This is a genomic window from Pseudomonas sp. NPDC088444 (genome assembly GCF_044900175.1).
GTDB lineage: Bacteria > Pseudomonadota > Gammaproteobacteria > Pseudomonadales > Pseudomonadaceae > Aquipseudomonas.
Window position 1 is genome coordinate 1 of record NZ_JBJDNK010000013.1, and the last position, 111323, is coordinate 111323.

The following is a 111323-nucleotide window of genomic DNA, read 5'->3' on the forward strand; positions in this document are numbered from 1 at the left end:
CGCAAGATCGCGCTGTTCACCAACGTCGAAGAGCGTGCGGTGATTTCGCTGGAAGACGTCGACACCATCTACAAGATCCCGGCTGTGCTGCATGCACAGGGTCTGGACGATTTCGTCGTCGAGCGTTTCGGCCTGCAATGCGGCGGCGCTGACCTTTCCGAGTGGGAAAAGGTCGTCGATGCCAAGCTCAACCCCGAGCACGAAGTCACCATCGCCATGGTCGGCAAGTACATGGAACTGCTGGACGCGTACAAGTCGTTGATCGAAGCGATGAGCCACGCAGGCATCACCAACCGCACCAAGGTCAACCTGCGTTACATCGATTCCGAAGACATCGAGAATCAGGGCACTGGCCTGCTGGAAGGCGTTGACGCGATTCTGGTGCCGGGCGGTTTCGGTCTGCGTGGCGTCGAAGGCAAGATCACAGCCGTTCAATACGCTCGTGAGAACAAGGTTCCATACCTGGGCATCTGCCTGGGCATGCAGGTGGCGGTCATCGAGTTCGCGCGTAACGTCGTGGGCTGGAAAGATGCCAACTCCACCGAGTTCGAGCGCAACAGTGCGCACCCGGTCGTGGGCCTGATCACCGAGTGGGCGGATGCCACCGGCGCGGTCGAAACCCGTACCGAAACCTCCGATCTGGGCGGCACCATGCGCCTTGGCGCGCAGGAATGCCAATTGGAGCGGGGTTCTCTGGTGCACGATTGCTACGGCAACGACACCATCGTCGAGCGTCACCGCCATCGCTACGAAGTGAACAACAACCTGCTGCCGCAACTGATCGAAGCCGGTCTGAAGGTTTCCGGTCGTTCCGGTGACGGCGCGCTGGTCGAAGTGGTCGAGTCGCTGGACCACCCATGGTTCGTGGCCTGCCAGTTCCACCCTGAGTTCACCTCCACGCCTCGCGACGGTCACCCGCTGTTCAGTGGCTTCGTCAAGGCAGCGCTCGCTCAACACCAAAAGAACGCCTGATCGGGAATTCATTACATGGCACAGAAAACCATCCGCGTAGGCTCCATTGATATTGCCAACGACAAGCCCATGGTCCTGTTCGGCGGCATGAATGTCCTGGAATCGCGCGACATGGCCATGCAGGTTTGCGAGGAATACGTACGGGTGACCCAGAAACTGGGCATCCCTTACGTGTTCAAGGCCAGTTTCGACAAAGCCAACCGCTCTTCCGTGACCTCGTACCGCGGTCCGGGTCTGGAAGCGGGCATGCGCATTTTCGAAGAGATCAAGCGCACCTTCGGTGTGCCGGTGATCACTGACGTGCATGAGCCTCACCAGGCCGCAGCCGTGGCGGAAGTCTGCGACATCATCCAGTTGCCAGCCTTCCTGTCGCGTCAGACCGATCTGGTCGTGGCGATGGCCAAGACCGGTGCCGTGATCAACATCAAGAAAGCCCAGTTCCTCGCGCCTCAGGAAATGAAACACATCCTGGCCAAGTGTGAAGAAGCGGGCAACGATCAGTTGATCTTGTGCGAGCGTGGTTCGAGCTTCGGCTACAACAACCTCGTCGTGGACATGCTCGGCTTCGGCATCATGAAAGCGTTCGAATACCCGGTGTTTTTCGACGTGACCCACGCGCTGCAAATGCCGGGTGGTCGTGCGGATTCTGCTGGTGGTCGTCGTGCCCAAGTGACCGATCTGGCCAAGGCCGGCATGAGCCAGGGCCTGGCAGGCCTGTTCCTTGAGGCGCATCCGGACCCGGACAATGCCAAATGCGATGGCCCGTGCGCGCTGCGCCTGAACAAGCTGGAGCCGTTCCTGACCCAGCTCAAGGCCCTCGATGATCTGGTCAAGGCCTTCCCGGCGATCGAAACGGCTTAAAACCTGCTTTTCCGGCACTGCTGCCTCCGGTACAGTGCCGCTCGCTTCATTCCCGACCAACGGGTCGGGAATTGCTGTCATCTCGGGCCTGCCCGCTGTCTAGTGCCCGGGGCGCCAGTCGTTTTTCCCAGCTGCGTCGTTTTCGTCAATCTTGGAGTGTTAACAACAATGGCAAAAATCGTCGACATCAAAGGTCGTGAAGTTCTCGACTCCCGTGGCAATCCCACCGTGGAAGCAGATGTGCTCCTCGACAACGGCATCATCGGCAGTGCCTGCGCGCCGTCCGGTGCTTCCACCGGCTCGCGTGAAGCACTTGAGCTGCGTGATGGCGACAAGAGCCGTTACATGGGCAAGGGCGTTCTGAAAGCGGTGGCCAACATCAATGGCCCGATCCGTGACCTGCTGCTGGGCAAGGACCCGGTTGACCAGAAGGCACTGGACCGCGCGATGATCGAGCTGGACGGTACCGAGAACAAGGCCAAGCTGGGTGCAAACGCCATCCTCGCCGTGTCTCTGGCTGCTGCCAAGGCCGCTGCACAGGATCAGGATCTGCCGCTGTACGCGCACATCGCCAACCTGAACGGCACGCCGGGTGTTTACTCAATGCCGGTTCCGATGATGAACATCATCAACGGTGGCGAGCACGCCGATAACAACGTCGACATCCAGGAATTCATGGTTCAGCCAGTGGGCGCCAAGACCTTCGCCGATGGTCTGCGCATGGGCACCGAGATTTTCCATCACCTCAAAGCCGTGCTGAAGGCCAAAGGCCTGAACACCGCCGTGGGCGACGAAGGGGGGTTCGCGCCTAACCTGGCGTCCAACGCCGACGCACTGGCCGCCATCTCCGAAGCGGTCGCCAACGCCGGTTACAAACTGGGCACCGACGTAACCCTGGCGCTGGACTGCGCCGCGAGCGAGTTCTACAAGGACGGAAAATACGACCTGTCCGGCGAAGGCAAAGTCTTCGACGCGGCTGGTTTCGCCGATTACCTGGCCGACCTGACCAAACAATACCCGATCATCTCCATCGAAGACGGTCTGGACGAATCTGACTGGGCAGGTTGGAAAATCCTGACGGACAAGATCGGCGAAAAAATCCAGCTGGTGGGCGACGACCTGTTCGTGACCAACACCAAGATCCTGAAAGAAGGCATCGACAAGAAGATCGCCAACTCGATCCTGATCAAGTTCAACCAGATCGGCACCCTGACCGAAACGCTGGAAGCCATTCAGATGGCCAAAGCAGCCGGTTACACCGCCGTCATCTCGCACCGCTCGGGCGAAACCGAAGATTCGACCATCGCCGACCTGGCAGTGGGCACCTCGGCAGGCCAGATCAAAACCGGTTCGCTGTGCCGCTCCGACCGCGTTTCCAAGTACAACCAGTTGCTGCGTATCGAAGAGCAATTGGCAGGCAAGGCCAAATACAATGGTCGCGCCGAGTTTCGCGGCTGATTGCAAGATGGTAAAAAGGCAGCAGGCGCTGTAGGGGTTTTCGTCGAAAGGCGGGTTTTCTCAGCGTCCTGATCCATTAGCCCGGTGACCACCGGGCTTTTGGGCATTTGAAATGGTCGGTTTTGCTGTCGTTCTCCACCGGGTAACAGATATTCACAATGCGCAGTCCTAACTGGTTGTTCCTCGTTCTGCTCTTGCTGCTCGCGGGCTTGCAGTATCGCCTATGGGTGGGTAATGGCAGTCTTGCGCAGGTGGCCAGTCTGACCCAGCAAATCGCCGATCAACATGCCGAAAACGATGCTCTGCTGGAGCGCAACCGGGTGCTAGACGCGGAGGTGCTGGAGCTGAAGAAAGGCCTGGAGACCGTTGAAGAGCGTGCCCGTCATGAGCTGGGCATGGTCAAGGACGGCGAGACCCTCTATCAGTTGGCACAGTGACGTTCGCGTAAATGACACACTCCCTTCCTGCCTTCTGGGCAGTGATTCCCGCAGCGGGCGTTGGTGCTCGCATGGCGGCAGACCGTCCCAAGCAGTACCTGCAACTGGGCGGCCTCACGATTCTTGAACACAGCCTGCTTTGCTTTCTCGATCATCCCGGCCTCAAGGGTTTGGTGATCAGTCTGGCTGTGGACGACCCTTACTGGCCCACCTTGCCCTGTGCACTGGACTCGCGAATCCAGCGCGTCGCGGGCGGCAAAGAGCGGGCGGACTCGGTACTCAATGCATTGCTCCATCTGCATGCCAGTGGCGCCGATGATAATGATTGGGTGCTGGTGCACGATGCGGCGCGGCCAAACCTGGCGCGTTCGGATCTGGACAACCTGCTGGGCGAACTGGCGCATGACCCCGTGGGCGGATTGCTGGCGGTGCCTGCCAAAGACACCCTCAAGCGGGCCGATGCCAATGGCCGGGTGAGCGAAACGGTTGATCGCAGCCTGATCTGGCAGGCCTACACGCCGCAGATGTTCCGCTTGGGCGCGCTGCATCGGGCGTTGGCGGACAGCCTGGTCTCCAATGTCTCGATCACCGACGAAGCTTCGGCCATCGAATGGGCAGGGCAAGCGCCACGCCTGATCGAAGGCCGCGCCGACAACATCAAAGTGACCCGGCCAGAAGACCTGGAGTGGTTGCGGCAGCGGCGGGGCGTCCAGAACCGCTGACCTGCTTCTACGCCCCTTCGGGCAGAGGCGGGGCGGCTATGTGTACTCCGGCCGCAACGCCAACCCCACCTTCAGATAATCCACCAGCTTCCTCACCTTCGGTGACAGATGCCGCTGCTGTGGATACAGCGCCCAGACCGCCGTGTTAGGCGGCTGATGGGCATCCAGCAGAGAAATCAGCGCGCCGCTTTTCAGGTGTTCAAGCACGTAATAATCCGGCAACTGACACAACCCCATGCCCTGTAGCGCAGCATCCAGCACCGCTTGCCCACTGTTGCAGCGCCAGTTTCCATGCACTTTTTGGGAAAACTCCTTGCTGTTCTGTTGCAAAAGCCAGCTGTCCGAGCTGCCGATCAGGCAGTTGTGCCGGTTGAGTTCCGACAGGCTGTGGGGACGGCCATAGCGCTCTATATAAGAAGGTGATGCGCACAGGTACATTCGGCGGGGGGCGAGGCGGGTGGCTACCAATCGGGATTCCTGCAACCGGCCGAGGCGTATCGCAAGATCCATTCCTTCATGCACCAAGTCCAGCGTGTTGTTGGTCAACTCAATATCGACGCGTAGCTGTGGGTATTCGTCCATGAAGCGCGTCACCAGCGGCGCGATGAAACGCTCGCCGTAGGCGACGGCGCAGGTCATGCGCAGCAAGCCCTTTGGCTCACTGGTCAAATCACCCACCGCGCGAAGGGCTTCTTCGCGACCGTCTTGCAGGCGCTGACAATGGTGAAGAAAGGTCTGGCCCGCTTCGGTCAAGGCCACCTTCCGGGTACTGCGATACAGCAGACGGGTTTGCAGGCGTTCTTCGAGCCGGGCGATCTGCCGACTGATATGTGAGGACGACACGCCCAGACGTTCCGCCGCCGCCGTGAATTGACCGCATTCGGCAACGGCGACGAACTCATCCAGACCTTCCCAGCGATTGGCGTACATCGATTATCCCTGTACAGCATTAATGTTTTGCTTTTGCCCGGATTATTCATCAAACGGCACTGCTTTACACTCTTCCCCAGGATTTCCGTACTCATTCCGCTGGAGAAGATTGATGATCAAGTCACGTGCTGCCGTTGCCTTCGCGCCTAACGAGCCTCTGCAAATTGTCGAAGTGGATGTCGAAGCGCCGAAGGCGGGCGAAGTCCTGATCCGCACTGTGGCGTCCGGCGTTTGCCACACCGACGCTTACACCCTGTCCGGTGCTGACTCTGAAGGCGTCTTCCCGTGCATCCTCGGTCACGAAGGTGGCGGCATCGTTGAAGCGGTAGGTGAGGGTGTCACCTCCGTGGCGGTGGGCGACCACGTCATTCCGCTTTACACCGCCGAATGCCGCGAGTGCAAATTCTGCAAATCCGGCAAGACCAACCTGTGCCAGAAAGTCCGCGCGACCCAGGGCAAGGGTCTGATGCCGGACGGCACCACCCGTTTCAGCTACAACGGCCAGCCGATTTACCATTACATGGGCTGCTCGACCTTCTCTGAATACACCGTTGTGGCCGAAGTCTCTTTGGCGAAAGTCCCGAAAGAGGCCCCGCTGGAAAAGGTCTGTCTGCTCGGTTGCGGCGTAACCACCGGTATCGGTGCGGTGCTGAACACCGCCAAAGTGGAAGAGGGCGCGACTGTTGCCATCTTCGGTCTGGGGGGCATCGGCCTGGCCGCGATCATCGGCGCGAAAATGGCCAAGGCTTCGCGCATCATCGCCATCGACATCAATCCGTCGAAATTCGATGTGGCCCGTGAGCTGGGGGCCACTGATTTCGTCAACCCGAAAGACCACACCAAGCCGATTCAGGATGTCATCGTTGAACTGACCGATGGCGGCGTGGATTACAGCTTCGAGTGCATAGGCAACGTGCAATTGATGCGCGCAGCGCTTGAGTGCTGCCACAAAGGTTGGGGCGAGTCGGTCATCATCGGCGTCGCACCTGCCGGTCAGGAAATCGCCACCCGTCCATTCCAGTTGGTCACCGGTCGCGTCTGGCGCGGTTCGGCGTTTGGTGGCGTCAAAGGCCGCACCGAGTTGCCAAGCTACGTGGAAAAAGCGCAGAAGGGCGAGATCCCGCTGGACACCTTCATCACCCACACCATGGGCCTGGACAAGATCAACGAAGCTTTTGATCTGATGCACGAAGGCAAGAGCATTCGTTCTGTCATTCACTTCTAAAAAGCGGCGACAAGTCACGAGCTGCCAGTTGCAAGACCTCTTGCAGCTTGCGGCTTGAAGCTGATCGCTGGGAGGAACGACCATGGGTCTTGAGAATATTTCGTGCCAGAAGAGTTTTGGTGGCTGGCACAAACGTTATAAGCATCATTCCGATGTGCTGGGTTGTGACATGGTGTTCGCGGTATATCTGCCGCCGCAGGCTGAGCAAGGCGGGAAGCTGCCCGTGGTCTATTGGCTTTCGGGTTTGACCTGCACTGATGAAAACTTCATGCAGAAGGCCGGTGCCCAACGCATCGCCGCCGAACTGGGGTTGATCATCGTTGCGCCGGACACCAGTCCTCGCGGTGCTGATGTGCCGGGCGATCCGGACAACGCCTATGACTTCGGCCTGGGGGCTGGCTTTTATCTCAATGCCACCCAGCAGCCGTGGGCGCGGCACTATCGCATGTACGATTACGTGGTCAGCGAACTGCCTGCGTTGATCGAGGCGCACTTCCCGGCATCGGACAAGCGCAGTATCAGTGGTCACTCGATGGGCGGTCATGGCGCGCTGGTTTGTGCCTTGCGCAATCCGGGACGTTATCGGTCGGTGTCGGCGTTTTCACCGATCAGTAACCCGATGGATTGTCCGTGGGGGCAGAAGGCGTTTTCCCGTTATCTGGGCGAAGACCGCTCTCGCTGGCGTGAGTGGGATGCCAGCGTGTTGATCGCCGAGGCGACTGAGCGCTTGCCGTTGCTGGTGGATCAGGGCGACCGTGATGACTTCCTCGCCAATCAGCTCAAACCCGAAGCGCTGGTGCAGGCGACCAAAGCGGCAGGTCATCCCCTGGAGCTGCGCATGCAACCGGGGTATGACCACAGCTATTACTTCATCGCGAGCTTCATCGAAGATCACCTTCGTTATCACGCGGTGGCGCTGGCGGGCTGAGGAAATGCCATTCACTCTCAATTGAGTGCCAGCAGGTCCTAATGTCAGACAAAGCAGGTAGAATCACGCCCTGACTTTTTCAGGGCGTTTTTTTATGCGTATTGGCCACGGCTATGATGTGCACCGTTTCGCTGAAGGCGATTTCATTACCTTGGGTGGTGTGCGCATCGCACACAAATTCGGTTTGCTCGCACATTCCGATGGCGATGTCCTGTTGCACGCGTTGAGCGATGCCTTGCTGGGCGCCGCTGCTCTGGGCGACATCGGCAAGCATTTCCCTGACACCGACCCCCAATTCAAGGGCGCTGACAGCCGCGTGTTGCTGCGCCATGTCCTCAAGCAAGTGCGGGCCAAGGGCTGGAAAGTCGGCAACGTCGACGCCACCATCGTCGCTCAGGCCCCAAAAATGGCTCCTCACATCGACACCATGCGTGCATTGATCGCTGAAGACCTTCAGGTCGAACTCGACCAGGTCAACGTCAAGGCCACCACCACCGAGAAGCTGGGTTTCACTGGCCGTGAAGAAGGCATCGCGGTTCATGCCGTTGCGTTGTTGATCGCCGCATGACCGAATTCGAACTGTTGGGGCCTCGGGCCTGGGGCGATGCGCTGGGCACTGCGGTGCTCAAGGCCACCGCCGAAGATTTTCAGGTCGATGAAGTGCTGGACATCCCGTTGTCCGGTGATGGCGAGCACCTGTGGCTGTGGGTCGAAAAGCGTGGCTTGAATACTGAAGAGGCTGCGCGGCGCCTGGCCAGGGCCGCTGGTGTGCCGTTGCGCACCGTCGCCTATGCCGGATTGAAGGACCGTCAGGCGTTGACGCGTCAATGGTTCAGCATTCAGTTGCCGGGCAAAGCCGATCCTGACATGTCGACGGCCGAAAACGACACGCTGAAAATCCTCGACAGAAAGCGCCACAAACGCAAATTACAGCGTGGTGCCCACGCCGCCAACGGCTTTACCCTGCGCCTGACGCAATTGCAGGCAGACAAGGCCGCGCTCGATGCGCGCCTCGAAGCCATCAAGCAGTACGGTATTCCCAATTACTTCGGTGCCCAGCGTTTCGGTTTCAACGGCGGCAACGTCGTTGAGGCGCGTCAATACGCCGAGCGCCAGGCTCTACCGGAGCAGCGCAATGTGCGCTCTCGGTTGCTGTCTGCCGCTCGCAGTTACCTGTTCAATCTAGTGCTGGCTGCCCGGGTGGCGGATGGCAGTTGGCAGCGCGCTCAGGTGGGCGATCTGCTGGCGTTTACCGACAGTCGCAGCTTCTTTCAGGCCGGTGAGGCCGAGTGCAGCGATCCGCGTCTGGCGATCCTCGATCTGCACCCGACCGGTCCTCAATGGGGAGAGGGCGATTCTCCGGCATCCGGCGCGACCGCCGAGCTTGAAAACAACCTGGCCCGCCGCGAGTCTTCGCTCTGTAACTGGTTGATAAAGGCGGGAATGGAACACGAACGTCGCATCCTGCGACTGCCCATTGGGCGGTTGTCGTGGCATTATCCCGAGCCTGACATTCTGCAACTGGAATTCGTCCTGCCCGTCGGCTGTTTCGCCACCGCCCTGGTGCGTGAACTCATCGACCTGGCGCCCGCAGGACAGACGGACAGCTCATGCGTATTCTGATTTCAAATGATGATGGGGTCTCGGCACCCGGACTCGCTGCGCTCCACGGAGCGCTGGCGGACTACGCCGAGTGCGCAGTCATCGCACCCGATCAGGACAAAAGTGGCGCCAGCAGTTCGCTGACACTGGATCGTCCACTGCATCCTCATCGGCTGGACAACGGTTTCATCAGCCTCAACGGCACCCCGACCGACTGCGTGCATCTGGGCATTCATGGCCTGTTGGAGCATGAGCCGGACATGGTCGTGTCAGGCATCAATCTGGGTGCAAACCTGGGTGATGATGTGTTGTATTCGGGCACCGTCGCCGCTGCGCTGGAGGGCCGGTTCCTGCAACGCCCGTCATTCGCTTTTTCGTTTCTGTCGCGTCAGGTCGATAACCTGGCGACGGCCGCGCATTACGCCCGGCTTCTGGTCGAGGCCCATGAGCAACTCGACCTGCCACCGCGCACGGTCTTGAATGTCAACATCCCGAACCTGCCGCTTGAGCATGTCCGCGGCATTCAATTGACGCGCCTGGGGCATCGCACCCGTGCCGCCGCGCCGGTCCGGGTGGTTGATCCCCGCGGTCGTGCCGGTTATTGGATTGCGGCGGCTGGAGACGCTGAGGACGGCGGTCCGGGAACGGATTTTCATGCCGTGATGCAAGGGTATGTGTCGATCACCCCCTTGCAGTTGGATCGAACCTATCAGGACGGTTTCAAAAGCCTGAACGCTTGGCTGGAGGGAATGGCCTGATGTCGCGTGAACAAGATGACCTGTTGCGACGTGGCGTGGGCTTCACCTCGCAGCGTACTCGCGAGCGCCTGATTCAGCGGTTGTACGAGGAGGGGATCAGTAACACCCACGTACTCGACGTCATTCGCAAGACGCCGCGTCACCTGTTTGTCGACGAAGCGCTGGCACACCGCGCCTATGAAGACACCGCACTGCCGATCGGCAACAACCAGACCATCTCGCAGCCATACATGGTTGCGCGGATGAGCGAGCTGCTGCTGGCCGCGGGTCCGTTGGACAAGGTCCTGGAAATCGGAACCGGTTCCGGCTACCAGACGGCGGTGCTGGCGCAATTGGTCGAGCGTGTGTTTTCGGTCGAGCGCATCAAAGTGTTGCAGGACCGCGCCAAGGAGCGTCTGGCCGAACTCAACTTGCGTAACATGGTGTTTCGTTGGGGGGACGGTTGGGAGGGATGGCCTGCATTGGCGCCTTACAACGGCATCATCGTGACTGCGGTTGCGACTGACGTACCTCAGGCATTGCTGGATCAACTGGCCCCTGGCGGTCGGCTGGTGATTCCGGTCGGTTCGGGCGAAGTACAGCAATTGATGTTGATCATTCGGGAGGAGCACGGTTTTTCACGGCATGTGCTGGGTGCTGTACGCTTCGTGCCTTTGCTCAACGGGCCTCTGGCGTAGTCACCGATTTACGGCTGCACTGAATTCCGCAAGACGCCGCCTGTCTACAGGCTGGCGATTTGCGATGAACATTGCACCTGGCCACTGCGCATCGTCGTGAATGGTTTTGTAACCTGTTTTTCCGTGGCTGCCGGTCACGATCAAGACACAATTGGCAGCTTTAATTCAGTCACCGGTAAAGGGAGTGGCGGGTGAGTCTCACAGTCATTCGGCAGCGTACGTCTTCAACAAGTTTTCCACGTCTGGTGATTGGCATTGCCCTGAGTGTCCTTTTGGTTGGCTGCTCCAGCGCGCCGTCCAGCGGTGTGCGTGTAGTCGACCGCAACAACAGCAAACCCGCTGCGCCGACCCGTCAACCCGTCACGACCGGGCAATACGTGGTCAAGCGTGGCGATACGCTGTTTTCCATTGCCTTCCGCTACGGCTGGGACTGGAAAGCGCTGGCGGCTCGCAACAACATCCCCGAGCCTTATACGATTCATGTGGGTCAGGCGATTCGCTTCGACGGCCGATCCAGTTCCGCCCCCGCCGCTCTAGCGAACGTACCGGTTGTCGTTGCTCCTGCAACCTCGGGTAGTTCAAGTTCGTCCCCTTCGGGTTCAATCAAGACCACGGTGATTACACGTCCTGTTGGTTCAACTTCAGGTAGTACCGCGCAACCGGCAACTACACCTGTCACGACACCGGTTAATACGCCCGTCGTTGCGGGAGCCCGCTCTCCAAGTGGCTGGGCATGGCCGACCAGTGGTGTATTAATCAGTAAATTTTCTTCAAACGGTAGTTTGAATAAAGGAATTGATATCGCCGGAGATTTGGGACAGCCTGTTTTAGCCGCGTCTGATGGTTCAGTGGTTTACGCCGGAAGTGGATTAAGGGGCTACGGCGAGTTAGTGATCATCAAACACAGCGATACCTACGTCAGTGCTTACGGTCACAACCGTAGGCTGTTGGTACGGGAGGGGCAACAGGTCAAGGCAGGACAAGCAATTGCCGAGATGGGGTCCACAGGGACTGACCGGGTGAAGCTGCATTTTGAAATCCGTCGTCAGGGCAAACCGGTAGACCCACTGGAATTCTTGCCGCGTCGTTGATCGGTTACCAGCCTGTCCTGTCGTAGAGGGGACAGGCTCAAGCGATGCCAAGGAAAAGGGCGTTGCTGGAGCTTGAGGTCGAACTCATCAAAGGACTATAACAATGGCTCTCAACAGAGAAGTGCCGGAGTTTGACGTAGACGACGAAGTTCTCCTCATGGAGCACGGGATCGTCCTGGATTCTGCAACGGATGAGAAGCCAGCTTCACCTTCTGTTCGTGCGAAGACCAAAAACTCTGCAGCACTCAAGCAACACAAGTACATCGACTACACCCGAGCGCTCGACGCCACGCAGCTTTACCTCAACGAAATCGGCTTTTCGCCGCTGCTGTCCCCGGAAGAAGAAGTCCATTTTGCGCGTCTGTCGCAAAAGGGTGATCCGGCTGGGCGCAAACGCATGATTGAAAGCAATCTGCGGCTGGTGGTCAAAATCGCCAGACGTTATGTCAATCGTGGCCTGTCATTGCTGGACCTGATCGAAGAGGGCAATCTCGGCCTCATTCGAGCGGTCGAAAAATTCGATCCGGAACGCGGCTTCCGCTTCTCCACCTACGCGACCTGGTGGATTCGTCAGACCATCGAACGCGCCATCATGAATCAGACGCGGACCATCCGCCTGCCGATTCACGTGGTCAAGGAACTGAATGTCTATTTGCGCGCGGCGCGTGAGTTGACTCAGAAGCTCGATCACGAACCTTCCCCTGAAGAGATCGCCAATCTGCTTGAGAAGCCGGTGGGTGAGGTCAAGCGCATGTTGGGACTCAATGAACGCGTTTCCTCCGTGGACGTCTCGCTGGGCCCGGACTCCGACAAGACCTTGCTCGACACGCTGACGGACGATCGCCCAACCGATCCCTGTGAGCTGCTGCAGGACGATGACCTGTCCCAGAGCATCGATCAATGGCTGTCCGAGCTGACCGACAAGCAGCGTGAAGTAGTGGTCCGTCGCTTTGGCTTGCGCGGGCACGAGAGCAGCACGCTGGAAGATGTGGGGCTTGAGATTGGGCTTACGCGTGAGCGTGTCAGGCAGATCCAGGTCGAAGGGCTCAAGCGCCTGCGAGAAATCCTTGAGAAAAATGGGCTGTCCAGTGAGTCATTGTTTCAATAAGGACGGGAGCCGTTGTTATCGCTAAGGATGGCTATATGGCGTCAATTAAAAGCCCCGATTGTTCGGGGCTTTTTTATGCTGGCTATTTAATGATTATTAGACGAAGCAATGGGTTTTTTGTCGCTGCCTATATGGTGGGTTTAATATGTCTAATTTGTGTAGGAATATATAACTTTAGTTGTAGGTTTTTTCTTACGTGTGTTGTCAGAAAAAGCGCTTCCCGTTGACCGACAGAAGCCGCTACAGGTGAAGGATAATTGTTATGTGTTTGAATAGATGGAAGTTTATTTTTTGATTGATTCGATGTTGTTAATTTTTGTGAGAGCGAGGCCCTATTGCCCTGAGTCTGGAAATCACTAATATCAGAACTGTGCCGACGGATTGGCACAGGCGGTCAAGGAAGACTGCTCAGGGACATCGCAGGAAGCGATTCATCAGGATGATGAAAAAGGACTGAAGGGATTACGAAAATGGGGGGCGGCTCAAACTGCTCCCCATTTTTTTTGCCCGCGAACCCTGGCAGGGCGCTCACGCCAAAAATGCAAAAAGGCCCCGAAGGGCCTTCTTGCATGTGCAGCCTGAGCTTAGCGCTCCAGATGTTCAATCTTGCCGGTCTTGCCGTCCCACTCTGCAGCATCCGGCAGCGGATCCTTGCGTTCAGTGACGTTTGGCCAGATATCCGCCAATTCAGCGTTCAGCTCGATGAAATTCTCCATACCAGCCGGGATCTCGTCTTCCGAGAAAATCGCTACGGCAGGGCACTCAGGCTCGCACAGTGCGCAATCGATGCACTCATCCGGGTGAATCACCAGGAAGTTCGGGCCTTCGTAGAAGCAGTCCACCGGACAGACTTCTACACAGTCGGTGTACTTGCACTTGATGCAGTTGTCGGTGACGACGAAGGTCATTTCTAATTCTCTCCTCAGGCGGCGGCAGCAGAGCCCCTCACGTCAGGGTTGCTCGGTCGGGGACATTCCCGGGCCATTCGCAACACCACCAGCTCAACACATGCCCATGGGGCATGAGGGTATGGCTTTGGTTCGGTGGTGCTCGAACGCGGCTCGGATGTCCAGCAGCAGGCTGATCGCCCTTACTGCGCCCAAACCGCGCGGGATTCTAACAGCTTGTTACGAACACCGTTAGATCCGGTTTTGCAGTCCATATAACCATTCGATAGCTTGGCGCGGCGTCATGTCGTCGATTTTCAGCTTCGACAGCTCCTCCAGCACCGGATGGGGCAGCGAGGCAAACATGTCAGCCTGCTGCGGTGCTTGCGCTTTGCCGGGTTTCGGTTTGGGCTGCTCGTGGGGCAGGCTGGTGGTTTCCAGACGCTGCAAATGCTCCTTGGCGCGGGTGATCACCTTGCCTGGAACCCCCGCCAACTGGGCCACGGCGAGGCCGTAGCTTTGGCTGGCCGGGCCTGGCAGTACGCGGTGCAGAAACACGATGCGTTCGTTGTGCTCTGTCGCATTCAGATGCACGTTGGCCACCAGCGGCTCGCTTTCCGGCAGTACGGTCAGCTCGAAATAGTGCGTCGCGAACAGGGTATAAGCGCGCAACTGGGCGAGACATTCTGCCGCAGCCCAAGCCAGCGAAAGACCATCGAAGGTGCTGGTGCCCCGACCGACTTCATCCATCAACACCAGGCTCTTGTCGGTGGCGTTGTGCAGAATGTTGGCGGTTTCGCTCATTTCCACCATGAAGGTGGAGCGGCCGCCCGCCAAGTCGTCACTGGAGCCGATGCGGGTAAAAATGCGGTCCACCAGCGACAGTTCGCAACTCGCGGCGGGCACAAAGCTACCGATGTGGGCGAGCAGCACGATCAACGCGGTCTGGCGCATATAGGTAGATTTACCGCCCATGTTAGGACCGGTGATGACCAGCATGCGCGTGTTGTCATTCAAATCCAGGTCGTTGGCCACGAACGGCGACGACAGCACCTGCTCGACCACCGGGTGGCGACCTTGCTCGATGCGCATGCACGGCTCGTCGGTGAAGCGAGGGCGATTCAGGTCCAGATTCAGCGCCCGCTCGGCCAGGTTGCTCAGCACGTCCAGTTCCGCCAGTGCCGCGGCGGTGTCCTGCAACGGCGCCAGATGGCCGATGAGGTCCTCCAGCAACACCTCGTACAGCATTTTTTCCCGTGCCAGCGCCCGGCTTTTCGCGGACAGCGCCTTGTCTTCGAATTCTTTCAGTTCGGGAGTGATGAAGCGCTCGGCGCCCTTGAGGGTCTGGCGTCTAATGTAATCGGCGGGCGCCTGTTCGGCCTGTTTGCTCGGCAGCTCGATGAAATAGCCATGGACACGGTTGTAGCCGACTTTCAGATTGGCCAGGCCGGTGCGGGCTTTCTCGCGTGCTTCCAGGTCAATCAGGAATTGCCCGGCGTTTTCACTCAGCGAGAGCAATTCGTCGAGTTCGGCGTCATACCCGGTCTTGAGAACGCCGCCATCACGGATGATCGCCGGCGGGTTATCGATGATCGCCCGTTGCAGCAAATCCGCCAGCTCTGGATAGGTACTGGTAGTCTTGGCCAGTTGCTGAATGTGCGGGGCTTCTAGCTCGCTCAAGGCCATTTGCAGTTCTGGCAAGGCGCCCAGTGCATCGCGCAAACGTGCAAGATCCCGTGGGCGCGCATTGCGCAGCCCGATGCGCGCCAGAATGCGCTCGATGTCCCCGATCTCCTTCAATTGAGGCTGCAGATTTTCGAAGCGGTAGCGCTCAAGGAAACAACTGATCGATTCCTGACGTGCCTGCAACACGTTAAGGTCGCGCAAAGGCCGGTTCAGCCAGCGGGTCAGCAGGCGAGTGGCCATCGCGGTTTGGCAACGGTCCATGACCGATTGCAACGTGTTGTCACGGCCGCCTGCCAAATTGGTGTCCAGTTCCAGATTACGGCGGCTGGCGCCGTCCAGAATGACAGTGTCATCCATACGCTCATGGCGCAGGCTGCGCAGGTGCGGAAGAGCAGTGCGCTGGGTTTCCTTGGCGTAGCCCAGCAGGCAGCCCGCAGCACCGATGGCCAAGGTCAGCGTTTCGCAGCCGAAGCCTTTCAGGTCCTGCGTCGAGAACTGCTGACACAGACTTTTATGGGCTGAATCACGTTCGAAATCCCATGGCGCCCGGCGGCGCGAGCCACGGCGTTTTTCGGCGGGTAATCCTTGTGGCCAGTCGTCCGGAATCAACAGTTCGGCAGGGTTCAGGCGATCAAGCTCGGCCAGCAGGTTCTCCCAGCCCTTGATTTCCTGAACGGTGAAATTGCCACTGGTGATATCCAGCACGGCAAGGCCAAACAGACGCTCGTCGCCTAGCACGGCAGCGATCAGGTTGTCGCGGCGCTCGTCGAGCAGGGCCTCGTCGCTCACCGTGCCTGGCGTGATGATGCGCACGACCTGACGTTCGACAGGGCCTTTGCTGGTAGCCGGATCGCCGATCTGCTCACAAATGACCACCGACTCGCCCAGCTTCACCAGCTTGGCCAGGTAACCCTCGGCAGCGTGATACGGGATGCCACACATGGGAATGCTCTGACCGGCCGACTGCCCGCGTGCGGTGAGAGTGATGTCCAGCAATTTGGCGGCTTTTTTCGCGTCTTCGTAGAAGATCTCGTAGAAGTCGCCCATGCGGTAGAACATCAATTGGTCTGGATGCTGATTCTTCAGCTTCCAATACTGCTGCATCATGGGGGTGTGCGCGGAGAGATCAGAAATTGCTTTGTTCATCAGTGGTTTAGGAAAATTCGTTGGGAGATTGGGGCAAATATGGGGCACTGCGTGGAACACCACCTACGTGGGTTGACGTCAGATCCGATTGCTTTTGCGATGGCGGCAAGGTTACCACGCGTGCCTGCCGGGCGCCGAGTCGGCGGATTCGTCACGACTCATTTCCAGATCGACATAAGGCGCCAAGAGGTGTCTAGGCTGTCGAGGCGACTGTCCGATTCCGGGCAGACCTGTTAATAAAAGGACTTTATATGCGACGTAAACGCGCAAGGGATTCAACCAACGGGCGCTTCATCACTCTCGACGAAGCGCGGCAGCGGCCTCGGGAAACCGTGATCGAAACGGTCAAGAAGCCATGCCCCGAAAAGAGACCATCGAAGTGAATATCGGCAGGCACGGTTCGTATCGAGCCGTGCCTCGCCTTGCGCATCGGCCGCGCTCGTGTAGCGTGTGCCCATCGCCTGAACCCAACGGAGTGCATTCTGTGGACGAGATTACTCAACTGGCTGCGACCCTTGGCCAACGTCTTCTTGCTGTTCAAGCCCAGGTCAGTACGGCTGAATCCTGTACCGGTGGCGGAATTGCCGAGGCCATCACGCGCATCCCCGGAAGTTCGGTCTGGTTCGAAGCTGGTTACGTCACCTACTCCAACCATCAGAAGACGCGTCAACTGGATGTCCCTCAGGAGTTGTTCGCCCGTGTGGGTGCTGTCAGTCAGGAAGTCGTCGAGGCTATGGCGCGTGGTGCGCAGGCCAAAAGTGCTGCGACATTTTCGGTAGCCGTCAGTGGCGTTGCCGGTCCTGATGGCGGTTCGGCGGAGAAGCCCGTGGGGACGGTCTGGATCTGCTGGGGGGCGGGGGAGCAGCGGATTGCGCAACGCTTTCAGTTCAGTGGTGACCGTGATGCAGTACGCCGACAAACGGTGAAGGCCGCGCTAGAGGGGCTGATTCAGCTCACTCGCGGAGAAATACCAAATCGGGGGTAGGCGCGCGCTCAACCCTGTGGAATAATACTGTTCACTTATACAGTTAAATCGGCCGTGAGGCCTAACCGATTACGAGAGGACTTCAATGGACGACAACAAGAAGAAAGCCTTGGCTGCGGCCTTGGGTCAGATCGAGCGTCAGTTCGGCAAAGGCGCCGTAATGCGCATGGGCGACCACGACCGCCAGGCTATTCCTGCTATCTCCACCGGCTCTCTGGGTCTCGATATCGCACTGGGTATCGGCGGCCTGCCAAAAGGCCGGATCGTTGAAATCTACGGTCCTGAGTCGTCCGGTAAAACCACCATGACCCTGTCGGTCATCGCTGAAGCGCAAAAGATGGGCGCCACCTGTGCGTTCGTCGACGCTGAACACGCACTTGATCCTGAGTATGCAGGCAAGTTGGGCGTCAACGTTGATGACCTGCTGGTTTCGCAGCCGGATACCGGCGAGCAGGCACTGGAAATCACCGACATGCTGGTGCGCTCCAACGCCATCGACGTAATCGTCGTCGACTCCGTGGCCGCGCTGGTGCCGAAAGCTGAAATCGAAGGTGAAATGGGCGACATGCACGTCGGCCTACAGGCCCGTCTGATGTCTCAGGCACTGCGTAAAATCACCGGTAACATCAAGAACGCCAACTGCCTCGTCATCTTCATCAACCAGATCCGTATGAAGATCGGCGTCATGTTCGGTAGCCCGGAAACCACCACCGGTGGTAACGCGCTGAAGTTCTACGCATCGGTACGTCTGGACATCCGCCGCACGGGTGCTGTCAAGGATGGGGACGAAGTGGTCGGTAGTGAAACCCGCGTCAAAGTCGTGAAAAACAAGGTTTCCCCTCCGTTCCGTCAGGCTGAATTCCAGATCCTGTACGGCAAGGGTATCTATCGTAATGGTGAGATCATCGACTTGGGTGTACTGCATGGCCTGTTGGAGAAATCCGGTGCCTGGTACAGCTACCAAGGCAACAAGATCGGTCAGGGTAAGGCCAACTCGGCGAAGTTCCTGCAGGACAACCCAGAAATCGGTGCGACCCTGGAGAAGCAAATCCGCGAAAAACTGCTGAACACCTCTCCAGGTGTCAAAGCTCAATCGTCTCGTGTTGCCGAAGACGATATGGCTGAAGTCGAAGACGCTGACATCTGATCGCAGCCATGTCGGTAGTGCTTGATACGCCCGTCGCTGTACGGCGTACTGCAATGGACCTGCTCGCACGACGCGAGCACGGTCGAGTCGAGCTGACGCGCAAGCTGCGTCAGCGCGGCGCCTCCCCTGAGTTGATCGAAGCGGCTCTCGACCGTTTGACGGAAGAGGGGCTGCTGTCCGAATCCCGTTATCTTGAAAGCTTTGTTTCCTACCGCGCCCGTTCGGGCTATGGACCTTTGCGTATTCGCGAAGAACTGGGACAGCGTGGGCTGCAGCGTTCCGACATCGAGCAGGCGCTTCGCGAATGCGGTATCGACTGGCGTGAGAAACTTGAAGAGTCCTGGCAGCGCAAGTTCGGTGGGAAACTCCCCTTGGACGCCAGAGAACGTGGGCAGCAAGTGCGCTTTTTGAGCTACAGAGGATTTCCTCCGGAACTCATCAACCGGTTGCTGAGCGGCAAGGGCCGGGACGACTATTGATCTGATTCTCGCTCGATCGGTACACACCATCCTGTAGCCGTCCATCTTGCCGACGGCAGCGCAGTGTCAGCCTCGAACGTTGGCTGATACTCCGTCACTGTCGGCAAGCCGTGCTGCTATGAGGGAAGGCGTCAGATAGTTTTCAGCGGCTCTCGCCCGCGAACCTGTTGAGGCTGGACAGGTTTAGCCCAGTTTTCGCTCTGGTTGAGGTAATTGACCAAAGCTCGAAGACGCCCATGGTCCCGCCCGTTGAACTTGAACGCCAATCGGGTGAGGTGGCTGAACTGCGCTTCGTCGTATTCGTCCTGATGGCTGTACTGTTGGAAGTCCTCGCTCAGACGCAGGTCAGCGAAAGCCTGTTGCATGTGAGCCAGCGCCTCTTCGGTCAGCGCATGGTGCATACGAATGACGAAGGTGTTTTTCAGCCAGCGGCTTGAGTGGAAGTTGCTGTAGAACTGGTTGATTTCGTCAACGGCTTCATCTGCGCTGTACACCAGTTTGAGCAGGTTCATGTCGGTGGGCAGGATGTAGCGATTGTCTTCCAGTTCATGCTTGATGAAGTTCAGCGCGCCTTCCCAGAACGTGCCACCCGGCGCATCCAGCAAAACAACCGGAACCAGGGGGCTTTTGCCGGTCTGAATGAGCGTCAGCACTTCCAGTGCTTCATCCAGCGTGCCGAAACCACCGGGGCAGAGCACCAGTGCATCGGCCTCCTTGACGAAGAACAGCTTGCGAGTGAAGAAGAAATGGAAGGGCAGGAGATTGCCCGTACCATCGACGGTGGCGTTCGCGTGTTGTTCGAACGGCAGTGTGATATTGAATCCCAGGCTGTGATCCAGACCTGCACCTTCATGGGCTGCTGCCATGATGCCGCCACCGGCACCGGTAATGACCATGAGATCGGATGCTGCGAGTTTCATGCCCAGGTCTCGGGCGAGCGCGTACATGGGATGTTCAGCAGGCGTACGGGCCGATCCGAATACGGTGACTTTGCGGCGGCCTCGGAACTGTTCCAGCACGCGAAAGGCGTTGTCCAGTTCGCGCAGGGCCTGGAGCACGATCTTGGCGTTCCAGCGATTGCGATCGTCCTGAGCCATGCGCAGAACGGTGAGCATCATGTCGCGGTAGAGCGGAAGGTTTGGGCTATTGGGTGCGACGAGGGCGAGTTGTGCTTCGACCTGCTGGGTGAGGTCGAGTCCATTGCTTTGAAAGTGACGCGACAATGCGTCATTCGGTACGTAAGGCATTCAGGCTTTCTCCTTGTGCAGAATCATCGACCCTGTCCATCTCGACAGGATCACGACGCTTCATGCGTCGCTGCTCATCGCCCTTCACGGGCGCGGTACAGATACGGGATGGCAACAGGGATGCCACGCTGATTCTGCCTATGTCCTTGGTTGAAAAGAAAAAAACATTGAGCGCAACGATCGCGACAGGCAACCCCCTTTTGCCTCGAATGCATGACGAAAACATGACCATTCGTAAAGTCGATGGCTTGATGATGTGCCCGAAGCGGCAGGCTGGCAACGACTGTTTGCGTATCGCAGTGAATGTTTTTCCGCTCGTCGGCCAATCCGATTGCGTTTGCAGGCTCTGATTTACTGAAGAGTGATGGCAGGTAGACGCCATTGCGACCTGGATAGCGTCGTTGCCTTTGGAGCAGTGACCAGAAGTCATCGAGGTATGCTGTTCCCTCATGTGAGGATGGGCAGCCGATGGAGAGATGAAATGGAAATCATCAGACTGGAAGTCGATCAGGAATTGTTTCGTTCACTGACCGAGGCCGCGCGCCAACACCGTACTACGCTGGAGCAAGAATGCCTCAGGCGCCTGAGTCAGACGGGGAGACGGTCCTATTACCTTCAGGCGTTGGTGGCAGAGCTGCGCGCGGAGGATCAGCAGCGGCGCGCAGCCTCCTGATACCTGAGTTTACTTCTTCTTGACGGGCGGCTTAGCGGCACAATCGGCAGCGGTGAGTTGCTGGGTGGTGATTGGGCGGTTGGTCTTGTATTCCTTGAACTCGTAGCGCAATACCGCCCCCTTGGCCAGCAACTGGCGGAAACCCGTATTACGGCAAACGCTGGTTCCCAATTGACGGCCCATCAGCTCAGGGTTTTCGCGCATCTGCTGCGCCTGCCCAGCCTGAACACTGAGATGGTTGATCAGTACGCGACCGTCGACGGTGTAACCTTCGTCAAGGATGTCCTCGCTGATCGCGTTCGGCTTGCCGACATTGCTTTGCGCCGCGACTTTTTCCAGCTCTTTGTTCAGTTCGTAATCCGCTTTGGACGCCGCGTTGGCGCTCAGCGGAGCGACGAGCAAAAGCGTGAGGGCGGGGGCGATGAGGCGCAGCATTGGATTCTCCTGGGGCAGTGAACGTCGTTGGACCGGCAGAGGCCACGGGCGTTCACTGGTGACTGGGGCTTTAGAGGCCGTGCAGTATAAGTGAGTCACCTCGGCTGTCACCAGCGAGCCGGACACCAGAGAGACGGGCGCCTCTGGTAGACTGCGCCCACTTTTTCACTGCCGGATGTTCGTCGTGCCGCTGTTCTCCTGCTGCCCATTGCCATTATTGGGGTGCGCTTTCTTATGAGTCATGCCGTCTCGCGGTTACGTGCTGAACGACTGGCTCGCAGTACCAAACCTTTCATTGCCAGAGGCTCGCGTGCACCTCGTTGCCCGAGATGTCGGGTGATCGAAAGCTATTGTCTGTGCAAGTGGAAGCCCACGGTCGAGGCCAAATCGGCCGTGTGCCTGTTGATGTACGACACCGAGCCGCTCAAGCCCACCAATACCGGCTGGCTCATCGCTGATGTGATTCAAGACACCGAAGCCTTTGGCTGGTCGCGCACGGAGGTGGATGAGCGGCTGCCCGCGCTGCTGGACGACCCGCAGTGGCAGCCTTACATCGTGTTTCCAGGTGAGTTCGTGGCGAGTGAGCGAGTCGTGACAGAGGTTAACCTGGCGCCGGGCAAGCGACCGCTGTTCATCCTGCTTGATGCCACTTGGCCCGAAGCGCGCAAGATGTTCCGCAAAAGCCCTTACCTGGACCGCTTGCCGGTGCTCAGTCTGGAACCGGAGCAGATGTCACGCTATCGCTTGCGTCGTTCCAAGCGCGATGACCATTTTTGTACAGCGGAGGTGGCGGCTCTGTGTCTGGAACTGGCGGGTGATCAGCAAGCGGCTGAAGTGTTGGATGCATACCTGGATGTATTCAGCGCCCATTATCTGGGCGCGAAGTTTCAGTTGCTGATCGATCCGGACGATGCGCCGCACAGCTGCCTGAAGCCTTTCATTCAGCCATGCTGAGGTCGCAACCTTTGTAGGAGCTGGCGTGCTGGCGAAAGCGGTGGGTCAGTGCCTCATGAGGTGACTGATACGCACGGTTTGCCAGCAAGCCGGCTCCCACAGATTGAGGGATATCCGACAGGTATTGCTCAGGCGTGTACTTTCCTCGGCCACAACTGTGCCAACAGCATCCCGGCCATCATCAACGCGCAACCGACATACCCACGCAATTGCAGGGCCTCACCGAGAATCCACGCTCCGGCAATGGCGGCGAATACAGCCTCCAGCGACAAGATGATCGCGGCGTGGGAGGCGATCGCGTCTTTCTGTGCGACAACTTGCAACGTATACCCGATGCCGACGGCCACCACTCCACCATAAAGGAGCGCAGGGCCAGCTCCGATAATGCTTTGCAGCGTAACGGGTTCGAAAATCAACGCCAGCACCAGACTCACCACTGAGCAGGTGACGAATTGCAGGAAGGCCAGGCGAATCGGGTCGTGTCGGCTGGCGAACACGCCCACCAGAATCACGTGCCCGCCCCAGACGAAGGCGCCGATCAGTTGCAACCAGTCACCCGGCGCCACATGAAAGTTGTCGCCCACACTCAGCAGAAACATGCCCAGCACCGCCAGCAGGCAGCCCAGCCAGGTGCCCATTCCGGTTTTATGGCCGAGGAGCAGGCCCAGAAGCGGAACTACAATCACATACAGCCCGGTAATGAATCCCGAGTTGGTGACGCTGGTGAACAGCAGGCCCACCTGTTGCAGATTGATTCCCAGCGCCAGCGCGATCCCCATGACGATGCCGCCTTGCAGCAGGCCCCGTGTCAGCAGAGGCTCGGGTCGAGGGCCATTGGCAGGGCAGCGCAGGACCAGTGGCAGAAGGCAGGCCGAGCCGAGCGCAAAACGCAGTCCGGAATAAAGATAGGGGCCAATATGATCCATACCGGCGGTTTGTGCGACGAATCCACTGCCCCAGATCATGGCGGTCAGAAGCATGAGCAGGTCCGCTCGCAGGGCGCGTTTTTGCATGATGGCACTCGGAATATTCAGGGCCGCAGACTGTGCCGGAAAGCGGCAGGCTTGACCACCCCGACTTCGCTGGGCATTCTTGGCGCCGCGTGAATGCCGAACACCGCAATCTGTCTGCCTTGGACGTGATTGTTTGCGTCAGATTGACGCATCGTGAAGGCTGGTGTCTCTGGACGCCGCCGTGAGCGCCGAATCCGTCAGCGCCCACTCATCAACAGGATCATGAAATGACCTACGAAATCCTGATCGCCGATGACCATCCCTTGTTTCGCAGTGCGTTGAAGCAAGCCGTGACACTGGGTTTGGGGCCTGATGTCCGGTTGGTGGAGGCTGAGAGCATTGCCGATCTGGAAGCGCTCTTGACCGAAAAGGCAGATTGGGACCTGGTTCTGCTCGATTTGAACATGCCGGGGGCGTACGGTTTTTCAGGTTTGGTCCTGTTGCGTGGCCAGTACCCGCAGGTACCTGTCGTGATGATCTCGGCGCAGGAAGAGGCCGCGGTGGTGGTCAAGTCTCGCGAGTTCGGCGCCAGTGGTTTCATTCCAAAATCCAGTTCGATGGAAACCATTCAACAAGCGGTGCGTACGGTGCTCGACGGTGATGTCTGGTGGCCAGCGCAGGTCAACGAAAGCGTCAGTGTCTCCGCCGAGGCCAAAGCTGCCAGCGAAGGTCTGGCCAGTCTCACGCCTCAACAGTTCCGTGTTTTGACGATGGTCTGCGAAGGTTTGCTCAACAAGCAGATTGCTTACGAGCTGAATGTGTCTGAAGCCACCATCAAGGCCCACGTTACGGCGATTTTCCGCAAACTCAACGTTCGCACCCGTACCCAGGCGGCGCTGTTGCTGCAACAACTGGAATCGATTTCGCCGAGTGGATAAGCCGGATCCGGTGCTCTATCCCCGTAATCGGCGGTCGTTCTTCACACTTTTTTGACCGCCGCTGAACTAGCCTCCAACGTCTTCATTTATCAGTAGTTTCTTCTATGACGTCGCCCTTCAAAGGCCAGACTGGCCTCAAACGTATTCTCAACGCTTCTGGTTACTCGATCGATGGCTTGAAGGCTGCCTTCAAAGGCGAAGCGGCTTTTCGTCAATTGGTGTTGCTCAACGTCATCCTGATCCCGCTGTCGTTCCTGTTTCATGTCAGTCGCGGCGAGCGGGCGATCCTTATCGCGGTCTGCCTGCTAGCGCTGATCGTCGAGCTGCTGAACTCGGCCATTGAGGCAGCGATTGACCGGATTTCGCTGGATCGCCATCCGCTGTCCAAGAACGCCAAGGACATGGGGAGTGCGGCCCAGTTCGTGGCGTTGAGCATGATTGCGGTGGTGTGGGCGCTGATTCTGCTGGGCTAGTGCTTTCGCCGCCGAGGTGGCTTCCACACTGATCGTACCGAATCGAAATCTCGTTTTCGACATCGAACCTGTGGGAGACGGCCGGGCGGCGCTCCGCTTGCTGGCGAATGCGTTGATCCTGAGATGAACGATCAGGCGATGTTGGGCAGCACGATCTCGTCACTGCGGCGCACACCCGCTGTCAGCGAACGGCACAGGTCGAGAAATTCGCGAATGGCGTTGGTCTGGTACTTCTGTTTGTGCCAGATAAAATAGAACTGCCGCACCAGATCCAGCTCCGGGGTTTCCACGGCCACCAGGCTGCCGCGTCGAAAGGCATCCCGCAGCGCCAGCCGGGATATGCAGCCAATCCCCAGTCCGGATTCCACGGCTCGTTTGATGGCCTCGGTGTGCTCGAGCTCCAGGCGCACGTTCAGGCTGTTGAGGTGGTGGCGCATGGCCTGATCGAACGTCAATCGCGTGCCTGACCCTTGCTCTCGAAGAATCCAGGCTTCCCGCGTCAGTTCCTCCAGGGTTGCTTGCCCGCGTTTGGCCAACGGGTGTTGGGGGGCGCAGAACACCACCAGTTCGTCTTCCACCCAGGTTTGCACTTCAATGTCCGGATGCCCGCAATCGCCTTCGATCAGGCCTAGGTCGATTTCGTAATGCGCGACCTGCTGAACGATGTTGGCGGTATTTTGCACATGCAGTTTCACGTGGCTTTCCGGATGACGCTGCATGAAATTACCGATCAGCAGCGTTGCCAGATAATTGCCGATGGTCAGCGTGGCGCCGACCGCCAGCGAGCCAAACCCGGATTTGCCATTGAGCAGGTCTTCGATTTCCTTGGCCTGATCGAGCAGGGCCACGGCTTGCGGCAGCAGTTGGCGACCGGTCGCGTTCAGACTCAGTCGTTTGCCCGCACGGTCAAACAACTGGCAGCTCGATTGCCGCTCAAGCTCAGTAAGTGAGGTGCTGGCTGCCGATTGCGACAGCGACAGCTGCACGGCGGCCCGGGAAACGCTTTCCTGTTGGGCGACGGCGACAAATACCTGCAACTGACGAAGTGTGAATCGCATATCTATATAACCGATAACCCATATCTTGATAATTCAGTTAACAGATATTGTGTCTGCCACTAGAATATCGCGCAATGGCGCTTTCACTGGCGCATGCAAATTTTCAGGAGTTCCCACGTACCATGAGCAACATGAATCACGAGCGTGTCCTCAGCGTTCATCACTGGAACGACACCCTCTTCAGTTTCAAGTGCACCCGTGATCCAGGTCTGCGCTTCGAGAACGGTCAGTTCGTCATGATCGGTCTGCAGCAGCCAAACGGGCGCCCGCTCATGCGTGCCTACTCCATCGCCAGCCCGAACTGGGAAGAGCATCTGGAATTCTTCAGCATCAAGGTGCCAGACGGCCCGCTGACGTCTCAGTTGCAGCACTTGAAGGAAGGCGACGAGATCATCATCAGCAAGAAGCCTACCGGCACGTTGGTGCTGGACGACCTCAAGCCTGGCAAACACCTGTACCTGCTGAGCACCGGCACTGGCCTGGCGCCATTCATGAGCGTCATTCAGGACCCTGAAACCTATGAGCGATTCGAAAAGGTCATCCTGTGCCACGGCGTGCGTTATGTGAACGAAGTCGCCTACCGCGAGTTCATCACCGAGCACCTGCCGCAGAACGAGTTCTTCGGCGAAGCGCTGCGCGACAAGCTGATCTACTACCCGACCGTTACCCGCGAGCCGTTCGAAAACGAGGGCCGTCTGACCGACCTGATGCGCAGCGGCAAGCTGTTCAGCGACATCGGTCTGCCACCGATCAACCCGCAGGACGACCGCGCCATGCTGTGCGGCAGCCCAAGCATGCTCGACGAAACCAGTGAAGTGCTGAACAGCTTCGGCCTGACCGTTTCGCCACGCATGCGCGAGCCAGGTGATTACCTGATCGAGCGCGCCTTCGTCGAGAAGTAAGCCTGATCGGCTTGCACGGATGTGCAGGCCAGAGATCCGACCCCATCGTGGATGAAATCCTCGCGCAGTCACTGTGCGAGCAGGTTCGTCCGCGATCGAGTCAGTACAGGCACTGGTTATTCGGTGTCTGAAAAAAACCGCCTGGAGGTCACGGACCAGGCGGTTTTTTTATGGCCGCCATTCACCTGCCCGGTAGCGCCAAATTCCGGCCGTTGTGGCACACTTCGCGGCTAAAACAGCAACGCATTACAAATACCCGTCTCCCGCCAGCGGGGGATTTTTATCGTTGCATTGGTACTGTCGTTCCATAAACAGCCAGCACCGTGCTTGCGCAGGCGTTTTGTCTGCTGCCATCCAAAAAGAGAGGAACGACCGTGTACGACGTCGTGATCAGTGGCACAGGGCTTTTCACCCCGGCCAACAGCATTTCCAACGATGAGCTGGTGAATTCGTTCAACACCTACGTCGCGCAGTTCAACGCCGACAACGCTGCCGCCATCGAGGCCGGCGAAGTTCAGGCGTTGACCGAATCCAGCGCTGCTTTCATCGAAAAGGCCAGCGGCATCAAAAGCCGCTTCGTCATGGACAAGGATGGCATCCTCGACCCGCAACGCATGAAGCCTCGCCTGCCGGAACGCTCGAACGACGAGTGGTCGATTCTGTGCGAAATGGGTGTCGCCGCCGCGAAGCACGCGTTGGAACGCGCTGGCAAAACTGCTGCCGACATCGATGGCGTGATCGTCGCCTGCTCCAATCTACAGCGTGCGTACCCCGCAATCTCTATCGAGATTCAAGCGGCGCTGGGCGTTCAGGGCTTCGGGTTCGACATGAACGTGGCGTGCTCGTCGGCCACGTTCGGGATTCAGACGGCTTACAACAGCGTCAAACTGGGCCAGGCCCGAGCGTTGCTGGTGATCAGCCCGGAAATCTGCACCGCCCATCTGAACTTCCGTGACCGCGACAGCCATTTCATTTTTGGCGATGCGGCGACGGCGGTCGTCGTCGAGCGTGCTGATCTGGCGACCTCCGAGCACCAGTTCGACATCGTAAGCACCAAGCTTCTGACCAGCTTCTCCAACAACATCCGCAACAACTTCGGCTTTCTGAATCGCGCTGCCGAAGAGGGCGAGGGCAAGCCGGACAAGCTGTTCGTTCAGGAAGGCCGCAAAGTATTCCGCGAAGTCTGCCCGATGGTGGCTGAGCTGGTCGGCACCCACTTGGGGGAAAACAGCCTCAATGCCAGCGATGTGAAACGTTTCTGGCTGCATCAGGCCAACCTCAGCATGAACCACCTGATCGTGAAAAAGTTGCTCGACCGTGATGCGACTGTGGAAGAGGCCCCGGTGATTCTCGACAGTTACGCCAACACCAGTTCGGCGGGGTCGGTGATCGCGTTTCACAAGTACCAGGATGATTTGCCCAGCGGCGCGTTGGGTGTGCTCAGCTCGTTTGGGGCCGGGTATTCGATTGGTAGCGTGATTTTGCGTAAGAAGTAACCCGACAGACGCCTCACTCCTACAGTGGTTTTGTGTTCGGTGTGAATCTGTTTTGGTGTTGGAAATAAAAACAGCCTGGGCTGCCCTGTCGGAACGGATGATGGGGATCCGACAGAGCGACACCAGGCTGTGAGAGTCGCTTCAAGCCCTGAGGGAGCGCTCAGGACTTGAAGCTTTTAACGTGAAGCTTGGGGCGGTGCTCCTTAGAACTTGGCATTCACGTCCAGTTGCAGGGTGTTCGCGTCTTCGTCGCGCGGTGCGCCGGAGTAAGCGAAGTCTGCTTTGGTCAGGAAGTAAGTCGCGCCGAGGGTGAAGTTCTTGTCGACATCATAGGTCACGCTCAGCTTATGGCCGCGCGAACCGGTAGTGCCGTTGGCGAAGTCGGAGTCGGTGAACGCGCCCACCACTGCGTTACGCTGAGTATCGCGGTAGTTGTAGTCCAGACCAAAACCGAGCACTTTGGTTTTTACACCGGCCAACCATGCAGTGTCCTGGTTGCTGTCGGTAGCGCTGTTGACCACGTACTGGCCGTAGAGGCCCAGCGGAACTGCCAGACCGGTGAAGTCCAGTTGGCCGAAGCCTTCATACAGGCGGAAGTCATTGGTGTTGTTACCGTTGATGCCCAGGCCACAGAACGTGGTGCTGGTGCTGGCAGCGGCCGGGTTACAGTCGTTGGAGTTCGAGTATTGGTAGACGGAACCACCAACGGTCAGTTTCGCCGCGTCGGCGATACCGATACGTGTACCCAACTGAGCAGCGTTCAGGCGCAGGTCATTCTTGAACTGGGTGCCGTCACCGCTGATGTTGTCTTTGAGGGTGTAGGTACCCGCGCTACCGAACAGCTCGAAGCCCTTGCTCACTGGCAGGCTGTAAGTGGCGGCCAGACCTTCCGGGTTGATGTCGGCGTCCCAGATGACGTCGCCTTCGCTGACCCACGGCTGAGGCATCTTGCCGCCGATCAGGTGCAGGTTCTTGACCGCGTCCGGGTGGAAGTCGATGTAGCCCTGATCCAGCCACAGGTCTTTCTTGGTGAAGTAGTCGTTCTGGTCGACGTTGGTAGAGTTGGCCTTGTTATCGCCGCCAGTGGCGATACGGATACCGGTGCTGACTTGCGGGGTCACGTCGGTATAGGCGCCCAGGCGGACACGGATACGCTGACGGTTTTTATCCTGGCTGTTGTTCTGATCGTCGATCTTGACGGTTTCCTGACGAACGCGAACGTCACCTTTGAACTGGGTCTTGGCAGCCCAGGCCACTTTCTGTTCGAACGCCGACAGTTCAGAGGACTTGGCGGTGGCAGCAGCGATCTGGTCGGCCTGTGCCTTCTGAGCTTGTGCTTGAGCCTGTTGATCCTTGGCCAGTTCGGTTTGCAGTTCGGTGTATTGAGCCTGCGAAATCGAACCGTTGGCCTTGAGCATGTCGAGCAGTTTCGCGTCGACTGCGGCGCTGGCCGGAACACTGGCGGCCAGCAGCAAACCACCACACAGGGCTGCCGCAGTTTTCGTGGAAGCAAGACGCATATCAATCTCCGTAGATGAGAGGGATGACAAAGCCATCCAGGGAACAACCGACCGTTTGATGGACGGAAAAAATTCAGGTTTTAGGAACGTGGGGTTCTAAAAACAGGCGCCAGTATCACGATCGTTTATGACAGGGAGATGGCTAGGTGATGGCATGTCGATGACATCTATATGATTTGCGGAACCCGCGGGCTAGAGCGTTTTCCCGCAAATTTCATGTGCAAATGTTCTCAATAGGTGATACTGCGCAAACGTTGGCGGGTAGGGGGAGAGGTCGATGTCGTTGCATCGTTTGGACAGGTTGTCGGATCTGGCGGCCGCAGAATGGGACGCGTTGATTCCCAGTGATTCGCCTTTCCTGCGTCATGCGTTCCTTAGCTCGCTGGAAGACAGCGGCAGCCTCGGGCCACGTTCCGGCTGGCGCGCCGAACACCTGCTGCACTACGAAAATGACCGCTTGATCGCGGCGCTGCCGACCTACCGAAAATGGCATTCCTACGGCGAGTACGTGTTCGATCACGGCTGGGCCGATGCCTGCCGCCGCGCGGGTATTGCCTATTACCCCAAGCTTCTGGTGGCCGTGCCCTTCAGCCCGGTCAGCGGGCCGCGTTTGTTGGCGAAGACCCCGGAAGAGGGGCGTGAGCTGATCGCGTGTCTACCCGGTTATGCCGAGGCAGAGGGGCTCTCAAGCGTGCACGTCAATTTCACCGATCCGGTGATTGACGCGTTGCTCGCCGAGCAGCCGGGCTGGTTACAACGCATCGGCTGTCAGTATCACTGGCAAAATCGCAACTACCGCGACTTTCAGGATTTCCTCGACGCTCTCAGTTCTCGCAAGCGCAAACAAATGCGCAAGGAGCGCGAGCAAGTGGCGAGGCAGGGCTTTGAGTTCGAATGGTTGGAAGGTCATGCACTGAGCGAGGCGCATTGGGATTTCGTCTACGCCTGCTATTCGAACACCTACGAGATACGCGGGCAGGCGCCGTACCTCACTCGCGAATTTTTCAGCCTGGTGGCCGAGCGCATGCCCGAGGCGATTCGCGTGGTGTTGGCCAGGCAGGGCGCACGGCCGGTGGCGATGGCTTTCAGTCTGATCGGTGGAGGCAGTTTCTACGGGCGTTACTGGGGCTGCCTGGCCGAGTTCGACCGGCTGCATTTCGAGACGTGTTTTTATCAAGGGCTGGATTACGCCATCGCTCATGGCATTCAGCGTTTCGATGCGGGAGCGCAGGGTGAACACAAGCTGATTCGCGGCTTCGAGCCGGTGATCACCCACTCTTGGCACTACTTGGCGCACCCTGGCTTGCGTGAGGCGGTGACGGATTTTCTGGCGCAGGAGCGGGCGGGGATTCTGGCCTACGCCGAAGAGGCGCGCAGAGCACTGCCGTATCGGCAGGGGGAGTGAAACCGAGCGTCATCTGTACACGGAACAACTGTGGGAGTGAGCCTGCTCACGAGAGGCCGGTACATCCGCTACATCTCTAGCGTTTTAAATGCCTTCTCGTGAGCAAGCTCACTCCCACAGGTTCTGCGTTGTTACAGCGATTGCGGCGCGAGCGGGAAATCCTCGACGCCCACAAACCCTCCGGTCTGATGCGCCCACAGCCGCGCATACAGCCCTTTATGCGCCAGCAGCTCGGCATGGGTGCCGCTCTCGGCAATACGTCCGCCTTCAAGCACGATCAGCCGGTCCATGCGCGCAATGGTCGAGAGCCGGTGGGCAATGGCAATGACGGTCTTGCCCTGCATCAGCGTTTCCAGGCTTTCCTGAATCGCCGCCTCCACTTCCGAGTCCAGCGCTGACGTCGCCTCGTCCATGATCAGGATTGGCGCGTCCTTGAGCAGCACTCGGGTGATCGCGATCCGCTGCCGTTGACCGCCCGACAGCTTCACCCCACGCTCGCCCACGTGAGCGTCCAGCCCTGTGCGGCCTTCGGAGTCCGACAGCAGCGGAATGAACTCATCGGCCCGTGCCTTGCGCATGGCCTCCCACAACTCAGCGTCCGTCGCGTTGGGCTTGCCGTACAGCAAGTTGTCGCGGATCGAGCGATGCAGCAGCGAAGTGTCTTGGGTAATCATGCCGATGTGCGAACGCAGGCTTTCCTGAGCGACGTGGGCGATGTCTTGATCGTCGATGGTGATGCGACCGCCTTGTACGTCGTACAAACGCAGCAGCAGGTTCACCAGCGTCGATTTACCCGCCCCGGAAGGCCCGATCAGGCCAATCTTCTCACCCGGTTTGATGTCCAGATTCAGGTTGTGAATCACGCCCTTGTTCTTGGCGTACTGGAAACTCAGGTGCTCAAATTTCACCTCGCCACGGCTCACGTTCAGCTTCGGCGCGTTGTCGAGATCGGTGACGCCGACCGGTTGCGAGATGCTCTGCAAGCCGTCCTGCACCATGCCGATGTTTTCGAAGATGCCGTTGACCACCCACATGATCCAGCCCGACATGTTGACGATGCGGATCACCAGACCGGTCGCCAGAGCAATCGCGCCCACCGAGATGACCGACTGACTCCACAGCCACAGCGCCAGCCCCGTGGTCCACACGATCAGGATGCCGTTGAGCGTGGTGATCACGGTGTCCATTTCGGTGATCACGCGACCGGCCAGTTGAGTCTTCTCGGTCTGTTCGCTGATCGCCTCGCGGGCGTACTGTTGTTCGGAACTGGTGTGGGCGAACAGCTTGAGCGTGGTGATGTTGGTGTAGCCATCGACGATGCGGCCCATCAGCTTGGAGCGTGCATCCGAGGACACCACTGAGCGCGCCTTGACCCGGGGCACGAAGTACCACAGCGCCAGGGCGAAACCGGCGATCCAGCTCAACAGCGGGATCATCAGGTGCCAGTCGGCTTCGGCGAAGAGCACCAGCGCGCCGATCGAGTAAATCAGCACGTGCCACATGGCGTCCACGGTTTGCACGGCCGAATCGCGCAGTGCGTTACCGGTCTGCACGATGCGCTGGGCGATGCGTCCGGCGAAGTCACTCTGGAAGAAGTTCACGCTCTGCTTGAGCACGTAGGTGTGGTTCTGCCAGTTGATCAGGCTGGTCATGCCGGGGCTGATCGTCTGGTGCACGAGCAGGTCGTGCAGGCCGACGAAAATCGGGCGCAGGACCAATGCGACGATCACCATCCACGTCAGCTCGAAGGCGTGATCACTGAAGAAATTCGGGTTCGGCGCGCCTTGCGCCAGGTCGATGATGCGGCTCAGGTAGCTGAACAGCGACACCTCGATCAGCGCGCCGATCAGGCCGACCACCAGCAGGGCGAGAAAACTCGGCCAGACTTGCTTGAGGTAATACACGTAAAATGCGACGACCTGATTGGGCGGCGCGTCGGTCGGTGCTTCGCGGAAAATGTCGATCAGCTTTTCAAAACGACGATAGAGCATTGGCTATGACGCCCACGCTTGAGCGGGCTCTCCTTGCTGATGGGCTGTTGTGCGAACTTCTTTGCACGATGCTACGCGCATCCCCGGATCAGACCACAGGTGGCCCCGATTGCTCAGGTTTTTTCATGTGATCTGTCCCCCATAAACGAAAAAGCCGGGCGCGTGCCCGGCTTTCGTGCACTTCAGACAGCTTAGTTCACGCGCTTGGCCGACTTGATGTAAATCGGGTCCAGCGGCACGTTCTGCATGCCTTTTACGTTACCAGTCTGGACATTGACAATCTGATCCACCACGTCCATGCCTTTGACGACCTTGCCGAACACCGCGTAGCCATAATCGCGAACACCGTGGTCGAGCATGCTGTTGTCCACCACGTTGATGAAGAACTGGCTGGTGGCCGAGTTCACATCCGAGGTGCGTGCCATGGCGATGGTCCCGCGCACGTTATGCAGGCCGTTGTCCGCTTCGTTCTTGATCGGGTCGTTGGTTGGCTTCTGCACCATCTGGGCGGTGAAGCCGCCGCCCTGGACCATGAAGCCCGGAATCACACGGTGGAAAATGGTGTTGGAGTAGAAGTTGCTGTCCACGTACTTGAGGAAGTTCGCGGTGCTGACGGGCGCCTTGTCCTGGTTCAGCTCGATTTCAACCTGACCGAAGCTGGTGTCCAGCACAACGTGGGGCGCCGGAGCGGCCATCAGGTTGGAAGCGAACAGTACAGCGGCGGCAGAGAGGGCGATTTTTTTCAGCATGGGGCAGTGGTCCTGAATGATTGTTCAACTGCAAACGTTGGCAAGGGAAGCACGTTTGCGGGGATTTTGACAGGGGTGGGTGAGTTCGACGCGATCTTTGAGGTGGGTGGAGATGCCTTGGTGTGGGCAATCATTGTGGGAGCCGGCTTGCTGGCGAATGGGGTATGTCATTCAACATTTATGTTTCAGGCCCGACGCCTTCGCCAGCAAACCGGCTCCCACAATGATTGCGTCAACGGGTCGAAAGGAATGCCATGAGAACGCGATTGAATTCCTCTGGCTGATCCAGCGGCGTGGCATGCCGCGAGTCGGCAATCACCACCATCCGGGCATTCGGAATCAGCCGCGTATAGGCCTCCTTGAGCGCTACCGGCGTGTAATCGCGATCCGCCGTCACGATCAGCGTCGGGCACTGGATGCGCGAGAGTTTTTCCTGCACGCCCCAACCGACAATCGCGCTGAAACTGGCCAGGTACGCACGTTTTTCGTTCTGTGCCCAACGCTTGGCAATCTTTTCCCGCAAATCGGCCTGTCCGGGCTTGGGGAACAGGTTCTTGCCCAGTGCCTTGCCGATGGCTTGCATGCTGAACACCCGCGCCAGTAGCCAGCGCTTGGCGAATTGCTTCACATCATCAAACCCTTTGATTTTCACCTCGGGGGCGCTATTGACGATGGTCAGGCTTCTCAGCAGTTGCGGATGATCGACCGCCAGTTGGAAGCCGATCATCCCGCCCATCGACAGCCCCACAACATGCACCGGGCCGGGTTGCAGATGATCGAGGAGGGCTTCGATATCGGCGCTGAAACCGGCAATGCTGTAGCGTTCACGGGGCTTGTCGGAGCGCCCGTGGCCCCGGACATCGACGGCAATCACTCGGTAGTGCGCAGCCAGTGTCGGGATTTGATATTCCCAGTCCCGGCAGCTCGATCCCAGGCCATGAACCAGTAGCACGGGATCGCCGCGGCCGTATTCTTCGTAGTGCAGAGCGCAGCCGTCGTGTTCGAAGTAGGGCATGAGAAATACGTCCTTTGTCGAGATCAAACCACCGGCTGTGGCGCAGCGAACGGCGCATCCAGCGGCGCGGTGTCGAAGCTCTGGATCAACTCGATCAGAATCTGCGTGGCAGGCCCAAGTGGTTTTTCCTTGCTGGCGTAAAGATAGAAGGTCGGGTTGCGGCTGCCACCTTTATCCAGCGGCAAAGGCTTCAACACGCCTTCGCGAATTTCGCGTTCGATCATGTGCCGAGGCAGCCAGGCGAAACCCAGCCCGCTGCTGACGAACTTTGCGGCTGTGGCCAGGCTACCCACGGTCCAGCGTTGTTCGGCGCCCAGCCAGCCGACGTCGCGGGGCTGATTGCGCCCGGAGTCACGAATCACCACCTGCAATTGGCTTTCCAGATCCTGAAAGGTCAACTCGCGCTGCATCTGATGCAGTGCGTGATCGGGGTGAGCGACGGCCACGAACTCGACGCTGCTCATCTCGGTACCCAGATAACCCGGGATGTTGAAGCCGCTGATGGCCAGGTCTGCCACGCCTTCGAGCAACACCTCTTCGACACCGGATAGCACTTCCTCACGCAGCCTCACGCGACAACCCCGGCTTTGCGGCATGAAGGCCGTCAGTGCGCGCACCAGTCGAGCGTTGGGGTAGGCAGCGTCCACCACCAGTCGTACTTCCGCTTCCCAGCCCTGTTCCATGTGGTGGGCCAGGTCTTCCAGTTGGCTGGCGTTTTTCACTAACTGTCGTGAGCGACGCAGCAGCACTTCCCCGGCGTCGGTCAGCACCGCCTTGCGTCCGTCGATGCGCAGCAGCGGCACGCCCAATTGATCCTGCATTCTGGCCACGGTGTAGCTCACCGAGGACTGCGAACGGTGCAAGGCTTCGGCCGCCTGGGCAAAGCCGCCATGATCGACCACGGCTTGCAGCGTGCGCCATTGATCAAGGGTCACGCGGGGCGCTTTCATCTCTCGTTCCTTCTGTCCTAAGCTGGCAGTCTTTATTGGAGACTGCCGCATGAAAAAAATCTGTTGTGTGCTGCTGACGATGTTGCCCTTGAGTGCCTTTGCTTACCCAATCGATGTGGAGAAGCACATCAACGGCGTGCAAATCGACTACAACAGCCACGACACGGCCTACGACATCGGCAACATCACGGTGAACAACTACGGCGATGTTCCGGCCAAGTGCTCGGCGGTCTTCAGCAACGGCCCTGAGGCCCCAAAAACACGGCGAGTGCAGATTGCGCCGAAAAGCAGCGCCAACGTTACCGTCAAATTCAGCCGCGAAATTGTCAAATTGCGCATCAAATTGACTTGCGATCCGCAATAAGCGCCAGCGGCCATGGCGAGAGAGCCTAAAGGTCTCTCGCCAACAAAACAAATAATTAGATATTTAGTAGCAGTTTTTTACGCTTTTTTATCGAATAAATCACCACTAACCTTCACTCCATCGAATTCACACACCCATTCAATTCGCTGGAGGCCACACCCCATGTCTCGCGTACTCATCATCGAAAGCAGTGCTCGTCAGCAAGATTCCGTTTCCCGTCAACTGACTCAGCAGTTCATCAGTCAATGGCGCGCCGCGCACCCGGCGGACGAAATCACCGTCCGCGACCTGGCCGTCAAACAGGTGCCTCACCTGGATATCGAGCTTCTGGGTGGCTGGATGAAGCCTCAGGATCAACGCAGCGCCACTGAGCAAGCGGCTCTGGAACGCTCCAACGAACTGACGGATGAACTGATCGCCGCAGACGTCGTGGTCCTGGCAGCGCCCATGTACAACTTCGCGATTCCGAGCACGCTCAAGTCCTGGTTCGATCATGTACTGCGCGCAGGCGTGACCTTCAAGTACGGTGAGGCCGGCCCTCAAGGTTTGCTGACCGGCAAGCGCGCCTACGTCTTGACCGCTCGCGGCGGCATTTATGCCGGTAGCACGCTGGATCATCAGGAACCGTATCTGCGTCAGGTACTGGGCTTCGTTGGCATTCACGATGTCACGTTCATTCACGCTGAAGGCCTGAACATGGGCGGTGACTTCTCCGAGAAGGGCCTGAACCAAGCCGTCGCCAAACTGGCTCAAGTGGCCTGAGGGGGTAACGCTTAATCGTCTGTTAATGCCTGCGAGGGATGCTCTTCATCGTTCATCGACTCTCCTTTGGTACTCGAACCGCTCCTGAGTACATCGCCCGATCCACCCGCATGATAGCGCTGGGTGATCGGGTTTTTTATTGCCCGGCCGGTATTCCTCCAGGAACGGTGTGATGCTTGAAGGACGGGGCGCTAAGCGGCTAAGGTCGCGGCCTTCGAAAAAGGGGCGACTATGGCTTATCTATTGTTTGTCACGTTGATCCAGGCATTTTCCTTCAGCCTGATCGGCGTATATCTGGCAGGGCACGTCGACAGCTACTTCGCTGTGCTGATTCGCGTGGTACTGGCCGGGCTGGTGTTCATCCCTCTGACCCGCTGGCGTCAGGTGGAACCGACCTTTATGCGCGGCATGCTGTTGATCGGCGCGTTGCAATTCGGTGTGACCTACGTCTGTTTGTATTTGAGTTTTCGCGTGCTCTCGGTCCCGGAAGTGCTGCTATTCACCATCCTCACGCCGCTTCATGTGACGCTGATCGAAGACGCTTTCAATCGTCGTTTCAATGCATGGGGCCTGCTGGCCGCCATCGTTGCGGTGCTGGGCGCCGTGATCATTCGTTACGACCGCGTTGATGCCAATTTCCTCGGCGGCTTCCTGCTGCTGCAACTGGCCAACTTCACCTACGCCGCCGGTCAGGTGCTGTACAAGCATCTGGTGGCGCGCCATCCGAGCGATCTGCCGCACTATCGACGTTTCGGCTACTTCTACCTCGGCGCATTGGCCGTGGCGTTGCCTGCATTCCTGCTGTTTGGCAACGCGCAGCATTTGCCGGACGCACCGCAACAGTGGGTCGTGTTGCTGTTTCTGGGCCTGTGTTCGACCGCGTTGGGCATGTATTGGTGGAACAAGGGCGCGTGCCTGGTCAATGGCGGGACCTTGGCGGTGATGAATAACCTGCATGTGCCAGTCGGGTTGCTGATCAATCTGTTGATCTGGGGGCAGAACGAGGACCTGGCGAAGCTGTTTTTTGGCGGTTTAGTGATCGTTTCCTCGGTGTGGATCAGTCGTCGGGGCCTCCATCAACGCTTGGCAAATCCTTGAAAGTGTCGGTCTAGACGCTCCGGTGCCCGACATCATTGGAGTTGATGTTCGATATCTGTATGCGTGGTTTTTCATGTTGGGGTCAACCGAATACATTGGCCCCAACGAAACGAATTAAACCGCTTACAGCGAAACTCAACTTAAGAAGTTATTCACTTACCGGAGATTCAGATCATGAAAAAATCCATCGCATTCGGCTTTGCACTTTCGATCCTGGCAGCAGGTTCTGCTTTCGCCAGCCCTGAGAAAACTTACCAGCGGGCTATCGTAGATGCTTCCAGCACCACCGTTCTGGACAGCAAAGTGGCCAGCAAAGATGCCGTCAAACCCTTTGATACCAAGGCTTCCAGCACTGTGATCGTCGCTGAAAACCGCAAAGAGTTCGGTTCGAGCTATCAGCGTTACTGAGTCAAGCTACACCGTTCAGCTCCACCTGAACGCACTTTAAAAGCCCGGCGGATGCCGGGTTTTTTATTGGGCGGGTGTTTATTGAATTCACGGAAACTATTGGGTCAATAGTGAAGTTGCTATTATCAGCTCACTTGATGTTTGGCATGAATAACGATGCTTTTTAATGGTGAGTCTGTCCGAATAAATTGGCTTCAACACAACGATTCATCCCAACTTACCGGAGAGAACATCATGAAAAAATCAATCGTCCTTGGCTTCGCACTTTCAGTTCTGGCGGCCACATCTGCCTTCGCCAGCCCACAGACCATCAGCGTCGGCCAGACTGTCTACCTTGCACCGACCTACATTCACGCCACCGCCATCGACACCAAAGTCGCTGACAAATCCAGCGCCAAAACCGTCGCCAGCCAGTCGACCAGCACCGTGATCGTCGCTGAAAACCGCAGCGAATTCGGCTCGCAGTACCAGCGCTACTGATTGCCGACACTCGGCAGTGAAATCAAAAGCCCGGCGGATGCCGGGCTTTTTGTTAATCGAACTTTTTCTGCCTCACTCATACCGCCAGCACATCCCGAAACACGTCAGGGCGCAGTGCGGCGATATGCAGTAATGATCGTGCGGCGCCTGACGGCGTTCGGCGACCTTGTTCCCACTCCTGTAGCGTTCTCACTGACACCCCTAGCAGTTCTGCGAATCGAGGCTGAGACAGACCTGTCTTGCTCCGTGCTTCCGCCGCCTCAGTCATAGGGATTGAATGAACTGCGCCGTGTCTACCCGCTTTTACGTCGCGAATGGCTTCCAGCAATTCGTCCCCGATATTACGTTTGGCGTCGCGTTCCATCAGTTCTTTTTCAGTCAGGGGCATGATTGAACTCCTTGGCGATCTTGCGCAGCACATGCGCAGGGATATTTTCAGTGGCACCTTTGCCGTAAATGAGCAACGCAACCAAAGCTCCGTTCGCCAACTGAGCAGTGTAGATCACCCGCACAGCGCCGCTTTTGCCTCTTCCATCTGTGTTCCAGCGAATCTTGCGGCAGCCATCGGATCCCGGCACCACTGCCCCCGCATCGGGATTAGCGGCGAGGTAGGCGATGAACTCGCCTTTTTCCAATTCCGTCCAGTAGTCGGGCCAGAGTTTGGAGAATAAGGGCGACTCGATGACAGTGAGCAGGTTTGGAGTGTACGTCTTTGACGTAGACTTTTGCAATTTCTCGTTTTTTTGAACGCGCTGATTTGGCTCAGACTTCCTCACTCACCGCATCCCCAAACCCACCCGCATATCCGACCCGCTCGGCTGTTGATACAAACTCAACCCGAACTCCGGCAGCACTGCCAGCAGGTAATCGAAAATGTCCCCCTGAATCCGCTCGTAATCCGCCCAACTGGTGGTGCGAGTGAAGCAGTAGATTTCCAGCGGCACGCCCTGAGCGGTGGCTTCCATCTGGCGGACCATGCAGGTCATGTCTGAATGAATGTCGGGGTGGCTCTTCAGGTAGGCCAACGCGTAGGCGCGGAAGGTGCCGATGTTGGTGATGCGGCGGCGGTTGGCGGACAACTCGGCGACATTGCCTTGTGCTTCATTCCAGGCTTTCAGCTCGGCTTTCTTGCGGCCCATGTAATCGGTGAGCAGGCGCACTTGGGTCAACTTTTGCTCCTCGGCATCGGCGACGAAACGCACGCCGCTGGCGTCGATGAACAGGCTACGTTTGATGCGACGACCACCCGCCTGCTGCATGCCGCGCCAGTTCTTGAACGACTCGGACATCAGGCGCCAGGTGGGGATCGAGACAATCGTCTTGTCGAAATTCTGCACTTTGACGGTGTGTAAGGTGATGTCCACCACGTCGCCATCGGCCCCGACTTGCGGCATTTCGATCCAGTCGCCCACACGCAGCATGTCGTTGCTGGTCAGTTGTACGCTGGCGACGAACGACAGCAGGGTGTCCTTGTAGACCAATAGAATCACCGCCGACATCGCGCCAAGTCCCGACAGCAGCAACAGCGGAGAACGGTCGATCAGGGTGGCGACGATGATGATCGCGGCGAACACGTAGAGGATCATCTTCGCCAGTTGCACATAGCCCTTGATCGAGCGGGTACGAGCATGTTCAGTGCGTGCGTAGAGATCCAGCAAGGCGTTGAGCAGAGCGCCGACGGTCAGCATCAGAAACAGAATGGTGAGCGCCAGTGCGATGTTGCCCAGCACATGGGCAGTGGTGGCGCTGAGGTCGGGCACCAGATTCAGGCCGAACTGGATGACCAGCGACGGCGTGACCTGCGCCAATCGATGAAAAACCTTGTTGTGAAGGAAGTCGTTGAGCCAGAACAGCGCAGGCTGGCGCCCCAGCGCCTTCATGGCGTACAGAATCACGAAACGCATCAGACGACCCAATGCGAGCGCTGCGACCAACAACATCAGCAGGCCCAAGCCGGTGCGCAGCATGGGCTGGTGTTCGAGCACGTCCCAGAGTGCCTGAATGCGCAGCCAGAGTGATGAAGTGTCCATGGACGCAAGTTCTCCTGCAGAAAAAAGGCGCGATTAAATCATTGATGAGCGCAACAGTGCTGCAAAGGGCAAATCCGGAAACAAAATGCCCCCGTTGAGCTAAAGAAACTCGGCGAAAGCCGCTTAAACCGGTAACCTATGCGACTGTTTTTTTGCACACCGCCGAGGTAACACCCGTGTTCTCCCAATTCGCCCTGCACGAACGCCTGCTCAAAGCCGTGGCCGAACTCAATTTCGTCGAGCCTACGCCTGTGCAAACAGCGGCCATTCCGCTGGCGCTGGAGGGGCGTGACCTGCGGGTGACGGCGCAAACCGGCAGCGGCAAGACTGCCGCATTTGTATTGCCGATGCTCAATCGTCTGATTGGCCCGGCCAAAGTCCGTGTCGACATTCGTGCAGTCATCCTGTTGCCGACCCGTGAGCTGGCCCAGCAGACCCTCAAGGAAGTCGAGCGGTTTTCGCAGTTCACCTTCATCAAGGCCGGTCTGATCACGGGCGGCGAAGATTTCAAGGTACAGGCCGCCATGCTGCGCAAGGTGCCGGACATCCTGATCGGTACGCCGGGCCGCCTGCTGGAGCACCTGAATGCGGGCAACCTGGACCTCAAGGAAGTCGAACTGCTGGTCCTCGACGAAGCCGACCGCATGCTGGACATGGGCTTTGCCGAAGACGTCGAGCGTCTGGCCAATGAATGCGCCAACCGTCAGCAGACGTTGCTGTTCTCGGCGACCACCGGAGGTTCGGGCCTGCGCGAGATGATCGCCAAGGTGCTGAAAGATCCGCAGCATTTGCAGGTCAACCACGTCAGTGAACTGGCCGAGGGCGTTCGTCAGCAGATCGTGACCGCCGACCACAACGTGCACAAAGAGCAGATCCTGCACTGGCTGTTAGCCAACGAGACCTATCAGAAGGCGATCATTTTCACCAACACCCGCGCCATGGCGGACCGCATTTACGGTCGTCTGGTGGCGCTGGAGTACAAAACCTTCGTACTCCACGGCGAAAAGGACCAGAAAGACCGCAAACTGGCGATCGACCGTCTGAAGCAGGGCGCGGTGAAGATTCTGGTGGCCACCGACGTGGCGGCCCGTGGGCTGGACGTCGAAGGTCTGGACATGGTCATCAACTTCGACATGCCGCGTACCGGTGACGATTATGTTCACCGCATCGGCCGTACCGGTCGTGCAGGCGCTGAAGGGCTGGCGGTGTCGCTGATCACCCACGGCGACTGGAACCTGATGTCGAGCATCGAGCGCTACCTGAAGCAGAAGTTTGAGCGTCGCACCATCAAGGAAGTGAAAGGCAGCTACACGGGGCCGAAAAAGGTCAAGGCTTCCGGCAAGGCAGCGGGCACCAAGAAGAAAAAAACCGACGGCAAGAGCGACAAGAAAAAAGCGCTCGCCAAGGCACCGACCAAACGCAAGTCGACCAACCGCCCGAAAGCCGAGTCGCTGGTGAGCCAGGACGGTATGGCGCCGCTGAAGAAGCGTGTGGTGCGCCCGCCGGTTTCTGAGTAAGCCTGAAGTGCTGTGATGCCCCCCTGTGGGAGCGAATTTATTCGCGAGACGTCGGTTCAGTCGATAGAAATGTGTCGTCTGATAAACCGTATCGCGAATGAGTTCGCTCCCACAGCGCGATCTTCATCCCCCTCCTGTTTCTCCCCGGCCACAACCGCTCAGCGAATCCGCTGAACGCCCTCAACCCGCCCCGGTCACACCTCCAGAGCACCAAACCCGCTGGCCGGACGTCACGGGTAACCCTCGTTGTGGAGGTTCAGACATGGCTGACAAATACGATTGGGATTTGATCGAACGCCTGCTGCACGAAGTGCAGAACAGCGCCGGCAAACCGTTTGCGCCGCGTAAGTATGCTGAAGAACATGCTGCCGCCAGAGCCGCAGAAGGCGAAAGTACGGGCGATCTGGATGCGTTGAAAATGCAGGCGGCCGATCTGGAGGCGTTGCTGTTCAAGCGCGGGTTCATCGAGTCGAGGCCCGAAGACGAGGGCGGCAATGGCGAAAACTTCGTCCTGACCCCGCGCGGATCGAGCCTGCTGGCAATGATCGACAGCAGCATTCCCGGCAATGCGCCGCCGCGTCAGGTGCTGGATGAGGAGGGAGATGCACTGGACCCGGATACGTTCGACCGGATATCGGCCCATGCGCAGGTGGCGCCTGGTGCTATCTGATGGGTGAGAGATTTTGTGTTGTCTGGTCAACTGCATTCGCTACCCAGTTGGCTCTCACAAAGAAAGATCGCACCGAATCCAGACTTTTTTTGACGCTTAACCTGTGGGAGCCGGCTTGTTCGCGAATGCGTTTGTTCGGCGCATGCGATGTCGACTGACACATCGCCGTTCGCCAGCAAGCCGGCTACAGGGAGGGACGATGCATAACGACTGCGTTCACGACGCTTTCCCGGCGCCTTTCAGGCACGCCAGATTAGTAAAGTCCTCCCGTACATCCGCAATTTTCTCCAACAGATTTTGGCGTTGATCAGGCGAGCTTTGCGCCATCAAATCCGCAATCAATGAAATTGCCGCCTGTTCGGTGCGGTCGTACGCTGCCCGGTATTCCGGCGTCCAGAATGTCTCTCGGTCCTGCAGCAACTTCGCGATTTTCTGATCGAAATCCGGCGCGGCCCGCTGTTTGACGGCGCTGACCAGCAGCGATTGCCAATGCGCCCGGTTATCGATCCACAGACGATTCTGTTCGCCCAGCGACGTTGACCATTGCATCACACGTTCCCGCTGCACGGGACTCAGTTTGCCGATCCAGGGGCTCAAGCGTTTTTCCATGCGCTGGGCGCGCTCCTTGATCTGCTGATCCAATGGCTGATCGACATAGTCCGACTCATGTTTGCGCAGGTCTTTGTCAAACGTCGCTTGCATTTCTCCCACCTGCTGATCGTTGAGTTGACGCAGCAAGTCGACGGCGGTGGGCGTGATTTCCCGAGAGACGGTGGCGATGGCCTCCCGGGCTTCGGCGGTGCGGGCGCGGAGCTGTTCTTCGTTGACTTGGTTGGTTTGAACCATGCCCTGCAAGCGATCGAGCCAGGTCAGATAGCCGGGGATCTGCGTGGTGCAGTGCCAGTTCAGATGTTCCTTGAGGCGCTCATCGAGCCAGTCCTTTTGGGTGGCGTTCATGTCCAGATAGTCGTTGAGCGACCATGGGATGATCAGGTCCAGATGGCGATACGTCAGACCAATCTGGTTGCAGCCTGCGACGAACACCAAGCACATCCACCACGAAATACAGGCCTTCAACACGGTACGCATGACAGCTCCTTGCTGGTTCGTCTCCCAGTTATAGAGGCAATCAGGCGACGCCGGTTCAGCCGATCAGAACAATGAACGCACCAGCTTGAGCGTCACAGCACCTTCACACTGGCTGTTGTGGCCGCTGTAGGCGCTGCAATCGGCGCCGCTCAGGCTTGAACCGCTATACATCAGGTTCATGTCCATCCCCAGCCAGGAACGCGAGATGTTGAAGGACCAGTCGTTGTAGCCGCTGACCAGGCCGCCGCCATCGATGGTGGTCGGGGTGTCGAGCTGATGATTGCCGTATTGCATGCGCAGGTCCATTCCTAGCCAGGACAAAGCCCCAAGGTCGAGAAACAGCGTGCTGTCCTGGCGTCCGGCGTCTGCACTGACAGCCGTGCCGATACGGCTGTCGAAGATACGAAATCCGGCGTACAGCTCATGGCTGTCGATCTGGCTGGTATTGGGGTAGCTGTAGCGAATGACCCCTAATTCATAGCCCAGGGTTTGGTCGAAAGGCTTCTTGAAACCCATGTAGGAATCGAGCTCCAGCGTGCTGTCCGGCATGAGACCTGCGCTGGGGGACCACTGGCCGAAGTAGAAACCGCTGTCGTGGGTCAGGTCCAGCCCGCCGTGAAACTTCGAATCGCCCGTGCTGGGCGTGACCAACCCCTGAGCCATGCTACGGCTGGGGGTCGTGCCGAGTTTGAGGCTGAAATCACCCAGCTCACGCTCCATGACTTGAGCATTGGCCGTCTGGTACGTGAACAGCGCGCAGAGGAACGCCGCCCCGGTGCAGCGAGGCGCGCCACGCAAAAAATAGCGAGCATAAGGCATGCTTCACTCCTTTCAGGTTCAGAGGAGTGGATCGAAGGTGTCGTATCGAAATGCCGAACGGCTCGATAGGAACCGCGAGCTAGAGCCTCGCAAGCATACCGGTGTGAGCGGGTATGAACAGACCGTTGGTCGATTGGTTGCAGAAAAATTGAACTTCGTGATCAGTTGTTCGGGGAAATCAGCTTGTTGACCACGATCAGCGCCTGTTGAAACGACGGGTAACCACTCTTCGCCACGTCCAGTTCGTCGTATTTCACGCGATACGCCCTGGCCTTTTCCTGATCCACCGAGCCTGACATCTGAGCCAGCAACGCGATGGCCAGCGGGTATTTACGGTTCGCCGAATCTTCCAGCATGCCGTGGACCTGATCACTCTCTGCGTTCAGGCGCAGCAGCAAGACGGCCTGATAAAACTCGGCTTCGCCGGTCTTGTCCTGGCGGGCTGCGCGGTTCAGCAGCGCGCTGGCCAGCTCGTAGTTGTCCTGACGCCGTTCGTTGATGATCCATTTCGCCTGAAGCATGTCGTTCTGGTAAAGCAGGTAGTCTGCCCGGCAACCGCTGCCCACCGTGGACACATCACAACCGCGGCTCGCGCAGCCTCCCAGACCCAGCAAGAGCAGGGCGCCGAAAAACATCCATTTGTTCATATCGGTTTCCGCAATGACGTTGAGTGAACAGGCATCGTACGGTCTGTCGATTCGTTTTAAGCATGGGCAGCACAGGCGCACCAAGATGCAGGCTATGAAAAGACAGTAAAGCAGAGCTTTTGTGCGTGGGGTCGGGGAATCGTTCCACTCGCGTTCATTCAGCACGTTGGGGCCGTTTGCCCCGTCCGCAACCTACCTCCAAAGTCGGGTAGAATGCCGCCCACGCATTGAGGGTATCTGGAAATGGCTTTAGTCGGGCGTTACAACAGTTTGCAAGTGGTGAAACATACGAGCTTCGGTTTGTATCTGGACGGCGGGCAGGACGGCGAAATCCTGCTGCCCAATCGTTATGTGCCCAAGGACGTGTCCAGCGAAGACGAAGACTGGGTCAACGTTTTCGTGTACCTGGACAGCGACGACAAACTGATCGCCACGACTGAAAAACCCAAGGTTCAGGTCGGTCAGTTCGCCAGCCTCAAAGTGGTTGAGGTCAACAGCATCGGTATTTTCCTGGACTGGGGATTGTCCAAGGATTTGCTGCTGCCGTACTCCGAAGAAAAGCGCCCGCTCAAGGCCGGTGACTATTGCGTGGTGCACGTCTATCTGGATAAACACAGCCGCCGCATCACGGCGACCACGCGTCTGGACCGCTATCTGGACAAAGCGCCGGTTAACTACACCGTCGGCCAGGAAGTGGACCTGTTGGTGGTGGAAGAAACCGCAATGGGTTTCAAGGCCATCATCAACAACAAACACTGGGGGCTGATTCACAAGAACGAAGTGTTCAAGTTCCTGCGTTCGGGCAAACAGGAAAAGGGATTCATCAAGGAAGTGCGCAGCGACGGCAAGATCAGCCTGAGCCTGCAGCCGGTGGGCGAACAACTGGCCACCGGCCTGAGTGCCCAGATTCTCGCTAAATTGCGTGAACACAATGGCGTGCTGCCGGTCAGTGACAAGAGCGACCCGGAGGTGATCAGCAACCTGTTCGGCGTCAGCAAAGGCAACTTCAAGAAAGCCATTGGCGGTTTGTACAAACAGGGGCAGATCGTGATTCACGCTGACCGGATCGAGCTGGTCTGACGTGTACCCGCTGCCCTTTGCGAGAGGGGCGGCATGAAACGGTTTATCTACGCATACCTGGCCACGCTCGTGGCCTTCGCAGTGCTCGACGGCATCTGGCTGGGCGTATTGATGGGGCCGACCTATCGCGCCTGGCTTGGGCCGTTGATGCTGGCTCAGCCCGTCATCCTTCCGGCCGTGCTTTTCTACCTGATCTACATCGTGGGCATCGTGCTGATTGGCGTGTTGCCCGGCCTTCATCGCGCAAGTTGGCGGCACGCAGTGGGACACAGCGCATTGCTCGGGGTGATGGCTTACGGCACGTATGACCTGACCAACTGGGCCACGTTGCAGGGCTGGCCGTCGCAACTGGCGCTGGTGGATTGGGTGTGGGGGACGTTTGCGTCGGGTGTGGCGGGGGCGGTGGGCTACCTGGCCGTTCGCAAACTCCGGGTTTAGAAGATTCCCTGTAGAAGATCGCCGTCGTTCAGACCACACGCGTCGCGCAGCAAACGCCGACCTCCTGTGGGAGCGAATTCATTCGCGATGCGGTGGTACATCCGGCAAAGATGCATTGCGCCGGACATCGATTCGCGAATGAATTCGCCCCCACAGGGACACAGGGGGTGGGCAGGCGTTACTTCTGCACAAACCCCGCAAAACTCAAGTTCGCGCCATTGGGGCGCATGTCTTTCAGGTACGAATCCTTGTCCGCTGACAGCTCCAGGCTGACCGTGGACTTGCGCTTGCCTTCGTTGCGGATGACCACGCCGTCTTTTTGCTCACGCAGGAATTTGGTCGTCACCTTCAGGTGAATCAACTCGTCGGTGCTCGGGTTGTGCAGCAGCAGGTGCAGCCACTCGTATTGACCGACCGCCAGGCGGCTCACCGGCAGGTCGAACCACCAGATGTTGCGCTTGTGGTCCAGGGTGGCGAAATGGGTGTTGTTGGTGCCCAGCACGGCGCCGCCCAGTTGCTCGTTACGGCGCGCGATGGCCTGCTGCTTGTTGATTTTCATAGGGTTCCTGTGTGGCTCTTGCTCATGAGCCTGTTGCGTGAGCCTGAGTGTGCATCGGGTGATTGCAGGATAGGCCCGGTCTGGCTCGGCCGCGCATTCTCCGGGGTTGCCGGGCAAACATAAAGCCCTGTCGTCGAAACGTGTGGTTACAGACGCATGAAAACCGCTCGGAAAATAGTTGAAACTCTTGGAAACGTCGGTCGGTCAATCCTGTGTCGAGGTGATGACACCTTATTTTCTGAACTGGAGAATTCTCATGAGCAGCACCACCGATAAAGTCAAAGGCATGGCCAACGAAGCTGTAGGCAACGTCAAGCAAGGCGTGGGCAAGGCCACCGGCAACGATAAACTGCGCGCTGAGGGGAAGGCCCAGGAGTTGAAAGGTGAGGCCCAGCAAGCTGTCGGCAAAACCAAAGATGCCGTGAAAAAAGGCGTCGATAAGGCCTGAGGGGCTGTTCGTTCGGGTTTTGCACGCCTGAAACGATGATGTCGGCAAGCATTGGCGGCCATCCTGTGATGGCCGTTATTGTGTCTGGTCAAGACCCGTCCGAGACATGCTGAAACGTCCCGGCCATGGCAAAAGTGCTTAACTCTCTGTAAAACCCCCGCGCTTGTGAGGGGGCACACGGAATTTCAAAGCGTTTGCCCGCTCGTATAGGTGAATGTGTTTCAGATACGTCTACGTCGCGAAAGGAGACGCCATGATATTCCCGGATTTGCGCCAGTTACGTCTGACGACGGTGCTGGTCAGAACGGTCAAAGAGTTTCTCGACGACGAGATGTCGACCTACGCCTCGGCGCTGGCTTATCAGATGCTGTTCTCGCTGTTCCCGTTCCTGTTGTTCCTGATCGCACTGATCGGTTTTCTGCACCTTCCCGATTTTTTCAGCTGGCTGCGTTTGCAGTCGGAACTCGTCTTGCCGCCTGTGGCGCTGGACCAGGTCAACCCGGTGATCGACAAGTTGCAGCAATCCAAGGGCGGGTTGCTGTCGATCGGTATCGTCATTGCGCTGTGGAGTGCGTCGGCCGGTGTGCGCCTGATGATGAGCGCGATGAACGCGGCGTACGACGTGGTCGAAGAGCGTCCCGTGTGGAAGCGCATTCCGCTGTCGGTGCTGTACACCGTGGGCTTTGCCGGGATGCTGTTGGCGGCTGCGGCGCTGATGGTCACGGGACCGGTGGTCATGAACTGGCTCGCCGCGCAGATCGGCATGGAAGAGTTCATCGTCACCTTGTGGACCGTCCTGCGCTGGCCGGTGATCATCCTGCTGCTGATGATTTCCGTGGCGATGATGTATTACGTCATGCCTGATGTTGAGCAGGAGTTCCGTTTCATTTCGCCCGGTTCGGTGCTGGCGGTGGTGGTGTGGATTCTCGCGTCGTTGGGCTTCGCCTGGTATGTGAAGACCTTCGCCAACTATGACGCCATGTACGGCAGCATCGGGGCGATCATTGTGTTGTTGCTGTATTTCTACATCTCGGCGTCGGTATTGCTGCTGGGCGCTGAAATGAATGCGGTGATCGAGCACATGTCGGCGGAGGGCAAGGACAAGGGCGAGAAAGTTCAGGGAGACGGCGGCAAAGACGCGGACCCTGAGGTGGCGTACGAGAAACAGCATGTTTCCGGACTCGGACGCAACCATAGTCATGACCACGACGATTATCAGCAGCCGATGCAGGGCCTTGAAACCGACAAGTCCTGATCGACACTCCTGTTCGGTAATGTGGCAGCATGCGCTTCTGTCCGGCGCATTCGCCCTCTCGAAAGGTTCTGCCATGATTCGTGAAATTCTGAAAATGGGTGATGAGCGTTTGCTGCGCATCGCGCCACCTGTGCCCGAATGGATGTTCGGCTCTGGCGAGCTGAAAAGCCTGATCGACGACATGTTCGAAACCATGCGCAGCGTCGGCGGCGTTGGCCTGGCGGCGCCGCAGATTGGCGTCGACCTGCAACTGGTGATCTTTGGTTTCGAGCGCAGTGAACGTTATCCGGATGCTGAAGCCGTGCCGCAGACAATCCTGCTCAACCCGTTGATCACGCCACTGGAGCCGACACTGGAAGAGGGCTGGGAAGGCTGCCTTTCAGTGCCCGGCCTGCGCGGGGTGGTGGAGCGTTACGAGCACATTCGCTATGAAGGCTTCGACCCCGATGGCAAGGCGATCCAGCGCGTCGCCCGAGGTTTTCATGCGCGGGTGGTGCAGCATGAATGCGATCACCTGATCGGGCGCTTGTACCCGTCACGGGTCAAGGATTTCAGCCGGTTTGGCTTCACCGAAGTGCTGTTCCCCGACATGGACCCGAATGCGGATGATTGAGGGCTGCATTCGCCACCCAGTTGGCTCCGAGAGTGATTGCGCCGAATCCAGATTTTTTGTTCGACGCTGAATTTGTGGGAGCCGGCTTGCTGACGAAAGCGGTATGTCAGCTACCACCTCGTCAACCGGCACACCGCTTTCGCCGGAACGCCGCCCGCACCAGAGGCGGCTCCCACAGGGTGATGCCTATTTCGCGGGCTTCACAAACCACAATGTCATGCGATCCGACTCACCAATCGCCAGATATTTCGCCTTGTCCTGCTCACCCTTCACCAATGCCGGAGGCAAGGTCCAGACGCCGTCCGGGTAGTCCTTGGTGTCTTTCGGATTGGCGTTCACTTCACTTTCTCCCGCCAGCTTGAAACCCGCTGCCTGCGCCAGTTTCACGACGTAATCGGTGGGCAGGTAGCCATTCTTCTCGTTGTCTTTGGCGGTGGTGCCTGGCCTGGCTCGGTGATCGACCACGCCCAGCGTGCCCCCCGGTTTGAGCACGGTGTAGAACGCCTTGAACGTCGCCGCCTCGTTCCCTGCATCGACCCAGTTGTGCACGTTGCGGAAGGTCAGCACGGTGTCGGCCGAACCAGGTTTGCCGAAGACCGGGGCTTTGGGCGCGTATTCGACGACCTCCACCTTGCCGTAATGCACAGGATCCGCTGCGTATTTCTGCTTGAGGCTGTCGGCGGACTTCTTCGCGTAGGCACTCTCTGCCGGGTCAACGATGGCCGCGACGTAATGCCCTTTGTCCTTGAGCAACGGGGCCAGCAGCTCGCTGTACCAGCCGTTGCCGGGGGTGATTTCGATGACCGTCTGATCGGTGCGCACGCCAAAGAATTGCAGCGTCTGTTCCGGATGGCGGTACTGATCGCGCGCGGCATTTTGCGGCATCCGCCAGTCGCCTTTGAGCACGGTGGCAAATTGTTCGTGGCTGATAGTGGAGGAGGGGGTGACCGTTGTGGCAGCAGCGGCCAGACCCGATCCAAAAAGTGCGGTGAGGGAGAAAGCCAGAAGCGTCGGTTTCATCGGTGTTCCGTTCATCGGCTGAAAGTGATGAGCGACCCTAGCACGCGAGCTTGAGCCGTGGATGGCACATTTGGTTTGGTGGTTGGCACAAATGGATCTAAGCACGCGCCAGCGCCAGCAGGGGTTTGCTCTGTTGATAGCGGGCCAGGCGATCAGCGAGTTCCCGGGGCAACTCGCCTGCTTCGGTAAAACCACAGCGCTGATAAAACACCCGAAGATCCGGATCACAGAACAACCAGACCGGGCCATCGATGGCACCGATTGCGGCCTCGATCAGCGCCACGCCGATGCCCTGTCCCCGCTGATCCGGCGCCACGAACACGCCGGTCAACCAATGGCCTGTCTCGACTGGCGTCAGGCACAGCGCTGCCACGATCTCCCGATCTTTTGCCACCCACATCTGCGCCTCGCCCCGAGCGCGCATGCCCGAGCGATGGGTTTTGTAGAACTTCTCCAGCAGCGGGCGCTGAAGCGACGGGAGAGGCTGAAACTGCATGACCGGTGGCTCGTGTTCACGTTCGGGTGTTCGTTCTACCGTCATAACCAATCGATCTACAAGGTTCTTTGCCGCCAATGCACATAGGGTTATCAGCCCGATGCAGGAGCGGCCATGGCCCATTACCTCGACAACGCCCAACGCGAAGACATCGTCCGTCTGCGTGAGCGGTTCACTGGCCGTACGGAATGGCCCACCTGGCTGCTGTTGGCCGGCGTGTACGGCGCCTGGCCAGTTCTGTTATCGCTCAGCCCCCGACTGGGCGTCTGGCCGACCACGGCGTTGCTGATTCCGTTGACCGTATTGTGGATGTCGTTGCAGCACGAGTTGCTGCACGGTCATCCGACCCGCCGGCCCGCGCTGAACAAACTGTTGGGCTATGCGCCGTTTGCGGTCTGGTATCCCTACACGCTGTATCGCGACACGCACTTGCAGCACCACCACGACGAAGACCTGACCGTTCCCGGCCTCGACCCGGAAAGCCGTTACTTGAGTCAGTCCCGTTGGGCGCAGACCGGCCCCGTGATGCGTGTTTTGCGTTGGCTCGACAAGACACCGCCGGGCAGGCTGGTGTTCGGTGTGCCGCTGGCGTTAAGCAGTTTGCTGGCCGGTGAGTCGGTGCGACTGATTCGCGGCGATCGTGAGGCGTGGGCGATGTGGGCGACCCATGGGCTGTGTCTGGTGCTGATGTTCACGTTCATCGAGCACTACAGCGCGTTTTCGAGCCTGCATTACGTGCTGCTGGTCAGCGTGCCTGCGCTGGCGATTTCCATGGTGCGTTCCTATTACGAGCACCGGCCAGCCGAGCATTCGCACCAACGCACGGTGATCAACGAGGCGTCCTGGCCCTGGCGCTGGCTGTTCCTCAATCTCAACCTGCATCTGGTGCATCACGACTTGCCCGGGCTGGCCTGGTATCACATTCCCACGGTGTATCACGCTCGTCGGGAGCAGTGGCTGGCGCGCAGCGGTGGTTTTCGAGTGGCCGGTTATGGTGAACTGTTTCGCCGTCACAGCTTCAACCCTGTGGACAGCCCACAGCACCCTCACGTCTAACGCCGGTCTCGCCCATGGCTCAAGGTTTCGCGGAATTATTGATGTATGTTGCCCCTGAGCGGGTGCGTCAGGCTCAGGAGCAATGGCTGGGCCGTGTACTGCAATTGCTTGCAGTCGAGCGTCTTGACGCCCAGGGGGTAGACCTCAAACAGCTCTGGCGCTCGCCCCGACTGCTGATCACGCAGACCTGCGGTTATCCGCTGATGACGCAATTGCGGGGGCAGGTGCAGGTTGTGGGGCGTCCGGTCTATGTCCTGCCGAACAGTGCCGGGGGCAATCATTGCAGCCTGATCGTGGCGCGCGCGGACGATCCTCGGCAGCGACTTGAAGATTTTCGGGGCAGCCATGGGCTGCTCAATTCACGAGACTCCAACTCCGGCATGAACCTGTTTCGCCACGTATTGGCGCCGTTGCAGCGCGACGGGACGTTCTTCGGCCATGTGTCGTTGACCGGCGGACATCGCAACAGCCTTGCGGCGATCAAGGCCGGGCAGGGTGATCTGGCGGCCATTGACAGCGTGACCTTCGATTACCTGGCGCGAGACCAGAGCGATGAAGTCGTCGGCATCAAGGTTATCGGGCGCACGGCATTCGGGCCTTGTCTGCCTTACATCACGTGTATCGACGAAGGTGGCGAGGTCATCCGGTTGGCGATGAATCAGGCATTGACGGACTTGCCAGAGGTGGCGCAGGTGTTGGCAATCAGCGAGGTCATACCCGCGAGCGAGGCGGATTATCAGGTGTTGCTCGATTATCAACACCAGGCAGAGGCGGCGGGTCTGGTTGCCCTGTAGCGGCTCTATATTTCCTTATGGTCTATTTGAATCGTTTTTAATTATTTTTTATCGCATAACCACCCTTGCTAGCATGGCTCGACCGGAACACCGGACAGAACAATAAAACCATGCAAGGGAAGTGTTATGTCTGGCGCCGATCCGTCCCATCGCCAATACCTCAGCGATCTTTTTCAGCGTGATTACGTCTGGTTGTGCGAGCGCCTTCGTCGTCGCGTGGACAGCGCGCAGAGCGCCGAGGACATTGCGTCCGACACCTTCGTGCAATTGCTGACCTCGCCCAATGTGGTTCCAATACGGGAGCCGCGCGCGCTGCTCACCACCATCGCCAACCGGCTGATTTTCCAGCGCTGGCGACGTCGAGATCTGGAGCGCAAACACCTTGAGGCGCTGGCGACGGAGCGAGAGGCAGCCCCCTCAACGCCTGAAGATCGTGTCGCCGCATGGCAAACCCTGGACCGCATCGATCAGCGTCTGGACCGCCTGCCACTGAAGATCAAAACCACCTTCCTGCTCTCGCGCAGCATCGGTCTGACCTACCCTGAAATCGCGACCCGGCTGGGCATCTCCTCGCGCTCAGTCAGCGATTACATGGAAAAAGCTGAAACCTGCTGCCAACGCGCGTGTCTGGAATGAAGCGCATGCTGTGCTAAACCCAATCAGCGTTCCCCTTTTTGAGCCACGAGAGACCCTCATGACATCGATCAAACACCTGCTCGGCGGCTCGCTGCTGGCACTGGCGGTCCTGACGCAGCCTGCGCACAGCGCGGAAAAGGCTGCACCGATCCACTTTGGCGACATCACTTGGGAGAGCGGCAGCCTGATCACCGAGATCCTGCGCACCATCGTGGAAAAGGGCTACGGCTACCCGACCGACAAACTGCCGGGCAGCACCGTGAGCCTTGAGGCAGCGCTGGCCAAGAACGACATTCAAGTGATCGGTGAAGAGTGGGCAGGACGCAGCCCCGCTTGGGTCAAGGCCGAGGCGGAAGGCAAAGTGTACGGCCTGGGCGATATCGTCAAAGGCGCGACCGAGGGTTGGTGGGTGCCGGAATTCGTCATCAAGGGCGACCCGGAGAAGGGCATCAAACCCCTGGCCCCGGACCTGAAATCGGTGGCGGACCTGCCCAAATACAAAGACGTGTTCAAAGACCCGGAATCGCCTGACAAAGGCCGCTTCCTCAACAGCCCGACCGGCTGGACCTCGGAAATCGTCAACACTCAAAAACTCAAGGCCTACAAGCTCAACGACAGCTACGTGAACTTCCGCACCGGCTCGGGCGCGGCACTGGACGCGGAAATCGCTTCGTCGATCCGGCGCAACAAGCCGGTGCTGTTTTACTACTGGTCGCCGACGCCGCTGTTGGGTCGCTTCAAACTGATCAAGCTCGAAGAGCCGCCGTTCAATGAGGCGGCATGGAAGACGCTGGCTGACGCCAAAAACCCGAACCCGATTGGCTCCAGCTCCCTCGCGGCGCACCTGGCCATTGGTGTGTCGGAGCCGTTTCACAAGCAGTACCCGGAACTGGTCAGCTTCTTTGAAAAAGTCGACCTGCCTATCGATCAACTGAACAAGACGCTGGGCGAGATGAGCGAGAAGCGCCTGGAACCGAGCGATGTGGCCAAGACTTTCCTCAAGGATCATCCGGACATCTGGAACCCGTGGGTACCTGCGGAGGTGGCGAAGAAGGTCAGCGCCAGCCTGTAACGCGCATGTCTTTTCAACCTTGGCCCATTTGCGCGGTCTGAACACCGAATGCGACAGGATCGTGACGATTCACGTCCTTTCAGGCCCGGATGACTGGCAAACGCTTGTTCACCTGCTAGTTTCACCCGGGCAGTCAGTGCGTTGATCACCGATGTGAAGTCGCCGGGGAGAGGACATGGGATATAGCAGATCGGCTGCGTGGACGGGATTGAATACGGCCCTGCTGAGCCTGTTGCTCGCGCTGCCGTTGGTCACGCGGGCCGAGGAGAGCGCGCCGCCGCCTGCCGCGCCCCCCAGTGCGCTGGCGTTCGTGCAGGATCGCCATCTGGGCGAAAGCCTTGGCTGGTTGGGGTATCAGGTGGCCTCGCGCACAGTCACCTTCACCACGATTGTCGACGCGGTCGGACGTACCAAAGCCCAGGAGATCGTTCAGGACGAGCTTCAGTATCTGCAACCCCAATATCAACAGGAGTGGGACCGTAATCTTGCGGCGGCCTACGCGGCCTCTTTCACCCCTGAAGAACTCACCGCTCTCGATGTCGGGGACCCGCCACCCGACATCGCCAACAAATTCCGCACCAAGCAGCGTGACGTTGGGCTGGACATGAAGAACCGGTCCAGTGAGCTGCTCAAGGTCTACGTGTCGACAGCACTGGACAACGCTCTGAAAAAAGCCAAGCCTTGACGCTTGCGTCCCTTAACCGGGGCGCGCGAGGCATTCGTTTTGATCGACACGGGAAGGAGAGACCATGGACCCATTCATGCAGGCGGCCATCGACGAGGCGCAAAAGGGACTGGACGAGGGCGGCATTCCGATTGGTTCAGTGATCGTTCACGACGGCAAAATCATTGGTCGCGGCCATAACCGCCGGGTTCAGGAAGGCAGCGCGATCAAGCACGGGGAAATGGACGCCTTCGAAAATGCCGGACGCCAGCCTGCGAAGGTGTACCGCGAGGCGACGCTCTACACCACACTCTCGCCTTGCGCGATGTGCAGCGGAGCGATTCTGTTGTATGGCATTCGCAAAGTGATCGTTGGAGAGAACGAGACGTTCATGGGCGAAGAAGAATTGCTGCGCTCACGGGGCGTGCAGGTGGACGTGGTGCATAACGCGACCTGTATCGGCCTGATGAAGCAGTTCATCGCTGACAAGCCCGAGTTGTGGAATGAGGATATTGGGGAATAACAGCACAATTGGTAGCGCTGAGATTTCTGTGGGAGATTCTATGTTGCCTGATCAAGCGCGTTCGCCAACCAGTTGGCTCCCACAAGGACCGCGTCGGACCCATGCCTGATGTTCGACGCCGAACCTGTGGGAGCCGGCTTGCTGGCGAAAGGGGTACATCAGACACGCATCTGTTGACTGACACACTGCTTTCGTAAGCAAACGGAGCGCCGCCCGGCCGGCTCCCACAACGGGAAATGCATTGTTCTCAATCCAGCCGCAACGTCGAATTGAACTGGCTGATCGCGTCCACCACATGCCGCGACCCCTGCTGGATCTCCAGAATCACTTCTCCCGCCTCATGCGCCAGCTCGACCCCGGTGCCGGTTCGGCTCAGACTCGATTGCATGCTCGACACCGCGCTCTTGGCCAGTTCGTTGTTCTGCCTGACCACATCGACGATTTCCACCGTAGCCTTGCTCGTTCGCGCCGCCAGCCCTCGCACTTCGTCGGCCACCACGGCAAACCCGCGCCCGTGCTCTCCGGCGCGGGCCGCTTCGATGGCCGCGTTCAAGGCCAGCAGGTTAGTCTGGTCGGCGATGCTGCGAATGGTCTGAACGATGGTAGCGATGACCTCCGACTGCTTGTTCACCGCGTCGATGCTGCGCGCCGCTTCGTTGAGGTCGCTGGAGATTTGCTGGATCACGTCCACGGTCTGTTGCACCACGCTCGAACCCTTCTGCGCGCAGGCGTCGGTGTGCACGGACGTGTCATGCGCCGTGGTGGCGGCATTGCGCTGCACGGTCACTTGCTCAGTGATGTCGCTGGCGAACTTCACGACTTTGTAGAGTCGGCCTTTGACGTCGAACAACGGGTTATACGTGGCTTCCAGGTACACCGTTTGCCCCAGCTTGTTCACCCGCTCGAAACGATGGGAGTGATATTCGCCGCGATTGAGCGAGGCCCAAAACGCCTTGTACGCCGGGGAGTCGACTTCTTCGCGGGTGCAAAAGATGCTGTGGTGATGGCCCACCACCTCATCGAGCGTGTAGTGCATGGTGCGCAGGAAGTTTTCGTTGGCCGTGATGACCTTGCCATCCGGCGCGAACTCGATCATTGCCATGGAGCGGCTGATGGCGTCGATCATGCTTTGGTTTTCGTGATCCTTGTAGGCGCGATCAGTGATGTCGGACGCGACCTTGATCACGCTCTGCACCACGCCGTCGTTGTCGTAGACCGGCATGTAACTGGCTTCCAGCCAGATTTCGCGGCCGGACTTATCCAGCCGCATGACCTCGCCGCACAGCGGCTCGCCACGTGCCAGATCGCGCCACAGCTTGGTGTAGGCGTCGCTGTCGCAGAACGCCTTTTCGCAGAAGATCCGGTGATGTTTGCCCACCAGTTCGCCGGGTTGATACCCCATGGTCAGGCAGAAGTTTTCGTTGGCGTCGAGAATGATCCCGTCGGGGGTGAATTCGATCATCGCCATGGAGCGGCTGATCGCTGCCAGCTTGGCCTTCGATTGGCACAGCGCGGCGGTGGAAACCTGCAATTCGTATTCGACGGCTTTGCGGTGTGAATTGAACATCTGCCACCTACCTCACGTCCCTGGTCGATGAGTGCTGCGACTCGCCGGCAGGCCCGGAATTCGGGGCCATTGGGCGATTGCTCAGAGCATAGACAAGGGCAGGCGGGTTGCAATCCGAATAGTGGCTATTTCACATTCGATTGCGGGGACGCCGATCAGCGGCCAGTCACGGCTGCGGTTTTGCCGTGCCAAAAAGCTGCACCTGCTGCAATTCGCCATCCTGCTCGATCAGACGCAGGGGGGCCGTGCCACCGGGCATCACCACCTCCACCAGACCTTCGCTCACCCAGCCGCAGAGCCACGCCGCCGACGCCACTGCGCTGGCACTGGTGCCCGACGAGGCCGTTGGTCCTTCGCCGCGCTCGAACACCCGGGCCATGACGCGGTTCGGCTCGACCTTCGTTGCCCATTGCAGATTCACGCCCGCAGGGCAGGGGTCGCCTTCCCCGAACTCACCCTGCGCGAAGGCGATGCGGGTGAGGGCGTCATTGAGCGGGTTTTCATGCAACTGCTCGAAAGTGGGCAGCGACGCGGTGTCTGCCACCAGCGTGACGCAATGCGGATTGCCTACCCTGACGAACGCGCTGGTGTGCCAGTCGGGATGCAGACGGGCGAGACGTTCGACGCGATTGACTGAGGCAGCGCCGAGCACAGCAGCGCTTACGCCAGATCCTTTGGCTCCCACCGCGGCAGGGCCGAACCCTGGCGCGCCGATGTCCAGCCAGAAGCCTGAAACGCCGTCGATGGTCGCAGGAACAACCTCGGTGGGCGAGGGGCTGATGGCGTCGTCATGGTCGTGATGCACGCGCAGGGTGAAACCACCCTCTTTCGGCGTCAGGCCCGAGTCGGCCAGCGACTGCGAAAAAATCGTCAGCCCGTTGCCACTGCGTTCAGCCAGTGTGCCGTCGGTGTTGACGATCAGCACGTCGAAGGGCGCCGACTGCTGAAAGGGTCCCACCAACAAACCGTCCGAACGATGCGCCTTGCTGCCCGCAGGGCGTGCACCTTCGGGCCAGTCACAGATCGCTGCCACGGCCTGAGGCGCCCAGCTTTGACGGGATTGAGCCGCTTGGGCCGCCGATGCGGGAACGTTGATGCCCATCGAACGCAGGGTTTCGGGGGAAGTCACAGCGTAGATATTGCCGCGTGCATCGTAGAAAAGGGCCATGGTGGGTCCGGTGTTGGGGGGAAGGGCTGCATTAAATCACGCAGTTCAGGCTGACGCCGATCCCACAGGTTCGGCGTCGAACATCAGGCATGGGTCCGACGCGGTCCTTGTGGGAGCCAGCTGGGTGGCGAAAGCTGTTAATCAGGCAACATAGAATCTCCCACAGCGGGAAATCGGTAGCTCAGGTAGTCACACCACCAACGTCAACCACGCCGAGACCACCAACAGCAGCGCCATGGCCTGATTGAAGCGTTTCATGCTGTGGGCCGAGCGGCAGAATTTCGCGGCGCTGACGCCCAGATAGGCCCAGGCGCTCATGCACGGAATCGACACCAGAAAGAACAACGCAGACAGCCACATCACCTGCAACATCCGGTCGGCGTCGGTCCCGGCGAACACGCTGATCACCGCCACGGCCATCATCCAGACTTTGGGGTTGATCAGTTGCAAACTGGCGGCGCTCCACAGGCCAAGACGTGGCCCGTTGCCGGTTTTTTCAGGGTCGATGGCTTCGGCGGGGGCACTGAAGATTTGCCACGCCAGCCATGTCAGCCAGGCGATGCCGATCCACGACATCACGGTCTGGATTTGCAGATGGCGCGCCAGCACGTCGCCCAGTCCGGTGCCGACCATCAGCACCAGCAACGCGGCGCCGCCGCAGGCGCCCAGCACGATGGGCAAGGTGCGCAGCAGGCCATGCCGGGAGCTGTTGGTCAGCACCAGAATATTGGTCGGTCCGGGGGTGATGGAGGCGACGAACGCAAACAGCAGAAAAGGCAGAAAGGTTTCCATGGGTGACAACTCGGCAGCGATTGATCAGACGTTGATGATCGCGGCGAGGAGGTTGTCAGTCTGGAAGATTTGAGCAGCGCCTGCGGTAGTCGGCGGGCGTCATGCGGTAGGCGCGCTGAAACCAGCGCCCCATGTGGCTCTGGTCGGCGAAGCCCAATGCGGCGGCGACACTGACGGGCAGTTCGCCACGGGCGAGCAAGCGACGGGCGCGGCTCAGGCGCAACTGGATCAGGTAGGCGTGAGGCGCAAGACCGAACGCCGCCTTGAAGGCCCGGGTCAGGCGAAAACGGTCGACACCGGCCGCGTGCGCCAGATCGTCCAGGCCGATGTCCTGATGCATATGACTGTGCAGATAATCCCGTGCGCGTTGCGCCACCAAGGGCAAGCGCGGATCGGGGCTGATCAGTGTGCGCCAGCGCAGATGGCGGGTCAGCGTCGATAACAGATCATCCAGCGCGGTTTGGCGCACGATCAGCAATTCATCGCTGTGCAACGCTTCGAAGGCGTTGGCCGTGGCGATGGTCAGACGGCGATCATCAGCCAGCGTCGCGGCGACACTCAGTTGGGCGTTATCCGGCGCTTCATCGAACTGCGCGCGCAATTCGCGATCCAGCCAGTGCGGGTCGATGTACAGCGTGCGGTAGGTGAAGCCTTCGACCTCCGGCGCGTGGCCGTCGTGGATGTCGCCGGGCTCCAGGAGAAACACCTTGCCCGGCGTGCTGTTGTATTGCTGGCGACGGCAGTTGAATTGTTGCACCCCTTGCTCGGTGAGGCCCACCAGATAGCTGTCATGCCAATGTGGGTCGTAGGCATGGCCCTCGAAATGCGCGCGCATCGTCTCGATGCCGGACACCGGGTCCTGCTTGAGATCGATCCAGTTGCGGTCGGGCATGGCGGGTTCCTGACGAAGTGGGTTCACGTGCCGATGGCGTTCTTGAAATTGCTGCCGCCGGCAAGCTGGACTGCTACAGGGCGGTGTGTTGCCTGTCGAAACCGGGCGTGCATGGCCAACTGTATCGTTGCTCCGCCCCCGCGTCTGGAACATTTGTGCAGTACCCGACCGGCAGTCCTCTGACTATCCTTGTTACAAACTGCATTGTCCTACGCGTTGCTCATCCATTCGCGCAGCGCGAACCTACGCCTTCGATGGCCATCAAAGACCGAAATCGTCACTCATTCCTGCCTGTATCAGACGAGGTAAATGATGAACAGTTTTCTGCGGTGCCTGGCGCTGGTCTTTTTCAGTGGGTTGCTTGGCCTCGGTCTTGCCCACGCGGGAGAGCGCTCTGCGCAGTCCTCGACGCTGCTGGCCTCGGCCACTTACCCCAACCGCAGCAACAACGCTACCGACAACGGCGCCATTCGCCGGGCCAATCCCAACAGCCGCCAAGGCACCGAATCCATCTCGCCGAGTATGCGAGGGCCTAATCTGAGCCCGACGCCGTCTCGCACGCCCACCTTGGAAAATGGCGGCATCGGCAATGGCTACCCGACCCGACAGAACGCGCCCCGTCCCTCCAGCACCCCTCAGCGTGGGAACAATTGACCTGACCCACGCCTCGATCGATCACGTCCAACTTCAGCAAAAGGAATCGCCCATGTTGCGTAGCTCTCTGATCCGCCCGCATCTGATCCGCCAGACGCTGCTCGCCAGCCTGTGCGTCAGTGCATTTTTCAGTTTCCCGCTGCAAGCGTCCGCCGCCACCTACAAAAGCGAGGAGGGTACCTTGACGGTGGATGAGGTGGTGGGCGGTTTGCAGCATCCGTGGGCGGTGGCGTTCCTGCCGGGCAACAAGGGCATGCTGGTGACCGAGCGCACGGGCAACCTGCGTCTGGTGACGCCCGAAGGAAAATTGTCGGCGCCGATTTCCGGCGTGCCAAAAGTCTGGGTGCAAGGGCAGGGCGGCTTGCTGGACGTGGAGTTGTCGCCGGACTTCGCCAAGGACCGCATGGTGTACCTGACCTATGCCGAGGCGGCCGCGGACGGCAAGACCGGTGGCACGGCAGCGGGCCGGGGAAGACTGTCGGATGATTTGACCAAACTGGAAAGCTTCACCCGGATTTTCCAGCAGCAGCCCAAGTTGTCCGTGGGCAATCACTTCGGTTCGCGGATCGTCTTTGATCGCGACGGCTACCTGTTCATCGCGCTAGGCGAGAACAACAATCGCCCCACGGCGCAGGATCTGGACAAGCTGCAAGGCAAGGTCGTGCGCCTGTATCCCGATGGTTCGCTTCCCAAGGACAACCCTTTCGTCGGTCAGAAGAATGTACGGCCTGAAATCTGGAGTTACGGCCATCGCAACCAGCAGGGGGCGGCGCTCAATCCGTGGACGGGCACTTTGTGGACCAACGAGCATGGTCCCATGGGCGGGGACGAAATCAACATCATCGAGCGTGGCGCGAACTACGGCTGGCCGATTTCCACGTTTGGCATCGACTACAGCGGTCAGCCCATTCCTGAGTCCAAGGGCAAGATCGTCGAGGGCGTGAAGAATCCTTTCCATGTCTGGGAAAAATCCCCGGCCATCAGCGGCATGGCGTTTTACGATTCGGACCGCTTCAAACAATGGGATCACAACGTCTTCATCGGCGCGTTGGCAGCGCAGGTGCTGATCCGTCTGGAGTTGAAGGACGACAAGGTGGTGCACGAGGAGCGACTGCTGGGCGAATTGAAATCCCGCATTCGTGATGTGCGCCAAGGGCCTGATGGTTACCTTTATGTGTTGACCGATGAAGACAGCGGCAAGCTTTTGAAGGTTGGCCTGGCGCAGTAGCGAAGGCTCTTGGTCACCCATGCACCGCCTTCGCCAGCAAGCCGGCCCACAGGTTTTGTGTTGCGCACGATTGTTCGGTTCTACGCAACCGGTGTGGGAGCCGCCTTGGTGGCGAGAGCGGTGGATCAGGCGCCAAAGCAGACGGGGCCTTCTTTCAATGTCTGCCGGTCACATCGTCGAATTCTTCGCAAACTGCTCTTTCAGAAACGCCTTCATGTCAGCCCAGGCACTCATATCGGCAGCCTGGTTGTAGCCGATGTCCGGGCCGCCGTGGTCGCCGTGGCTGAGCTTGTCGGCGTCCGGATTGGTGAAGCCGTGCTTGGCTCCGTCGATGCCGACAAATTTGTAGTCAGCCTTGGCGGTGTCCATTTCCTTCTTGAAGTCCGCGACGTTCTGCGCCGTGACCATGGTGTCGCCATTGCCGTGCTCGACGAGCATCGGTGTTTTGGTCACGCCTTCTTTGGCCGGGGTTTTGGTGGCCAGCGCGCCGTGGAAACTCACCACCGCCGCCAGTGGCTCACCCCGTCGTGCTGCATCCAGCACCACCCCACCACCGAAGCAATAGCCGATGGCCGCGATCTTCTGCGGGTTGGTTTCCGGTTGCTTCTTCAATTGCGCGACACCGGCATCGAAGCGTTTGGCCGAGGCCGCCGCGTCGGCGCTCGCGGCTTGCATGAAGGCCATGGCGTCTTTGGGGTGCTCGGTGTTCTTGCCTTCGCCGTACATGTCGATGGCCATGGCGCTGTAGCCCAGTGCGGCGAGATCGCGGGCGCGACGCTTGGCGTAATCGTTCAGGCCCCACCATTCATGGACCACCACAACACCAGGGCGCGGCCCTTTGATGGCGTCGTCATAGGCGTAATAACCGACCAGTTTCGTGCCGTCGGTACTTTGGTAATCGATCGTGCGGGTCTTGATTTCGGCCTGTGCCAGACCCGCCAGACACATCAGGGCGAGGGCGATCAGATAGCGCATGTTCGTCTCCTTTTAATCGAATGATCGAGGGCTTGTCTGGCGTTGAGCCTAGACGATTGTGTCTCATGGATTCCGACTCCGTGCGGTACATATGTGTTCAGCCCAGGTTCAGAACGTGTTCAGGAGGGGTTCAGCGCCTGCTGCGTATTCTCGTTGCCGTACCCAACAAGGCGCCTGGCGCCGGAGGACCTGCACATGCTGACGATCAACAAGTTTTTCCTGGCGCTGGCTTTTTTGGGCGGCAGCGCAGCCGCTCAGGCCTCTGAGGGCAATTCCGACGTCTCGCGCGTCGACCTGACCCGCAACAGCAAAAAACTCTCGGGAATCATGATGGCGAGCGCGGTTAAACTGTCCGACGCGACCTCTGCAACGAGCAGTGCCTATGCGTCACGATCGTCTAGCCTGAGTCAGGGTCCCGACAACTATTTGCCTGTGCATCACCGGTTGTAAGCCGTCACTGTCAAAGGATCACCCACCGAGAGGTATGTCTGTGCCTGGGAGAGCGTCATGAAACTGCTGGTTGTCGAAGATGAAGCCCTGTTGCGCCATCACTTGCAGACCCGCCTGACGGAAAGCGGTCATGTGGTCGAATCGGTGGGCAATGCCGATGAGGCGTTGTATCAGGTCGGCCAGTTCAATCACGATTTGGCGGTGATCGACCTCGGTTTGCCGGGCATTGGCGGGCTGGACCTGATTCGTCAACTGCGTGCGCAGAACAAGGCGTTCCCCATCCTGATTCTCACCGCCCGTGGCAACTGGCAAGACAAAGTCGAAGGGCTGGCGGCCGGGGCGGACGACTACGTGGTCAAGCCGTTTCAGTTCGAGGAACTGGAAGCCCGCTTGAATGCGTTGCTGCGTCGCTCCAGCGGCTTCACCCAGTCGACCATCGTGGCTGGGCCGTTGACCCTGGACATCAACCGCAAGCAGGCCTCGCTGGACGAGCAGCCGTTGGCGCTGACCGCTTATGAATACCGAATCCTCGAATACCTCATGCGCCATCACCAGCAAGTGGTGCCCAAAGAGCGCCTGATGGAGCAGTTGTACCCGGACGACGACGAGCGTGATCCGAACGTGATCGAAGTGCTGGTCGGTCGCCTGCGGCGCAAGCTGGAAGGGCCGGACGGCTTCAAACCGATCGATACCGTGCGCGGTCTGGGCTATCTGTTCACTGAGCGCTGTCGATGATTCGATCGCTACGCGTTCGCTTGATGCTGGCCGCCGCGACCCTGGCGGTCATTTTCATGCTGCTGATGCTCCCCGCCTTGCAGAGCGCGTTCAGCCTGGCGCTGGAAAGCTCCATCGAAAAACGTCTGGCGTCGGACGTGACCACGCTCATTTCGGCGGCCCGTGTCGAGGACGATCGGCTGCTGATGCCGACGCTCTTGCCTGGCGAGCAATTCAGCCTGCCTGACAGCCGCCTGCTCGGTTACATCTACAACCGCGCGGGCAAACTGGTGTGGCGCTCCCGAGCGACCGAGGACGAAAACATCAATTACCAGCCGCGTTACGACGGGCTGGGCACCGAATTCGCCAAGATTCGTCAGGACGACGGCGAGGAGTTTTTCGTCTACGACGTGGAAATCAAGCTGCTCGGTGGGCGCAATGCGGCCTATAGCATCGTGGCTGTTCAGCCTGTGCGTGAATATCAACAAACCATTTCCGGCCTGCGAGAGAAGCTCTATCTGGGCTTTGGCGCGGCCTTGCTGGTGTTGCTGATCCTGTTGTGGGTCGGCCTGACCTGGGGCTTGCGCTCGCTGCGGGGCATGAGCCAGGAACTGGATCAGGTCGAGGCCGGATCGCGTGAAAGCCTCAGTGAAGAGCACCCCAGCGAACTGCTGCGTTTGACCGATTCACTCAACCGTTTGCTGCGCAGCGAGCGCGAGCAACGCATTCGTTACCGCGACTCACTGGGCGACCTGGCCCACAGCCTGAAAACCCCTCTGGCGGTGTTGCAAGGGGTCAGTGAGAAAATCGCCAAACGCCCTGAAGATCTTGAACAGGCGCGCATTCTGCAATCGCAGATCGAGCGCATGAGCCAACAGATCGGCTACCAATTGCAGCGGGCGAGCCTGCGCAAAAGCGGCCTGGTGCGACACCATGTGGACCTAAAACCGGTGGTCGAGAGCCTGTGCAACACGTTGGAGAAGGTTTACCGAGACAAGCGCGTCGGCGTCACCCTCGATCTGCCGGATGACTGTCAGGTGCAGATGGAAGAGGGCGCGTTGCTGGAAATGCTCGGCAATTTGCTGGAAAACGCTTATCGGCTTTGTCTGGGCGAAGTGCGCGTGAGTTGGCGGCCGTCGATGATGGGCGATGAGTTGTGCATCGAAGACGACGGCCCCGGCGTGCCTCAAAGCCAGCGGGCGCGGATTCTGGAGCGTGGCGAGCGGCTGGACCGGCAGAATCCGGGGCAGGGCATCGGGCTGGCAGTGGTCAAGGACATCATCGAAAGCTATGGCGCGCAATTGACGCTGGGGGAGTCTGTGCTGGGCGGGGCAGCGTTCAGGATTCAGTTTGCGATTTAAGGGCTGCTCCCGATTTTACGGACCACATCCAACTCCCAAAGCCCTTTGCCCTACGCTCTTGCGCATGAAGAGCAGCGGCAAGATCAAGAGCGAGCGCCAGTGCCAACGGCCATTCGATAGGCGGATAACCGCCAATACCGAAGCCTTTCTGTCGGGAAAGGGCGGAAATCCGCCATCGCAGGCGCGGATTTTTGGCTAGTGTTAACCAGGCAGTCCATGCCGTTCGGGGCTTTCAGCGAATTTTCAGATAATGGCACGGTGCTTGCGATAGAGGGCGCAGAGGTCTGCCTCGCGCAGCTCGACAACAACAAATCCCTCCTGGCAGGAGGGTTCGCACTTTAGGCACCGGTGTATCAGGCATGATGCAGCCGAGGCTCTTGAGGAAACTGCAATGACGACTCGTCAGCCACTCTACAAATCCCTGTACTTCCAGGTGATCGTCGCCATCATCATCGGTATTGCGATCGGCCACTGGTATCCCGATGCCGGTAAAGCACTCAAGCCTTTGGGTGACGGCTTCATCAAGCTGATCAAAATGGTCATCGCCCCCATCATCTTCTGTACCGTGGTCAGCGGCATCGCTGGCATGCAGAGCATGAAATCCGTGGGCAAGACCGGCGGTTATGCGCTGCTTTACTTCGAAATCGTTTCCACCATCTCGCTGATCATCGGCCTGGTCGTGGTCAACGTGGTTCAGCCGGGTGCCGGCATGAACGTCGACGTTTCGACCCTGGACGCCTCGAAAGTCGCTGCCTACGTCACCGCAGGTCAGGATCAGAGCGTCATCGGCTTCATTCTGAACGTGATCCCGAACACCATCGTCGGTGCTTTCGCCAACGGCGACATCCTGCAAGTGCTGATGTTCTCGGTGATCTTCGGCTTCGCGCTGCATCGCCTGGGCGCCTACGGCAAGCCGGTTCTTGATTTCATCGACCGCTTCGCCCACATCATGTTCAACATCATCAACATGATCATGAAGCTGGCACCGCTGGGTGCTCTGGGTGCCATGGCCTTCACCATCGGTGCTTACGGCGTGAGCACGCTGGTGCAACTGGGCCAACTGATGGTGTGCTTCTACATCACCTGCCTGTTGTTCGTGCTGGTGGTGCTGGGTGCTATCGCCCGCGCACACGGCTTCAGCATCCTGAAACTGATCAAGTACATCCGCGAAGAACTGCTGATCGTACTGGGTACCTCCTCGTCTGAATCGGCACTGCCGCGCATGCTGATCAAGATGGAGCGTCTGGGTGCGAAGAAATCCGTCGTGGGTCTGGTGATCCCGACTGGCTACTCGTTCAACCTGGACGGTACCTCGATTTACCTGACCATGGCCGCTGTGTTCATCGCTCAGGCGACCAACACCCACATGGACATCACCCATCAGATCACCCTGCTGCTGGTGCTGCTGCTGTCCTCCAAAGGCGCCGCTGGCGTGACCGGTTCGGGCTTCATCGTACTGGCCGCTACCCTGTCGGCCGTAGGTCACCTGCCGGTGGCTGGTCTGGCGCTGATTCTGGGTATCGACCGCTTCATGTCCGAAGCCCGCGCATTGACCAACCTGGTCGGTAACGCTGTCGCCACGCTGGTCGTTGCCAAGTGGGTGAAAGAGCTGGACGTACCGCAAATGAATGCCGAACTGGCGTCGGGCGGTCGTGCCATCGAAGAAAACCGTCCGCACGACGATCTGGGCGTGGCCGAAGGCCCTGCGCAGGCGACCCGTTCGTAACCGGTTAGCGCTGCATTGAACAAAAGCCCGCCCCGGGAAACCGCGGCGGGCTTTTTGTTGTTCGCGGCTTTGTTTCTGCCCGAAGGGCGTAGCAGTGCTGGGTTGCTCCCTCGAACCCCGCCACCTACGCTGTCCCTCACCACTGATTCAGGGACGTCTGCACATGCAAGGCCCGCTCGCTTCACTCAAGGTCCTCGATTTCTCCACGCTCTTGCCCGGTCCGTTCGCCTCGCTGCTGTTGGCTGACATGGGCGCCGAGGTGTTGCGCATCGAATCGCCGACGCGGCTGGACCTGCTGCGTGTATTACCGCCTCATGACCATGGCGTGTCAGCCAGTCACGCGTACCTCAATCGCAACAAACGCAGCCTGGCGCTGGACCTCAAGCGGCCCGAAGCCGTGGAGGTGGTCAAGCGTCTGGTGGCCGATTACGACATCGTGCTGGAGCAGTTTCGGCCCGGGGTGATGGAACGACTGGGCATTGGCTATGAAACGCTCAAGGCGATCAACCCGAAGCTGATCTACGTGGCAATCACCGGTTACGGCCAGACCGGCCCTTATCGCGAGCGCGCCGGGCATGACATCAACTATCTGGCACTGGCAGGGTTGGCAAGTCACACCGGGCGCAAGGACAGCGGCCCGCTGCCGCTGAGTGTTCAGGTCGCCGATGTGGCAGGGGGTTCTCTGCACGGCGTCATCGGCCTGTTAGCCGCAGTGGTGGCCCGGCAGCAGACCGGGCTGGGGCAGTTCGTCGATATCAGCATGACCGACTGTGCGTTCAGCCTGAATACGCTGGCAGGCGCGGGCGCACTGGCGGCAGGCGTGGAGCCGGAGCCCGAAGGCCACATGCTGAACGGCGGCAGTTTTTATGATTACTACCGCAGCCGGGAAGGGCGCTGGTTTTCCGTGGGCAGCCTGGAGCCGGTGTTCATGCAGGCGCTGTGTGACGCTTTGGGTCGACCGGAGTTGGCTAGGCGCGGTTTGTCGCTCCAGTCCGAAGATCAGACGGCACTGAAGGCTGAATTGCAGATTGAGTTCGAACGGCGGGGTTTCGACGAACTCCAGGTGTTATTCGCCGGTATCGATGCCTGTGTTGAGCCAGTATTGAGCTTTTCCGAGGCGGTGGCGCATCCACAATTGCAAGCGCGGCAGGTCGTGACGCAGGTGCCTCGGGGCGATGGAACATCGCAGGCGCAAATGGCGTGTCCGATCAAGTTTTCCGAAGGTTTGCCAGAACCCCTGCATAGGGGTGTTTCGGTGGGGCTGCACAGCGATCAGGTCTTGAAAGAAGCGGGCTTCAGCGAGCAGGACGTCCTGGCCCTGCGTGAGGCGGGCGCGCTGGGGTGAGCGTTACTCGACCCGCGTCTCACCGCTGAACACCAAAATCTCCCGGCAACGGCGACACAGATACCGCCGCCCCTTGCGCACCAGCTTGTGCCGTTGCACCGAGAACGGAAAATCGCTTTCCGGGCAGGGGCAGCGGTAGATATAGCGGGTCACGCTGCGGCGCTGGATTTCGTAGTTGTGGCAGCGATTGGGCGGCAGTTCGTATACACCGCGCATGATCAGTTGCCATTCCTCGCCGTGAGGCTGGATGGTGTCGCCGAACAGTTGATGGGCGACCAGATGCGCGACTTCATGGGCCACGGTCTGACGCAGGAAGTCTTCCGTGTTTTCCCGGTACAACTGCGGGTTAAAGCGCAGCATGTTTTCGTGCAGGTGCGCGACACCGGCCTTCTGGCCTCGTAACTTGAGGCTGACGACAGGGCGTTTGAAAGGACGTTTGAAAAAATCTTCAGCGAGTTGGTAGCAGGATTCGACGCGGGTGTTGAGTGGTTCGAGCATGCTTCATCGGTCTCCAGAGAAGGCGAGTATGCCGTAAAGCGAAGCGTTGTCGAACAGCCAGGGGCCGAATGGTAGCGCTCTACCCTGTAGCAGTCCGCCAAGCCGGACTGCTACAGGGTTGTGCATGAATCAATACGTTGGGAAAACCCATTCAATTGGTGTACTCAGGCCCCACCCCAATCCCCCACAGCACCACCGTGAACGCCATGATCGCCACCAGTACCACCAGCCCCACTGCCAGCACCGAGCTTGAGAACATAAAGCCCTCGTCCGGGTGGATGTTCATGAACACCGGCAAGCCCACATACAGCAGGTACACCGTGTAGCAGACCGCCGCCAGGCCGACCATCATGCCCAGCCACATGTGCGGGTACAGCGCGGCCAGCCCGCCGATGAACAGCGGCGTGGCGGTATAGGTGGCAAAAGCCACGCAGCGCGCCAGGCTCGGGCTGGCATCGTAAGTTCGCGCCATCCAGTGAATGAAACCACCCATGACCCCGACTCCGGCGAGCATGGCGATGTAGGACATGATCGTCATCCAGATCGCGCTTTCGCTGGTCAGCATGACCGGCGCACGGCTGCCAATGACCCAGCCGACTTGAGTGGTGCCGATGTACGCGGAAACCGCCGGGATCGCCGCCAATATCAAGGTGTGGGTGAGGTACATGTGGCCGATGGTTTCTTCTTCTCCACGTATCTGTTGCCATTCCTGATCGGGGTGTGTGAACAGCCCCAAAACGTGATGGATCATGCGCTTGACTCCTCATGGTGAAACCCGTCGCGCCTGACGGCCAGATGCTGTCAGGGCAAGGTCACACTCTCACAAGGGAAAACGGCTGCGACCTCAATGGCAGTATAGAAAGCTGAAGGCCCCGAAAAACGTGGGCTTTAGAGTAATTACGTCTTAAAAGACCGCGTTAATAGCGGAAGGTGATCAACAGTCTGTCTCGGTAGGATGAACGGCATATTTCATGTGGGAGCAGGCTTGCTGGCGAAAGCGGTGTGTCATTCATCTCATATGTGGCTGACACGCCGCATTCGCCAGCAAGCCGGCACAGAATTCATCTCCCACAGAGTTCATCTGTGCGACACGATCAACAGGCATTACCCCCCATCACGTTTATGCGTAAAATACCGCCCCTTTCCTCAAGTTACAGCGAGCGATACCAGCGCCATGGGCACCCTTTCCGTCAATCAGAACAAACTGCAGAAGCGTCTGCGCAGGCTTGCAGGCGAGGCAGTGGCCGATTTCAACATGATTGAAGAGGGCGACAAGGTGATGGTCTGCCTGTCCGGCGGCAAGGACAGCTACACCATGCTCGATGTGCTGATGCACTTGCAGAAAGTCGCGCCGATCAAGTTCGACCTCGTCGCCGTGAACATGGACCAGAAGCAGCCGGGCTTCCCCGAGCACGTGCTGCCTGCGTACCTGAAAGAGCTGGGCGTCGAGTACCACATCGTCGAGAAAGACACCTATTCGGTGGTCAAGGAACTGGTACCGGAAGGCAAAACCACCTGTTCGCTGTGTTCGCGTCTGCGTCGCGGCACGCTGTACACCTTCGCTGACGAAATCGGCGCGACCAAGATGGCCTTGGGGCACCACCGCGATGACATTGTCGAAACGTTCTTCCTGAACATGTTCTTCAACGGCACCATCAAGGCCATGCCGCCGAAATTGCGTGCCGACGATGGTCGCAACGTGGTGATCCGCCCGCTGGCCTACTGCGCCGAGAAAGACATCCAGGCGTATTCGGACATGAAGCAATTCCCGATCATCCCGTGCAACCTCTGCGGTTCGCAGGAAAACCTGCAGCGTCAGGTGGTCAAGGAGATGCTTCAGGAATGGGACCGCAAGACCCCAGGCCGTTCGGAAATGATCTTCCGCAGCTTGCAGAACGTCGTGCCTTCGCAATTGGCCGACCGCAACCTGTTCGACTTCACCAGCCTGAAGATCGACGAGACCGCCGCTTCGCGGTTTGTGAATGTGGTTAACCTCTAAACACATCGCATGATCGTTCCCACGCAGAGCGTGGGAACGATCATCCGGTAGCGTTTTAGAGCCCTACCTCTGGTAACACCGGCTTGTTCGCCAGCGCCGTCTTCATCAGCCCCTCGACATACGTCCGGTCACTGTCTGGCAGCGCCAGGCGCGGTGGGCGGGTCAGGGCGCTGCCGCGTTGCATGATCGCTTCGCACAGCTTGATGCACTGCACCAGATCCGGACGTGCATCCAGGTGCAGCAGCGGCATGAACCACTCATAAAGCGCCATCGCCTCAGCGAAACGACCTGCCTTGGCCAGTCGGAACAGGGTTTCGCCCTCTTTCGGGAAGGCGTTGGACATGCCTGACACCCAGCCCACCGCGCCCACCGCGACGCTTTCCACCAGCACGTCATCCAGCCCTGCGAAGAGTACGAAACGATCACCGACTTCATTGCGCACGTCGATAAAGCGGTTGGTGTTGCCTGACGAGTCCTTGAAGCAGACCACGTTGTCGCAGTCGGCCAGGGAAATCAGGATGTCCGGGGTCACGTCGTTTTTGTAAATGGGCGGGTTGTTGTACACCATCATCGGCAGGTCGCAGGCGGAGGCGACGGTGCGAAAATGCGCGGCGGTCTCGAACGGCTTCGATGAATACACCAGCGCAGGCATCAGCATGATCCCGTCGGCTCCGGCCTTCTTCACCTCATTGGCGACGGCGCTGGCGTTGGCGCTGGTGAACTCGGCGATCCCGGAAATAACCGGCACGCGCCCGGCCGAGGCGTCTTTCGCGGCTTCGACGAGGCTAATCTTTTCCGACACACTCAGCGAGGTGTTCTCACCCACGGTGCCGCAGATCACCAGGCCCGACACGCCATCGCGCACCAGATTGGAGATGACCTTGTGAGTGGCCTCCAGATTGAGGGAAAAGTCTTCGTTGAACTGCGTGGTGACGGCGGGGAAAACACCGCTCCAGGATACGGACTGGCTCATGAGTGACTCCTTGTTGGATGAAATGTATTTCGTATACGTTTTGGTTTGGGCAGACCTCACCCGCAGTTTTTCCGGCTTGGACGATCTATGGCTTCACGACGCTTTTCGTGGGAGCCGGCTTGCTGGCGAATACGGTGTGCCATCCACCACAAGCGTTTCTGTCCTGACGCCTTCGCCACCAAGCCGGCTCCCACAGAAATCAATCGCGTTGTCGTGTCACAACTTCAATCCCACCGGCCAGGTATCCGTCAACTTGTATCCCTCCGGCCATGGATCGCTCGGGTCGAGCATGTGCTGATGGGTCCCCGTAATCCACGCGCGCCCTGACAGGCTCGGCACAATCGCAGGCCGTCCCGCCACGTCGGTCACGCGCTGGATCTGGCAATGAAACTCCGAACCACTGATCGAGCGGCCGATGAAGCGCTCGCCCACCTGCAATTGCCCCTTGGCATGCAGCACCGCCAACCGCGCTGAACAGCCCGTGCCGCAGGGCGAACGGTCGATCTTGCCGGGGCGGATCACCACCGCGTTGGCCGCATTGGCCACGCCGCCGTCGTGATTCACGGGCGCGGCGATCTGGCAGAAGGAAATGTGGTTCCAGTCCTTGTTCAGCGGGTGGGTGAAGCCCAGTTGTTCGTTGGCGGCCAGGGTGATTTTCAGGCCGGTTTCCACCAGGTCCTTCGCCTCGTCTGCGGTCAGGGAGAAACCCAGTCTGGTCGAGTCGACAATCGCGAAACTGTCGCCGCCGTAGGCCGTGTCGACCTGAAGCGAGCCGATGCCCGGCACTTCGATCCACGCGTCCAGCCGGTCAGCGAACGAGGGGTGATTGTGCACCTCGACACGCTCCACCTTGCCATCGCGACACTGGGCGATGGCCTCGATCAGACCGCCCGGCGCCTCAAGCACCAAACGGGTTTCCGGTTCGATCATCGGCAGGATGCCGCTGTCCAGCAACACCGTGGCGACGCACAGCGAGTTGGAGCCGGACATCGGTGGCACGTCCGCCGGTTCCATGATGATCCAGCCCATCTGTGCTTTCGGGTTCTTCGGCGGCACCAGCAGGTTGACGTGACGAAACACCCCACCACGCGGCTCGTTGAGCATGAAATTGCGCAACACGTTGTCTTTCTCGATCCAGCGCGACTGCTCCCAGATCGTATCCCCCGGTGGTGGTGCGACGCCGCCGACGATCACATCGCCGACTTCACCTTCCGCGTGGCAACTGACCACATGAATCACTTTCGATGAGCGCATGCTTCAAAGCCCTCCTGTCGAACACGTTTATCTGACGACACCGGATTACCTGTGGGAGCCGGCTTGCTGGCGAAAGCGGTGTGTCAGTCAACACCTCTGTGGCAGGACTGCCGCTTTCGCCAGCAAGCCGGCTCCCACAGTTTTGATCTCCATACAGCCGAAATACCGCGCGTTACATCAATTAATCGACCTTAAAAAGTCCGCCGTCTCCGGCCGCTGCGGGTTACCGATCACCTGCTCCGGCGTGCCAATCTCATGCACCAGGCCATTGCGGAAAAACGCCACGCGGTCGGAGACATCGCGGGCAAAGCGGATTTCGTGGGTCACCAGAATCATGGTCATGCCGTCCTCGGCGAGCATGCGCATGGTGTCCAGCACCTCGCCCACCAACTGCGGATCGAGGGCCGATGTGGCCTCGTCGAACAGCATGTAATTCGGCGACATCGCCAACGCCCGGGCAATCGCCATGCGTTGTTGCTGGCCACCCGAAAGCTTGCCGGGGAAGACCTTGAGCTTGTCGCCCAGCCCCACGTGTTTGAGCTGCTTGACCGCCAGCGCCTCGGCTTCTTCCTTGCTCTTGCCCAGCACCGTGCGCGGGGCGAGCATCACGTTTTCCAGCACGGTCAGGTGTGGAAAGGCGTTCCATTGCTGAAAGACGATGCCGATTTTCTGCCGCAGCTTGTTGATGTCGGTGCTCTTGGCGTGCACCTCGGTGCCGTCGACGCGGATGCTGCCGCTCTTGATCGACTCCAGGCCGTTGATGCACATCAGCAGCGTCGACTTGCCCGAGCCCGAACCGCCGATGATCGACACCACTTCGCCTTTCTGCACTTGCAGGCTCACGCCCTTGATCACTTCAAGCTCGCCGAATGATTTGTGTACGTTGTCGATCTCAATCATTTTCCTGCCACCTTGTTTCCAGCCGGGCGCCCAGGCGGGCGATTACCAGACTCATGACGTAGTAAATGAGGCCTGCGATGCACAGCACCAGCAGAGGTTCTTGAATCCGCGTGACGATGGTTTGCGAGGCGCGCAGCAGTTCGACGATGCCGATCCACATCACCAGTGCGGTGTCTTTCATCACCGACAGCAGCAGGTTGACCCAGCCCGGAAAGGCCACGCGGGTCGCCATCGGCATGACGATCTGGCGCAGGTCCTGCCAGTAACTCAGGCCCAGCGAGCGGCTGGCGCGGCGCAGGCTCAGCGGCACCGACAGCACGCCGCTGCGCACGATCTCGGTGCAGTACGCGGTGACGTACAGACCGAGCACGATGCAGGCGACGGTGAAGGCGCTCCAGTTCAGCCCGGCGATGCTTTTCAGCGCGTTGAACAACACGAACTGAATCAAGAGCGGCACGCTGCGAAACACGTCGAGCAACCACGCCAAAGGGATCGTGCTGCGGGGCAACAGAGCGCGGGCCATGCCACAGACGACCCCGACCACGGTGCCGATGATCATCGAAATGATCGTCAGCAGGATCGTGACCCAGGCCCCCTGAAGCATGAACTGCATGTCGTTCCAACTGAATGTGCTGTTGAACATGTTCAGTCCTCAGTACCGTGGCTCTTCAGTATCGAAACAGGCGCCACGACAGCAGCCGCGCCACGGCCACGATCAGTTTGGCGATCAGGTAATAGAGCACCGCCGCGATGGCGAAGAATTCGAAGGTGCGGAACGTCTTGACGTTGTAGTCCTGGGTCACGCCGGTGAGGTCGTTGTTCAGGCCGACGATGACACCCATCGACGTCATCAGCACGGCCCAGACCATCTGATTGGTCAGCGGGTAGAACACGATGCGCAGCAACTGTGGAATGACGATCAGCCGATAAGCCTGCGGCGCACTCATGCCCAGCGAGCGGGCGGCGCGCAATTGGGTGTCGGGCACGGCCTTGAGGCCGCCGCGAAAGTTCTCCGCCAGATAGCCCGCGTTGTTGATGGTGATCCCCGCCAACAGCGCAACCCACGAACTGACGTGCAAACCGAACGAGCCTAAACCGAAGTAGAGGATGTACACCTGAAACAGCGACGGGGTGTTGCGCGCAATCGAAATCCAGGTCGCCGCGAAGCCGCGCAGAATCGGGTTCTTGCCTTGGCGCATGAACACCAGAAACAGCGCGATGATCACCCCGAGGATCATCGACAGCGCCGCGGTCTGGAAGGTCACGACGGCGCCGTTGAGCATGTCCGGCAGGGCCTTGAACGCGGCGCGCCAGTGGAAGTTGTAATCAAACATGGGTCAGGGCCTCCGCCCGTGCAGCGGCCTGCAACCACACCGGCAAGCGTCCGCTGGCCAGGCCCGTGCAGGCGCTGTCGACGCATTCGGCGAGACTGGCGAAGTGCACGCGACGCCCCACCAGACCTGGCGCGTAATGGGCGTACTTTCCAGAGTTGGTCATCAGGTTGCGCGCTGTCGGTGGAATGACCGGCTCGCCGAGCATGCACCAGCAGGTGTCAGTGACGAACTGCACGCCGAAGTCTTCCAGCGTGGCCACGTGGCCCGCCAGTTGCGCCCGTTCGAAGGTGGCCCGGCCGCAGGTGATGACCATGGCCACTCGATCGAGTTTGCGCAGGCCATGGCAGAGGCGGGCGAGGGTGGCGCACTCGCTCAGGGAAAAATGCGGATTGCCCAGCGTCACGGCGTCCACTTCAGGGCTTTGTGCGCTGTTCAGTTCTCGCCAGCTGTGCAGCAGGTCGAGGGGGGAAATGTTCAAGGTCTTGTCTGGCGGATGTCCGCCAACGGCCAATTCGGCGGTGGTTGCTTCAGGTGTCACGCCTGCGATATGAAACATCGGCGCAGCGGACGTGGTGGCGAATGCCGCGCCAAACGCCTTGAGGTCGTCGAGGGTGGGCGCTTTGTGTTCCAGGCCGCAGACCACGGGAATGTCGGCGCCGCACAGCAGCCCGACGTGATAGCCCAGCAGCGGGTAAAAGCTGTCGTCCAGCTCGCCGACCTCGGGCACTTCGACGCGCAATGTCGCCAGACGCTGCTGGCTCAGGTGACAGCCAATCTTTGGTGCACGACCCGTGAGGGCGATGCAGATGTCGAGGTAATCCGGATATTTCAGCGTGCGCGCGCCGATCACGCTATTGGCATAGACCACCGCGTTGGATTCGGCCCAGACGATCTGCTCGCCCAGCTCCGGCGCACTGTCCAGCAGGTACGGCGCACAGGTGAAGCTGACCCGCGCACCCATGTCCAGATAGGCATCGCCCAACTGACTGGACGGCTCGCCCAAGGCCGGGTCGACACCCAGTTCGCGCCAGCGGCGTTTGTCCACTGAAATCGAGTTGAGGGTGGTGGGTACGCGCACCTTGGCGTCCCAGTCCACCAGTTGCCGGGCGAAACGCAGGCTCGCGGGGCCGGTATAAATGCAGCCGTCGATGTGCGCCTGAGAGATGTCCAGCAACTCGGTTGCGCCTTGCAGTTCGGCCATGCGCAGGATGATGCCCATCGCCACTTGCGCGGCTTTGCCATAGGCGCCGTCCAGGAAACCCTGATCCATTTCGGTCAGGATGATGCTGTTGTGCAGCGCGGTTTTTCGCAGAGGCGAGCGTGAGGCCAGGACAGGCGGCGCGCTGTCGAATGCGGTGACGCGGTTGTCGTCGACCCGCAGAAACTTCACTTCTCGCAGCGCGGCGAAACCCGCTTCACCGAGGCTGATCACCGGGATCGAATGACCGAACATTTGCTCGGCCACCAGCACGCCGAGGGTCAGGATGTCTTCGACCCGTTCGAACACTAGCGCGGCGGGGGCATGGCCATTGAGGATCAGTTCCAGTAACACGCTGCTGCCGGTACATGAGCCGCGTCCGCTGGGGATTGCGAGCACCTTGCCGGTGATGATCTGGCCGCTGAGGGGGTGGTGGCGGTCGATCACTTCGCCGGTGAACGGCTCGACCCCGCCCCAGAAACTCAGGCCGATGTCGGCGTACAGCAACTCGCCCTGGGCACGGCCTGCGACCAGACATCGCCCGCTTAAAGACACTTCAGACATCGTGGGCTCCTGATTGAGACCTTGGGCCATTCGACGCACATTGGTTTCACGCCGAACCCTGTGGGAGCCAGCAAGCCGGCTCCCACAGGTCAGGCGTCCGAAGCAGAAATTGCGCCGGGTCGCCAACACCGTGGTCAGATCGGGTTAGTAATAAACCCCCGGTACCTGCAAATTCGCAGGCTTGATCTCATCACCCACCCACTTCTTCCACAGCTCGTCATAACGCCCGGTGCGCACCTGTTGGTTCACGAACAGGTTCAGGTAATGAATCAGCCCGTACTCACTGCGCTTGGCCGCCAGTGACACGTAGTCGATGACATACGGCGCATTCCCGGCGACTTTCAGGCCTTTGTATTTGCCGGATTTGAGCGTAGCCGCCGCGACGGTGTTGGTGACCACAGTGGCGTCGATATGGCCCTGCGCGACGGCGAGGATGGTGTCGTTCTGGGTCTGGTAAGCGCGGAAGCTGCCGGTGCCCCACGCCTTCTGGTCTTTCTCCAGCGCGATGGCTTCGTAAGTGCCGCTGGTGTTGCCGACGTTCTTGCCCTTGAGGTCTTCGTACTTGGTGATGCCGGTGTTGTCGCGGGTCAGCACGACCATCTGGAAGGCAAAGTAAGGAATGGTCATCGCCACGGTCTTGGCGCGTTCCAGAGTGTCGGACGTCGAGGCGACGATCACGTCAGCGCGCCCCGAGACCAACGCCGGAATCCGGTCCGGGAAGGGGGTTTCCACGATTTCGGCAGTGACGCCCAGCACTTTCGCCAGGTCGTTGCAGTAATCGACGTCGAATCCGACCGGGTTGTTCTTGTCATCGCGCGAGCCCATGGGCGGGAAGTCCAGTGTCACGGCGCAGCGTAGTTTGCCGGAGTCGATGATGTCATCGAGCTTGTCGGCAAAGGCGGCGTTGATGAAGGACGAGCTCATGACGGCGAGGAGGGCTACTGCAACAGCATGCTTTTTCATAGATGCCTCGATGGATGCAAGTAAAGAAACGGCCGGATAAGTAATTTCGTATACGATATTTTATATGCACGGTGCGTGCCCGTTTTGCACTCACGCCAATGCGGGTTTGGGATCAGTGGGTTACGGGTTTTGCTCAGAAAACGGAGAGGGGCGGGGGTGTTACATAAAGGAGCAAAAAGCGGGGCAGTGCTTCATAGATGCACGTTGCTGAGACTGTCTGGGCGCTGTGGGAGCCGGCTTGCTGGCGAATGCAGTGTGTCAGCCACCAGATGTGTATCTGATGTACAGCATTCGCCAGCAGTCGGCTCCCACAGGATAACTTCAGCATCATGAGCTGCTTTGCGAGTCGCGATACTCACTCGGCGACACCCCGGTCAGCGCGCGGAACTGCCGACTGAACGCACTGTGATCGGTGTACCCGCAACGCAACGCGACTTCAGTGATCGACAGATCTTCACGCAGCAAGCGCGACGCTTCGCCCAAACGCGCCTTGTGAATCATCTGCCGTGGCGTGAGCTGGAAGATCTTCTTGCAGTGCCGCTCCAGTTGCGCGATGGACAGGCCGGCGATGGCGGTCAATTCATCCAGCGTAATGGGCTGTGCAAAATGCTCACGGATATAGGCGTCGACTTCGGCCAGTTTTTGATAGGCCGGGTGTGACTGCAGGATTTGCAGGTCTCGCGAAATACCGGCCAGACCGATGATCGCGCCCTGATCATCGCGTAGGGCGATCTTGTGGGTCAGGCACCAGATGGGCTGATTGCCGTAATAAAGGTGCAGCTCCAGTTGATCGCTCAGTTGCCTGCCATCGGCCAGCACACGGCGATCTTGCGCGGTGTACAGCGGTCCGAAGCGCGCGGGAAAAACGTCCTCGGCGGTGCGACCGACCAACTGGTTTTTCTCCTTGCAGCCGCAGCGTTGCACCAGCGTCTGATTGACCAGCGCATAGCGCGCTTGCGCGTCTTTGACGAAAAACACCACGCCGGGAATGGCATCGAACAACGGCGCCACCTGGTCGAGGCTGGCCAGCAGTTGGTCGAGGTTGTGCAGAGGCGAGGCGGGGATCAGGTCGATCATGTTCACGAGGCAGAGACCGCAGTGAAGGATGCGGTCGATGATGCGGTATCTGATGTTTTGCGCCTAGCAGAATCAAGAGCCCGGTGCGCCCGCCTCATCCAGACACGCCAACGTCGCCACCCGAGCGGGGCTGAAGGGTGGGCGCAATGGCGGTGGTTCCCAGCCAAACAGCGTCTGCGCAGCGGTGGCGCAGATACGGCCTTGGCAAGCGCCCATGCCGCAGCGGGTATTGAGTTTGGCGGCGGTCCAGTTGCTGTGGGATGCAAGGTCCGCGTAGGGCACGTCTTCACAGCGACAGACCAGTGTGTCTGCCGTCGCCAGTTGCTTCACGGTAGGCGAGAGGGCGAAGGCGCGATTCAAGGCGTCGGCAAAGCGCTGCCAACGCTGGCGTTCAGCCCGCCACTGTCGTGCGTTGTCCTGCTGACCGCTGGCAACCAACCCGGCAATCCGACCTTCGATCAATGCCAGTTCGCTGCCACCAAAACCGGTGCATTCGCCGGCTGCATAGAGGTCGGTCACACTGCTGGCCTGCCACTCATCTACCGCGACAGCCTGCTTCTCGATCCGGCAACCCAGCGCCGAGGCGACCTCGACATTCGGCACCAGGCTGAAGCCGCAAGCCAGACGATCACAAGGGATTTCCTCGATGCGTTGCCCGGTCTTGATCCGCACCGCTTCGAGCCGGTCGGTGCCCAAGGCTGCCACCACATGAGAGGCTGCCCGATAAGTGCCATTGGCCAGCGTAAACGCCTGAGCCACCTTGTTTGGCCAACGCCACAGCCCCATAGCGAAACCGCTGACCGCCCCCCACGAAGCCTGCTCGGCAATGCGCACCACGGCTGCACCGTTCTTCTCCGCCGTCGCTGCCGAGGCCAGCAACAACGGCCCGGTTCCGGCGATCACGATGCGCTCGCCGTTCACTGGCAAGCCACCTTTGATCAGGGCCTGCAAGCCGCCTGCGCCGGTTACGCCAGGCAGCGTCCAGCCGGGAAAGGGCAGCAGTCGTTCGCGGGCGCCAGTGCAGAGAATCAGTGCGTCGTACCCCAGCGTCCAGCCATGCTCGGTGTCTTCGAGCAGCAACCGTTTCGGACCCGCCAACGCCACGACTTTCGTGCCACTGTGGACCTGAATATTGGCGTATTGCTCGAGCTGCGCCCGCATTTCGCTGGCGTGGGCGGGCAGTTCCGATTGCGGGCCATCGCGCCAGATCTGGCCGCCTGGCTGCGGATTATCGTCGAGGATCGCGATGCGCATGCCGGTTGGCGCGGCCGCCAGCGCTGCCGCCATCCCGGCCGGGCCTGCGCCGATGATCAGCAGATTGACGTGTGGGTTCATGGGTGCGTCTCCACCTGCATGCCTTCACGGCACAGGGTTTGACAGGCCAAGCGGCGCAGGCCGTCGATGTTCACCCGACACTCCTGACAAATGCCCATGCCGCATAACGGCGCACGTCGCTGGCCAGTGACTGAAGTGCGCGCGCAGTGGTCGCCGCAGGACATCAGCGCGGCGGCCACGGTCGTGCCTTGGGCGAAGCGAAATGGCTGACCGTCGATGCTCAATTCAGGCATGGGCGTAGGCTCCAATGAAGCGTTGCGGCAAGAAGGCGTCCAGATGCGGGGTCAGCGCTGAGGGAATAGGTGTTTGCAGCAGTTGCGCTGCCAGCAGCTTTGCGGTGCCGGTTGCGGTGGTCACGCCCAAGCCTTCATGCCCCACGGCCAGCCAGAGGCCGGGCTGATGAGGGTGTTCGCAAACCAAGGGTTGCCCATCGGGGCTGGCCGAGCGAAAGCCGATCCAACTGCGGATGCCGTTCATCTGGCCCAGATCCGGTAAGAACTCCATCGCCCTGCGCAACATGCGGCCCAGCATTTGGGCGTCGATGGCCGGGTCATGGTTGTCGAACTGGCGCGATGAGCCGACGAACAACTGCCCAGTCGGACGCTGCTGCACATTGAACGCAACCGAGGGGCCGTTGCCTTTGTGCGCGCTGGTGACGTATCCCAGTTCCACCAGCGTGTGGCTGATCTGTACGGGGTAGCGATCGGTGATCAGCAGATGGCCTTTTTTCGCCTGCAACGGCAGTTCCGGGCACAGGTCTTTGGCGTGGATACCGTTGGCGAGAATCACCGCATCGGCCTTCAACCATTGGCCGTCCGCCAGTCGCACACGCGGTCCTTGGACCTCCACGACCTCGGCGCGCTGCTGGCGTACTTGACTGGACCGGCACTGCAACAGCCAGCGCGCGGCGTTGGGCGCGTAGAGAATACCGTCGCCGGTGACTTTCAAGGCGCCCAGCAGGCCTGGTCGCAACGCGGGTTCAGCCTCTGCCAGCGCTGCGCCAGTCATCAGCTCGCATTCAAGGCCGAACGCGCTCAACGCCGCGTGTTTGCGCTCGGCTTCGGCCATCTCTTCTTCGTTGCAGGCCAGCCACAGCGAGCCGTTGTTGCGCATGGCGCAGTTGTCCGGCATGTGTGGCGCCAGTTCGCGCCATAGCCTGACGGAATACTCGCCCAGCGCCAGTTCCGCCGGACTGTGATCCAGTACCACCAAGTGACCCATACCTGCGGCGGTCGCAGCGGGACGCTGACAGTCGAGCACCAGAATGTTCAAACCGTGGCGGGCCAGCTCATCCGCGCAGGCGGCACCGATAATGCCGCCGCCGATGATGATCACGTCTGCGGCGTTGCCCTCGGTCAAGGGCGGATACCCCAGGCGAAGGGGTCGGCGTCGTCCAGTAGCAGCGTTGCTTCGGCGCTGATGTAAGCGCGGCCACGAATGGTCGGGACGATGCGGTCGCCCATTTGCCGCTCACCGTGTTGCCATTGAAAGCTGCCTTCGAACTGGCTGCCGATCACGCTCGCCTGCTGCCAGAGCGCGCCGGGCTCCAGCTTGCCGTCTGCCGCCAGGCACGCCAGTTTGGCGCTGGTGCCGGTGCCGCAAGGCGAGCGGTCGTAGGCTTTGCCAGGGCACAACACGAAGTTGCGGCTGTCGGCCTGGTCGTCATCGGCGAACAGCTCGATGTGGTCGATGATGCCGCCGTCTTCGCCCCGAATGCCTTGGCTGTCCAGCGCCTGACGAACTTTCCAGGTGTAGTCGGTGAGTGCGTCGAGGTTATCGCCAGACACGCTCAGGCCGTGGTCGGCAATCAGGAAAAACCAGTTGCCGCCCCAGGCGATGTCGCCGGTCACGTTGCCAATGCCCGGCACGTCGACAATGAAATTCTTGCGATAGCGATAAGAGGGGACGTTGTTGACGCTGACCGAGCCGTCGTCGTGCAGGGTTGCCTGAACGGTACCAACCGGGGTTTCGATGCGATGCACCCCCGGTTTGATTTTGCCCAGATGGGCCAGCGACACCACCAGCCCGATGGTGCCGTGGCCGCACATGCCGAGATAGCCGGTGTTGTTGAAAAAGATCACCCCGGCACAAGCGTCGGGGTCAACCGGCTCGCACAACAGTGCGCCGACCAACACATCGCTGCCGCGAGGTTCGAGTACCGTGGCCGCACGCCAGTCGTCGAATTCATCGGCCAGCAACTGGCGACGCTGCGCCATGCTGCCGTGGCCCAGGTCGGGAAAACCGTCCAGCACCAGCCGCGTGGGCTCGCCGCCGGTGTGGGAGTCGAGGATCTGGATGCGTTTCATGTGTGTGCTCCCCTGGTTGCCAAACATCGCGCTGATCTCTCGGCATACGCTAATCCCACAGATTGAGTCAGGTGCCGAGTTCGTTACCGGTCAGATTGGCGAAAACAGGGGGCAGGGGTCTTGACCGATTTCGCCTCTGAAAATGACGAAATCGGCACAGTGAGGCGCGAATCAGATTTCGCTGAGTTCCGCGTTGGGCAGGTGCGCGTAGAGCGCTCGGCAGACGCCGATGATGTGATGCTCGATCAGCTCGGCGGCTTTCTCCACGTCTCGTTCAGCACAGGCCTTGAGGATTTCCCGGTGTTCGCGGTCGGCGCGCTCCTTGCCTTCGTCGAAGCTCATTTGCACGCGCAGGTAGCGTTCAACCTTGTCGTGAATCGAGCGGATCATGTTCAGCAGAAACGGCCGTTGTGCCGCTTCGTACAGGCAGGTGTGGAACGCCCAGTTAAGCTCTGCCCAGCGTCCGATGTCATCGTCGCCGACGAACTCGTCACAGATCGCCGTGGCCCGGTCGATCTGCGCCTGGGTCAGACGCGGTACGGCAAGGCGGATCGCCTGAACCTCCAGCAGCACCCGAACTTCGAAGATCTGAGCCAGCTCCGGCTCGGAAATTCGTGTGACCACCGCGCCCTTGTTGCGCTGAAATTGCACCAGGCCTTCTGCTTCCAGTCGCTTCAGCGCCTCACGAACCGGGATCTTGCTGACATTGAATACGCGGGCGATGTCGTCCTGCCGGATCGGCTCATCTTCGGCGACCTGGCCGGAAATGATCGACTCGCGCAAGAACTTGGCGATGACCTCGGACGCCGAAGGCGCGACACCGAGGTTGGGGGCGTCAGGAAGGAGAAAGGGCACGCGCGTGACTCATGCTGTGGACGAATGTCGGATATTGTATACGACCTCCGATTTGTTACGCGCTGTGTCGGTGTGCCCCGAGCGAAAAAAAGATCAGTGGTTAACCGTGTAGGCCAGCATCATCGAAAGTTGGCACAGCGGGCGGCCACTTTCGGCGTGCCACTGGTTGAACGCCTCCTGCACGATGGCTTGATCGCGCTGGCTGGTTGGCACTTTGTCGACGATGTTCTGGGCATTGAGCGCGGCTACGACGTCGTCGCTGGGAATGAAGGTGTCCTTGCCCACCATGCGCAAGAAGCGTGGCGCCGACAGTCCTCCCATCTGGTTGCCATGTTTGGCCAGATAACGCCACAGGCCGACGATATCGGTCACCGGCCAGTTGGCGATGAAGTTGCCGAAACTGCCGTGTTCCTTGGCGATGTCGAGCATCATCTGGGCGTTGCGCGGCACGCTTTTCAGTTTGCCCAGATGGCGAATGATGCGTTCGTCCTGCATCAGGCGCTCCAGATGATCGGCACCCATCAGCGTGACTTTCTCAGGATCGAAGCCAAAGAATACCTGTTCGAAGGCGGGCCACTTGGCGTCCACTACGCTGTGCTTCAACCCGGCGCGAAACACCCGCAGGGCCAGGGTGGACAGGTAACGGTCGTCACTGATGGCCTTGAGTTGTTTGGGGGTGGCGCATGTCGGCAGATGCGCTTCGAGCGCGGCGGCGGAACCAAAGCGGTTGAGGCAGTATTCATTGAGCCATTTGTAGTCTTGCATGCCCTCTCCAAAACAGAATGTATGTTCACGCGACCTTTGTGGTCGACTTTCTGACGATGCTGGCTGACATACCGTTTTCGTCGGAACGCCGCCCGCACCAAGGCGGCTTCCACAATGATTGCGTCGGAGCCAGCCGTTTTGTTCGACACCATTCCTGTGGGAGCCGGCTTGCTGGCGAAGGCGTCGGTTCGGACGCATCGCTGGCGACTGGCATGCCGCCATCGTCCGAATGCGGCCCAGACCAAGCGCGCTCCTACGGGATGGTGGCGACTTGGCGGTTGTACTGAAACCGCCAACGCACATACAGCAGCGCACTGATGAAAACAGCCAGGCTGGCGAGCATTTCCAGCACCCCAAACAGCGCGCGGCTGGCGTCGAACGCGGCCAGCGCACCCTTGATGAAATACAGGTTCACCACGAAACAGGTCCAGGCGTGCCCGCGCGGGCTGCCCATGAGCATGCCCGGCGCCAGCAGCAATAACGGCACCAGTTCGATCGACAGAATCACCCAGGGCCGCGCCCCATGCAGGTCCGCGAGTGCGAGGTAATAAACGCACAGCAACGCGATCAACCCGAAAAAGCACAACAAGGCAGCCACGCGGCTCCAGCGAACCCGAGGTTCCAGCCATTCCAGCGCGGGCAGCACCTTGGGCGTTTTAACCACGGGAAGGTTCCAGCAACAGCGCAGTCTTCGCCAGACGCTGGCCGAGGGCGCGACACAGGGTGGTTTCATGCTGATCCAGCGGACGTTTGCCGTCGGCGCCTGCGTGATGGCTGGCGCCATAGGGCGTACCGCCGCCGCTGGTTTCGATCAGCGCCGCTTCGCTGTAGGGCAAACCGGTCACCAACATGCCATGGTGCAGCAGTGGCAGAAGCATCGACATCAGCGTGGTCTCCTGGCCGCCGTGCAGGCTGGCGGTGGAGGTGAACACGCTGGCCGGTTTGCCCACCAGTGCGCCGGTCAGCCACAGGTTGCTGGTGCCGTCGAGGAAGTATTTCAGCGGCGCGGCCATGTTACCGAAGCGTGTCGGGCTGCCCAGTGCCAGACCCGAGCAGTTCTTCAGGTCATCCAACGTCGCGTACAGCGCGCCGGTGTCCGGAATGCTCGGCGCCACGGCTTCGCATTCGCTGGAGACAGCCGGAACGGTACGCAGCCGCGCTTCCATGCCGCCCATCTCGATGCCTCGGGCGATCTGCCGGGCCATTTCACTGGTCGAGCCGTTGCGGCTGTAAAACAGCACCAGAATGTAGGGCGCGCTCAAGGCAGGATCTCCAGCACCTTCTCGGGCGGACGACCGATCACCGCTTTATCGCCTGCGATCAGAATCGGACGCTCGATCAGCTTGGGGTGGGCGGCCATGGCGTCGATCAAGGCGTCATCGCTGAGGCTTGTGTCGGCCAGATTCATGGCTTTGTACTCGTCCTCGCCAGTGCGCAGCAGGGCGCGGGCGCCGATGTCCAGTTTGCCGAGCAGGTCGCGCAGTTGTGCGACGGTCGGCGGGGTTTCCAGATAGCGGACGATGGTCGGCGCGAGGCCTCGCGCTTCGAGCAATTCCAGCGCGCCACGTGATTTGGAGCAGCGCGGGTTGTGATAAAGCGTCAGATCGGTCATTTGCGGGTCGCATCTTTCGTGAGGTGGGCGCTATTCTACAGCCGTGACGACAAACACCAAGTGTCGGTGGGCGTCGCGATTTTTCTAAAAGGAACAAGCATCATGGCAAGGCGGTGGGCAGCGGCGGTAGCGCTTTTAGGCAGTATGTTGCTCAGTGGATGCGGCGTGGACCTGGGCACTGATCAGAATGGTCAGAAGGTGGCCAGTGACCGGGTCGACAAGCACTGGCTGGTGGTCAACTACTGGGCCGAATGGTGCGGCCCGTGCCGTACGGAAATTCCGGAACTGAACAAACTGTCCGAACAGTTGAGCGGGCAGAAAGTCAGCGTGTTTGGCGTCAACTTCGACAACTTGCAGGGTGAAGACCTGAAAACCGCGGCCAACGCGCTGGGCATCAAATTCACGGTTCTGGCTCAGGATCCGGCCGAGCAATACGACCTGCCCAAGAGCGAAGCGCTGCCGGTGACCTACATCATCGACGACAAGGGCAAAGTGCGTGAGCAGTTGATGGGCGAGCAGACGGCGGCGGGTGTGGCGCAGAAACTGGCAGAGTTGAAAGGGAAGGGCTGATCGCTACTACGGATCATCTGTAGGAGTGAGCTTGCTCGCGATAGCGATTTCTCTTTGATGAATGCGGCGTCTGATACACCGGTATCGCGAGCAAGCTCACTCCTACAATTGAAGCGCTAACCTTCTTCCAGCCAGAATCGCAACGGCAATCCGTCGGCAGGCCAGAGTTCAAGCTGTTCCACTTCCGACACATCCCAGTGCTGAACCTTGCTCAGCGCATCGAAGAAGCGCCGCTCCTGCTCCATCAGCGCCGGGGCGCAGAGTTTTCGGGTGCTGCCCACCGGCCCGAAGCTGATCGCATCGCCGTCCAGCCGATAGGACGCGAACCAGTGATTACAACCGCCACTGCCGTACGCCCGGCCATCTTTGCCGAGGGTCATGGTCAGGTGGCTGTTGTCGATCAGCGGGCGCTCCCCGATCCACTCCAGCACATAGCCGTGATCGCGCTTGAGGGCGTCGGTGTCGCTTGCGCAACCGGCCAGCAATGCAGCGGCGATCAAGGTCAGGCCGAGGGTTTTCATGCGGCGTTCTTCGCGCAAGTCGGGCACAGATGGTTTTCACCGACGGTTTTCCAGCCCAGTTCGGCAATGCGTGCCGTCGCGGCCGGTTTCAGGGCTTTCTTGCCTTCCTTGCCGTCGACCATGAATTCGATGTCCTGCTCTTTGCCGCAGCCGTTGCAGTTGACCTTCCACTGATGAATCGCCAGCTCCGTAAAGGCCGGGCCGTTGGCCACTGCAACCCACTGGCCTGGCGGATTGATCAGGTGACGGACCTTTTCCACGTTCAGGCGCATGTACAAGTCTTTACTGCCTTTGACGGTCACCAGCAGAACGTCGTCGTGCTTGATCGAGCCACCGTTACCGGTCACTTGATAACGCCCGACGGCCAGGCTGCGGCACTCGATCAGGGTGTGTTGCGGGGTGAGCATGCTGTAACGGAAATCGTGTTCGGCCATGGGGGTCTCCAAATAGGCGCGCATGCTAACACTTTAGATCGAGATTGCCCGATGCCGGTCGGCGGCACGGGACGGTTCGGAGCATTGTGATGCCTTCCCACAGGGGGCTCCGGTATTTACACCTGATTTTGTGGGGATCCCGCCGCCCACTGCCCGATGTTATCCAGCGTCGTCTGCGCAATCGCGCCCAATGCTTCTTTGGTCAAAAACGCCTGATGCGCAGTAATCACCACGTTGGGAAAGGTCAGCAGTCGCGCCAGCACATCGTCCTGCAACGGCAGGTCCGAGCGGTCTTCGAAGAACAGTTGCGCCTCTTCTTCATACACATCCAGCCCCAGATAGCCCAACTGGCCGCTCTTCAGCGCGTCGATCAGCGCCGGGGTGTCGACCAGTGCGCCGCGTCCGGTGTTGATCAACATCGCCCCGCGCTGCATTCGCGACAGCGAACCGGCATTGACCAGGTGCCGTGTGTGTTCGTTGAGCGGGCAATGCAGGCTGATGACCTGCGCTTGCGCCAACACCTGTTCCAATGGCAGATAACGCGCACCGAGGGCTTCAACGTCAGGGTTGGGGAAAGGATCGTACGCGAGGAGTTTGCAGCCGAACCCGGCCATGATGTTGGCGAAGGCTGCACCGATTTGCCCGGTGCCGACCACGCCGACGGTCTTGCCCACCAGATCGAAGCCGGTCAGGCCGTGCAGCGTGAAATCACCGTCGCGGGTTCTGTTGTAGGCGCGGTGCAAGTGACGATTGAGCGAGAGAATCAACGCCACGGCGTGTTCGGCCACGGCGTGGGGCGAGTAGGCCGGGACCCGGACCACGCCAAGCCCCAGGCGTTGGGCGGTCGGCAGGTCGACATGGTTGAAACCCGCGGAACGCAGGGCGATCAGCTTAGTCCCTCCTGCGGCAAGGCGTTCCAGAACCGGCCCACTCAAATCGTCATTGATGAACGCGCAGACCACCGGATAGCCATCGGCCAGCGCAACGGTGTCCAGCGTCAGGCGCGCAGGCTGGAAATGCAGCTCGATGCCTGCCGGGGGTTGGGCAGCGAGGAAGCTGTCTCGGTCGTAGGTCTGGCTGCTGTAGAGGAGGGTGCGCATGGGGGCTCCTTATGACATGAACGCTGATAGACCTGTAGGAACATGACATGGAGGTGCAGATGAGCGCACTGACCCGCATCAAGCACTCACTCGCGCCTCAGCCTCCAACCGGGTAATGGCCTTTTCCAGATCGTCCAGCGCCTTGTCGCTGTCTGGCGATTCCTGTTTGAGCAGGGTTTCGCTGCGTTGGCAGGCGGCGCGCAGCTGCGGGACGCCGCAATAACGGGTGGCGCCATGCAGGCGATGAACCCGCTCGATCAGCGCCACATGATCGTTTTCTTCTCGCGCTGCCTGGATGGCCTGACGGTCAGTCTCCAGCGAGGCCAGCAGCATGGCCAGCATGTCCGCCGCCAGATCCGCCTTGCCCGCGGCCAGGCGCAAGCCTTCTTCGTGATCGAGCACTTGCAGATTGGCACCACCGTGGCTGACTTCGTGATGGCGTTCGGGGGCCTGATTGCGCAAGGCCAGGCCTGTCCATTTCAGCACCACTTGCGCCAGTTGCCGCTCACTGATCGGCTTGGTCAGGTAGTCGTCCATGCCACTTTGCAGCAGCGCGCGTTTCTCGTTGGCCATGGCGTGGGCGGTGAGCGCGACAATCGGCAGCGAGGTGATCTGGCGTTCGGTTTCCCAGCCGCGAATGGCTTCGGTGGCCTGGCGCCCGTCCATGCCAGGCATCTGCACGTCCATCAGCACCAGATCGAATGCTTCTTCCTGCACCGCCTGAACCGCCGCATAACCGCTGTCGACGGCCATCACTTTGGCGCCCATGTCTTCCAGCAGCGTTTGCACCAGCAGCAGGTTGGCCGGGTTGTCGTCCACGCACAGAATTCGCGGCGGGCGGCTGGACACCGGCTCGGGCAGCTCGGTGCGCAACTGTTTGGGGTTGATCAGTTCAGACAGAGCACGACGTAGCTTGCGGGTGCACGCCGGTTTGGCCTGAAGCTGGGTGTAAGCGTCGGGCACGGACGCCTGATACAGCGCCTGTTCAGTGGTCGGGCAGAGCACCAGCACCTTGCAGTCGAGGTTTTCCAGGTCCCAGATTTGCTGGCGCAGGCGCTCGGGGGGCAATTCGTGAGCGGTCACGCCGAGCACCGCCATGTCGATGGCGTGGGGCGTCTGGTGCACCACGGTCACACCGTTGATGAGGTTTTCCAGATTGTTGAAGACCATCGGCTGCAAACCGCAGTCTTCCAGTTGATGCTCCAGCGCCTGACGCGCCAGATCGTGGTGTTCCAGCACCGCAACCCGACGGCCCAGCAGGGGCGGGGCGGGCAGGTCTTCGATGTCGTCGCGGGTTTTGGGCAGGGTCAGGCTGATCCAGAACTCCGAGCCTTCGCCGGGGGTGCTCTCCACGCCGATTTCACCGCCCATCTGCTCGATCAGACGCTTGGAGATCACCAGCCCCAGTCCGGTGCCACCGGAATGGCGCGACAGCGAGTTGTCCGCCTGACTGAACGCCTGAAACAGCGCGCGCACGTCCTGACTCGACAGGCCGATGCCGGTGTCCTGCACGCTGATGCGCAACTGCACCTTGTCGTCCTCTTCATCCTCAAGCATCGCCCGCGCGACGATGGTGCCTTCGCGGGTGAACTTGATGGCGTTGCTGACCAGGTTGGTCAGGATCTGTTTCAGCCGCAGCGGGTCGCCCACCAGCGACAGCGGCGTGTCCCGATACACCAGACTCACCAGCTCCAGTTGTTTGGCGTGTGCGGCGGGGGCGAGGATGGTCAGGGTGTCTTGCAGCAAGTCGCGCAGGTTGAACGGAATGGCGTCGAGCACCAGCTTGCCCGCTTCGATCTTCGAGAAGTCGAGGATTTCGTTGATGATGCTCAACAGGTTGTCGGCGGATTTTTCGATCGTGCCCAGATAATCGTGCTGGCGCGGCGTCAGTTCACTTTTCTGCAACAGGTGGGTGAACCCGAGAATGCCGTTGAGGGGCGTGCGGATTTCGTGGCTCATGTTGGCCAGAAATTCGGATTTGATCCGGCTCGCTTCCAGCGCTTCTTTACGAGCCAGATCCAGCTCGATGTTCTGGATCTCGATGGTTTCCAGATTCTGGCGGACGTCCTCGGTGGCCTGTTCGATGTTGTGCTGCAACTCTTCCTGTGCGTTCTGCAGGGTCGCGGCCATGCGGTTGATGCCCGAACCAAGCTCATCCAGTTCGTTGCTGCCCATCGGCGGCAGTCGCGCCTCCAGATTGCCTTCCTTCAATTGCGCGACCACGTGTTTGATCTGGCTGATCGGCCCATTGATGGTGCGGCTCATGCGCAACGCCAGCATGGCAGTCAGGCCCAGTCCGGCAGCGATCAACAGCAGGCTGGCGAACAGACTGCGATACCCGCGCAGCAGGGTGCCGCTGTGGGACAGTTCCAGTTCGACCCAGCCCAGCAGACGGTCGGCCTCTTCGGGGACCACTTCGCCTGTGAGGTGACGATTGCGGCCGAACACCGGCATCAGGTAACGCGTCGCGTCGTTTTCCGAGCGCTGCAATAGGTGCATGCCATTGCCGATCGGCGCCTGATTGATCATGGTCGGCCCGGCGTGGGCCAGGGGGTTGCGGTCGGCGTCGAGAAACGACACCGCGCGCACATCGGCCTGTTCCAGCACTTGACCTGCGATGCGGTCGAGCATTGCTTTGTCGCTGCTGGCCAGCGCCGATGCCGACAGCGGCGCCAGTTCGTTGGCGATCATTTCGCCGCGCTTGAGCAACTGGACCTGCAATTCCGACAGTTGCATCCAGGTGAAATAGCCGCCCAGCAGCGCCGCCATCAGGCAGGTCGGCAGCAGGGTCAGCAGTAAAACGCGGCCTTTTATGCCCAATCTGTTCAGCACATCGTTCTCTCCGGCACGTCTGATCGTCTGTCGTTGCGTGGCAAGTCCTGTGCCAGCGTGCCTTGATCTTTTGAGTACAGCCCTTCGGTCGTTTGCGCAGTGTAGCCACATGTGCGCGGGGATTGGCGGCTAAATGGGTGATCAGCGAACACTCCTACAACGTTCTCCGATCAGTCGCCATTGCTCGCCCTTCAGCAATCTTGAATAATTGTGCCCTTGAGAATCAATTGCAGACGCCAATGACTCCCGCCAGCATCCACCGCCCCAGCATACTCGCCATCGAGGACGACCCCGTGCTCGGCGCGTTCGTTCATGAGCAACTGGACCGTTGTGGCTTTCACGTCACCTGGTGCCGGAACGGCGCCGAAGGCCTTGAGCGTGCGCAGAGCCAGCCATTCGATTTGGTATTGATGGACATTCTGCTGCCGGGCATGAACGGCCTGGACATTTTGGTGCACCTGCGTCGGCGTCACACGATGCCCATCATCCTGATGTCGGCGCTGGGGGCGGAGGCCGATCGCATCAGCGGTTTTCGCAACGGCGCGGACGATTACCTGCCCAAACCCTTCAGCGTCGATGAGTTGCGCGTGCGCATCGAGGCGATCCTGCGTCGGGTGGAACTGGAGCGGCGTGTTAACGCGCAACTGGTTGTCCCTCCCGTCACTGCGGCGCCCGACATCGACGAACTGACCTTCGACGAAGGCTTGTGCGATGTACGTTTCGCGCGTAAGGCTGCGCAGCTGACTCGCAGCGAATACCGCCTGCTGGAAACCCTGTGGCGAAGTCCCGAAGAAGTGCTCAGCAAGCCCTTCCTTTATCAGCATGTGCTACAGCGAGGGTACTCGCAGCATGATCGCAGCCTGGACATGCACATCAGCCAGATCCGTCGCAAACTCAAGGCCATCGGCTATGAAGGTCATCAGTTGCGCACCGTGTGGGGCAAAGGGTATGTGCTGACGGCAGCCGAATTCGATGCGTGAGCGCCGTTGCCGCCTGCCCGGCAGGCACTCCCTGTTCTGGAAACTGGCCGTTCTGCTGGTGGGTTTCTGCTTGTTGATGATCTGGCTCAGTTGGTATTGGGGTCGATACCTTGAAACGCAGAACGCCTTCCTGTCTCCCGAGTCCCGTCGTGTGCTCAACGGCTACGCCGCCGAGGCCGAGCAGGCATGGACTGTCGGGCGTCAGCAAGGCGTCGATACCTGGCTGCGAGAAGTGCGTCGCCATGAGCAAGGCTGGGTGGGGGTTATCGGGCACGACTTGCAGTCCCTGAGCAGCGTACCGCTGGATGACGCACAAGTGCAGCGCCTGACCTTCATGCGCGGCGTTGACTGGCCCATGAGTGGGCGTCAGAAAACCGCGCCCTGGCTGAAGATCCCGTTTCCTGAACGGCCTGCGGCGGGCAGTCTGGTCATCGAGCTGCCCGAGCGCTTCAAGCCCGGGCGCCACGCGCTGTTCTGGCAAATGTTGACCAATGCAGTCATACCCGCGCTGTTCACGCTGTTGTTGTGCGTTGGCCTTTACCGGCTACTGATTCGCCCCCTCAACCAGTTGCGCGAGCAGGCCAATGCCTGGCGGGCCGATCGTTTGTCCAACCGGCTCTCGCCGCAGATGACCTCGCGACAGGACGAGTTGGGAGAACTCAATCGCGCTTTCGACCATATGGCCGCCAGGCTGCAATCTACCGTGCAGATCCAGCAGCAGTTGTTGCGTGACTTGTCTCATGAATTACGCACGCCGCTGAGCCGTCTGCGCGTGGCGTGCGACAGCGAGCAGAGTCTTCCGGAGTTGCGTGAGCGCCTCAGTCGTGAGGTCGATGGCATGCGAAGACTGGTCGATGACACCTTGCACCTGGCCTGGCTCGATGCCGAACGGGAAAAACTGCCCAACGAAGACATCCAGGTGTTGGCGCTGTGGGACATGCTGGTCGACGACGCCTGTTTCGAGAGCTGTTGGCCGTATCGCCAGTTGATCTGCGATCTGGACAGCGAATGCTGGGTTCGCGGGCATCTCAACACCTTGGCTCAGGCGCTGGAGAATATCCTGCGCAATGCGATCCGGCATTCGCCCCCTGAAGGGCTGGTACGTCTGGGCGGTCGTCGGGATGGCGAGGACTGGCTGATCTGGCTGGAAGATCAGGGCGGCGGCGTTGACGATAACGATCTGGAGCGCATCTTCGCTCCGTTCATCCGCCTTGATGGCGCCCGGCCTGGGGACGGCGGATTCGGCCTGGGCCTGAGCATCGCGCGCAACTCGCTGCGATTGCAGGGGGGCGATATGTGGGCGGAGAACACACATGACGGACTGCGCATGACCATGCGATTGCCGGCCCGGGAAGTCGCGGCTTCGCTGCCTGCCGTTTTCGCCAGCAAGCCGGCTCCCACAGGTTCGGCGTTGAGCTGAAGATTTGGATTCGACGCGACTCTTGTGGGAACCGCAGAATCTCCCACAGATAACAGTGCAATTCTTCCTTATTCCTTTTCGTCCTATCGAACTCACTTTGCGTGATATGGGCTTTAGACGATTGCCGGTATGATAGGCGACCCCCGCATGTCTGGATCGCGAACACGCCATGACCCTGCAGTATCAAACCATCGCCGATTGCGTCGGCAACACCCCGCTGGTGCGTCTGCAACGCATGGCCGGGAACACTAGCAACACGTTGCTGCTCAAGCTCGAAGGCAATAACCCGGCCGGTTCCGTGAAGGATCGCCCGGCGCTGTCGATGATCACCCGTGCCGAACTGCGTGGCCAGATTCATCAGGGCGACACCCTGATCGAAGCGACCTCCGGCAACACCGGCATCGCCCTGGCCATGGCAGCCGCCATCAAGGGGTATCGCATGATCCTGATCATGCCGGACAACTCCAGTGCCGAACGCAAGGCGGCCATGACCGCCTACGGCGCCGAGCTGATTCTGGTCAGCAAGGAAGAGGGCATGGAAGGCGCCCGCGATCTGGCTGAGCGCATGCAGGCCGATGGCCGTGGCAAGGTGCTGGACCAGTTCGCCAATGGCGACAACCCTGAGGCTCACTACGTGGGCACCGGTCCGGAAATCTGGCGACAGACCGACGGCACCATTACCCATTTCGTCAGTTCCATGGGCACCACCGGAACCATCATGGGCACCTCGCGTTACCTCAAGGAACAGAACCCGAACATCCAGATCGTCGGCTTGCAGCCCATGGACGGTTCGGCCATTCCGGGCATCCGCCGCTGGCCCCGTGAATACCTGCCGAAGATCTATCAGGCTGACCGCGTCGACCGGATCATGGACATGGCCCAGAGCGAAGCCGAAGACGTGATGCGTCGTCTGGCCCGTGAAGAAGGTATTTTCTGTGGTGTGTCGTCGGGCGGTGCTGTGGCGGGCATGTTGCGCTTGTCGCAGGAGGTCGAGAACGCGGTGATGGTCGCGATCATTTGTGACCGTGGCGACCGTTATCTGTCGACCGGTGTCTACGATGCGCCCAACTGATGGCCAAGCGTGACTCAGGCCTGCGTTTCCAGCCCAGTGGTGGCACTCGGACAGCGCAGGTCCCTACCGGTAAAAAGCAGCGTCTGACCATTGAACGTCTGTCGAACGACGGCCGTGGCATCGCTTTCGTCGACGGCCGCACCTGGTTCGTCGCGGGCAGTCTGGCGGGCGAAGAAGTCGAAGCCCGCGTGCTGGGCGCCCATGGCAAAGTGGTTGAAGCGCGCACCGAGCGTGTGTTCCAAGCCAGCCCGTCGCGGCGTCCGGCGCCGTGTCAGCACTTCGGTCGCTGCGGCGGTTGCAGCGTGCAACAGATGCCCCATGACGAGCAGCTTGCCCTGAAACAGCGCATGCTCGCCGAGCAGTTGAGCCGCGTGGCGGGTGTCGAGCCGCAAGAGTGGGCGGCGCCGCTGACTGGTGATGAATACGCCTACCGTCGACGCGCGCGCATCGCCGTTCGCTGGGATGCCAAGGCCAAACGACTGGAGGTCGGGTTTCGCGCAGCGTCGAGTCAGGACATCGTTGCCATCGATCAATGCCCGGTGCTGGTACAGGCCTTGCAACCGATCATGACGGCGTTACCGGCCATGCTGAAAACACTGAGCAAGCCTCAGGCCCTGGGCCATGTGGAATTGTTCAGCGGTTCTGCCAATGCCGTGCTGTTGCGTCATACCGCGCCACTGGCCGACAAGGACCTGGACATCCTCAAGGTCTTCTGCGAAACCCATCACGCGCAACTCTGGTTGCACGGGGAGGGTGAGCCGCAGCCAGTGGAGGCTGACGCACAACTGGGTTATCACCTGGAACCGTGGAATCTGGCGTTGGCGTATCGTCCCGGTGACTTCGTGCAGGTCAACGCACAGGTCAATACTGCGATGATCGAACAGGCACTTTCGTGGCTTGCGCCCCATCCGGACGAACGAGTACTGGACTTGTTCTGCGGGCTTGGTAACTTCGCTCTACCGCTGGCGCAGATCACGCGCGAAGTGGTGGCGGTGGAGGGCGTCGAGGTGATGGTTCGACGGGCTGCCGGTAATGCGGTCAGTAACGATTTGCACAATGTGAAGTTTTATCAGGCGGATCTTTCGCAGCCGCTGGATAAGGCAGCCTGGGCGGCGGAAGGTTTTTCCGCCGTGCTGCTCGATCCGCCCCGTGACGGGGCGTTCGAGGTGGTGGGCAAGCTCAGGAAACTGGGCGCCGAACGGTTGGTTTATGTGTCTTGCAACCCGGCAACTTTGGCGCGGGACACGGTCGAACTGATCAGGCAGGGCTACCGATTAAAACGTGCCGGAATCCTCGATATGTTTCCGCAGACAGCGCATGTCGAGGCGATGGCGTTATTTGAAGCGAGTAAGTGAGGCAAGCAGGGCTCCAGGAATCGAGCCAGCGCCTTACAGGGAGTCTCGTTTAATCCGACTGGCCCGCGCATGCCAGACCTTGCAAGGCCCGCAAGGAGCATGCGCCGAGAAGGCCGGCGACTGATGGCGCATTTCATCGCGCCGTAGGGAAGGTAAGCAACATGGTACAGGTGAGAGCACACCAGCCGATAAACACCGACGGCAGTATCAACCTCGACGCATGGCTCGATCATGTGGTCAGCGTCGACCTCGCAGTGGACCGACAGGCGCTCAAAGAGGCCTGTGAATTTGCCCGGTTGGCCGAGCAACAGGACAACGCCGCCAAGAACCTCTGGGCGGAAGGCACGTCGAGCTTTCAGACGGGCCTGGAAATCGCTGAAATCCTGGCCGACCTCAAACTCGATCAGGACTCGCTGATCGCCGCCGTGATTTACCGCGGCGTGCGCGAAAACAAGATTTCGCTGCCTGATGTCAGTCAGCGCTTCGGCCCGACGGTGACCAAGCTGATCGACGGCGTGCTGCGCATGGCGGCGATCAGTGCCAGTCTCAGCCCGCGCCAGTCATTGGTGCTGGGCAGTCAGGCCCAGGTCGAGAACCTGCGCAAGATGCTGGTGGCGATGGTCGATGACGTGCGCGTCGCCCTGATCAAGCTGGCCGAACGTACGTGCGCCATTCGCGCCGTAAAAAATGCCAGTGACGAGAAGCGCAACCGTGTCGCCCGGGAAGTCTTCGACATCTATGCGCCATTGGCCCATCGTCTTGGTATCGGGCACATCAAATGGGAGCTGGAGGACCTGTCCTTCCGCTACCTGGAGCCGGAGCAGTACAAGCAGATCGCCAAGTTGCTGCATGAGCGCCGTCTTGATCGCGAGCGCTTCATCACCGACGTCATGTCGCAACTGGAAAACGAGTTGCTCGCCACCGGCGTCAAGGCCGACATCAGTGGCCGGGCCAAGCACATCTACTCGATCTGGCGCAAAATGCAGCGCAAGGGTCTGGAGTTCAGCCAGATCTACGACGTGCGTGCGGTGCGCGTGCTGGTCCCGGAAATGCGCGATTGCTACACCGCGCTGGGGATCGTCCACACCCTGTGGCGCCATATTCCCAAAGAGTTTGACGACTACATCGCCAACCCCAAGGAAAACGGCTATCGCTCGTTGCACACGGCGGTGATCGGTCCTGAGGGCAAAGTGCTGGAGGTGCAGATCCGCACCCACGCCATGCACGAAGAGGCCGAACTCGGCGTCTGCGCCCACTGGCGATATAAAGGGACGGACGTCAAATCCAGTTCCAACCATTACGAAGAGAAAATCTCCTGGCTGCGTCAGGTGCTGGAATGGCACGAAGAGCTGGGTGACATTGGCGGCCTGGCCGAACAACTGCGTGTCGACATCGAGCCTGACCGGGTCTACGTCTTCACGCCAGACGGCCACGCCATCGACTTGCCCAAAGGCGCGACGCCACTGGACTTCGCCTACCGTGTGCACACCGAAATCGGTCACAACTGCCGGGGCGCGAAGATCAACGGCCGCATCGTACCGCTCAACTACAGCCTGCAGACCGGTGAGCAGGTCGAGATCATCACCAGCAAGCACGGCGTGCCGAGCCGCGACTGGCTGAACTCGAACCTGGGTTACATCACCACCTCGCGAGCGCGGGCGAAGATCGTTCACTGGTTCAAGTTGCAGGCGCGCGACCAGAACGTCGCGGCGGGCAAGGTGTTGCTGGAGCGCGAACTGTTGCGTCTGGCATTGCCGCAAGTGGATTTCGAGCGGTTGGCGGAAAAGGCCAACATGAAGACCGCCGAAGACATGTTCGCGTCCTTGGGCGCGGGCGATTTGCGTCTGGCGCAACTCGTCAACCTGGCGCAGCAACTGGTCGAGCCGGAGCGTGGCAACGAGCAATTGGAACTGATTCCGCGCAAGGCTACGGGCTACAAGCCGGGCAAGCGTGGCGACATTCAGATTCAGGGTGTGGGCAACTTGATGACGCAGATGGCGGGCTGCTGCCAGCCGCTGCCGGGTGATGCCATCGTTGGTTACATCACCCAGGGGCGCGGCGTGAGCATTCACCGTCAGGACTGTGCTTCGGTGCTGCAACTGGCCGGACGCGAACCGGAGCGGATCATTCAGGTCAGTTGGGGGCCGGTGCCGGTGCTCACCTATCCGGTGGACATCATCATCCGCGCCTACGACCGCTCGGGGCTGTTGCGTGACGTGTCTCAGGTGCTGCTCAACGAGCGCATCAACGTGCTGGCGGTCAATACCCGCTCGAACAAGGAAGACAACACCGCGCTGATGTCGCTGACCATCGAGATCCCGGGGCTGGACGCGCTGGGGCGCTTGTTGGGGCGCATTTCGCAATTGCCGAACATCATCGAGACGCGGCGTAACCGTACGCCTTGATGTCGTGTGGTGTCTGCGCTGACGCTTTCGCGAGCAAGCTCACTCCTACAGATGACCGCGTTCTCTCTGTAGGAGTGAGCTTGCTCGCGATGGCTTCAGCGCAATTGCCGCAAATCTGAATTGGAATGCCATGTACACACTTCAAGACCTCATCAACCTCATGGCTCGCCTGCGCGATCCGCGATACGGCTGCCCGTGGGACGTGAAGCAGAATTACGCGACCATCGTCCCGCACACCCTCGAAGAGGCTTACGAGGTCGCCGACGCCATCGAGCGCGGCGACTTCGATGACCTGCGTGGTGAGCTGGGCGATCTGCTGTTTCAAGTGGTGTATTACTGTCAGTTGGCCAGGGAAGAAGGGCGTTTCGAGTTCGAGGGTGTGGTCGATGGCATCACCCGCAAGCTGATTCGTCGTCATCCTCACGTTTTCCCCACCGGCGATCTGTATGCCCCACTGGAAACGCCGCGCCTGAGCGAAGAGCAGGTCAAGCATCGCTGGGAAGAGATCAAGGCCGAAGAGCGCGCCGAAAAGGCGTACGTGCCGGAGCAACTGTCGTTACTCGATGACGTACTCACCGTGTTGCCTGCCCTGTCGCGTGCCGCCAAGTTGCAGAAACGCGCAGCGCAAGTGGGCTTTGACTGGCCCGAAGCGCTGCCGGTGATCGACAAAGTGCGCGAAGAACTCGATGAGGTCCTCGAAGCCATGGCCGATAACGACGGCGACGGCATCAGGGAAGAGATCGGTGACTTGCTGTTCGTGATGGTCAATCTGGCCCGACACCTGAAGGTCGATCCGGAAACAGCCTTGCGCGCCGCCAACGGTAAGTTCGAACGGCGCTTCCGTTTTATCGAAACAGCCTTGCGCGAAGCGGGTCGTCCCATCGAAGATTGCAGCCTCGAAGAGATGGATACGCTCTGGGGCGAAGCCAAGCGTCAGGAAAAGCACTCGTCTCACTGCGGTTGAGTGGACGATTTAGCAAGAAAAGTCAGAGAGAGAAGATCAATGGCGGGTATTTCCCTTCGTGACCAGTTGCTCAAGGCAGGTCTGGTCAACGAGAAACAGGCCAAACAGGTCGCCAAGAGCAAGCAGAAAGAACAGCGCCTCGTTCACAAAGGTCAGGCGGTGGCTGACGACACGAGCCAGCGCGCCGCTCAGGAAGCGATGGCTGAAAAGGCCAAACGCGATCAGGAGCTGAACCGCCAGCAGCAGGAAAAGGCCGAGCAAAAAGCCCGTGCAGCACAGGTCAAGCAATTGATCGAAGCGACCCGCCTGCCGAAGCTGACCACCGAGGACTACTACAACTTCGTCGACGACAAGAAGGTCAAGCGCCTGTCGGTCAACGCCCTGATGCGCAGCAAGCTGAGCAACGGTTCGCTGGCGATCGTGCACCACGGCGGCGGTTACGAGGTCATTCCCCGTGAGGCCGCACTGAAAGTTCAAGAGCGCGATCCGCGTCGTATCGTGATGCTCAGTGAGCCGACCGAAGAGCCGGATGCCGACGATCCGTACGCCGCTTACAAGATCCCTGATGATCTGATGTGGTAACTCGGACACCTGTAAGCGGTTTGCTCTGTGGGAGCGAATTCATTCGCGAAAGCAGGGTGTCAGTCGACGTTGATGTCGCGGATGCTGACGCCATCGCGAATAAATTCGCTCCCACAGGGGCCCAGGGAAGGCTGCCGCAGAGAGTGACCCAGTGAAAATACAAAACCCGCCTTGGCGGGTTTTGTTTTGCTGCAATTCCGTTATTGCGGGTTGCCCGCTGCCTTCTTGGCTTCCAGTTCCGCGAGCTCTGCTGCGTAACGCTTGGCGTCCGCCTCTTGATGAAATACGCCCACTAACTGGTCTTGTTGGCGGACATCCCACATTTGAATGCCAGCGGCAATGCTTTCGTGGGACTGATGGGACTCGTCGCGTTCAGTAACAGTTACCGTCATCTTGAAAACTCCTGACTCTTTGATATCTGCGGCAGGACGTCGCAGTGGTTTCTTTATAAATTTGCGTAGCTTGCTAAGTAAATCATCGATTTCTGCAAGGGTTTTTTTCCGATTTGGTAACAGTCTCTAAATGCCTGTTTTATAAGGGGTGCGACGTGTTGTCGCACCTTGTTCCCGGGCGTGAAGAAAGTTTCATCTTCGCGCCAAGGGCGGTTTACTGCCCATTACGGTCGTGGCGGTAAGCGCTGACGGCCTCATACACCGCTTTGCGCAGGCGGTTGATTCCGCCAATGGGGCGATGCTCGGCCACGCCGAACCAAGGGTTGAACGACTGGTTATCACACGCCAGATTCTGCGTCGGTGTGTCGAAATCCTGAGCCGGGACTCTGACCCTGGCCACGGTTTCGAACGGTGCGTCGCTTTCCTTCCATTCGATGCTGGTGTCTTCGATCGGCATGTATTTCTGCGGGTTTTGCCGCTGGATTTGCAACACGAAACAGGCAGGCGCCCGGTCGGTGGACAATTGTTGATTCAGTGCGCTGCGCAGGAAATTCGGCAGGTCGTGGTTCTGTTTCGGCAGCTCGTATTGCGGGCAGCTTTGTGGGTCCGGCAGAACGCGGAATTTGGCATTGGCGGTGCCGAACTTGTAGGGCGAGACCGAGTAGTACGTGGCCTGCGTCGGACTGAGCGGAGCGGGTGACAGGGTGGCCAGGGCGATGAACAGATGGCGTATCTGCCAACTGCGTGGATCAAGACCGGGGAAGAACGCGAGGACTTTCTGCCCATTGGCCTGAGCGCCAATGTTCTGTGCGTACTCTGCCACGTCGCTGACGAAGAAATTCGGATGGCTGAACATCACGAAATCCTGCTCGGTCCGGCTTTGTTGGTCCGCCAGCAACTGTTTGCCCGGCACGTCGAACAGCTTGAGCGCCATGCCCCGCGCATCACGGATGCTGTCGAATTGCGGATAGGCGTTGCCGTTGGACAGCCTGATCAGCGCCTGCCAGACCTTGCCGGGTTGGGCGAACACGCCTTGGCGCAGCGCGGGATCGAGATCGGACAGCACGCTGACCTCGGCTTTCACGCAGCCATGGGCCTTGGCGTGGGCGTCGCGCAGGTAGCGAGTGCTTTCGCGGTGCTGATCGACGATACGCACTGCGGTCTGGATGATGCCTTGGGTCATGGCGGCTTCCCCCGGCGGAATCTGTTCGTCCGGGGAAACGGGACCGCTGTAGTGCCAGGCAAACCAGGCGGTGGCGGCCAGCCAGCCCAGCAGGCCCAGTGCGATCAGCCACAGCAGGGTTTTGCCGAGCCAGGCGCCAATGCGCAGCCAGAGTCGAGCGAGTGGAGACAGGTTGTTGTTTCGAGTGATCATGGCAATTGTTGCTCCAGCGGCCCGCCCAGCACTTTCAGGTATTCCACCAAGGCCCAGCGCTCATCGGGCAACAGGCCTCGTCCAATCACGCCGTTGCCCCGTTGGCCGTCGCGGAATTCGTGCCCGCTGTTGTGGTTGCCGGACACGCGGGTGTCGAACAGAAAGGCATTTTTGAAGGCGGTGGTTTCATAGCCCACGTGCAGAGGGTCGTAGTTGAACGTGCCTTTGTAGAACGTGGTACTGCGTTCGTCCTGAGGTGAAAGCAGCTGATAGAGCGTCGGCACCGAACCGTTGTGCAGAAACGGCGGCGTGGCCCAGACCCCGTCCAGAGGCCGGGCCTTGTAGGCGCGCAGCTCCTGTACGGCGATGGGCAGGCCAAAACCGTCCATGGCAGGCCGCTCGGCGACTGGCACGTTCGCCGCCCGGTACGCGTTGTCTTCGACGTAGGCGGTGATGTACGCCAGCGCCTTGGCCACTGAGACGCTGTGGGTGTCCAGCGGGGCGGTTGGTGGGGGATACAGCTTGACGTTGGTCAGTCGGTCCAGTTCCGCCTGGGTCCATTGCAGGCTGCTGACGTCATAGCGATTGTCGGCGATGTTGGTGGCGGTATTGGGATCGGTGCCGATCTCCGACACAGGGATCATGTTCAGGTATTGCACGGTACGACCGTCGACGACGCTATGGGGCGGAACGTGGCAGCCCGCGCAGTTTTCAGCGAACAGGGCGCGTCCCTTGGCCGCCAGTGGTTTGTTGATCGGGCCGAACAGTTGTTCTGGCCAAACGGGAGGTTTCAGGCGCCGCAGGGCTTGCTCGATCACGTCCAGATCGCGCACTCGCACGCTGGATGGGTAGCGATCCTCGCCTTTGAGGGGTTGGCCTGCGCCATTGAAGAACGTCAATGTGGCGCCCACGCCGAGGGATTCTCCGACGTTGCGCGCCATGGGCTGTTTGGCCGAGCCGTTCCATTGCACCCAGTCAAAGGTCCAGATGTCCCACAGTTGCGGATAGTCCACCGGGGCGTTGGCGACGCGGTAGTTATCGGGGGTGATGGCGTCACCGAACGTTGCGTTGGCGATGCGACCAAACGCGTCGGTCCGGCCCGGCCCTTCTTCGGTGGGGTAAAGACCACGATGAGTATCGTTCCATGCAGTTCTGACGAAGGTGTCCAGCGACTGTTTGAACTCGCTGCGCAACTGATCGTGTGACGCATCGTAGCGATCGCCCAGCACGCGACGCGCGAAGCGCTCGAATTTCCAGGGGTTGTAATAGGTGGCTGCGAGACTGGCTACCAGCGCCTGTCCAAAACTGCCACCCCGCACGGTGGGTACGCTGGAGGGCAGCACGTGCTGCGCGGTCCCTCCGTCGATACGCAGGGCCTGCCCTTTGAAATGCAGTTCGCCGGTGTGGCAGGCGGCGCAGGTGATGTCCAGGTATTCGGCGGTGTGTTCCGCATTCTGATGGCGCGCGAAGCCCACGGGCAGGTTGCCGGGGTTCGTCGCAGTCGGCAGTTGGTTGGGGTCGATCAGAAAACCGAAGCGCGCAAGGTGTTCCGGGGTTGCGAACCGCGTTTCGGAAAATGGCATCTCCAGGGCGGTGAACCAGTTGTAGCGAAGCCCTTTGACTTGTGTGCCCTGCGGGGTGAAGTAATAGATCTGGCGGTCGCTGTCGCTCCACTGATCCTGATAATTCACCCGCTCGACAGGCGAGTATTCGGGGAGTTTGGGGTTGATGGTGTAGTAGATGATGACGGCGATGAGCGTTGCAGCTATCGCCAGGATCAGGAGTAACACACGGTAGAAAATGCGCAAGATAGCCATCCTTGTCGAGTACGGCTGTCCTTATGACATCATTTCTCCCCGAGCGGCAAGCACCGGCCCCCTGTGGGAGCGAGTTCATTGGTAAAAACAAAACCCCGTGGAAACGGGGTTTTGTTATTGGCCAGCCGTAAATCAGCTACCTTTGACCGACTTACCGTTCACCGTGCCGTCCTGCAACATGATGTTGTATTCCTTGCCGTCGGTTTCAACCTGCTGCAGTCGAACCAGCAGGTAGTCGTAATCCTTGGCGAACCACATTACGGTGATGCGCTTGTTCTGTGTCGGATCACGGACGCGTTCGACCTTGATGGCATCGACCGAGCCGACTTTGGTGTCGACCTTTTCGGTGCCCAGCACGCGGAAGTCATAGGTGTCGACCTCGTCGCCATCGACCACCTGATAGCTCATGGTCTTCTTGCCAGCGGCCACGTCGTTTTGCAGGGCCAGTTGGTAAGTGGATTTATCGAGGATGCCGGTGTTCAGCGGGATCTTGATCGCATCGTTGCGATCAGTGCCAGTGATGAACTTGGTGGACCAGTCGAACACCAGATCAACGGTTTTGCTCTTGCCCAGACCGCCGCGTTCGAAGTGGTAGGTCTGTGGCGTCAGCGTGCTCTTGTCGGCCTTGAGGGTGCTGACTTCGGTCAGGCTGGCGATCATCATCGATGCCTTGAAGCTCAGGGTCCAGGTGCCGTTGGCGTTCTTTTCCAGGCTGCGGGTGGCGCTGCCGCCACCGACAGGCAGTTGTTTGAAGTCGGCGGTGTAGCTTGCGGAGAACGGTTGAAGGTCTGCCGCGTTGACCGCAGGGAGTGCGAGCAGTGCGAAAGCGAAGAGCAAAGCGCGACGCATGGTATCTCCTGTCTTTGAATAGAAGAGCCGGTTCAAACGGCTCGAATCACATGGCCGCTTGGCCCCAGTGGCTGGCTGTTCAGCGAGGCACCTTGTTCGTCGAGGGTCAGACGGCCTTCGGCGAACCAGCGAATCGCCAGCGGGTATATCAGGTGCTCCTGGGTGTGAACCCTTTGCGCCAGCGTGGCAGGCGTGTCGTGCAACTGTACCGAAATAACAGCTTGTACGACCAGAGGCCCCCCATCGAGTTCCTCCGTGACGAAATGCACGCTACAGCCGTGCTCGGCATCGCCGGCTTCCAGCACCCGTTGATGGGTGTGCAAGCCTTTATAACGCGGAAGCAATGACGGATGTATGTTCAGCAGGCGTGCGTGGTAATGACGCACGAAGCCGGAGGTGAGGATGCGCATGAAACCGGCAAGGACCACCAGCTTCGGCGAAAAGGAGTCGATCAGTTCGATCAACGCGGCATCGAAGGCTTCGCGACCTTCATAGGCCGTGTGATCGAGAACGCGGGTCTCGATGCCCGCGTTCTTCGCCCGTTCCAGCCCGTAGGCATCGGCGCGGTTGGAAATCACCGCGCGAATGCGAGCCGGGCTCGAACCGTCCTGAAAGCTGTCGATCATCGCTTGCAGGTTACCGCCAGTGCCGGACAGCAGCACCACTACATCGCAGGATTGGGGCATGTCAGGCTTCAACGCATCCGGCATCAGTGCGCCTTGACGTTTTTCAGCTCGACCTGTGCAGCGCCTTCGGCAGCAACGCCGATCTGACCGATGACCCAAGGTTGCTCGCCGGCATCACGCAGCACCTTCAGAGAAGCCTCGACGTGCTCCTGAGCGACGCAGATGACCATGCCGACGCCGCAGTTCAGGACGCGGTGCATTTCGTGCTCGTCAACGTTGCCTTTCTCTTGCAGCCAGTCGAATACGGCCGGGCGGGTCCAGCTCGCCACGTCGATCACGGCCTGAGCGCCTTCCGGCAGTACGCGCGGGATGTTGTCCAGCAGACCGCCGCCGGTGATGTGGGCCATGGCCTTCACCGCGCCGGTTTCCTTGATCAGCTTGAGCAGCGGCTTGACGTAGATGCGGGTCGGCGCCATCAGCAGGTCGGTCAGAGGCTTGCCGTCCAGCTGGATGTTTTCGATGTCGGCACCGGCCACTTCGATGATCTTGCGGATCAGCGAGTAACCGTTGGAGTGTGGACCGGACGATGGCAGGGCGATCAGGGCGTCACCGGTCGCGACTTTCGAGCCGTCGATGATCTCGGCCTTTTCAACGACGCCGACGCAGAAACCGGCCAGGTCGTAGTCTTCGCCTTCGTACATGCCAGGCATTTCAGCGGTTTCGCCGCCGACCAGCGAGCAGCCCGCCAGTTCGCAGCCTGCGCCGATGCCGGTCACGACCTGAGCGGCGGTGTCGACGTTCAGTTTGCCGGTGGCGTAGTAGTCCAGGAAGAACAGCGGCTCGGCGCCACAGACAACCAGGTCGTTCACGCACATGGCCACCAGGTCGATGCCGATGCTGTCGTGCTTGTTCAGGTTCAGTGCCAGGCGCAGCTTGGTGCCCACGCCGTCGGTGCCGGAAACCAGAACCGGTTGTTTGTAGCCTGCCGGAATTTCGCACAGTGCGCCGAACCCGCCCAGGCCGCCCATCACTTCCGGGCGCTTGGTGCGCTTGGCAACGCCCTTGATGCGTTCGACCAATGCTTCACCGGCGTCGATGTCTACACCGGCGTCTTTGTAGCTCAGGGAGGGTTGCTTGCTCATTATCCAGGCCTATAGGGGGGAATTCGGAGTAACGACCGGGAAGCGGACGGCTCGTGGCTGTGTCATCGCCGGTCTGCGAAGGCGCGCGATTTTATCAGGGTTGGGCTCAAGCGGCCATCCTTGGGCCGACGGGCAGGGCCATGATGAAGAAAAAATAACGCGTCTGTTCAGGCTTCAGCCGTTCGTCGGTCACTGTAAAAGGTGTAAGTTCCTCTTCAGTGTGAGCGATTCGGGCAGCGCTGCGGTCTGAGTCGAGCCAGTCATTTTTTCATGCAGCTATTTATAAGCTGCGTTTTTCGTTTTCTGGGAATTTTTATGCGCCTGAAAAACTGCCTGTTGGTGGGTTGTCTGTCCCTCATGAGCCTCCCGGCGCTGGCCGAGACGGTGAACAATCTGTATCAGGTGCGTGAGCCGGTGAGCGGTCAGACCCCTGACGAGAAAACCCGCGCCACTCAGGCGGCGCTGGAAACGCTGGTCATGCGCCTGACCGGCGATCCAAAGGCCGCCCAAGGGCCGGGCCTGGCCGACGTGCGCAAGGATCCGCAACAGATCATCAGTCAATTCGGCTACGACGCCGGTCCGCCCGAATCTCTGCAAGTGGATTTCGACCCGGCCAGCACCGAACGCGCCTTGCGTCAGGCGGGGCTGTCGCTCTGGGGTTCCAACCGCCCGGTGATCATGGCCTGGTGGCTGAACGACGCTACCGATGGCGCCAATCTGGTGGGCGATGGGCAGGCGACGGCTGAGCCTCTGCGTCGCGCCGCTCAGCACCGTGGCTTGCCGTTGCGTCTGCCGTTGGCTGACTTGGGCGAGCAGGGCATCGGCACCGCCAAGACGCTGGATGGCAGTGATGTCACGCCATTGAAGCAGGCCTCCGAGCGCTATGGCTCCGATGCGATTCTGGCTGTCCACGCCCAACAGAATGGCGAGCAGTGGCAGGGCAAATGGCACCTGTGGCTGGGCGACAAAATGGAGCAGGGCAGTGCGTCCGGCGCCAGTTCCGCCGACCTGGCCGACGCGGTGTTGCTGGCCGTGAGTCAGCATCTGGCTCCACGCTTTGTGGTCAAGCCGGGGGCGTCGTCGAGCATGGCGCTGGAAGTACAGGGCATGACGCTGGAACGTTATGCGCAACTGGAGCGTTTGCTGGAGCCGTTTGGCGGTCGTCTGAAATCGGCGGATGCCGACAAAGTCGTGTTCGATGTCAGCGGCAGCCCGGATCAACTGCGTTCGCAATTGTCGCTGGCCAAGTTGCAGGAAGTGCCTGCGGGTGAAGTCGCCAGTGCGCCGGTCGATGCCGGGCAAGTGCCGGTTGCCGGAACTGCGCCGGTCCCTGCTCCCGCTCCAGCCGCTGCGCAGACACTGCACTTTCGCTGGTGATAACGCTCAGAGGGATATCGCATGAATGGATTTAAGGGGCAGTAATGACTGATACGCGTCGTTGGTTCTGGGCAGGTGGGGTTCTCCTGCTGTGCCTGTTTGTCTGGTTGCTGCACGCCATTCTCACGCCATTTCTGGTGGCGTTGTTGCTGGCGTACATGGGCGATCCGCTGGCCGATCGGCTGGAAAAGCTCAAAATGTCCCGCACGTGGGCGGTTGTGACCGTGTTTTTGCTGTTCACCCTGATCTTCATGGGCCTGTTGCTGGTGCTGGTGCCGATGCTGGCCAAGCAGCTTTACCGGTTGTATGAGCTGGCGCCGCAGATGCTCGACTGGTTGCAGCACACCGCATTGCCGTGGGTTCAGGCGAAGTTGGGGTTGGCTGACGGCTTCTGGAAGTTCGACAAGGTCAAGGCGGCCATTTCCGAGCATATGGGCCAGACCGGCGATATCGTCGGGATCGTGCTGGCCCAGGCCACCACATCGACGCTGGCGTTGATCGGCTGGCTGACCAATCTGGTGCTGATCCCGGTGGTCTGCTTCTACCTGCTGCGGGATTGGGACGTGATGATGGCCAAGGTCCGCAGCCTGTTGCCGCGTCATCGCGAGAAGAAGATTGTTGCGCTGGCCGATGAGTGTCACGAAGTGCTCGGCGCGTTCATTCGCGGGCAGTTGCTGGTGATGGTCGCGCTGGGCGTGATTTACGCAGCGGGCCTGATGCTGGTCGGTCTGGAGCTGGGGCTGTTGATCGGCGTGATCGCGGGGCTGGCGGCCATCGTGCCTTATATGGGCTTTGTGATCGGTATTGGTTCGGCGATTCTGGCGGGCTTCTTCCAGTTTGGCGGTGATCTGTACCCGATGCTCGGCATCGTTGCGGTGTTCATGGTCGGTCAGGCGCTGGAAGGCATGGTGCTGACGCCGTTGCTGGTGGGCGATCGCATCGGTCTGCACCCGGTGGCGGTGATCTTCGCCATTCTGGCGGGCGGTGAGCTGTTCGGCTTCACCGGCATCCTTTTGGCGTTGCCGGTGGCAGCGGTGATCATGGTCCTGGTGCGCCATGTGCACGATCTGTACAAGGATTCGGATATCTACGGCGGGGCGGAAGATCCGGACTTGTGATCCGTAGTCTGGTTGATGAGTGACCTGTGGGAGCGAATTCATTCGCGATTCGGACTTGCAGACGAAGAATCTCTATCGTTTGTACCGGCCAATCGCGAATGAATTCGCTCCCACGGGGTTGCGTTCGTCCAGCGTTGTCGTGTCTTGCCATGCTCCATATTCCAAGGTCTGGCTCCCGGCTAGACGCAACCCTTTGATTTTGCAGGCTGTCTGGCGGATTGTGCGGCTCGCTTGGCGGGTATAAACTTTGCACACTTTACACAGAGGCCCCTTGGCGGTTCATCATTGAACCGTTCAGCCAGCATGAAACCCGTTCAGCTGCCCCTGAGTGTGCGTCTGCGTGACGACGCCACCTTCATCAATTACTACCCCGGCGCCAATGCTGCGGCACTTGGCTATGTCGAGCGCCTGTGCGAAGCCGACGCCGGGTGGACGGAAAGCCTCATCTACCTCTGGGGCAAGAATGGGGTAGGGCGCACGCATCTTCTGCAGGCTGCCTGCCTGCGCTTCAAGCAATTGGGCGAACCCGCCGTTTACCTGCCCATGGCCGAGCTGCTTGAAGAGGGTGTCGAGCTGTTCGACCACCTTGAGCAATACGAACTGGTCTGCCTCGATGATTTACAGGTCGTGGCGGGCAAGCCTGAGTGGGAAGAGGCACTGTTCCACCTGTTCAATCGCCTGCGTGACAGCGGGCGTCGCCTGTTGATTGCCGCGTCCTGCTCGCCCCGTGAGCTGCCGGTCAAGCTGGCGGATCTCAAATCCCGACTGACCATGGCGCTGGTGTTCCAGATGCGCCTGTTGTCCGATGAAGAAAAACTGCGCGCCTTGCAATTGCGTGCTTCCCGTCGGGGTTTGCACCTGACGGACGAGGTCGGGCATTTCATCCTGACCCGTGGCAAGCGCAGCATGAGCGCATTGTTCGATCTGCTCGAACAGCTTGATCAGGCCTCATTGCAGGCCCAGCGCAAGCTGACGATCCCCTTCCTTAAAGAGACGCTTGGCTGGTGAGCCTGGCAGCGGTCGATCCGGCAGTGATCCTGCAGACGGCCGCAGCCTTGCGCCGCGCTCAACGCATTCTGATCATTACCGGCGCCGGGCTTTCGGCGGATTCGGGCTTGCCGACCTATCGCGGCGTGGGCGGCCTGTATAACGGCCAGACTGACGATGGGTTGCCCATCGAGATGGCATTGTCCGGTCCGATGTTGCGTCGCGATCCTGCTCTGTGCTGGAAGTACATTGCCCAATTAGGCAGCGCTTGCCTCGGCGGGCAGCCCAATGCGGCGCATTATGCGATCGCGCAGTTGCAGCGATACAAGCCGGAATGTTGGGTGCTGACGCAAAATGTCGACGGCTATCATCGTGCGGCGGGCAGTCCGCCGGAGCGTCTCATCGAGATTCATGGGCAGATGGCGCCGCTCTACTGTCAGTCTTGCAGCGCGCAAGACCCACATCTGAGCGCTCACCTGCTACGGCCGCTTCCACCGTTGTGCG

Annotated in this window: 117 protein-coding genes and 1 pseudogene (1 of these 118 running past the window's edge); 61 read left to right on the forward strand and 57 right to left on the reverse strand. The window is 59.6% G+C overall.

The window, feature by feature from the left end; all coding sequences use genetic code 11:
- The 5 genes from ACI2KB_RS23275 to ispD all read left to right on the forward strand — a co-directional run.
- Positions 1-972: CTP synthase (locus ACI2KB_RS23275; RefSeq protein WP_404638390.1), on the forward strand; the 972-nt coding region annotated here is incomplete at its 5' end.
- A gap of 15 nt (positions 973-987) precedes the next feature.
- Positions 988-1833, forward strand: a complete 846-nt coding sequence (gene kdsA / locus ACI2KB_RS23280) for a 3-deoxy-8-phosphooctulonate synthase (RefSeq protein WP_404638392.1) — start codon at positions 988-990, stop codon at positions 1831-1833.
- Between the two features lie 168 nt (positions 1834-2001).
- Positions 2002-3291 (forward strand): phosphopyruvate hydratase, encoded by a 1290-nt coding sequence (gene eno, locus ACI2KB_RS23285; RefSeq protein WP_404638394.1) that lies wholly within the window; start codon positions 2002-2004, stop codon positions 3289-3291.
- A gap of 158 nt (positions 3292-3449) precedes the next feature.
- Positions 3450-3728, forward strand: a complete 279-nt coding sequence (gene ftsB, locus ACI2KB_RS23290) for a cell division protein FtsB (protein ID WP_074752716.1) — start codon at positions 3450-3452, stop codon at positions 3726-3728.
- Between the two features lie 11 nt (positions 3729-3739).
- Entirely contained in the window at positions 3740-4450 is a 711-nt protein-coding gene (gene ispD, locus ACI2KB_RS23295) for a 2-C-methyl-D-erythritol 4-phosphate cytidylyltransferase (protein ID WP_404638396.1), read from the forward strand.
- 36 nt (positions 4451-4486) lie between these two features.
- Here the strand turns inward: ispD and ACI2KB_RS23300 are convergent, their stop codons facing one another.
- Entirely contained in the window at positions 4487-5380 is an 894-nt protein-coding gene (locus ACI2KB_RS23300; protein WP_404638398.1) for a LysR substrate-binding domain-containing protein, read from the reverse strand.
- A 112-nt stretch (positions 5381-5492) separates the two neighbouring features.
- Here ACI2KB_RS23300 and ACI2KB_RS23305 point away from each other — a divergent pair, with 112 nt between their 5' ends.
- The 8 genes from ACI2KB_RS23305 (at position 5493) to rpoS (ending at position 12769) form a co-directional block, all read left to right on the forward strand.
- Positions 5493-6605: an S-(hydroxymethyl)glutathione dehydrogenase/class III alcohol dehydrogenase gene (locus tag ACI2KB_RS23305; RefSeq protein WP_404638400.1), complete on the forward strand. Its 1113-nt coding sequence runs from the start codon at positions 5493-5495 to the stop codon at positions 6603-6605.
- Positions 6606-6687: 82 nt separating this feature from the next.
- Positions 6688-7533 carry an S-formylglutathione hydrolase gene (gene fghA, locus ACI2KB_RS23310; RefSeq protein ID WP_404638402.1) on the forward strand — a complete coding sequence of 282 codons (846 nt, stop codon included), beginning with the start codon at positions 6688-6690 and terminating at the stop codon, positions 7531-7533.
- A gap of 94 nt (positions 7534-7627) precedes the next feature.
- Complete coding sequence (gene ispF, locus ACI2KB_RS23315; protein WP_404638404.1) at positions 7628-8101, forward strand: 2-C-methyl-D-erythritol 2,4-cyclodiphosphate synthase; 474 nt, start codon at positions 7628-7630, stop codon at positions 8099-8101.
- Entirely contained in the window at positions 8098-9156 is a 1059-nt protein-coding gene (truD, locus tag ACI2KB_RS23320; RefSeq protein WP_404638406.1) for a tRNA pseudouridine(13) synthase TruD, read from the forward strand. The genes ispF and truD overlap by 4 nt, the downstream gene beginning before the upstream one ends.
- Entirely contained in the window at positions 9144-9893 is a 750-nt protein-coding gene (gene surE, locus ACI2KB_RS23325) for a 5'/3'-nucleotidase SurE (RefSeq protein WP_404638408.1), read from the forward strand. Before truD ends, surE begins: the two co-directional genes overlap by 13 nt.
- Complete coding sequence (locus tag ACI2KB_RS23330; protein ID WP_404638410.1) at positions 9893-10570, forward strand: protein-L-isoaspartate(D-aspartate) O-methyltransferase; 678 nt, start codon at positions 9893-9895, stop codon at positions 10568-10570. The genes surE and ACI2KB_RS23330 overlap by 1 nt, the downstream gene beginning before the upstream one ends.
- Before the next feature lie 191 nt (positions 10571-10761).
- Complete coding sequence (locus ACI2KB_RS23335; RefSeq protein ID WP_404638412.1) at positions 10762-11661, forward strand: peptidoglycan DD-metalloendopeptidase family protein; 900 nt, start codon at positions 10762-10764, stop codon at positions 11659-11661.
- Positions 11662-11764: 103 nt separating this feature from the next.
- A complete protein-coding gene (gene rpoS / locus ACI2KB_RS23340) occupies positions 11765-12769 on the forward strand; it encodes an RNA polymerase sigma factor RpoS (RefSeq protein ID WP_404638414.1) in 1005 nt (334 codons plus the stop codon).
- A gap of 584 nt (positions 12770-13353) precedes the next feature.
- Here the strand turns inward: rpoS and fdxA are convergent.
- A complete protein-coding gene (gene fdxA / locus ACI2KB_RS23345; RefSeq protein WP_404638416.1) occupies positions 13354-13677 on the reverse strand; it encodes a ferredoxin FdxA in 324 nt (107 codons plus the stop codon).
- A gap of 231 nt (positions 13678-13908) precedes the next feature.
- Entirely contained in the window at positions 13909-16476 is a 2568-nt protein-coding gene (gene mutS, locus ACI2KB_RS23350; protein WP_404638685.1) for a DNA mismatch repair protein MutS, read from the reverse strand.
- Between the two features lie 496 nt (positions 16477-16972).
- On the opposite strand from mutS, the gene ACI2KB_RS23355 reads away from it, so the two are divergent.
- From ACI2KB_RS23355 to recX, 3 genes are all read left to right on the forward strand, one after another.
- Positions 16973-17473 (forward strand): CinA family protein, encoded by a 501-nt coding sequence (locus ACI2KB_RS23355; RefSeq protein WP_404638418.1) that lies wholly within the window; start codon positions 16973-16975, stop codon positions 17471-17473.
- A gap of 85 nt (positions 17474-17558) precedes the next feature.
- Positions 17559-18620 carry a recombinase RecA gene (recA, locus tag ACI2KB_RS23360; protein WP_404638420.1) on the forward strand — a complete coding sequence of 354 codons (1062 nt, stop codon included), beginning with the start codon at positions 17559-17561 and terminating at the stop codon, positions 18618-18620.
- Positions 18621-18628: 8 nt separating this feature from the next.
- On the forward strand, positions 18629-19099 hold the full coding sequence (recX, locus tag ACI2KB_RS23365) for a recombination regulator RecX (protein ID WP_404638422.1): 471 nt from the start codon (positions 18629-18631) through the stop codon (positions 19097-19099).
- A 131-nt stretch (positions 19100-19230) separates the two neighbouring features.
- On the opposite strand, the gene ACI2KB_RS23370 is transcribed toward recX, so the two are convergent.
- Both ACI2KB_RS23370 and ACI2KB_RS23375 read right to left on the reverse strand, forming a co-directional pair.
- Entirely contained in the window at positions 19231-20346 is a 1116-nt protein-coding gene (locus tag ACI2KB_RS23370) for an LOG family protein (protein WP_404638424.1), read from the reverse strand.
- On the reverse strand, positions 20327-20776 hold the full coding sequence (locus tag ACI2KB_RS23375; RefSeq protein WP_404638426.1) for a hypothetical protein: 450 nt from the start codon (positions 20774-20776) through the stop codon (positions 20327-20329). Before ACI2KB_RS23375 ends, ACI2KB_RS23370 begins: the two co-directional genes overlap by 20 nt.
- 51 nt (positions 20777-20827) lie before the next feature.
- On the opposite strand from ACI2KB_RS23375, the gene ACI2KB_RS23380 reads away from it, so the two are divergent.
- Positions 20828-21019: a hypothetical protein gene (locus ACI2KB_RS23380; RefSeq protein WP_404638428.1), complete on the forward strand. Its 192-nt coding sequence runs from the start codon at positions 20828-20830 to the stop codon at positions 21017-21019.
- Between the two features lie 9 nt (positions 21020-21028).
- On the opposite strand, the gene ACI2KB_RS23385 is transcribed toward ACI2KB_RS23380, so the two are convergent.
- Positions 21029-21454 carry a PA3611 family quorum-sensing-regulated virulence factor gene (locus tag ACI2KB_RS23385; RefSeq protein WP_404638430.1) on the reverse strand — a complete coding sequence of 142 codons (426 nt, stop codon included), beginning with the start codon at positions 21452-21454 and terminating at the stop codon, positions 21029-21031.
- Between the two features lie 234 nt (positions 21455-21688).
- Here ACI2KB_RS23385 and ACI2KB_RS23390 point away from each other — a divergent pair, with 234 nt between their 5' ends.
- Positions 21689-22408: a tRNA-uridine aminocarboxypropyltransferase gene (locus ACI2KB_RS23390; protein WP_404638432.1), complete on the forward strand. Its 720-nt coding sequence runs from the start codon at positions 21689-21691 to the stop codon at positions 22406-22408.
- 128 nt (positions 22409-22536) lie between these two features.
- Here the strand turns inward: ACI2KB_RS23390 and ACI2KB_RS23395 are convergent, their stop codons facing one another.
- On the reverse strand, positions 22537-23421 hold the full coding sequence (locus ACI2KB_RS23395; protein WP_404638434.1) for a DMT family transporter: 885 nt from the start codon (positions 23419-23421) through the stop codon (positions 22537-22539).
- A 227-nt stretch (positions 23422-23648) separates the two neighbouring features.
- Here ACI2KB_RS23395 and erdR point away from each other — a divergent pair, with 227 nt between their 5' ends.
- The gene (gene erdR / locus ACI2KB_RS23400; RefSeq protein ID WP_404638436.1) at positions 23649-24299 is read left to right on the forward strand and encodes a response regulator transcription factor ErdR; all 651 of its coding nucleotides are present in this window, start codon (positions 23649-23651) and stop codon (positions 24297-24299) included.
- A gap of 104 nt (positions 24300-24403) precedes the next feature.
- On the forward strand, positions 24404-24772 hold the full coding sequence (locus tag ACI2KB_RS23405; RefSeq protein ID WP_404638438.1) for a diacylglycerol kinase: 369 nt from the start codon (positions 24404-24406) through the stop codon (positions 24770-24772).
- Positions 24773-24903: 131 nt separating this feature from the next.
- Here ACI2KB_RS23405 and ACI2KB_RS23410 read toward each other — a convergent pair whose 3' ends face one another.
- A complete protein-coding gene (locus tag ACI2KB_RS23410) occupies positions 24904-25830 on the reverse strand; it encodes a LysR family transcriptional regulator (RefSeq protein ID WP_404638440.1) in 927 nt (308 codons plus the stop codon).
- A 122-nt stretch (positions 25831-25952) separates the two neighbouring features.
- Between ACI2KB_RS23410 and fpr the strand changes: the two genes are divergently transcribed.
- Positions 25953-26732: a ferredoxin-NADP reductase gene (fpr, locus tag ACI2KB_RS23415; protein WP_002554680.1), complete on the forward strand. Its 780-nt coding sequence runs from the start codon at positions 25953-25955 to the stop codon at positions 26730-26732.
- A 374-nt stretch (positions 26733-27106) separates the two neighbouring features.
- Entirely contained in the window at positions 27107-28228 is a 1122-nt protein-coding gene (locus tag ACI2KB_RS23420) for a beta-ketoacyl-ACP synthase III (protein ID WP_404638443.1), read from the forward strand.
- A gap of 203 nt (positions 28229-28431) precedes the next feature.
- Here the strand turns inward: ACI2KB_RS23420 and ACI2KB_RS23425 are convergent, their stop codons facing one another.
- Entirely contained in the window at positions 28432-29748 is a 1317-nt protein-coding gene (locus tag ACI2KB_RS23425; RefSeq protein WP_404638445.1) for a putative porin, read from the reverse strand.
- 277 nt (positions 29749-30025) lie between these two features.
- Here ACI2KB_RS23425 and ACI2KB_RS23430 point away from each other — a divergent pair, with 277 nt between their 5' ends.
- Positions 30026-31153, forward strand: a complete 1128-nt coding sequence (locus tag ACI2KB_RS23430; RefSeq protein ID WP_404638447.1) for a GNAT family N-acetyltransferase — start codon at positions 30026-30028, stop codon at positions 31151-31153.
- A 131-nt stretch (positions 31154-31284) separates the two neighbouring features.
- On the opposite strand, the gene ACI2KB_RS23435 is transcribed toward ACI2KB_RS23430, so the two are convergent.
- The 4 genes from ACI2KB_RS23435 to ACI2KB_RS23450 all read right to left on the reverse strand — a co-directional run bounded on the left by ACI2KB_RS23435 (position 31285) and on the right by ACI2KB_RS23450 (position 35858).
- Positions 31285-33144, reverse strand: coding sequence for an ABC transporter ATP-binding protein (locus ACI2KB_RS23435; protein ID WP_404638449.1), 1860 nt, complete (start codon positions 33142-33144; stop codon positions 31285-31287).
- Between the two features lie 191 nt (positions 33145-33335).
- Complete coding sequence (locus ACI2KB_RS23440) at positions 33336-33893, reverse strand: peptidylprolyl isomerase (RefSeq protein ID WP_404638451.1); 558 nt, start codon at positions 33891-33893, stop codon at positions 33336-33338.
- A gap of 232 nt (positions 33894-34125) precedes the next feature.
- Positions 34126-34908, reverse strand: a complete 783-nt coding sequence (locus tag ACI2KB_RS23445; protein WP_404638453.1) for an alpha/beta fold hydrolase — start codon at positions 34906-34908, stop codon at positions 34126-34128.
- A gap of 23 nt (positions 34909-34931) precedes the next feature.
- Complete coding sequence (locus tag ACI2KB_RS23450) at positions 34932-35858, reverse strand: LysR family transcriptional regulator (protein WP_404638455.1); 927 nt, start codon at positions 35856-35858, stop codon at positions 34932-34934.
- A 49-nt stretch (positions 35859-35907) separates the two neighbouring features.
- Between ACI2KB_RS23450 and ACI2KB_RS23455 the strand changes: the two genes are divergently transcribed.
- The 5 genes from ACI2KB_RS23455 to ACI2KB_RS23475 all read left to right on the forward strand — a co-directional run bounded on the left by ACI2KB_RS23455 (position 35908) and on the right by ACI2KB_RS23475 (position 38970).
- A complete protein-coding gene (locus tag ACI2KB_RS23455) occupies positions 35908-36222 on the forward strand; it encodes a 3-phosphoglycerate kinase (protein WP_404638457.1) in 315 nt (104 codons plus the stop codon).
- 162 nt (positions 36223-36384) lie between these two features.
- Positions 36385-36984 (forward strand): FMN-dependent NADH-azoreductase, encoded by a 600-nt coding sequence (locus ACI2KB_RS23460; RefSeq protein WP_404638459.1) that lies wholly within the window; start codon positions 36385-36387, stop codon positions 36982-36984.
- Between the two features lie 231 nt (positions 36985-37215).
- Positions 37216-38082: a carboxylate/amino acid/amine transporter gene (locus ACI2KB_RS23465; RefSeq protein ID WP_404638461.1), complete on the forward strand. Its 867-nt coding sequence runs from the start codon at positions 37216-37218 to the stop codon at positions 38080-38082.
- Between the two features lie 174 nt (positions 38083-38256).
- Positions 38257-38490, forward strand: coding sequence for a hypothetical protein (locus tag ACI2KB_RS23470; RefSeq protein WP_404638463.1), 234 nt, complete (start codon positions 38257-38259; stop codon positions 38488-38490).
- A 234-nt stretch (positions 38491-38724) separates the two neighbouring features.
- Positions 38725-38970 carry a hypothetical protein gene (locus ACI2KB_RS23475; RefSeq protein ID WP_404638465.1) on the forward strand — a complete coding sequence of 82 codons (246 nt, stop codon included), beginning with the start codon at positions 38725-38727 and terminating at the stop codon, positions 38968-38970.
- 76 nt (positions 38971-39046) lie between these two features.
- Here ACI2KB_RS23475 and ACI2KB_RS23480 read toward each other — a convergent pair whose 3' ends face one another.
- From ACI2KB_RS23480 to ACI2KB_RS23490, 3 genes are read right to left on the reverse strand one after another with little or no spacing between them, the layout of a single operon-like run.
- On the reverse strand, positions 39047-39358 hold the full coding sequence (locus tag ACI2KB_RS23480; protein WP_404638467.1) for a helix-turn-helix domain-containing protein: 312 nt from the start codon (positions 39356-39358) through the stop codon (positions 39047-39049).
- Positions 39345-39746 carry a transcriptional regulator gene (locus tag ACI2KB_RS23485; RefSeq protein WP_404638469.1) on the reverse strand — a complete coding sequence of 134 codons (402 nt, stop codon included), beginning with the start codon at positions 39744-39746 and terminating at the stop codon, positions 39345-39347. Before ACI2KB_RS23485 ends, ACI2KB_RS23480 begins: the two co-directional genes overlap by 14 nt.
- Positions 39747-41000, reverse strand: coding sequence for a mechanosensitive ion channel family protein (locus ACI2KB_RS23490; RefSeq protein WP_404638471.1), 1254 nt, complete (start codon positions 40998-41000; stop codon positions 39747-39749).
- A gap of 176 nt (positions 41001-41176) precedes the next feature.
- On the opposite strand from ACI2KB_RS23490, the gene ACI2KB_RS23495 reads away from it, so the two are divergent.
- On the forward strand, positions 41177-42517 hold the full coding sequence (locus tag ACI2KB_RS23495; protein WP_404638473.1) for a DEAD/DEAH box helicase: 1341 nt from the start codon (positions 41177-41179) through the stop codon (positions 42515-42517).
- 262 nt (positions 42518-42779) lie between these two features.
- Positions 42780-43187: a transcriptional regulator gene (locus ACI2KB_RS23500; RefSeq protein WP_404638475.1), complete on the forward strand. Its 408-nt coding sequence runs from the start codon at positions 42780-42782 to the stop codon at positions 43185-43187.
- 216 nt (positions 43188-43403) lie between these two features.
- Here ACI2KB_RS23500 and ACI2KB_RS23505 read toward each other — a convergent pair whose 3' ends face one another.
- From ACI2KB_RS23505 to ACI2KB_RS23515, 3 genes are all read right to left on the reverse strand, one after another.
- The gene (locus ACI2KB_RS23505) at positions 43404-44276 is read right to left on the reverse strand and encodes a DUF6279 family lipoprotein (protein WP_404638477.1); all 873 of its coding nucleotides are present in this window, start codon (positions 44274-44276) and stop codon (positions 43404-43406) included.
- Between the two features lie 63 nt (positions 44277-44339).
- Positions 44340-45095 carry a TorF family putative porin gene (locus ACI2KB_RS23510; protein WP_404638479.1) on the reverse strand — a complete coding sequence of 252 codons (756 nt, stop codon included), beginning with the start codon at positions 45093-45095 and terminating at the stop codon, positions 44340-44342.
- Between the two features lie 161 nt (positions 45096-45256).
- Entirely contained in the window at positions 45257-45742 is a 486-nt protein-coding gene (locus ACI2KB_RS23515) for a hypothetical protein (RefSeq protein WP_404638481.1), read from the reverse strand.
- A 243-nt stretch (positions 45743-45985) separates the two neighbouring features.
- Here ACI2KB_RS23515 and ACI2KB_RS23520 point away from each other — a divergent pair, with 243 nt between their 5' ends.
- Entirely contained in the window at positions 45986-46822 is an 837-nt protein-coding gene (locus ACI2KB_RS23520) for a S1 RNA-binding domain-containing protein (RefSeq protein WP_404638483.1), read from the forward strand.
- Positions 46823-46855: 33 nt separating this feature from the next.
- Positions 46856-47260, forward strand: a complete 405-nt coding sequence (locus tag ACI2KB_RS23525) for a DUF2177 family protein (protein WP_404638485.1) — start codon at positions 46856-46858, stop codon at positions 47258-47260.
- 178 nt (positions 47261-47438) lie between these two features.
- Here ACI2KB_RS23525 and ACI2KB_RS23530 read toward each other — a convergent pair whose 3' ends face one another.
- A complete protein-coding gene (locus ACI2KB_RS23530) occupies positions 47439-47819 on the reverse strand; it encodes a hypothetical protein (protein ID WP_404638487.1) in 381 nt (126 codons plus the stop codon).
- Between the two features lie 256 nt (positions 47820-48075).
- On the opposite strand from ACI2KB_RS23530, the gene ACI2KB_RS23535 reads away from it, so the two are divergent.
- From ACI2KB_RS23535 to def, 3 genes are all read left to right on the forward strand, one after another.
- Positions 48076-48267 (forward strand): CsbD family protein, encoded by a 192-nt coding sequence (locus ACI2KB_RS23535; protein WP_404638489.1) that lies wholly within the window; start codon positions 48076-48078, stop codon positions 48265-48267.
- A gap of 253 nt (positions 48268-48520) precedes the next feature.
- Complete coding sequence (locus ACI2KB_RS23540; protein WP_404638491.1) at positions 48521-49522, forward strand: YihY/virulence factor BrkB family protein; 1002 nt, start codon at positions 48521-48523, stop codon at positions 49520-49522.
- Between the two features lie 73 nt (positions 49523-49595).
- Entirely contained in the window at positions 49596-50135 is a 540-nt protein-coding gene (def, locus tag ACI2KB_RS23545) for a peptide deformylase (RefSeq protein ID WP_404638493.1), read from the forward strand.
- A 186-nt stretch (positions 50136-50321) separates the two neighbouring features.
- On the opposite strand, the gene ACI2KB_RS23550 is transcribed toward def, so the two are convergent.
- Together ACI2KB_RS23550 and ACI2KB_RS23555 are read right to left on the reverse strand one after the other, a co-directional pair.
- Entirely contained in the window at positions 50322-51155 is an 834-nt protein-coding gene (locus tag ACI2KB_RS23550; protein ID WP_404638495.1) for a class I SAM-dependent methyltransferase, read from the reverse strand.
- Positions 51156-51252: 97 nt separating this feature from the next.
- Positions 51253-51651, reverse strand: coding sequence for a GNAT family N-acetyltransferase (locus ACI2KB_RS23555; protein WP_404638497.1), 399 nt, complete (start codon positions 51649-51651; stop codon positions 51253-51255).
- Positions 51652-51765: 114 nt separating this feature from the next.
- On the opposite strand from ACI2KB_RS23555, the gene ACI2KB_RS23560 reads away from it, so the two are divergent.
- From ACI2KB_RS23560 to ACI2KB_RS23585, 6 genes are all read left to right on the forward strand, one after another.
- Positions 51766-52707 carry a fatty acid desaturase gene (locus tag ACI2KB_RS23560; RefSeq protein ID WP_404638499.1) on the forward strand — a complete coding sequence of 314 codons (942 nt, stop codon included), beginning with the start codon at positions 51766-51768 and terminating at the stop codon, positions 52705-52707.
- A gap of 14 nt (positions 52708-52721) precedes the next feature.
- Positions 52722-53501 carry a phosphate/phosphite/phosphonate ABC transporter substrate-binding protein gene (locus ACI2KB_RS23565; RefSeq protein ID WP_404638501.1) on the forward strand — a complete coding sequence of 260 codons (780 nt, stop codon included), beginning with the start codon at positions 52722-52724 and terminating at the stop codon, positions 53499-53501.
- A gap of 126 nt (positions 53502-53627) precedes the next feature.
- Positions 53628-54137: a sigma-70 family RNA polymerase sigma factor gene (locus tag ACI2KB_RS23570; protein ID WP_404638503.1), complete on the forward strand. Its 510-nt coding sequence runs from the start codon at positions 53628-53630 to the stop codon at positions 54135-54137.
- Positions 54138-54195: 58 nt separating this feature from the next.
- A complete protein-coding gene (locus tag ACI2KB_RS23575) occupies positions 54196-55209 on the forward strand; it encodes an ABC transporter substrate-binding protein (protein WP_404638505.1) in 1014 nt (337 codons plus the stop codon).
- A gap of 175 nt (positions 55210-55384) precedes the next feature.
- Positions 55385-55894, forward strand: coding sequence for a hypothetical protein (locus ACI2KB_RS23580; protein WP_404638507.1), 510 nt, complete (start codon positions 55385-55387; stop codon positions 55892-55894).
- A gap of 64 nt (positions 55895-55958) precedes the next feature.
- Positions 55959-56396 (forward strand): nucleoside deaminase, encoded by a 438-nt coding sequence (locus ACI2KB_RS23585; protein WP_404638509.1) that lies wholly within the window; start codon positions 55959-55961, stop codon positions 56394-56396.
- Between the two features lie 247 nt (positions 56397-56643).
- Here the strand turns inward: ACI2KB_RS23585 and ACI2KB_RS23590 are convergent, their stop codons facing one another.
- From ACI2KB_RS23590 to ACI2KB_RS23610, 5 genes and pseudogenes are all read right to left on the reverse strand, one after another.
- Positions 56644-57183 (reverse strand): methyl-accepting chemotaxis protein, encoded by a 540-nt coding sequence (locus tag ACI2KB_RS23590; protein WP_404638687.1) that lies wholly within the window; start codon positions 57181-57183, stop codon positions 56644-56646.
- Positions 57178-57963 (reverse strand): annotated as a pseudogene (locus ACI2KB_RS23595) (PAS domain-containing protein); the annotation flags it as partial. The gene ACI2KB_RS23590 and the pseudogene ACI2KB_RS23595, both read right to left, overlap by 6 nt.
- A gap of 166 nt (positions 57964-58129) precedes the next feature.
- The gene (locus ACI2KB_RS23600; protein ID WP_404638511.1) at positions 58130-59131 is read right to left on the reverse strand and encodes a diaminopimelate epimerase; all 1002 of its coding nucleotides are present in this window, start codon (positions 59129-59131) and stop codon (positions 58130-58132) included.
- Between the two features lie 189 nt (positions 59132-59320).
- Positions 59321-59923 carry a LysE family translocator gene (locus ACI2KB_RS23605; protein ID WP_404638513.1) on the reverse strand — a complete coding sequence of 201 codons (603 nt, stop codon included), beginning with the start codon at positions 59921-59923 and terminating at the stop codon, positions 59321-59323.
- Positions 59924-59978: 55 nt separating this feature from the next.
- The gene (locus ACI2KB_RS23610; protein ID WP_404638515.1) at positions 59979-60815 is read right to left on the reverse strand and encodes an AraC family ligand binding domain-containing protein; all 837 of its coding nucleotides are present in this window, start codon (positions 60813-60815) and stop codon (positions 59979-59981) included.
- Positions 60816-61127: 312 nt separating this feature from the next.
- Here ACI2KB_RS23610 and ACI2KB_RS23615 point away from each other — a divergent pair, with 312 nt between their 5' ends.
- On the forward strand, positions 61128-61469 hold the full coding sequence (locus ACI2KB_RS23615; protein WP_404638517.1) for a hypothetical protein: 342 nt from the start codon (positions 61128-61130) through the stop codon (positions 61467-61469).
- Between the two features lie 82 nt (positions 61470-61551).
- Complete coding sequence (locus ACI2KB_RS23620; RefSeq protein WP_404638689.1) at positions 61552-62697, forward strand: PQQ-dependent sugar dehydrogenase; 1146 nt, start codon at positions 61552-61554, stop codon at positions 62695-62697.
- Positions 62698-62865: 168 nt separating this feature from the next.
- Here the strand turns inward: ACI2KB_RS23620 and ACI2KB_RS23625 are convergent, their stop codons facing one another.
- Complete coding sequence (locus tag ACI2KB_RS23625; RefSeq protein WP_404638519.1) at positions 62866-63672, reverse strand: dienelactone hydrolase family protein; 807 nt, start codon at positions 63670-63672, stop codon at positions 62866-62868.
- A 195-nt stretch (positions 63673-63867) separates the two neighbouring features.
- Between ACI2KB_RS23625 and ACI2KB_RS23630 the strand changes: the two genes are divergently transcribed.
- From ACI2KB_RS23630 to ACI2KB_RS23650, 5 genes are all read left to right on the forward strand, one after another.
- On the forward strand, positions 63868-64122 hold the full coding sequence (locus ACI2KB_RS23630) for a hypothetical protein (RefSeq protein WP_404638709.1): 255 nt from the start codon (positions 63868-63870) through the stop codon (positions 64120-64122).
- A gap of 57 nt (positions 64123-64179) precedes the next feature.
- Positions 64180-64857 carry a response regulator gene (locus ACI2KB_RS23635; protein WP_404638521.1) on the forward strand — a complete coding sequence of 226 codons (678 nt, stop codon included), beginning with the start codon at positions 64180-64182 and terminating at the stop codon, positions 64855-64857.
- Positions 64854-66197 (forward strand): ATP-binding protein, encoded by a 1344-nt coding sequence (locus ACI2KB_RS23640; protein WP_404638523.1) that lies wholly within the window; start codon positions 64854-64856, stop codon positions 66195-66197. Before ACI2KB_RS23635 ends, ACI2KB_RS23640 begins: the two co-directional genes overlap by 4 nt.
- 391 nt (positions 66198-66588) lie before the next feature.
- A complete protein-coding gene (locus tag ACI2KB_RS23645) occupies positions 66589-67923 on the forward strand; it encodes a dicarboxylate/amino acid:cation symporter (protein ID WP_404638525.1) in 1335 nt (444 codons plus the stop codon).
- Positions 67924-68086: 163 nt separating this feature from the next.
- A complete protein-coding gene (locus ACI2KB_RS23650; protein WP_404638527.1) occupies positions 68087-69268 on the forward strand; it encodes a CaiB/BaiF CoA transferase family protein in 1182 nt (393 codons plus the stop codon).
- Positions 69269-69271: 3 nt separating this feature from the next.
- On the opposite strand, the gene ACI2KB_RS23655 is transcribed toward ACI2KB_RS23650, so the two are convergent.
- Together ACI2KB_RS23655 and ACI2KB_RS23660 are read right to left on the reverse strand one after the other, a co-directional pair.
- Positions 69272-69766, reverse strand: a complete 495-nt coding sequence (locus tag ACI2KB_RS23655; protein WP_404638529.1) for a SprT family zinc-dependent metalloprotease — start codon at positions 69764-69766, stop codon at positions 69272-69274.
- 151 nt (positions 69767-69917) lie between these two features.
- Positions 69918-70517 (reverse strand): Yip1 family protein, encoded by a 600-nt coding sequence (locus ACI2KB_RS23660; RefSeq protein ID WP_404638531.1) that lies wholly within the window; start codon positions 70515-70517, stop codon positions 69918-69920.
- A 423-nt stretch (positions 70518-70940) separates the two neighbouring features.
- Here ACI2KB_RS23660 and ttcA point away from each other — a divergent pair, with 423 nt between their 5' ends.
- Positions 70941-71765 carry a tRNA 2-thiocytidine(32) synthetase TtcA gene (ttcA, locus tag ACI2KB_RS23665; RefSeq protein ID WP_404638533.1) on the forward strand — a complete coding sequence of 275 codons (825 nt, stop codon included), beginning with the start codon at positions 70941-70943 and terminating at the stop codon, positions 71763-71765.
- Between the two features lie 55 nt (positions 71766-71820).
- Here the strand turns inward: ttcA and ACI2KB_RS23670 are convergent, their stop codons facing one another.
- The 17 genes from ACI2KB_RS23670 to arsC form a co-directional block, all read right to left on the reverse strand.
- Positions 71821-72738 (reverse strand): dihydrodipicolinate synthase family protein, encoded by a 918-nt coding sequence (locus ACI2KB_RS23670; protein WP_404638535.1) that lies wholly within the window; start codon positions 72736-72738, stop codon positions 71821-71823.
- A gap of 216 nt (positions 72739-72954) precedes the next feature.
- The gene (locus ACI2KB_RS23675; RefSeq protein ID WP_404638537.1) at positions 72955-73992 is read right to left on the reverse strand and encodes a proline racemase family protein; all 1038 of its coding nucleotides are present in this window, start codon (positions 73990-73992) and stop codon (positions 72955-72957) included.
- Positions 73993-74169: 177 nt separating this feature from the next.
- Positions 74170-74892 (reverse strand): amino acid ABC transporter ATP-binding protein, encoded by a 723-nt coding sequence (locus ACI2KB_RS23680; protein ID WP_404638539.1) that lies wholly within the window; start codon positions 74890-74892, stop codon positions 74170-74172.
- On the reverse strand, positions 74885-75535 hold the full coding sequence (locus ACI2KB_RS23685) for an amino acid ABC transporter permease (protein ID WP_404638541.1): 651 nt from the start codon (positions 75533-75535) through the stop codon (positions 74885-74887). Before ACI2KB_RS23685 ends, ACI2KB_RS23680 begins: the two co-directional genes overlap by 8 nt.
- 25 nt (positions 75536-75560) lie before the next feature.
- Positions 75561-76226, reverse strand: coding sequence for an amino acid ABC transporter permease (locus ACI2KB_RS23690; protein ID WP_404638543.1), 666 nt, complete (start codon positions 76224-76226; stop codon positions 75561-75563).
- Positions 76219-77988 (reverse strand): aconitase X, encoded by a 1770-nt coding sequence (locus tag ACI2KB_RS23695; protein ID WP_404638545.1) that lies wholly within the window; start codon positions 77986-77988, stop codon positions 76219-76221. Before ACI2KB_RS23695 ends, ACI2KB_RS23690 begins: the two co-directional genes overlap by 8 nt.
- A gap of 144 nt (positions 77989-78132) precedes the next feature.
- Positions 78133-78951 (reverse strand): transporter substrate-binding domain-containing protein, encoded by an 819-nt coding sequence (locus ACI2KB_RS23700; protein WP_404638547.1) that lies wholly within the window; start codon positions 78949-78951, stop codon positions 78133-78135.
- A gap of 327 nt (positions 78952-79278) precedes the next feature.
- Positions 79279-80028, reverse strand: a complete 750-nt coding sequence (locus ACI2KB_RS23705; protein WP_404638691.1) for a helix-turn-helix domain-containing protein — start codon at positions 80026-80028, stop codon at positions 79279-79281.
- Between the two features lie 72 nt (positions 80029-80100).
- The gene (locus ACI2KB_RS23710) at positions 80101-81363 is read right to left on the reverse strand and encodes an FAD-dependent oxidoreductase (protein WP_404638549.1); all 1263 of its coding nucleotides are present in this window, start codon (positions 81361-81363) and stop codon (positions 80101-80103) included.
- Positions 81360-81596, reverse strand: coding sequence for a (2Fe-2S)-binding protein (locus ACI2KB_RS23715; RefSeq protein ID WP_404638551.1), 237 nt, complete (start codon positions 81594-81596; stop codon positions 81360-81362). The genes ACI2KB_RS23710 and ACI2KB_RS23715 overlap by 4 nt, the downstream gene beginning before the upstream one ends.
- Complete coding sequence (locus tag ACI2KB_RS23720) at positions 81589-82722, reverse strand: NAD(P)/FAD-dependent oxidoreductase (RefSeq protein ID WP_404638553.1); 1134 nt, start codon at positions 82720-82722, stop codon at positions 81589-81591. Before ACI2KB_RS23720 ends, ACI2KB_RS23715 begins: the two co-directional genes overlap by 8 nt.
- Positions 82719-83669, reverse strand: coding sequence for a 4-hydroxyproline epimerase (locus tag ACI2KB_RS23725; RefSeq protein WP_404638555.1), 951 nt, complete (start codon positions 83667-83669; stop codon positions 82719-82721). The genes ACI2KB_RS23720 and ACI2KB_RS23725 overlap by 4 nt, the downstream gene beginning before the upstream one ends.
- A 171-nt stretch (positions 83670-83840) precedes the next feature.
- Entirely contained in the window at positions 83841-84524 is a 684-nt protein-coding gene (locus ACI2KB_RS23730; protein WP_404638557.1) for a GntR family transcriptional regulator, read from the reverse strand.
- Between the two features lie 93 nt (positions 84525-84617).
- Complete coding sequence (locus ACI2KB_RS23735) at positions 84618-85289, reverse strand: DNA-3-methyladenine glycosylase I (protein ID WP_404638559.1); 672 nt, start codon at positions 85287-85289, stop codon at positions 84618-84620.
- A 253-nt stretch (positions 85290-85542) separates the two neighbouring features.
- Entirely contained in the window at positions 85543-85953 is a 411-nt protein-coding gene (locus tag ACI2KB_RS23740) for a DUF2069 domain-containing protein (RefSeq protein WP_404638561.1), read from the reverse strand.
- Positions 85946-86551 (reverse strand): NAD(P)H:quinone oxidoreductase, encoded by a 606-nt coding sequence (gene wrbA, locus ACI2KB_RS23745; protein WP_404638563.1) that lies wholly within the window; start codon positions 86549-86551, stop codon positions 85946-85948. The genes ACI2KB_RS23740 and wrbA overlap by 8 nt, the downstream gene beginning before the upstream one ends.
- On the reverse strand, positions 86548-86901 hold the full coding sequence (gene arsC, locus ACI2KB_RS23750; protein ID WP_404638565.1) for an arsenate reductase (glutaredoxin): 354 nt from the start codon (positions 86899-86901) through the stop codon (positions 86548-86550). Before arsC ends, wrbA begins: the two co-directional genes overlap by 4 nt.
- 102 nt (positions 86902-87003) lie before the next feature.
- Between arsC and ACI2KB_RS23755 the strand changes: the two genes are divergently transcribed.
- Positions 87004-87471 (forward strand): TlpA family protein disulfide reductase, encoded by a 468-nt coding sequence (locus ACI2KB_RS23755; protein WP_404638567.1) that lies wholly within the window; start codon positions 87004-87006, stop codon positions 87469-87471.
- Positions 87472-87587: 116 nt separating this feature from the next.
- On the opposite strand, the gene ACI2KB_RS23760 is transcribed toward ACI2KB_RS23755, so the two are convergent.
- The 4 genes from ACI2KB_RS23760 to ACI2KB_RS23775 all read right to left on the reverse strand — a co-directional run bounded on the left by ACI2KB_RS23760 (position 87588) and on the right by ACI2KB_RS23775 (position 92358).
- Positions 87588-87992, reverse strand: a complete 405-nt coding sequence (locus ACI2KB_RS23760) for an META domain-containing protein (protein ID WP_404638569.1) — start codon at positions 87990-87992, stop codon at positions 87588-87590.
- On the reverse strand, positions 87989-88426 hold the full coding sequence (locus tag ACI2KB_RS23765; RefSeq protein ID WP_404638693.1) for a hypothetical protein: 438 nt from the start codon (positions 88424-88426) through the stop codon (positions 87989-87991). Before ACI2KB_RS23765 ends, ACI2KB_RS23760 begins: the two co-directional genes overlap by 4 nt.
- Before the next feature lie 116 nt (positions 88427-88542).
- Entirely contained in the window at positions 88543-89526 is a 984-nt protein-coding gene (locus ACI2KB_RS23770) for a 2-hydroxyacid dehydrogenase (RefSeq protein ID WP_404638571.1), read from the reverse strand.
- A gap of 78 nt (positions 89527-89604) precedes the next feature.
- Entirely contained in the window at positions 89605-92358 is a 2754-nt protein-coding gene (locus ACI2KB_RS23775) for a response regulator (protein ID WP_404638573.1), read from the reverse strand.
- A 239-nt stretch (positions 92359-92597) separates the two neighbouring features.
- Here ACI2KB_RS23775 and ACI2KB_RS23780 point away from each other — a divergent pair, with 239 nt between their 5' ends.
- From ACI2KB_RS23780 to ACI2KB_RS23810, 7 genes are all read left to right on the forward strand, one after another.
- The gene (locus ACI2KB_RS23780) at positions 92598-93338 is read left to right on the forward strand and encodes a response regulator transcription factor (RefSeq protein ID WP_404638575.1); all 741 of its coding nucleotides are present in this window, start codon (positions 92598-92600) and stop codon (positions 93336-93338) included.
- Complete coding sequence (locus tag ACI2KB_RS23785) at positions 93331-94758, forward strand: histidine kinase sensor domain-containing protein (RefSeq protein ID WP_404638577.1); 1428 nt, start codon at positions 93331-93333, stop codon at positions 94756-94758. The genes ACI2KB_RS23780 and ACI2KB_RS23785 overlap by 8 nt, the downstream gene beginning before the upstream one ends.
- Positions 94759-94927: 169 nt before the next feature.
- Positions 94928-95830, forward strand: a complete 903-nt coding sequence (cysM, locus tag ACI2KB_RS23790; protein WP_404638579.1) for a cysteine synthase CysM — start codon at positions 94928-94930, stop codon at positions 95828-95830.
- Positions 95830-97185, forward strand: coding sequence for a 23S rRNA (uracil(1939)-C(5))-methyltransferase RlmD (rlmD, locus tag ACI2KB_RS23795; protein ID WP_404638581.1), 1356 nt, complete (start codon positions 95830-95832; stop codon positions 97183-97185). Before cysM ends, rlmD begins: the two co-directional genes overlap by 1 nt.
- A 161-nt stretch (positions 97186-97346) precedes the next feature.
- Positions 97347-99590, forward strand: coding sequence for a GTP diphosphokinase (relA, locus tag ACI2KB_RS23800; RefSeq protein WP_404638583.1), 2244 nt, complete (start codon positions 97347-97349; stop codon positions 99588-99590).
- 130 nt (positions 99591-99720) lie between these two features.
- Positions 99721-100554 (forward strand): nucleoside triphosphate pyrophosphohydrolase, encoded by an 834-nt coding sequence (gene mazG / locus ACI2KB_RS23805; RefSeq protein WP_404638585.1) that lies wholly within the window; start codon positions 99721-99723, stop codon positions 100552-100554.
- Positions 100555-100593: 39 nt separating this feature from the next.
- A complete protein-coding gene (locus ACI2KB_RS23810) occupies positions 100594-101136 on the forward strand; it encodes a DUF2058 domain-containing protein (RefSeq protein WP_404638587.1) in 543 nt (180 codons plus the stop codon).
- A 200-nt stretch (positions 101137-101336) separates the two neighbouring features.
- On the opposite strand, the gene ACI2KB_RS23815 is transcribed toward ACI2KB_RS23810, so the two are convergent.
- From ACI2KB_RS23815 to purM, 6 genes are all read right to left on the reverse strand, one after another.
- Positions 101337-101528: a hypothetical protein gene (locus tag ACI2KB_RS23815; protein WP_404638589.1), complete on the reverse strand. Its 192-nt coding sequence runs from the start codon at positions 101526-101528 to the stop codon at positions 101337-101339.
- Between the two features lie 214 nt (positions 101529-101742).
- Positions 101743-102903, reverse strand: coding sequence for a catalase family protein (locus ACI2KB_RS23820; protein WP_404638591.1), 1161 nt, complete (start codon positions 102901-102903; stop codon positions 101743-101745).
- Complete coding sequence (locus ACI2KB_RS23825) at positions 102900-104711, reverse strand: di-heme-cytochrome C peroxidase (protein WP_404638593.1); 1812 nt, start codon at positions 104709-104711, stop codon at positions 102900-102902. The genes ACI2KB_RS23820 and ACI2KB_RS23825 overlap by 4 nt, the downstream gene beginning before the upstream one ends.
- 141 nt (positions 104712-104852) lie before the next feature.
- Positions 104853-105569 carry a DUF3108 domain-containing protein gene (locus tag ACI2KB_RS23830; RefSeq protein ID WP_404638595.1) on the reverse strand — a complete coding sequence of 239 codons (717 nt, stop codon included), beginning with the start codon at positions 105567-105569 and terminating at the stop codon, positions 104853-104855.
- 32 nt (positions 105570-105601) lie between these two features.
- Positions 105602-106255 carry a phosphoribosylglycinamide formyltransferase gene (gene purN, locus ACI2KB_RS23835; protein WP_404638695.1) on the reverse strand — a complete coding sequence of 218 codons (654 nt, stop codon included), beginning with the start codon at positions 106253-106255 and terminating at the stop codon, positions 105602-105604.
- Positions 106256-106278: 23 nt separating this feature from the next.
- Entirely contained in the window at positions 106279-107337 is a 1059-nt protein-coding gene (purM, locus tag ACI2KB_RS23840; protein ID WP_404638597.1) for a phosphoribosylformylglycinamidine cyclo-ligase, read from the reverse strand.
- A 315-nt stretch (positions 107338-107652) separates the two neighbouring features.
- On the opposite strand from purM, the gene ACI2KB_RS23845 reads away from it, so the two are divergent.
- The 4 genes from ACI2KB_RS23845 to ACI2KB_RS23860 all read left to right on the forward strand — a co-directional run.
- The gene (locus ACI2KB_RS23845; RefSeq protein WP_404638599.1) at positions 107653-108714 is read left to right on the forward strand and encodes a DUF2066 domain-containing protein; all 1062 of its coding nucleotides are present in this window, start codon (positions 107653-107655) and stop codon (positions 108712-108714) included.
- 44 nt (positions 108715-108758) lie between these two features.
- A complete protein-coding gene (locus ACI2KB_RS23850) occupies positions 108759-109832 on the forward strand; it encodes an AI-2E family transporter (RefSeq protein ID WP_404638601.1) in 1074 nt (357 codons plus the stop codon).
- Positions 109833-110135: 303 nt separating this feature from the next.
- Entirely contained in the window at positions 110136-110840 is a 705-nt protein-coding gene (gene hda / locus ACI2KB_RS23855) for a DnaA regulatory inactivator Hda (protein ID WP_108237280.1), read from the forward strand.
- A gap of 2 nt (positions 110841-110842) precedes the next feature.
- On the forward strand, positions 110843-111323 hold the 5' portion of the coding sequence (locus ACI2KB_RS23860; protein WP_404638697.1) for an NAD-dependent deacylase. 299 nt of this gene lie beyond the right edge of the window; only the first 481 of its 780 coding nucleotides appear in the window; the start codon lies at positions 110843-110845; the stop codon falls past the right edge of the window.

Bases quoted from the DNA above. Each gene is read 5' to 3' on its own strand.
- kdsA (WP_404638392.1), top strand. From the start codon at position 988: ATGGCACAGAAAACCATCCGCGTAGGCTCCATTGATATTGCCAACGAC.
- eno (WP_404638394.1), top strand. From the start codon at position 2,002: ATGGCAAAAATCGTCGACATCAAAGGTCGTGAAGTTCTCGACTCCCGT.
- ftsB (WP_074752716.1), top strand. From the start codon at position 3,450: ATGCGCAGTCCTAACTGGTTGTTCCTCGTTCTGCTCTTGCTGCTCGCG.
- ispD (WP_404638396.1), top strand. From the start codon at position 3,740: ATGACACACTCCCTTCCTGCCTTCTGGGCAGTGATTCCCGCAGCGGGC.
- ACI2KB_RS23300 (WP_404638398.1), bottom strand. From the start codon at position 5,380: ATGTACGCCAATCGCTGGGAAGGTCTGGATGAGTTCGTCGCCGTTGCC.
- ACI2KB_RS23305 (WP_404638400.1), top strand. From the start codon at position 5,493: ATGATCAAGTCACGTGCTGCCGTTGCCTTCGCGCCTAACGAGCCTCTG.
- fghA (WP_404638402.1), top strand. From the start codon at position 6,688: ATGGGTCTTGAGAATATTTCGTGCCAGAAGAGTTTTGGTGGCTGGCAC.
- ispF (WP_404638404.1), top strand. From the start codon at position 7,628: ATGCGTATTGGCCACGGCTATGATGTGCACCGTTTCGCTGAAGGCGAT.
- truD (WP_404638406.1), top strand. From the start codon at position 8,098: ATGACCGAATTCGAACTGTTGGGGCCTCGGGCCTGGGGCGATGCGCTG.
- surE (WP_404638408.1), top strand. From the start codon at position 9,144: ATGCGTATTCTGATTTCAAATGATGATGGGGTCTCGGCACCCGGACTC.
- ACI2KB_RS23330 (WP_404638410.1), top strand. From the start codon at position 9,893: ATGTCGCGTGAACAAGATGACCTGTTGCGACGTGGCGTGGGCTTCACC.
- rpoS (WP_404638414.1), top strand. From the start codon at position 11,765: ATGGCTCTCAACAGAGAAGTGCCGGAGTTTGACGTAGACGACGAAGTT.
- fdxA (WP_404638416.1), bottom strand. From the start codon at position 13,677: ATGACCTTCGTCGTCACCGACAACTGCATCAAGTGCAAGTACACCGAC.
- recA (WP_404638420.1), top strand. From the start codon at position 17,559: ATGGACGACAACAAGAAGAAAGCCTTGGCTGCGGCCTTGGGTCAGATC.
- recX (WP_404638422.1), top strand. From the start codon at position 18,629: ATGTCGGTAGTGCTTGATACGCCCGTCGCTGTACGGCGTACTGCAATG.
- ACI2KB_RS23370 (WP_404638424.1), bottom strand. From the start codon at position 20,346: ATGCCTTACGTACCGAATGACGCATTGTCGCGTCACTTTCAAAGCAAT.
- ACI2KB_RS23375 (WP_404638426.1), bottom strand. From the start codon at position 20,776: ATGACTTCTGGTCACTGCTCCAAAGGCAACGACGCTATCCAGGTCGCA.
- ACI2KB_RS23380 (WP_404638428.1), top strand. From the start codon at position 20,828: ATGGAAATCATCAGACTGGAAGTCGATCAGGAATTGTTTCGTTCACTG.
- ACI2KB_RS23385 (WP_404638430.1), bottom strand. From the start codon at position 21,454: ATGCTGCGCCTCATCGCCCCCGCCCTCACGCTTTTGCTCGTCGCTCCG.
- ACI2KB_RS23390 (WP_404638432.1), top strand. From the start codon at position 21,689: ATGAGTCATGCCGTCTCGCGGTTACGTGCTGAACGACTGGCTCGCAGT.
- ACI2KB_RS23395 (WP_404638434.1), bottom strand. From the start codon at position 23,421: ATGCAAAAACGCGCCCTGCGAGCGGACCTGCTCATGCTTCTGACCGCC.
- erdR (WP_404638436.1), top strand. From the start codon at position 23,649: ATGACCTACGAAATCCTGATCGCCGATGACCATCCCTTGTTTCGCAGT.
- ACI2KB_RS23405 (WP_404638438.1), top strand. From the start codon at position 24,404: ATGACGTCGCCCTTCAAAGGCCAGACTGGCCTCAAACGTATTCTCAAC.
- ACI2KB_RS23410 (WP_404638440.1), bottom strand. From the start codon at position 25,830: ATGCGATTCACACTTCGTCAGTTGCAGGTATTTGTCGCCGTCGCCCAA.
- fpr (WP_002554680.1), top strand. From the start codon at position 25,953: ATGAGCAACATGAATCACGAGCGTGTCCTCAGCGTTCATCACTGGAAC.
- ACI2KB_RS23425 (WP_404638445.1), bottom strand. From the start codon at position 29,748: ATGCGTCTTGCTTCCACGAAAACTGCGGCAGCCCTGTGTGGTGGTTTG.
- ACI2KB_RS23430 (WP_404638447.1), top strand. From the start codon at position 30,026: ATGTCGTTGCATCGTTTGGACAGGTTGTCGGATCTGGCGGCCGCAGAA.
- ACI2KB_RS23435 (WP_404638449.1), bottom strand. From the start codon at position 33,144: ATGCTCTATCGTCGTTTTGAAAAGCTGATCGACATTTTCCGCGAAGCA.
- ACI2KB_RS23440 (WP_404638451.1), bottom strand. From the start codon at position 33,893: ATGCTGAAAAAAATCGCCCTCTCTGCCGCCGCTGTACTGTTCGCTTCC.
- ACI2KB_RS23445 (WP_404638453.1), bottom strand. From the start codon at position 34,908: ATGCCCTACTTCGAACACGACGGCTGCGCTCTGCACTACGAAGAATAC.
- ACI2KB_RS23450 (WP_404638455.1), bottom strand. From the start codon at position 35,858: ATGAAAGCGCCCCGCGTGACCCTTGATCAATGGCGCACGCTGCAAGCC.
- ACI2KB_RS23455 (WP_404638457.1), top strand. From the start codon at position 35,908: ATGAAAAAAATCTGTTGTGTGCTGCTGACGATGTTGCCCTTGAGTGCC.
- ACI2KB_RS23460 (WP_404638459.1), top strand. From the start codon at position 36,385: ATGTCTCGCGTACTCATCATCGAAAGCAGTGCTCGTCAGCAAGATTCC.
- ACI2KB_RS23465 (WP_404638461.1), top strand. From the start codon at position 37,216: ATGGCTTATCTATTGTTTGTCACGTTGATCCAGGCATTTTCCTTCAGC.
- ACI2KB_RS23470 (WP_404638463.1), top strand. From the start codon at position 38,257: ATGAAAAAATCCATCGCATTCGGCTTTGCACTTTCGATCCTGGCAGCA.
- ACI2KB_RS23475 (WP_404638465.1), top strand. From the start codon at position 38,725: ATGAAAAAATCAATCGTCCTTGGCTTCGCACTTTCAGTTCTGGCGGCC.
- ACI2KB_RS23480 (WP_404638467.1), bottom strand. From the start codon at position 39,358: ATGCCCCTGACTGAAAAAGAACTGATGGAACGCGACGCCAAACGTAAT.
- ACI2KB_RS23490 (WP_404638471.1), bottom strand. From the start codon at position 41,000: ATGGACACTTCATCACTCTGGCTGCGCATTCAGGCACTCTGGGACGTG.
- ACI2KB_RS23500 (WP_404638475.1), top strand. From the start codon at position 42,780: ATGGCTGACAAATACGATTGGGATTTGATCGAACGCCTGCTGCACGAA.
- ACI2KB_RS23505 (WP_404638477.1), bottom strand. From the start codon at position 44,276: ATGCGTACCGTGTTGAAGGCCTGTATTTCGTGGTGGATGTGCTTGGTG.
- ACI2KB_RS23510 (WP_404638479.1), bottom strand. From the start codon at position 45,095: ATGCCTTATGCTCGCTATTTTTTGCGTGGCGCGCCTCGCTGCACCGGG.
- ACI2KB_RS23515 (WP_404638481.1), bottom strand. From the start codon at position 45,742: ATGAACAAATGGATGTTTTTCGGCGCCCTGCTCTTGCTGGGTCTGGGA.
- ACI2KB_RS23520 (WP_404638483.1), top strand. From the start codon at position 45,986: ATGGCTTTAGTCGGGCGTTACAACAGTTTGCAAGTGGTGAAACATACG.
- ACI2KB_RS23525 (WP_404638485.1), top strand. From the start codon at position 46,856: ATGAAACGGTTTATCTACGCATACCTGGCCACGCTCGTGGCCTTCGCA.
- ACI2KB_RS23530 (WP_404638487.1), bottom strand. From the start codon at position 47,819: ATGAAAATCAACAAGCAGCAGGCCATCGCGCGCCGTAACGAGCAACTG.
- ACI2KB_RS23535 (WP_404638489.1), top strand. From the start codon at position 48,076: ATGAGCAGCACCACCGATAAAGTCAAAGGCATGGCCAACGAAGCTGTA.
- ACI2KB_RS23540 (WP_404638491.1), top strand. From the start codon at position 48,521: ATGATATTCCCGGATTTGCGCCAGTTACGTCTGACGACGGTGCTGGTC.
- def (WP_404638493.1), top strand. From the start codon at position 49,596: ATGATTCGTGAAATTCTGAAAATGGGTGATGAGCGTTTGCTGCGCATC.
- ACI2KB_RS23550 (WP_404638495.1), bottom strand. From the start codon at position 51,155: ATGAAACCGACGCTTCTGGCTTTCTCCCTCACCGCACTTTTTGGATCG.
- ACI2KB_RS23555 (WP_404638497.1), bottom strand. From the start codon at position 51,651: ATGCAGTTTCAGCCTCTCCCGTCGCTTCAGCGCCCGCTGCTGGAGAAG.
- ACI2KB_RS23560 (WP_404638499.1), top strand. From the start codon at position 51,766: ATGGCCCATTACCTCGACAACGCCCAACGCGAAGACATCGTCCGTCTG.
- ACI2KB_RS23565 (WP_404638501.1), top strand. From the start codon at position 52,722: ATGGCTCAAGGTTTCGCGGAATTATTGATGTATGTTGCCCCTGAGCGG.
- ACI2KB_RS23570 (WP_404638503.1), top strand. From the start codon at position 53,628: ATGTCTGGCGCCGATCCGTCCCATCGCCAATACCTCAGCGATCTTTTT.
- ACI2KB_RS23575 (WP_404638505.1), top strand. From the start codon at position 54,196: ATGACATCGATCAAACACCTGCTCGGCGGCTCGCTGCTGGCACTGGCG.
- ACI2KB_RS23580 (WP_404638507.1), top strand. From the start codon at position 55,385: ATGGGATATAGCAGATCGGCTGCGTGGACGGGATTGAATACGGCCCTG.
- ACI2KB_RS23585 (WP_404638509.1), top strand. From the start codon at position 55,959: ATGGACCCATTCATGCAGGCGGCCATCGACGAGGCGCAAAAGGGACTG.
- ACI2KB_RS23600 (WP_404638511.1), bottom strand. From the start codon at position 59,131: ATGGCCCTTTTCTACGATGCACGCGGCAATATCTACGCTGTGACTTCC.
- ACI2KB_RS23605 (WP_404638513.1), bottom strand. From the start codon at position 59,923: ATGGAAACCTTTCTGCCTTTTCTGCTGTTTGCGTTCGTCGCCTCCATC.
- ACI2KB_RS23610 (WP_404638515.1), bottom strand. From the start codon at position 60,815: ATGCCCGACCGCAACTGGATCGATCTCAAGCAGGACCCGGTGTCCGGC.
- ACI2KB_RS23615 (WP_404638517.1), top strand. From the start codon at position 61,128: ATGAACAGTTTTCTGCGGTGCCTGGCGCTGGTCTTTTTCAGTGGGTTG.
- ACI2KB_RS23625 (WP_404638519.1), bottom strand. From the start codon at position 63,672: ATGCGCTATCTGATCGCCCTCGCCCTGATGTGTCTGGCGGGTCTGGCA.
- ACI2KB_RS23630 (WP_404638709.1), top strand. From the start codon at position 63,868: ATGCTGACGATCAACAAGTTTTTCCTGGCGCTGGCTTTTTTGGGCGGC.
- ACI2KB_RS23635 (WP_404638521.1), top strand. From the start codon at position 64,180: ATGAAACTGCTGGTTGTCGAAGATGAAGCCCTGTTGCGCCATCACTTG.
- ACI2KB_RS23640 (WP_404638523.1), top strand. From the start codon at position 64,854: ATGATTCGATCGCTACGCGTTCGCTTGATGCTGGCCGCCGCGACCCTG.
- ACI2KB_RS23645 (WP_404638525.1), top strand. From the start codon at position 66,589: ATGACGACTCGTCAGCCACTCTACAAATCCCTGTACTTCCAGGTGATC.
- ACI2KB_RS23650 (WP_404638527.1), top strand. From the start codon at position 68,087: ATGCAAGGCCCGCTCGCTTCACTCAAGGTCCTCGATTTCTCCACGCTC.
- ACI2KB_RS23655 (WP_404638529.1), bottom strand. From the start codon at position 69,766: ATGCTCGAACCACTCAACACCCGCGTCGAATCCTGCTACCAACTCGCT.
- ACI2KB_RS23660 (WP_404638531.1), bottom strand. From the start codon at position 70,517: ATGATCCATCACGTTTTGGGGCTGTTCACACACCCCGATCAGGAATGG.
- ttcA (WP_404638533.1), top strand. From the start codon at position 70,941: ATGGGCACCCTTTCCGTCAATCAGAACAAACTGCAGAAGCGTCTGCGC.
- ACI2KB_RS23670 (WP_404638535.1), bottom strand. From the start codon at position 72,738: ATGAGCCAGTCCGTATCCTGGAGCGGTGTTTTCCCCGCCGTCACCACG.
- ACI2KB_RS23675 (WP_404638537.1), bottom strand. From the start codon at position 73,992: ATGCGCTCATCGAAAGTGATTCATGTGGTCAGTTGCCACGCGGAAGGT.
- ACI2KB_RS23680 (WP_404638539.1), bottom strand. From the start codon at position 74,892: ATGATTGAGATCGACAACGTACACAAATCATTCGGCGAGCTTGAAGTG.
- ACI2KB_RS23685 (WP_404638541.1), bottom strand. From the start codon at position 75,535: ATGTTCAACAGCACATTCAGTTGGAACGACATGCAGTTCATGCTTCAG.
- ACI2KB_RS23690 (WP_404638543.1), bottom strand. From the start codon at position 76,226: ATGTTTGATTACAACTTCCACTGGCGCGCCGCGTTCAAGGCCCTGCCG.
- ACI2KB_RS23695 (WP_404638545.1), bottom strand. From the start codon at position 77,988: ATGTCTGAAGTGTCTTTAAGCGGGCGATGTCTGGTCGCAGGCCGTGCC.
- ACI2KB_RS23700 (WP_404638547.1), bottom strand. From the start codon at position 78,951: ATGAAAAAGCATGCTGTTGCAGTAGCCCTCCTCGCCGTCATGAGCTCG.
- ACI2KB_RS23705 (WP_404638691.1), bottom strand. From the start codon at position 80,028: ATGATCGACCTGATCCCCGCCTCGCCTCTGCACAACCTCGACCAACTG.
- ACI2KB_RS23710 (WP_404638549.1), bottom strand. From the start codon at position 81,363: ATGAACCCACACGTCAATCTGCTGATCATCGGCGCAGGCCCGGCCGGG.
- ACI2KB_RS23715 (WP_404638551.1), bottom strand. From the start codon at position 81,596: ATGCCTGAATTGAGCATCGACGGTCAGCCATTTCGCTTCGCCCAAGGC.
- ACI2KB_RS23725 (WP_404638555.1), bottom strand. From the start codon at position 83,669: ATGAAACGCATCCAGATCCTCGACTCCCACACCGGCGGCGAGCCCACG.
- ACI2KB_RS23735 (WP_404638559.1), bottom strand. From the start codon at position 85,289: ATGCAAGACTACAAATGGCTCAATGAATACTGCCTCAACCGCTTTGGT.
- arsC (WP_404638565.1), bottom strand. From the start codon at position 86,901: ATGACCGATCTGACGCTTTATCACAACCCGCGCTGCTCCAAATCACGT.
- ACI2KB_RS23755 (WP_404638567.1), top strand. From the start codon at position 87,004: ATGGCAAGGCGGTGGGCAGCGGCGGTAGCGCTTTTAGGCAGTATGTTG.
- ACI2KB_RS23760 (WP_404638569.1), bottom strand. From the start codon at position 87,992: ATGAAAACCCTCGGCCTGACCTTGATCGCCGCTGCATTGCTGGCCGGT.
- ACI2KB_RS23765 (WP_404638693.1), bottom strand. From the start codon at position 88,426: ATGGCCGAACACGATTTCCGTTACAGCATGCTCACCCCGCAACACACC.
- ACI2KB_RS23770 (WP_404638571.1), bottom strand. From the start codon at position 89,526: ATGCGCACCCTCCTCTACAGCAGCCAGACCTACGACCGAGACAGCTTC.
- ACI2KB_RS23780 (WP_404638575.1), top strand. From the start codon at position 92,598: ATGACTCCCGCCAGCATCCACCGCCCCAGCATACTCGCCATCGAGGAC.
- ACI2KB_RS23785 (WP_404638577.1), top strand. From the start codon at position 93,331: ATGCGTGAGCGCCGTTGCCGCCTGCCCGGCAGGCACTCCCTGTTCTGG.
- cysM (WP_404638579.1), top strand. From the start codon at position 94,928: ATGACCCTGCAGTATCAAACCATCGCCGATTGCGTCGGCAACACCCCG.
- rlmD (WP_404638581.1), top strand. From the start codon at position 95,830: ATGGCCAAGCGTGACTCAGGCCTGCGTTTCCAGCCCAGTGGTGGCACT.
- relA (WP_404638583.1), top strand. From the start codon at position 97,347: ATGGTACAGGTGAGAGCACACCAGCCGATAAACACCGACGGCAGTATC.
- mazG (WP_404638585.1), top strand. From the start codon at position 99,721: ATGTACACACTTCAAGACCTCATCAACCTCATGGCTCGCCTGCGCGAT.
- ACI2KB_RS23810 (WP_404638587.1), top strand. From the start codon at position 100,594: ATGGCGGGTATTTCCCTTCGTGACCAGTTGCTCAAGGCAGGTCTGGTC.
- ACI2KB_RS23815 (WP_404638589.1), bottom strand. From the start codon at position 101,528: ATGACGGTAACTGTTACTGAACGCGACGAGTCCCATCAGTCCCACGAA.
- ACI2KB_RS23820 (WP_404638591.1), bottom strand. From the start codon at position 102,903: ATGATCACTCGAAACAACAACCTGTCTCCACTCGCTCGACTCTGGCTG.
- ACI2KB_RS23830 (WP_404638595.1), bottom strand. From the start codon at position 105,569: ATGCGTCGCGCTTTGCTCTTCGCTTTCGCACTGCTCGCACTCCCTGCG.
- purN (WP_404638695.1), bottom strand. From the start codon at position 106,255: ATGCCCCAATCCTGCGATGTAGTGGTGCTGCTGTCCGGCACTGGCGGT.
- purM (WP_404638597.1), bottom strand. From the start codon at position 107,337: ATGAGCAAGCAACCCTCCCTGAGCTACAAAGACGCCGGTGTAGACATC.
- ACI2KB_RS23845 (WP_404638599.1), top strand. From the start codon at position 107,653: ATGCGCCTGAAAAACTGCCTGTTGGTGGGTTGTCTGTCCCTCATGAGC.
- ACI2KB_RS23850 (WP_404638601.1), top strand. From the start codon at position 108,759: ATGACTGATACGCGTCGTTGGTTCTGGGCAGGTGGGGTTCTCCTGCTG.
- hda (WP_108237280.1), top strand. From the start codon at position 110,136: ATGAAACCCGTTCAGCTGCCCCTGAGTGTGCGTCTGCGTGACGACGCC.